The organism is Finegoldia magna (assembly GCF_002243175.1).
Taxonomy (GTDB): Bacteria; Bacillota; Clostridia; order Tissierellales; family Peptoniphilaceae; genus Finegoldia; species Finegoldia magna_J.
Genome location: NZ_NDYF01000017.1, coordinates 57672 through 173014, shown reverse-complemented (window position 1 = coordinate 173014; position 115343 = coordinate 57672). Strand labels below are relative to the sequence as shown.

Annotated in this window: 104 protein-coding genes and 3 pseudogenes; 77 read left to right on the top strand and 30 right to left on the bottom strand. The window is 29.4% G+C overall.

From position 1 onward, the window contains the following. Positions 1-277 precede the first annotated feature (277 nt). Entirely contained in the window at positions 278-778 is a 501-nt protein-coding gene (locus B9N53_RS08960; RefSeq protein ID WP_094204612.1) for an ECF transporter S component, read from the top strand. Between the two features lie 9 nt (positions 779-787). Next, positions 788-1045 carry a hypothetical protein gene (locus tag B9N53_RS08955; protein WP_094204611.1) on the top strand — a complete coding sequence of 86 codons (258 nt, stop codon included), beginning with the start codon at positions 788-790 and terminating at the stop codon, positions 1043-1045. Positions 1046-1078: 33 nt separating this feature from the next. Here the strand turns inward: B9N53_RS08955 and B9N53_RS08950 are convergent, their stop codons facing one another. The 3 genes from B9N53_RS08950 to B9N53_RS08940 form a co-directional block, all read right to left on the bottom strand. Further along, positions 1079-1720, bottom strand: coding sequence for a phosphatase PAP2 family protein (locus B9N53_RS08950; protein WP_094204610.1), 642 nt, complete (start codon positions 1718-1720; stop codon positions 1079-1081). 1 nt (position 1721) lies between these two features. Further along, complete coding sequence (locus B9N53_RS08945; protein ID WP_094204609.1) at positions 1722-2903, bottom strand: cation diffusion facilitator family transporter; 1182 nt, start codon at positions 2901-2903, stop codon at positions 1722-1724. 76 nt (positions 2904-2979) lie between these two features. After that, a complete protein-coding gene (locus tag B9N53_RS08940) occupies positions 2980-4569 on the bottom strand; it encodes a potassium/proton antiporter (protein ID WP_094204608.1) in 1590 nt (529 codons plus the stop codon). Positions 4570-4789: 220 nt separating this feature from the next. Between B9N53_RS08940 and B9N53_RS08935 the strand changes: the two genes are divergently transcribed. After that, positions 4790-5329, top strand: coding sequence for a rhodanese-like domain-containing protein (locus B9N53_RS08935; RefSeq protein ID WP_094204607.1), 540 nt, complete (start codon positions 4790-4792; stop codon positions 5327-5329). Between the two features lie 70 nt (positions 5330-5399). Further along, positions 5400-6524: a transglutaminase-like domain-containing protein gene (locus tag B9N53_RS08930; RefSeq protein ID WP_094204606.1), complete on the top strand. Its 1125-nt coding sequence runs from the start codon at positions 5400-5402 to the stop codon at positions 6522-6524. 128 nt (positions 6525-6652) lie between these two features. Here the strand turns inward: B9N53_RS08930 and B9N53_RS08925 are convergent, their stop codons facing one another. Genes B9N53_RS08925 through B9N53_RS08915 form a run of 3 tightly spaced genes read right to left on the bottom strand, consistent with a single transcriptional unit; the run spans position 6653 to position 7224 of the window. Next, positions 6653-6799 carry a YvrJ family protein gene (locus tag B9N53_RS08925; RefSeq protein ID WP_002835918.1) on the bottom strand — a complete coding sequence of 49 codons (147 nt, stop codon included), beginning with the start codon at positions 6797-6799 and terminating at the stop codon, positions 6653-6655. Positions 6800-6808: 9 nt separating this feature from the next. Continuing rightward, positions 6809-7027 carry a DUF2922 domain-containing protein gene (locus B9N53_RS08920; RefSeq protein ID WP_094204605.1) on the bottom strand — a complete coding sequence of 73 codons (219 nt, stop codon included), beginning with the start codon at positions 7025-7027 and terminating at the stop codon, positions 6809-6811. Between the two features lie 11 nt (positions 7028-7038). Continuing rightward, on the bottom strand, positions 7039-7224 hold the full coding sequence (locus tag B9N53_RS08915) for a DUF1659 domain-containing protein (protein WP_094204604.1): 186 nt from the start codon (positions 7222-7224) through the stop codon (positions 7039-7041). Between the two features lie 107 nt (positions 7225-7331). Here B9N53_RS08915 and B9N53_RS08910 point away from each other — a divergent pair, with 107 nt between their 5' ends. Continuing rightward, positions 7332-7730, top strand: coding sequence for a DUF3139 domain-containing protein (locus B9N53_RS08910; protein WP_094204603.1), 399 nt, complete (start codon positions 7332-7334; stop codon positions 7728-7730). Between the two features lie 9 nt (positions 7731-7739). Beyond that, positions 7740-8174, top strand: a complete 435-nt coding sequence (locus B9N53_RS08905; protein WP_094204602.1) for a DUF3139 domain-containing protein — start codon at positions 7740-7742, stop codon at positions 8172-8174. 77 nt (positions 8175-8251) lie between these two features. Here B9N53_RS08905 and B9N53_RS08900 read toward each other — a convergent pair whose 3' ends face one another. The 4 genes from B9N53_RS08900 to B9N53_RS08885 all read right to left on the bottom strand — a co-directional run bounded on the left by B9N53_RS08900 (position 8252) and on the right by B9N53_RS08885 (position 10441). Beyond that, positions 8252-8650 (bottom strand): type II toxin-antitoxin system HicB family antitoxin, encoded by a 399-nt coding sequence (locus tag B9N53_RS08900; RefSeq protein ID WP_094204601.1) that lies wholly within the window; start codon positions 8648-8650, stop codon positions 8252-8254. 38 nt (positions 8651-8688) lie between these two features. After that, positions 8689-8877: a type II toxin-antitoxin system HicA family toxin gene (locus B9N53_RS08895; RefSeq protein ID WP_002835924.1), complete on the bottom strand. Its 189-nt coding sequence runs from the start codon at positions 8875-8877 to the stop codon at positions 8689-8691. Positions 8878-8957: 80 nt separating this feature from the next. Next, positions 8958-9347, bottom strand: coding sequence for a hypothetical protein (locus B9N53_RS08890; protein ID WP_094204600.1), 390 nt, complete (start codon positions 9345-9347; stop codon positions 8958-8960). Then, the gene (locus B9N53_RS08885) at positions 9347-10441 is read right to left on the bottom strand and encodes a sulfurtransferase (RefSeq protein ID WP_094204599.1); all 1095 of its coding nucleotides are present in this window, start codon (positions 10439-10441) and stop codon (positions 9347-9349) included. Before B9N53_RS08885 ends, B9N53_RS08890 begins: the two co-directional genes overlap by 1 nt. 119 nt (positions 10442-10560) lie before the next feature. On the opposite strand from B9N53_RS08885, the gene B9N53_RS08880 reads away from it, so the two are divergent. Genes B9N53_RS08880 through B9N53_RS08870 form a run of 3 tightly spaced genes read left to right on the top strand, consistent with a single transcriptional unit; the run spans position 10561 to position 12373 of the window. Next, complete coding sequence (locus B9N53_RS08880; protein WP_094204598.1) at positions 10561-11217, top strand: YoaK family protein; 657 nt, start codon at positions 10561-10563, stop codon at positions 11215-11217. Then, complete coding sequence (locus tag B9N53_RS08875) at positions 11217-11861, top strand: DUF3841 domain-containing protein (protein WP_094204597.1); 645 nt, start codon at positions 11217-11219, stop codon at positions 11859-11861. The genes B9N53_RS08880 and B9N53_RS08875 overlap by 1 nt, the downstream gene beginning before the upstream one ends. A 41-nt stretch (positions 11862-11902) precedes the next feature. Next, the gene (locus B9N53_RS08870) at positions 11903-12373 is read left to right on the top strand and encodes a GNAT family N-acetyltransferase (RefSeq protein WP_094204596.1); all 471 of its coding nucleotides are present in this window, start codon (positions 11903-11905) and stop codon (positions 12371-12373) included. A 1074-nt stretch (positions 12374-13447) separates the two neighbouring features. Here the strand turns inward: B9N53_RS08870 and B9N53_RS08865 are convergent. The 16 genes from B9N53_RS08865 to B9N53_RS08785 form a co-directional block, all read right to left on the bottom strand. Continuing rightward, positions 13448-13672, bottom strand: a complete 225-nt coding sequence (locus B9N53_RS08865; RefSeq protein WP_242432471.1) for an LPXTG cell wall anchor domain-containing protein — start codon at positions 13670-13672, stop codon at positions 13448-13450. A gap of 73 nt (positions 13673-13745) precedes the next feature. Then, positions 13746-15104, bottom strand: a complete 1359-nt coding sequence (gene fumC / locus B9N53_RS08860) for a class II fumarate hydratase (RefSeq protein WP_094204595.1) — start codon at positions 15102-15104, stop codon at positions 13746-13748. A 13-nt stretch (positions 15105-15117) separates the two neighbouring features. Continuing rightward, positions 15118-15891, bottom strand: a complete 774-nt coding sequence (locus B9N53_RS08855; protein ID WP_094204594.1) for an ABC transporter permease — start codon at positions 15889-15891, stop codon at positions 15118-15120. Between the two features lies 1 nt (position 15892). Further along, on the bottom strand, positions 15893-16504 hold the full coding sequence (locus tag B9N53_RS08850) for an ABC transporter ATP-binding protein (protein ID WP_094204593.1): 612 nt from the start codon (positions 16502-16504) through the stop codon (positions 15893-15895). Beyond that, positions 16505-17281 (bottom strand): SigB/SigF/SigG family RNA polymerase sigma factor, encoded by a 777-nt coding sequence (locus B9N53_RS08845; protein ID WP_002835933.1) that lies wholly within the window; start codon positions 17279-17281, stop codon positions 16505-16507. 4 nt (positions 17282-17285) lie between these two features. Then, the gene (locus B9N53_RS08840; protein WP_002835934.1) at positions 17286-17630 is read right to left on the bottom strand and encodes an ATP-binding protein; all 345 of its coding nucleotides are present in this window, start codon (positions 17628-17630) and stop codon (positions 17286-17288) included. Then, entirely contained in the window at positions 17630-17941 is a 312-nt protein-coding gene (locus tag B9N53_RS08835; RefSeq protein ID WP_094204592.1) for an STAS domain-containing protein, read from the bottom strand. Before B9N53_RS08835 ends, B9N53_RS08840 begins: the two co-directional genes overlap by 1 nt. Positions 17942-17951: 10 nt before the next feature. Then, a complete protein-coding gene (gyrA, locus tag B9N53_RS08830; RefSeq protein ID WP_094204591.1) occupies positions 17952-20372 on the bottom strand; it encodes a DNA gyrase subunit A in 2421 nt (806 codons plus the stop codon). Between the two features lie 9 nt (positions 20373-20381). Continuing rightward, positions 20382-22298, bottom strand: a complete 1917-nt coding sequence (gyrB, locus tag B9N53_RS08825) for a DNA topoisomerase (ATP-hydrolyzing) subunit B (RefSeq protein WP_094204590.1) — start codon at positions 22296-22298, stop codon at positions 20382-20384. Beyond that, on the bottom strand, positions 22298-22540 hold the full coding sequence (locus B9N53_RS08820) for a DUF370 domain-containing protein (protein WP_094204589.1): 243 nt from the start codon (positions 22538-22540) through the stop codon (positions 22298-22300). The genes gyrB and B9N53_RS08820 overlap by 1 nt, the downstream gene beginning before the upstream one ends. Position 22541: 1 nt before the next feature. After that, positions 22542-23609, bottom strand: a complete 1068-nt coding sequence (gene recF, locus B9N53_RS08815; RefSeq protein WP_094204588.1) for a DNA replication/repair protein RecF — start codon at positions 23607-23609, stop codon at positions 22542-22544. Then, positions 23609-23815 (bottom strand): S4 domain-containing protein YaaA, encoded by a 207-nt coding sequence (gene yaaA / locus B9N53_RS08810; RefSeq protein ID WP_094204587.1) that lies wholly within the window; start codon positions 23813-23815, stop codon positions 23609-23611. The genes recF and yaaA overlap by 1 nt, the downstream gene beginning before the upstream one ends. Then, on the bottom strand, positions 23808-24911 hold the full coding sequence (gene dnaN, locus B9N53_RS08805; RefSeq protein ID WP_002835942.1) for a DNA polymerase III subunit beta: 1104 nt from the start codon (positions 24909-24911) through the stop codon (positions 23808-23810). Before dnaN ends, yaaA begins: the two co-directional genes overlap by 8 nt. Before the next feature lie 287 nt (positions 24912-25198). Continuing rightward, positions 25199-26644 carry a chromosomal replication initiator protein DnaA gene (gene dnaA, locus B9N53_RS08800; RefSeq protein WP_094204586.1) on the bottom strand — a complete coding sequence of 482 codons (1446 nt, stop codon included), beginning with the start codon at positions 26642-26644 and terminating at the stop codon, positions 25199-25201. Between the two features lie 656 nt (positions 26645-27300). Beyond that, entirely contained in the window at positions 27301-27891 is a 591-nt protein-coding gene (locus tag B9N53_RS08790; RefSeq protein ID WP_094204585.1) for a methyltransferase domain-containing protein, read from the bottom strand. Positions 27892-27913: 22 nt separating this feature from the next. Further along, on the bottom strand, positions 27914-28186 hold the full coding sequence (locus tag B9N53_RS08785) for an ArsR/SmtB family transcription factor (RefSeq protein ID WP_094204584.1): 273 nt from the start codon (positions 28184-28186) through the stop codon (positions 27914-27916). Positions 28187-28400: 214 nt separating this feature from the next. Between B9N53_RS08785 and rpmH the strand changes: the two genes are divergently transcribed. From rpmH to B9N53_RS08590, 40 genes and pseudogenes are all read left to right on the top strand, one after another. Next, positions 28401-28535 (top strand): 50S ribosomal protein L34, encoded by a 135-nt coding sequence (gene rpmH, locus B9N53_RS08780; protein WP_094204583.1) that lies wholly within the window; start codon positions 28401-28403, stop codon positions 28533-28535. Between the two features lie 29 nt (positions 28536-28564). Beyond that, complete coding sequence (gene rnpA / locus B9N53_RS08775) at positions 28565-28906, top strand: ribonuclease P protein component (protein ID WP_002835949.1); 342 nt, start codon at positions 28565-28567, stop codon at positions 28904-28906. Further along, complete coding sequence (yidD, locus tag B9N53_RS08770; protein ID WP_080565301.1) at positions 28894-29106, top strand: membrane protein insertion efficiency factor YidD; 213 nt, start codon at positions 28894-28896, stop codon at positions 29104-29106. Before rnpA ends, yidD begins: the two co-directional genes overlap by 13 nt. A 15-nt stretch (positions 29107-29121) precedes the next feature. Continuing rightward, on the top strand, positions 29122-29853 hold the full coding sequence (locus B9N53_RS08765) for a YidC/Oxa1 family membrane protein insertase (protein WP_094204582.1): 732 nt from the start codon (positions 29122-29124) through the stop codon (positions 29851-29853). After that, entirely contained in the window at positions 29850-30773 is a 924-nt protein-coding gene (gene jag, locus B9N53_RS08760; RefSeq protein ID WP_094204581.1) for an RNA-binding cell elongation regulator Jag/EloR, read from the top strand. The genes B9N53_RS08765 and jag overlap by 4 nt, the downstream gene beginning before the upstream one ends. 258 nt (positions 30774-31031) lie before the next feature. Continuing rightward, complete coding sequence (locus B9N53_RS08755; RefSeq protein ID WP_094204580.1) at positions 31032-32213, top strand: ABC transporter transmembrane domain-containing protein; 1182 nt, start codon at positions 31032-31034, stop codon at positions 32211-32213. A gap of 43 nt (positions 32214-32256) precedes the next feature. Then, a complete protein-coding gene (locus B9N53_RS08750) occupies positions 32257-32547 on the top strand; it encodes a CD1845 family protein (protein ID WP_004829699.1) in 291 nt (96 codons plus the stop codon). 86 nt (positions 32548-32633) lie between these two features. Continuing rightward, positions 32634-33611, top strand: coding sequence for a replication initiator protein A (locus B9N53_RS08745; protein WP_094204579.1), 978 nt, complete (start codon positions 32634-32636; stop codon positions 33609-33611). Between the two features lie 14 nt (positions 33612-33625). Next, complete coding sequence (locus B9N53_RS08740) at positions 33626-34483, top strand: ATP-binding protein (protein ID WP_050198439.1); 858 nt, start codon at positions 33626-33628, stop codon at positions 34481-34483. 14 nt (positions 34484-34497) lie between these two features. Beyond that, positions 34498-34989, top strand: coding sequence for a PcfB family protein (locus B9N53_RS08735; protein ID WP_048949727.1), 492 nt, complete (start codon positions 34498-34500; stop codon positions 34987-34989). Between the two features lie 196 nt (positions 34990-35185). Beyond that, complete coding sequence (locus B9N53_RS08730) at positions 35186-35392, top strand: hypothetical protein (protein ID WP_022620867.1); 207 nt, start codon at positions 35186-35188, stop codon at positions 35390-35392. A 44-nt stretch (positions 35393-35436) separates the two neighbouring features. Further along, positions 35437-37239: a VirD4-like conjugal transfer protein, CD1115 family gene (locus tag B9N53_RS08725; protein WP_070736945.1), complete on the top strand. Its 1803-nt coding sequence runs from the start codon at positions 35437-35439 to the stop codon at positions 37237-37239. Positions 37240-37390: 151 nt separating this feature from the next. Further along, positions 37391-38254, top strand: a complete 864-nt coding sequence (locus B9N53_RS08720) for an Abi family protein (protein ID WP_094204578.1) — start codon at positions 37391-37393, stop codon at positions 38252-38254. Positions 38255-38443: 189 nt separating this feature from the next. Then, the gene (locus B9N53_RS08715) at positions 38444-38767 is read left to right on the top strand and encodes a single-stranded DNA-binding protein (protein ID WP_058259929.1); all 324 of its coding nucleotides are present in this window, start codon (positions 38444-38446) and stop codon (positions 38765-38767) included. Next, complete coding sequence (locus tag B9N53_RS08710; RefSeq protein ID WP_002838961.1) at positions 38768-38983, top strand: Maff2 family mobile element protein; 216 nt, start codon at positions 38768-38770, stop codon at positions 38981-38983. Position 38984: 1 nt separating this feature from the next. Continuing rightward, positions 38985-39848: a VirB6/TrbL-like conjugal transfer protein, CD1112 family gene (locus B9N53_RS08705; RefSeq protein WP_019107264.1), complete on the top strand. Its 864-nt coding sequence runs from the start codon at positions 38985-38987 to the stop codon at positions 39846-39848. A 17-nt stretch (positions 39849-39865) separates the two neighbouring features. Then, positions 39866-40123, top strand: coding sequence for a hypothetical protein (locus tag B9N53_RS08700; RefSeq protein ID WP_094204577.1), 258 nt, complete (start codon positions 39866-39868; stop codon positions 40121-40123). Continuing rightward, positions 40123-40461, top strand: coding sequence for a PrgI family protein (locus B9N53_RS08695; RefSeq protein WP_094204576.1), 339 nt, complete (start codon positions 40123-40125; stop codon positions 40459-40461). Before B9N53_RS08700 ends, B9N53_RS08695 begins: the two co-directional genes overlap by 1 nt. After that, on the top strand, positions 40458-42953 hold the full coding sequence (locus tag B9N53_RS08690) for a VirB4-like conjugal transfer ATPase, CD1110 family (protein ID WP_094204575.1): 2496 nt from the start codon (positions 40458-40460) through the stop codon (positions 42951-42953). Before B9N53_RS08695 ends, B9N53_RS08690 begins: the two co-directional genes overlap by 4 nt. After that, complete coding sequence (locus tag B9N53_RS08685) at positions 42925-43890, top strand: DNA-methyltransferase (protein ID WP_008901375.1); 966 nt, start codon at positions 42925-42927, stop codon at positions 43888-43890. The genes B9N53_RS08690 and B9N53_RS08685 overlap by 29 nt, the downstream gene beginning before the upstream one ends. Before the next feature lie 9 nt (positions 43891-43899). Further along, a complete protein-coding gene (locus tag B9N53_RS08680; RefSeq protein ID WP_094204574.1) occupies positions 43900-46863 on the top strand; it encodes a C40 family peptidase in 2964 nt (987 codons plus the stop codon). A gap of 19 nt (positions 46864-46882) precedes the next feature. Then, positions 46883-47140, top strand: coding sequence for a hypothetical protein (locus B9N53_RS08675; protein ID WP_072469619.1), 258 nt, complete (start codon positions 46883-46885; stop codon positions 47138-47140). Beyond that, entirely contained in the window at positions 47137-49446 is a 2310-nt protein-coding gene (locus tag B9N53_RS08670; RefSeq protein WP_094204573.1) for a leucine-rich repeat protein, read from the top strand. The genes B9N53_RS08675 and B9N53_RS08670 overlap by 4 nt, the downstream gene beginning before the upstream one ends. Positions 49447-49461: 15 nt before the next feature. Further along, entirely contained in the window at positions 49462-50340 is an 879-nt protein-coding gene (locus tag B9N53_RS08665) for a CD1107 family mobile element protein (protein WP_070737665.1), read from the top strand. A 416-nt stretch (positions 50341-50756) separates the two neighbouring features. Next, positions 50757-52463, top strand: a complete 1707-nt coding sequence (locus tag B9N53_RS08660; protein WP_094204572.1) for a DNA topoisomerase 3 — start codon at positions 50757-50759, stop codon at positions 52461-52463. Between the two features lie 261 nt (positions 52464-52724). After that, a pseudogene (locus tag B9N53_RS08655) lies at positions 52725-53131 on the top strand (type III toxin-antitoxin system ToxN/AbiQ family toxin); the annotation flags it as partial. 1029 nt (positions 53132-54160) lie between these two features. After that, entirely contained in the window at positions 54161-54619 is a 459-nt protein-coding gene (locus B9N53_RS09620) for a TnpV protein (RefSeq protein ID WP_079392108.1), read from the top strand. A 1262-nt stretch (positions 54620-55881) separates the two neighbouring features. Then, positions 55882-63744 carry an SNF2-related protein gene (locus tag B9N53_RS08650; protein WP_420485237.1) on the top strand — a complete coding sequence of 2621 codons (7863 nt, stop codon included), beginning with the start codon at positions 55882-55884 and terminating at the stop codon, positions 63742-63744. 32 nt (positions 63745-63776) lie between these two features. Beyond that, positions 63777-64871, top strand: a complete 1095-nt coding sequence (locus tag B9N53_RS08645) for a single-stranded DNA-binding protein (protein WP_094204570.1) — start codon at positions 63777-63779, stop codon at positions 64869-64871. Positions 64872-65185: 314 nt separating this feature from the next. Next, positions 65186-66733 carry a hypothetical protein gene (locus B9N53_RS08640; RefSeq protein ID WP_094204569.1) on the top strand — a complete coding sequence of 516 codons (1548 nt, stop codon included), beginning with the start codon at positions 65186-65188 and terminating at the stop codon, positions 66731-66733. Next, positions 66705-67310: a response regulator transcription factor gene (locus tag B9N53_RS08635; RefSeq protein WP_094204568.1), complete on the top strand. Its 606-nt coding sequence runs from the start codon at positions 66705-66707 to the stop codon at positions 67308-67310. The genes B9N53_RS08640 and B9N53_RS08635 overlap by 29 nt, the downstream gene beginning before the upstream one ends. 298 nt (positions 67311-67608) lie before the next feature. Beyond that, complete coding sequence (locus B9N53_RS08625; RefSeq protein WP_094204566.1) at positions 67609-69798, top strand: radical SAM peptide maturase, CXXX-repeat target family; 2190 nt, start codon at positions 67609-67611, stop codon at positions 69796-69798. Position 69799: 1 nt separating this feature from the next. After that, the gene (locus tag B9N53_RS08620; protein ID WP_094204565.1) at positions 69800-70066 is read left to right on the top strand and encodes a CXXX repeat peptide modification system protein; all 267 of its coding nucleotides are present in this window, start codon (positions 69800-69802) and stop codon (positions 70064-70066) included. Then, positions 70059-71696, top strand: coding sequence for an ABC transporter transmembrane domain-containing protein (locus B9N53_RS08615; protein ID WP_094204564.1), 1638 nt, complete (start codon positions 70059-70061; stop codon positions 71694-71696). The genes B9N53_RS08620 and B9N53_RS08615 overlap by 8 nt, the downstream gene beginning before the upstream one ends. A 329-nt stretch (positions 71697-72025) precedes the next feature. Then, positions 72026-72190, top strand: coding sequence for a hypothetical protein (locus tag B9N53_RS09190; RefSeq protein WP_158520797.1), 165 nt, complete (start codon positions 72026-72028; stop codon positions 72188-72190). A 91-nt stretch (positions 72191-72281) separates the two neighbouring features. Next, entirely contained in the window at positions 72282-73589 is a 1308-nt protein-coding gene (locus tag B9N53_RS08610) for a radical SAM/SPASM domain-containing protein (protein ID WP_094204563.1), read from the top strand. Between the two features lie 3 nt (positions 73590-73592). Continuing rightward, on the top strand, positions 73593-74750 hold the full coding sequence (locus B9N53_RS08605) for a metalloprotease (protein WP_094204562.1): 1158 nt from the start codon (positions 73593-73595) through the stop codon (positions 74748-74750). A gap of 14 nt (positions 74751-74764) precedes the next feature. Beyond that, entirely contained in the window at positions 74765-75679 is a 915-nt protein-coding gene (locus B9N53_RS08600; protein ID WP_094204561.1) for an ABC transporter ATP-binding protein, read from the top strand. A 1-nt stretch (position 75680) separates the two neighbouring features. Continuing rightward, positions 75681-76373, top strand: a complete 693-nt coding sequence (locus B9N53_RS08595) for an ABC transporter permease (RefSeq protein WP_017644343.1) — start codon at positions 75681-75683, stop codon at positions 76371-76373. A gap of 14 nt (positions 76374-76387) precedes the next feature. After that, positions 76388-77134, top strand: coding sequence for an ABC transporter permease (locus tag B9N53_RS08590; RefSeq protein ID WP_017644342.1), 747 nt, complete (start codon positions 76388-76390; stop codon positions 77132-77134). A 395-nt stretch (positions 77135-77529) separates the two neighbouring features. On the opposite strand, the gene B9N53_RS09475 is transcribed toward B9N53_RS08590, so the two are convergent. After that, positions 77530-78048 (bottom strand): relaxase/mobilization nuclease domain-containing protein, encoded by a 519-nt coding sequence (locus B9N53_RS09475; RefSeq protein WP_242432466.1) that lies wholly within the window; start codon positions 78046-78048, stop codon positions 77530-77532. Here B9N53_RS09475 and B9N53_RS08580 point away from each other — a divergent pair. Beyond that, positions 78029-78478, top strand: a complete 450-nt coding sequence (locus tag B9N53_RS08580) for an abortive infection family protein (RefSeq protein WP_335341179.1) — start codon at positions 78029-78031, stop codon at positions 78476-78478. The two genes, B9N53_RS09475 and B9N53_RS08580, sit on opposite strands and share 20 nt — an antisense overlap. Before the next feature lie 18 nt (positions 78479-78496). Here the strand turns inward: B9N53_RS08580 and B9N53_RS08575 are convergent. Beyond that, a pseudogene (locus tag B9N53_RS08575) lies at positions 78497-78823 on the bottom strand (hypothetical protein); the annotation flags it as partial. Between the two features lie 316 nt (positions 78824-79139). Between B9N53_RS08575 and B9N53_RS08570 the strand changes: the two are divergent. From B9N53_RS08570 to B9N53_RS09455, 11 genes and pseudogenes are all read left to right on the top strand, one after another. After that, positions 79140-79709 carry a hypothetical protein gene (locus B9N53_RS08570; protein ID WP_017644339.1) on the top strand — a complete coding sequence of 190 codons (570 nt, stop codon included), beginning with the start codon at positions 79140-79142 and terminating at the stop codon, positions 79707-79709. A 272-nt stretch (positions 79710-79981) separates the two neighbouring features. Then, a pseudogene (locus B9N53_RS09465) lies at positions 79982-80360 on the top strand (hypothetical protein). Positions 80361-80625: 265 nt separating this feature from the next. After that, entirely contained in the window at positions 80626-81543 is a 918-nt protein-coding gene (locus B9N53_RS08555; protein WP_017644337.1) for an ABC transporter ATP-binding protein, read from the top strand. Beyond that, positions 81536-82270 (top strand): ABC transporter permease, encoded by a 735-nt coding sequence (locus B9N53_RS08550; protein WP_094204560.1) that lies wholly within the window; start codon positions 81536-81538, stop codon positions 82268-82270. The genes B9N53_RS08555 and B9N53_RS08550 overlap by 8 nt, the downstream gene beginning before the upstream one ends. After that, positions 82263-83012 (top strand): ABC transporter permease, encoded by a 750-nt coding sequence (locus B9N53_RS08545; protein ID WP_242432465.1) that lies wholly within the window; start codon positions 82263-82265, stop codon positions 83010-83012. Before B9N53_RS08550 ends, B9N53_RS08545 begins: the two co-directional genes overlap by 8 nt. A gap of 74 nt (positions 83013-83086) precedes the next feature. Continuing rightward, positions 83087-83314, top strand: coding sequence for a plantaricin C family lantibiotic (locus B9N53_RS08540; protein WP_017644334.1), 228 nt, complete (start codon positions 83087-83089; stop codon positions 83312-83314). Between the two features lie 87 nt (positions 83315-83401). After that, the gene (locus B9N53_RS08535) at positions 83402-86617 is read left to right on the top strand and encodes a type 2 lanthipeptide synthetase LanM family protein (RefSeq protein ID WP_017644333.1); all 3216 of its coding nucleotides are present in this window, start codon (positions 83402-83404) and stop codon (positions 86615-86617) included. An 89-nt stretch (positions 86618-86706) separates the two neighbouring features. Next, positions 86707-88830: a peptidase domain-containing ABC transporter gene (locus B9N53_RS08530; RefSeq protein WP_017644332.1), complete on the top strand. Its 2124-nt coding sequence runs from the start codon at positions 86707-86709 to the stop codon at positions 88828-88830. A 123-nt stretch (positions 88831-88953) separates the two neighbouring features. After that, positions 88954-89418, top strand: coding sequence for a DUF2599 domain-containing protein (locus tag B9N53_RS08525; protein WP_017644331.1), 465 nt, complete (start codon positions 88954-88956; stop codon positions 89416-89418). 521 nt (positions 89419-89939) lie between these two features. After that, a complete protein-coding gene (locus B9N53_RS09460) occupies positions 89940-90119 on the top strand; it encodes a hypothetical protein (protein WP_242432464.1) in 180 nt (59 codons plus the stop codon). Positions 90120-90362: 243 nt separating this feature from the next. Beyond that, entirely contained in the window at positions 90363-90506 is a 144-nt protein-coding gene (locus B9N53_RS09455) for a transposase (RefSeq protein WP_335341178.1), read from the top strand. A 660-nt stretch (positions 90507-91166) separates the two neighbouring features. Here B9N53_RS09455 and B9N53_RS08515 read toward each other — a convergent pair. Both B9N53_RS08515 and B9N53_RS08510 read right to left on the bottom strand, forming a co-directional pair. Next, positions 91167-92537 carry a relaxase/mobilization nuclease domain-containing protein gene (locus tag B9N53_RS08515; protein WP_094204559.1) on the bottom strand — a complete coding sequence of 457 codons (1371 nt, stop codon included), beginning with the start codon at positions 92535-92537 and terminating at the stop codon, positions 91167-91169. After that, positions 92537-92905, bottom strand: coding sequence for a hypothetical protein (locus tag B9N53_RS08510; RefSeq protein WP_010247231.1), 369 nt, complete (start codon positions 92903-92905; stop codon positions 92537-92539). Before B9N53_RS08510 ends, B9N53_RS08515 begins: the two co-directional genes overlap by 1 nt. 524 nt (positions 92906-93429) lie before the next feature. On the opposite strand from B9N53_RS08510, the gene B9N53_RS08505 reads away from it, so the two are divergent. The 16 genes from B9N53_RS08505 (at position 93430) to B9N53_RS08430 (ending at position 115326) form a co-directional block, all read left to right on the top strand. Next, on the top strand, positions 93430-93801 hold the full coding sequence (locus B9N53_RS08505; RefSeq protein WP_072071458.1) for a metal-dependent transcriptional regulator: 372 nt from the start codon (positions 93430-93432) through the stop codon (positions 93799-93801). A gap of 160 nt (positions 93802-93961) precedes the next feature. Next, positions 93962-94714 (top strand): thioesterase II family protein, encoded by a 753-nt coding sequence (locus tag B9N53_RS08500; protein WP_094204558.1) that lies wholly within the window; start codon positions 93962-93964, stop codon positions 94712-94714. Further along, entirely contained in the window at positions 94704-95396 is a 693-nt protein-coding gene (locus B9N53_RS08495) for a 4'-phosphopantetheinyl transferase family protein (protein WP_094204557.1), read from the top strand. Before B9N53_RS08500 ends, B9N53_RS08495 begins: the two co-directional genes overlap by 11 nt. Then, positions 95396-96982 carry a (2,3-dihydroxybenzoyl)adenylate synthase gene (locus B9N53_RS08490; protein WP_094204556.1) on the top strand — a complete coding sequence of 529 codons (1587 nt, stop codon included), beginning with the start codon at positions 95396-95398 and terminating at the stop codon, positions 96980-96982. Before B9N53_RS08495 ends, B9N53_RS08490 begins: the two co-directional genes overlap by 1 nt. A 12-nt stretch (positions 96983-96994) precedes the next feature. After that, positions 96995-98935 carry a condensation domain-containing protein gene (locus tag B9N53_RS08485; protein ID WP_094204555.1) on the top strand — a complete coding sequence of 647 codons (1941 nt, stop codon included), beginning with the start codon at positions 96995-96997 and terminating at the stop codon, positions 98933-98935. A 20-nt stretch (positions 98936-98955) separates the two neighbouring features. Beyond that, positions 98956-104475, top strand: coding sequence for a non-ribosomal peptide synthetase (locus B9N53_RS08480; RefSeq protein WP_094204554.1), 5520 nt, complete (start codon positions 98956-98958; stop codon positions 104473-104475). An 89-nt stretch (positions 104476-104564) separates the two neighbouring features. Beyond that, entirely contained in the window at positions 104565-105620 is a 1056-nt protein-coding gene (locus B9N53_RS08475; protein ID WP_094204553.1) for a saccharopine dehydrogenase, read from the top strand. Then, positions 105621-106373: a hypothetical protein gene (locus tag B9N53_RS08470; protein WP_060929765.1), complete on the top strand. Its 753-nt coding sequence runs from the start codon at positions 105621-105623 to the stop codon at positions 106371-106373. It abuts the gene before it with no gap. Positions 106374-106458: 85 nt separating this feature from the next. Continuing rightward, on the top strand, positions 106459-107025 hold the full coding sequence (locus B9N53_RS08465) for a TetR/AcrR family transcriptional regulator (RefSeq protein ID WP_002838939.1): 567 nt from the start codon (positions 106459-106461) through the stop codon (positions 107023-107025). 51 nt (positions 107026-107076) lie between these two features. Beyond that, the gene (locus B9N53_RS08460; protein ID WP_002838928.1) at positions 107077-107655 is read left to right on the top strand and encodes an MptD family putative ECF transporter S component; all 579 of its coding nucleotides are present in this window, start codon (positions 107077-107079) and stop codon (positions 107653-107655) included. After that, positions 107655-108335 carry an energy-coupling factor transporter transmembrane component T family protein gene (locus B9N53_RS08455; protein ID WP_094204552.1) on the top strand — a complete coding sequence of 227 codons (681 nt, stop codon included), beginning with the start codon at positions 107655-107657 and terminating at the stop codon, positions 108333-108335. Before B9N53_RS08460 ends, B9N53_RS08455 begins: the two co-directional genes overlap by 1 nt. Beyond that, a complete protein-coding gene (locus B9N53_RS08450) occupies positions 108332-109780 on the top strand; it encodes an ABC transporter ATP-binding protein (protein WP_094204551.1) in 1449 nt (482 codons plus the stop codon). The genes B9N53_RS08455 and B9N53_RS08450 overlap by 4 nt, the downstream gene beginning before the upstream one ends. A gap of 12 nt (positions 109781-109792) precedes the next feature. Continuing rightward, a complete protein-coding gene (locus tag B9N53_RS08445) occupies positions 109793-111145 on the top strand; it encodes an MATE family efflux transporter (protein ID WP_094204550.1) in 1353 nt (450 codons plus the stop codon). Between the two features lie 37 nt (positions 111146-111182). Continuing rightward, positions 111183-112904, top strand: coding sequence for an ABC transporter ATP-binding protein (locus B9N53_RS08440; protein ID WP_094204549.1), 1722 nt, complete (start codon positions 111183-111185; stop codon positions 112902-112904). Then, entirely contained in the window at positions 112897-114633 is a 1737-nt protein-coding gene (locus tag B9N53_RS08435) for an ABC transporter ATP-binding protein (RefSeq protein WP_094204548.1), read from the top strand. Before B9N53_RS08440 ends, B9N53_RS08435 begins: the two co-directional genes overlap by 8 nt. A 282-nt stretch (positions 114634-114915) precedes the next feature. Then, positions 114916-115326: an RNA polymerase sigma factor gene (locus B9N53_RS08430; RefSeq protein ID WP_004838472.1), complete on the top strand. Its 411-nt coding sequence runs from the start codon at positions 114916-114918 to the stop codon at positions 115324-115326. Positions 115327-115343 lie beyond the last annotated feature (17 nt).

Here is a 115343-nt window from a genome sequence, read left to right as displayed (position 1 = left end):
TACTTCTATCGTTTTCATCAAAATAAAGATAATAATCCACGCATTTCGCAAATTAAGTCGTTTTATTTGGACGAATTACTGATAACATTTATTGTTCATTGTTTTTTTATTATTTAATTGAATAATAATGTGTAAAATCAGCGTGTTTGTTACATTATTTTTCAAAAATATTTTTTCAAACAAATTTTATTATCAAATCTGTTACCATAAATTTTTCAGAATTTGTTACTATTAACCACCACATAAATACTCTATAATATATAATGAGGAGGATTAAATGAACACTAGAAAAATAACTACAGCAGCGATTTTCATCGCGCTTACAACGTTTTTTACAATGGTAATCAAAATCCCTGTGTCCCCTGCGATGGGTTACGTTAATCTTGGAGACTTCATTATATTATTATCCACTGTCGCATTCGGACCAGTTATCGGAATGATTGCCGCTGCGTTTGGCTCAAGCTTGGCAGATTTGTTGCTTGGATATGCAGCGTTTGCACCATTTACATTCGTAGTCAAAGGTTTGATGGCGCTTGTAATGGGATTGTTCTTGAAAAAAATCAACAACCAAAAAACATCCACAGTTCTAACTGCGGGAGTTATCTGTGAATTGGTGATGGTTGTGGGATATTACTTCACATCTGTAATTCTTTACGGAAACAAAACAGCAATCGCTACAATTCTTCCAAACTCAGTCCAAGCCGCAGTGAATTTCGTTATATTTGCTCTTATTTGGAAGAGATTTTTGAAAATAACTGAGTCTATGTTGAAAAACTAGGAGCATTTTATGAAGAAATTACTAATACTATTTTCTTATTTGGCACAAATTATTGTATTAATCGGACTGATATTTTTTGATGGATTCGGTCAACAAGGATTCTGTTTGTTGTATTTGATTCCGTTTGCTATTTTGAATTTGGCTCTAAGAAATCAAATATCCAACAAAAATTTCAGACTAATTCACATTATAATCAATGTAATATCAATTTTCGCGTTTGCGATTTTAATGATATTATCATTTGTATTTCCAGTTTCAAACAAATAAATTATTCTACAAACCAAAAAACACAGCCTGTCACTAATTTAGTGATGAGGCTGTGTTTTGTTTTTTGTTGAATACGAAAAGTATCGCGTGTGCGAGGATAATTCCACACATCACATCGATGATGCTGTGTTGTTTTACAAGTATTGTGCTTATGCAGATTCCAACGTCCCACAACACGAACAATACTTTGAGTTTTCCATTATTTTTCAATATTTTTCGAAATTGATTGTCGATTATCACGGTTGTCGACACGTGAATGCTTGGACACACGTTATTCGGCGGGTCTATCTTGTGAATTCCTTTTATTATCCACGCACAAATATCATTTCCAGTGATGTCTGTTACTCTGATGTCAAGTGCTGTCGGATATATCACATAAATTATCAAAGATATGTACATCGCCAAAAACATCGGAATGATTATGTTGTACATATTATCGTATGATTTTCTCTTTAATAGATACACAAATGGTATCACTAGCATCAGAAACCACGACGAATACATAAGTATCGCTGGTTTATAAAAAGGAATGTAGTCGTCTAGTTTAGAATATACTATGTGATAATTTCTATTGGGTATTTTTTCCATTGCAAAAAACCACACCAAATAAACTGCATAGACTTCAAGTATGAATTTGAGTGGGTTTTGATCGTAAATTCGTTTAATGTTTTTCATTTTAATAAAAGTTTCTTCTTTGATATCCTCTTGTAATAGCTATAATTGGCTTATAGTCAGTGATTTGCGATAGGATTTTGCCTTTCACAATATCAACTATTTCCTTGTCTTCCATTTTCTCATCTATATCTACTCTGATGTCAAAAATCATCTCGTCGCCTTCTTTTTTCGGACAAATTCTAAAATCGTTCAATATCCAATCTTCGTTGACATCGGTGATGATTTTCTCGACAATTTCGTGCAAGTTTTGAACTTTCGGATTGTTTACTGCCAACGGATCCATGTGAATCGTCGAATACACGCCCTTTTTTTCTATCAAATCCCTTTCAATTCTATCTGCCAGTGAATGTAGTTTGATGAATTCTTCGGAACTATCCACTTCCACATCCACAGTTATGAAGATGTGACCTGGGCCGTAATCGTGAACTCTCAAATCGTGTGCACCGTAAATTCCGTCATAAGATGTGATGAAATCGATGATTTCTCGCTCGAATTTTCTAGATGCACCCGTTCCCAAAAGTTTGTCCACAGTGTCAGTTATCATTTCAAATCCGTTTTTGATGATGATAACACCACCCAAAAGTCCGATGTATGCGTCGATATTAAGTCCTGTCAATTTGAATACTACGACAGAAATAAGTACGATGGATGTGGATATGCAGTCGCTTTTTGAATCCACAGATGTCGCCATCAACAAATCTGAGTCGATTTTCTTGGAAATTTTGTAATAAAATTTGCTTAGCCAAAACTTCGCCACAATCGCTACTATTAGAACAATCAACGAATATATGTTGAATGTGATAATTTCTGGATGAATAATCTTCTTAAATGATGCAACGACCAATTTCACCCCGATATAAATGACCAAAATCGTAATCAATGACGAGAAGATGTACTCCAATCGTGAATGACCGTACGGATGTTTTTCATCGGCGGGTTTCGTGCTCATACTAAAGCTTAGAACCATCAGAATAATACTGAAACAATCCGATAAATTGTTGATAGCATCAGCCATTATCGCTATGGAATTAGTGAGTAATCCTATTATTAGTTTAGTAGAAAACAAAAATAAGTTAATGAACAATCCCACAGCACTGCTCAAATTCCCGTATGATCTACGCGTAGTGAAGCTTTGCGTGTCCTCGTAATTTTTAACAAATTTTTGAATCAAAAAATCTATCATAAAATCCTTCCTTAAAATGTAATTATTTTATTATTATATCAGAGTTTATATCAAATGTTCACAATTAACAAAATATTTACAATCTTACCGTTTCTTTTAGAATAATCAACTTATCCCCAACATTAAGCGTAACATTGCCCGAAGGAACGATGATTTCGCCATTCTTTGATTGAATCATAACCACAAGTTCAGAATCAATCATGTCGATATCCTTTAACTTTTTACCATTCCAGTTGTTTTTGTCGCTGATTGTGATTTCAACCAAACCGTAACCTGTCGGATCAAAATAAGATTTGCCGCCAATTACAACAGTGTCATCTGCACAAATCACAGTATCACCACGTGGAACTACAAGTTTGTTATCTCTTATAATTTTTGCAACAATTATATCGAAGTGAAGCCCAATCTCGCTAACCTTTTTTCCTACAAGTTCACTGTGCTCATTTATTTTAGTTTCGATAAAACCAACATCGCTTTTAGTGCTGTAGTAATTGAAAGTTTTAAGGACAGTATCGTCGGGATCAATCATATCGGTTTTCCTACAAATAATCGGAAAAAGTGAGCCTTGAATTAAACAAGACAACAGACAAATCACGAAAATTATGTGGAACAAATCCACAGATAACTTTGCGTTACTGTTGATAACCATAATCGCAAACGCAATCGCAGCTGCGCCTCTGAAACCCGCCGCAGAAATTACAATAAGTTGATTCTTCTTATAGCCAAAAGGTTTCAAAAGCAAAATACTTGCCAATGGTCTTGCAATAATTGTGATAAAAACCATCACCAAGAAAGCCACAGGAACAGCCCTCACGATGCTTTTAGGATCTGCCAAAAGTCCCAGCAAAAAGAACAAACCAATCTGCATTATTCCCGAAAAACCGTCGAAGAAGAACACAACCTCTTTCTTCCTATAATATTCCAAATTCCCAATCATAATTCCCAGTACATACACTGACAAGAACGCATTTCCTCCCAAATTCTTGCTAATCGCAAAAGTTAGAAGTGCACAGGAAATAATCAGAACAGTGAACAGACCGTCTTGTGAGAAATCTATCTTGAAAATCAATTTTTCGGTTAATTTTGCCATCAAAAATCCTACCAACAGCCCAATTCCAACTTGAAGCAAAATCAGTTTGAACACAGAAGTCTTTGACCCCATCAAAATCGACAAGAAAATCATCGTCATAGTGTAAGCTGTCGGATCGTTAGAACCACTTTCAATCTCAAGCATGGATGCAGTGGAGTATTTGAGATTCAAATTCTTGCTTCGTAAAATCGAACTCACCGAAGCAAAATCCGTGGAACCTACAACGGATCCTAAAAGCATGGATTCCACGAAACTGATTCTAAGTACAAAATAACAAAAAGCTCCCGTAAGAACAGACGTTAACACAACACCTGCACTTGCCATGATAACTCCCTGTGTTGTCACTGATTTTGCCATTTGCAAATTCGTACCGAAACCACCGTAGAACATAATAATCAAAAGCGCAACGCTTGAAAATTCGTCCACAAACCTGTAATTATTGAAATCTTTTCCTAAAAAATTAAACGATATTCCTAAAATAATAAACAATAGAAACGACGGAATACCATATCTATTTGAAAATTTAACAGCCAAAAGCGCCAACAAAAGCACAACTGCCACGATTAAAATATACATAAACCCTCCTTGGGAAATTTATAAATGAATGATAAATTAATTATAGTATATCATAATCGTAAATTGATTATTTGTATAAAAAATCTATTAATTGTATGTCATTTATAGAAAATGACACAAATTTACCATGAAAACAGCCCATTTATAAATTATTTCAATAAATGGAATACAAATTTTACGATATAATAAGTATATAGAATATTTTAGGAGGGATTACATAATGAAGAAATTCATTAAAGCTTTGACATTGTTTGCAATGATTTTAGTATTGGCAACTGGTTGCCAAAAGGCTGCTCCTGGAGCTGATAACAAAGGTCCTGGAACTGCAAAAGACGGTAACGAACAAAAAATTGAAACTGCAAGTATGAAACTTGTAAAAGCTGTCAATAAAGGTGGATATGAACTTGTATCTACAGAAGATTTGAATTCATGGATTGATCAAAAGAAAGACATGGTTATAGTTGACACTATGCCTGCTAAATCTTTTGACAAAAACAGAATTCCTGGAGCTGTAAATGCTGAATTGCCTATGAAAGCTGACGAAATAAAACCAGAACAAAAAGAAGCTTTCTTGAAAGCTTTGGGCGAAGACAAAAACAAAACTGTAGTTGTATATTGTGGTTTTGTTGGCTGTGCAAGAAGTGATGTCGGCGCAGTTATCGCAAAAGAAGCTGGTTTTACAAATGTATATCGTCAACCAGGTGGAATTGTTGCTTGGATGGATGCAGGATATAAAATCGAAGGTTCTGCAGCAAAATAAGATATTTAATTGGGCAATATTTCATATATTGCCTAATTTTATGTAAAAATATATAAAGGAGGATGTTTTTTTGAAAAAAGCATTAAAGATTTTACTTTTATTGGTATTTGTGGTTAGTTTATCAGCTTGTGCTAAGAATAACTCACAAGAAACTACTGAAACTAAGAAGGAAGAAACTGCAAAGGAAGACACTAATAAGGTAGAAGTTAAAAAAGACGAAGAAAAGAAAGAAGAAAACTTCGCAGAAAGAAAAGGAACTTTGACAACAAATGTTGATTTGTCAAAATACGATAAGGGTAAATCTGTAAAATTATGGTTACCAATTCCACAAGATTCAGAATACCAAAAAATTACTAATGTAAAGGTAGATTTGGATGAAGCTCACGCTAAACAACAACAAACTACTGACAAGTTAGGAAACAAAATGCTTTATGTTGAATGGGACAATGAAGCTACTGATCGTAAGGTTTCATTATCTTTTGATGCTGACCGTAAGGAAATCAAAAGAGGAGAACTTACTGAAAAAGAAGACCAAGCTAAGAAGGACGAACTTAAAGAATTCTTACAACCAAACAGCATGATGCCTGTTGATGGCAAAGTAAAAGAACTTGCTGACAAAATCACTGAAGGCAAGACTACTGATTTGGACAAGGTAAAAGCAATCTACGATTGGACTATCGCTAATATGAATCGTGACGAATCTGTAAAAGGTTGCGGTACTGGTGAAGTTGAAAAATTATTGGATCATCCACAAGGAAAATGTACTGATATCCACTCAGTTTTCGTATCTTTGTGTAGAGCTGCTGGCGTTCCTGCACGTGAAATCTTCGGTGTAAGAATGAGCAAGAAAGCTTCTGATGATATGACTAAAGGTCAACACTGCTGGTCTGAATTCTACCTTCAAGGTCAAGGTTGGGTAAAAGCAGATCCAGGCGATGTTTTGAAAGCTGTTTTGAAACAAAAATTAGACAAATCTGATGAAAAAACAAAAGAACTTGCTGATTATTATTGGGGCGGAATGGATTCACTTCGTGTAGCATTAACTACAGGTCGTGATCTTACTCTTGAACCAAAACAAGATGACAAACCACTTAATAACTTTGGTTATCCATACGCTGAAGTAGAAGGAAAAGCTCTTGATTATTACAATCCAGCAGATTTTGAATATAATATCAAATTTGAAGAAGCAAAATAAATTGTATATTTAAGTAAGAAAATCGGCTCTTAGTGAGCCGATTTTTTTCATACCAAAAAACGGCAAATCTCGTGTGAGACTTACCGTTTTGTTAGAAAAATTTTAGGAAATGATATATGAAATTAAGGTTATCTGTTTAAGTTAGTGAGGATGGCGTTGAGCTTTTCAATGGAAATTTTGATGTCTTCTAATCTGGATTCAACTCTGATTAGAAGAAATGCTGTCACTGAAATGGGAAAGCCGACGTTACCGACAAAACTTAAGAATTCGTCCATGTGTTATCCTTATTGTATATTCATTGGTTTCTTGTCTACAGTTACGATATCTGCTGAGATTTTCTTGTTGTAGACAGCTGTTTTGCCAGTGAATACTTCTGTTTGTAAGATTTGATCCATTGCGTTTTTGATTTGTTCATCAGTTTTTGCACGATCATAGTTGGTTAAGTTGATAGTCATGGTTTCATTTGAATCATTGCCTATTTTGATTTGTAAATATTCTTGCATCTAAATACCTCCTAAAGTTCTGTTTCTTCTACTACATACGCGTGTTTTTCATTAGAATCTACTAATGAATTGATAGTGTATGCTGCTGTTTTCAAGTTTTCGTTAGTAACTCCTGATTTTAAGTTACTGAATGTTTTGGAACTTTTCTTTTGTGTTCCGTTTGCATCATATACTGAAGTGATTTTTAATTTTTTCATTTTCACTCCCCCTTTCATTTATACATACATTGACGATGGCGTTATTACTATTCTGTTTTGAAAAATTTGGGTATAATGTAATTAACACAAGAAAGGTTGTGAAATTTATGAAAAGGTTATTTAAAATTCTACTTACAATTGTAGTCGTTTACTTAATTGTCGGATGGACTTACAATCACCCAGTTCAATATTTTTGTGGCAAACACAAGCTGTATTCTTTTATGGAAAAGCAAGGAACAAGCAAAGATAATATTTTGAAGATTTCATCGGGATATAATTATAAAAATGGAGATTATGATTTTTATGTGATTTTCAAGGATGATCCATTGGTTGAATACCGTTACAGTTATCATTTGACTTATTTTAGCTTGTCTAATTTGCCGCATTTGTTTGAAGATACCGACAAAATCAATGTTTCAATTTACGAATACGCTACTGGAAGTCCTATTGGAAACACTTATTTCAAAAAGGCAAAATACATGAAATACACTGATGGATGGTATTAAGAGGTGAATATGAAAAATAAATTATTCAAATTTGTCAAAATTGTGATCTGTATTTTTGTAATTTACAATGTTGTGTGGTGGGTTGTTGATCATCCAATTCAAAACCATTTCGCAAACAAAAAGCTTGACCAAGTCCTCGCTTTACAAGGAACAGACAGATCGAACATCAAATCAATCGAACAAAATAGTGAACCAAGTAAGAACACTACAAGTTTTACGATATATTTCAAAGACGATCCCAATACACAATACGAGTACCGATATTTCTTGTACTCCAATGTTTATTTGAACCCTAGAAAAAACAACTACAATAAGATGTTTTGTTTTGCTTATGATAAAAAATTAGAAAAAGAAAAAAACATGAACGACAATCACAATTACCTTGCAAGAAAGCCGTTCGCTGATTATATCAAATATCAAAACTGTTTAAATACATGGAAATAATTGCCCACAAAATAAATAAGCTCATCTAATAAGATGAGCTTGTTGTTTTTATAAATTGTATTTAGATTGATGTAGTATTATTTCACATTCAATTCTTTTTCTAGTGCTTCGGTGAGAATTTTGGAGAAATTAATGTTTTTGTATTGTCCTAGCATGTTCAAGTGATTCGGAATAGTAAGTGTTTTTTTGGTATTCACAACTTTTACTTTAGAAAATTCGTAAGGTAACCACACATTGACATAAACGACAAATTCTCCTTCTTTGAGTTCTTTCATTATATCTTCTATATTAGAAGCTTTCTTGTATTCATCTTCTTCAAGATCATAAAAAATTAATCCAAAAACTTCCTTGATATTTTTCAATGCTTCTTCAATTGTATCTCCTTCAGCATAAATTTCTTCGTAATCATAGCATTGAGCAAAATATCCTCCATCTTCCTTGCTCATTACAACTGGATACAAAATATCATTTTTCATAATATCACACTCCTAAATTTCGAGAGATAGCGGCTGGTTTACCAACCAGCCTGTTTGTATATGCTCTTTAAAGTTTTTGTTGTAAAATCCTTTTGTGGATGTGCAACAGTTACAATCCCTTTTTTCACAGGATGTTTAAACTTGTGATGACTGCCATTGACGCTAACCAAATACCAGCCATCTTTTTTGAGCATTTTTATTATCTCTCTTGAGGTTTTTGACGTCATAGTTAGCCTCCATAATTATTATAACACGTATAAAACACGTGTCAATATTATGGATAATTTTTCCCAATCAAAAAGCTCACCTAATAAGATGAGCTTGTTGCTTTTATAAATTGTAGTAGCGCAACGACTGCTGATAGGATGATTGCTACGTTGTAATCCAATTCGAAAATATTTTTGGCAAATACCGCCATTAATATTGCAAATACTGAAAGATTCACGAACAGCACGTATTCTAGCTTGGATGTTTTGTGCTTGATGATTTTGTAAGTCAAATACACAAACATCAGTATAAACACTGTTATTATAACTGGAATTACGATATTCATGTCGACAAGTTGCTCGAACATCATGTTTTTGTACATTACGTGTCGTTGCATTCCCATTTTGTGTTTGGTGAAATAATGCACGATAAATATCGCAAACAAAGCTATGATTTGTATTACAGATAAAATTCTTCTAAATATTTTCATTATTTTGTTGCTTTGTCGTTTGGTAATTTGTCAACTGTTGTGAATTCTACGTCCTTGTCTTTAGGATCTCCAACTTGTACTGGAAGTTCTTTATGCATTTGCCATTCGTTCCAACCACCATCAAAGATTGTTGGGTTCAATCCGTTTTCAAATGCTATAAACCAAGGCAAAGTTGCTCTCCAACCTGTTCCACAGTAGAATGACATTTCTTTGTCTGTAGATATTCCTTGTTCTTCCCACATTTTCTTAACTTCATCAAATGATTTGTAAGTTCCATCTGGGTTTGTGTAGAAAGACATATCAGAGTTGTCTTTTCCTGATTTACCCCACAATGCGCCTTTTGGTTCACCATCTTTTGGAATGTAAGAATATCCTGATTCAATTCCCTTCCATTCTTTTTCACTTCTGATTGAAATTAATTGGAAGTTCTTGTCGTTTTCAAGCTTGTCTTTTGCTTGATCCAAAGAAATCAAATATTCTGGATGAGCTGGGATTTTTGTTCCAAAATCAGTTACTGCGACTGGTTTGTTTTCAGTAGTTTCTGTTTCAAATCCTTTATCTTTCCAAGCTTTAATTCCACCGTTTAAAATCTTAACGTGTTCAACGCCTGCATACATATAAGTGAATGCAACTCTTGTTGCTCCAGTATTTGGTCCGTAAACTATAACTGTCTTGTCTTTTGTAATTCCTTGTGATAATAATGCTTTTTCGATTTCCTCAGGAGATCTCAAATTCCACACTGGACCAACTTCGATTGAATCTGTGTTAACATGGATGGCACCTTTGATGTGACCATTTTCTTTCAAATAATCTGGGCTGTCCTTAGCTTCTCCCCAAGTTGCTTCAACTACAACGTAATCTTTTACATCGCTTTTTCCGTCGATTACATCCTTTACATATTGTGGATTGACGAAGATTTCTCTGTCAACTTCTTTATTTGATGATTCTTCCTTCTTTTCATCAACCTTTTCTTCTGTTTTTTGTTCAGTCTTTTGTTCTTGTTTAGTGTTATCTTTGTCGTCATTTTTAGCACATGATGTGAAAGCCATGCTAACAACGGCAACTAATAGCAATAATTTGTATAGTTTTTTCATAATTCCTCCTAGAATTAATTTGTTACAAATTTATTTTACCATATTATTTTAAAATCATTTATTGGTTTTTTCTATAAATGAAAAAATGGTATAATGTAATCAAATAAGCAGGTGATTTAATGACACAAAAATCTGAAAGTTTACAAATTATGTTCATACTAACACTAATCGGAGGGTTCTTGGATAGTTATAGCTACGTAACACGTGGTGGAGTTTTCGCATTCGCACAAACAGGAAATCTCGTACTACTCTCGATTAATATTTGCTACGGGAATTTGGACAAAATAGTGCGCTATGTTATGCCGATTATCGCATTCATTTTGGGGACAACTCTGGTTAGAATATTTGAAAAAAAGCACAAATACATGAAAATCGTACATTGGAGACAAGTTATCATAGTTTTTGAAGGAATAATCCTTGCATTAGTTGGATTTATCCCAGAAAATTTGAACAAATTAGCATGTCTTCTCATATCATTCGTGTGCGCAATGCAAATCGAAGCGTTTCGAAGATTTAATGGAGTGGATTTAATGACCACAATGTGCACAGGTAATTTGAAAAAAGCAACCGACAGACTCATCGACTACTTCTACACAAAAGATAACAACCTACTCAAAGCATCATTTACGACATATTCTGCAATCTTGATATTCATACTAGGTTGTATAATCGGAACATTAACATCAATTGTCTACTCAACAAAATCAATACTCATACTTCCTGTCATAATACTCATCGCATTCATCATAATGCACGAAACAGAAAGGAACAAATAATGAAACAAATGAAAAACCCAAATGAAACAAATGGATATGTAATGCTTTACACAATGCAAGATAAAAGATCACTAGACGTATTGAAAAAAGAAAAAAGATTCATAAACAAATTGGAATACGCAAGTGAACATTTGGGAGACATCTATGAGTTTTTTAGAGAAAAATACACCTATTTTGTCAAACAAGCAGAACAAATCGTCCCAAAACCTGATGATGTAAAACTACCAATATGGTGCTCAGTTAGTAACAAAAACTGCATGAAACCAGACGAAAACTCCGTAGCGTATTGCCTCAAAGTACCCGCAGAAAAGATAGTCTATCTAGATGGAGCAAAATGGGACTACGTCCTCAACAACCACTATGTACCATTAAATGAAGAAGATTTGAAACAGTACTACAAATATTTAAAAGATAACAAAATGCCCAACCCATTTATAATAGGCTCCGAAGATTATAGATATTTGTATCCTGAAGAATACAAAAAAATCTACCAAAGCTACAAACGAATCTTCGACATCGATGAATGGAACATTTTCGCAGTCCAAGGAAACATCTGGGAAATCACAGAAGACATGATAGTCAAAGTATACTACCATGACGACCCAATAGATATATCAGAAGAAAATTTAATAGATTATTTGTAAAAATTAATTGATACAATATAATTGAAAAGGAAATGAAAAATATGGAATTTATTATAAAAGAAATAGTAGATAAAAAAGAAAAAGAAAAAATATCGAGAGAAGTCTTGAATGACTTGCCAGAATGGTTCGGCATGCCAGAAAGCACTGAAGAATATATCGTAGATTCCCAAAACAAGCCATTTTTAGCGTGCTTTTTAGAAGAAAATCCTGTTGGTTTTGTAGTTTTAAATAATACAAGCCCAGATTGTGCGGATATATTTGTAATGGGAATCAAAAAGAAATTCCACCGTCAAGGGCTAGGAAAAAAATTAAATGAAGCCTATGAAAATTTGGCTAGAAAACTAGGATACATCTATTCACAAGTAAAAACAGTAGAAACAGGTCACTACGAAGAATACGACATAACCAACAGCTTTTACCAAGCCATGGGCTATAAAAAACTAGAAGTATTCCCAGATTTGTGGGATGAATGGAACCCTTGCCAAATTTATATAAAATTCCTTGGCAAATAAAAAAATCATCCAAAGCTAAGAATATCATACGGAGAAAATAAGTATAAATCCAAGTGAAATAAGCCGTCAAGAATCGCACTGTTTGAGCGTCAGCGAGTTTGCGATTTCAGGCTTATGAGCTTAGGATTTATTTATTTTCGTAGTCTAGATATTCGTGCTTGATGATTTTTTAAATTTAGAGCTGAAACAATCTATGTAGATAAATTCAAAAAGTATATTACCAAAATTACATTCAGATTTTTCTGAAAAAATCCGACCAACTTGACTCTAAAAAATACAAGGTAGATTATTACCTGTAATTTTGGTTTTCTACTCATCTTTTCTTTTCCTTATAAAGTATTTTAATAAGCATCAAAAAAAGCAGTTAAGCCTTATTGCTAAGAATATCATACGGAGAAAATTCAAGTTGTTTCAAATCGAAGAAACCCGGCTAAAATTTGACCGCCGAACGTAGTGAGCTTCAAATTTTAGGGTTTCGAGATTTAGAAATAACAAATTTTCGTAGTCTAGATATTCGTGCAATATGCCTAATTGCGTGAGTTTACCTATCTAAGCAATAAATATTCAAACAACAAACTTCTTCTACACAAAATTCCCCATTTCAAAACCAAGTATGTTGATAAATTATAAAAAGTAGATTACCAAAATTACATTCAGATTTTCCTTGGAAAAATCCGACCAACTTGACTCTAAAAATTTTCCGTAGATTATTACCTGTAATTTTGGTTTTCTACACATCTTTATTCTTCCCTATAAAGTATTTTAATAAGCAACAAAAAAAGCAGTTAAGCCTTATTGCTAAGAATATCATACGGAGAAAATAAACATAAATCCAAGTGAAATAAGCCGTCAAAAATCGCACTGTTTGAGCGTCAGCGAGTTTGCGATTTTAGGCTTATGAGCTTAGGATTTATTTATTTTTGTAGTCTAGATATTCGTGCAATATGCTTAACTGCGTAAACTTACCTATGTTAGCAATGCAATTATTCACCTACCTAAGCAACAAAAAAACAGCTAAGCATATTTGCGATATGCTTAACTGCATGAGTTTTCCTATCTAAGTAAATCAATAACTTACTTCTTTTCTCTTTTTTTAAAAAACACAAAAAATGCACCAGTAATGATTATTAAACAAGCGATGCTTATTAAAATATGCTCGTTGTCTATGCCTGCTTTTGGCAAAGTTTGTGTACTAGCCAACATTATATTATTTTCTGTTTCGCCGTAGCTTATGTCATATCCAATATGCATCAGAAACGTCATCACTGCTACCACATATATCGTTAATTTCTTTTTCATATTCTCCCCCCATTACCCTCATACTTATTATATATTTTATATTATTATTTTTCAATATAAAATATTTTTTTAACTAGCACATTTTTGTAGGGTCGACGTATTCGTCAAATTCTTCTTCTGTTAGAATTTCCAAATCAAGGGAAGCTTGTTTAAGTGTTGTGTTGTTTTTGTGTGCATATTTTGCGATTGTACTAGCTTTGTCGTAGCCAATTTTGGTGTTAAGGGCTGTGACTAGCATTAACGAATTGTTCAAATAATAATCGATGACTTCTCTGTTTGCTTTGAGTCCTCTTAGACAATTATCTGTAAAAGATTTTGTAGCATCTTTGATTAGTCGTACTGATTGCAACGCGTTATATATAATCACAGGCATATATACGTTTAGTTCGTAATTTCCCTGGCTTGCTGCGACTTGAATTGTCGTATTGTTGCCCATTATTTGTACACAAACCATAGTCAACGCTTCTGCTTGTGTTGGATTTACTTTGCCAGGCATGATTGATGAGCCCGGTTCATTTGCTGGAATTGATAATTCGCCGATTCCACATCTTGGACCACTCGCCAAAAATCTCACATCATTTGCAATTTTCATCAAATTATTAGCAAGGGCTGTGATTGCTCCATGAGTATAGCTTATTGCATCTTTTGATGTAAGTGCGTGGAATTTGTTTTCTGCAGTGATGAATTCTCCATTTGTTTGGGCATTTATTTCATCTACTACCATTTGGTCGAATCCTTTAACTGCGTTGAGTCCTGTTCCAACGGCTGTAGCTCCAATTGCAAGTTCGTTTAACGCTTTGCTTGCTTCAATAATGTGTTGTTTGCCTTTTCTAATCATGAAAAGCCATCCCGATATTTCTTGTGACAATCTTAGAGGCACTGCATCTTGCAAATGTGTACGTCCTATTTTGATGATATCTTTGTTTTCTTCCATCAATTTTTCCAAGACTTTTTCAGTGTTTTCTAATTCTTCGATTAGTTCTGAATCAATCATGTGTTTAAGTGCAATGTGGATTGCAGATGGGAATGTATCGTTGGAACTTTGGGATTTGTTTACATCATCGTTAGGATGAATGATGTTGTCACCAATCTTTTTGTTTGCGATGTGTGCGATAACTTCGTTCACATTCATGTTGGATTGCGTTCCAGATCCAGTTTGCCACACAGCTAGTGGAAATTCGCTGTCATGTTTGTGATCCAAGATTTCATCACATGCACCCACAATTAAATCCTTTTTTTCGTCTGTAAGTTTTCCCAATTTGTTATTAGAAATCGCACACGCTTTTTTTAATCTTGTGAGCGCTTTGATGACTTCAAGTGGCATTTTTTCTGTTCCAATTTTAAAATTGTTGAAACTTCTTTGAGTTTGTGCTCCCCACAAAACATCGTCACTTACTTCGATTTCACCGATAGAATCCTTTTCAATTCTCATTTTTTTCCTCCAATTATAATTCAAAATTTATTTGTTCTCTATTATTAATCAAACTTTTGTATCCCAAATAAAGCGACAAGAAACTTGCAATGTTTACACTTGCGCAGATGGCTATCATCACAGAAATCTGATAAATTATCGCAGTGTTTGGGCTAACTCCGGATAAGATTTGTCCTGTCATCATTCCAGGAAGACTTATAATTCCCATCGCAATCATACTGTTCAAATTAGGTAGTATCGCCATTTCTACGGATTGATTCACAATAGGAATAAGTGCTGTGTCTGCACTTACTCCCAAATTAATTAGTGTTGTGATTTTGTTTTTGTTTAGTTTCAGATTTTCGTTTAAGTAATTTACTCCCAAATTCACAGCAGTCATTGTGTTTCCGAAAAGCATTCCAGAAATTGGAATCGCGTATTGTGCATCCAAAATCGGTTTTCTGATGACAAATCCCACGTAGAAACACTCCACAAGTAATCCCGAAAATAGTATGCTAAGTCCTATTATCACCTTGAATTTGTCAGATAAATGATTTCCTCTGAAAACTTTTAAACTGCTGAATGTCGCCATTACCAATATGTAAATTATTACAAATAAATTGTTGTTCGCATTTATAACATAAGTTAGGATGAAACCTGCGATAATAAGTTGGACAGTCATACGAACACTTGCTACAACTAGCATTTTTGTTTTGTTGATACGACATTTCTTCATTACGAATAACACAACTAACAAAAGCAAATAAATCAGAACGAACCTTGTCCATGGTATTTTAATTATTCCCATTTTAATCTCCCAAATCGATTATTTTATCTGCAAATTCGTCGACTAATTGTCTAGCGTGACTCACAACTACAAGTGTGATGTCGTTGTGTTTACAGTAATCCACGATATTTTTCATCATATCAAATGCAGTCTTATTATCCAAAGCACTTGTCGGCTCATCCAATAACAAAACCTCAGGATCTAAGCTAAGTGCAATAGCCAAGAACACCCTTTGCTTTTCTCCTCCGGAAAGTTTCTCAACATTGAGGTTCAAATCGACATCGAAATTAGTGATTTTCAAAAACTTCGTGATTTCATCGTCAGTTAATTCTTCTAAATCGCGTAGCTTGTAAAACTCATGGAAATTCTCTCTTATAGTCATATCAAACAAGAAATTTTCCTGGGAAGTCATTATGATGTTTCTTCTCAATTCAACAGGTTTGATATTCAAAATATTCTTATCTTTGTAGAAAATTCTGCCCGATTTCATTTGTAATGTGTTGTTGATAAGTTTGAGAAGAGTGGATTTACCGCTTCCACTCTTACCAACAACGAAAACTACTTCGTTTTTATCTATAGAAAAATCATCGTACTCTTTGATGAATTTTACATTTTCAAATCTCAAAATTTCCATTTAAAATTCCAGTTGCTCCTTGAGTGACGCCTTGAATTTTTTGAGAATTTTCTTCTCCATTCTGCTGACAGTCATTTGCGAAATATCCAATTCCTCTGCAATCACGATTTGTGTTTTCTTATCAAAATATCTTCCAAGAAGAATTTTCTTTTCAACTTCGTTCAAATCCTCCATGCATCTGTTGATTAAATCTCTGTTTTCAAACTTCAGCATGTCCTTGTCTTCTTCTCCAATCAAATCGCTAAGATTAGTATCCCTGTCGTCACTTGACTGATCGATTGATTGATCCAATGATTGTGGAGCGTACACCTTCGCCCCTTCCAACACTTCCAAAACTTCTTCGTTAGATATCGACAAGTAATCTGCGATGTCTTCAACTGTTGGAGATTTTTGCATGGTTTGTGCAAGGTGAATCTTGGCGTTGGCAACTTTTTTATTGAGTTCTTGAATTCTGCGTGGAACTCTGATGACCCAGCCTTTGTCTCTGAAATATTTTTTGATTTCTCCGACTATTGTAGGAGTTGCATAGGATGAGAATTCGTAGCCTTTTGATGGATCGTAACGGTCAATCGCATAGATCAGTCCGATACATGCGACTTGGTACAAATCATCGTATTCGATTCCCCTTCCTGTGTATTTTTTAGCTAATATTTCAGCGATATACAGGTTTTTTTCAACGAGAGTATCCCTTGTTTTCTTATCTCGTGTTTCTTGGAATTTCAAGAATAATTCTTTAATATTCTCCTGTTCTTCTTTACTAATTGATTTATTCGCCATAATATTATTTCCTATTCTTGATTACTTTTATCTCACTTCCATTGATTTCGTATTCATCCATTAAAGATTGGATAATCATTTCCGATATTTTATCCTTTTCGTTGTTTTCACGTGGATTAAATCCATCTAATTTGAAGATTAGTGTTAAAGATTCATCGTCAATAGTCATTGTACAGTCGATGATTTTGGATCTGTTTCTTTGTAAATTCAAGCATTCACTTGCGCACAATTTGATATCTTCAATATCGTCCACTGAAAATCCACACTTCATCGCAATGAAAGATGCTGAAAGTCTTATGAGAGATACATTTTCTTTTTCATTTTGAAAACTTAATCTGAATTCTTCCATTATATCTCCTTTATTACGAAAATCTTGTCCATTTCAGTTATAGTGAACACTTTGTTGACGTGTTTTTTGATATTGTCGATGTAGATTTTGTGGTTATTATCTCTTAGTTCGTTGTACACTTTTATCAAAGCACCAAGTCCTGTTGAATCTATAAATGAAAGATCTGTCGCATCAATTCTGATGTCATTTGGATTTTTCTTGTATTCTTCCAATAAATCATCTCTGAATTCGTCGCAAGTGTTGATGTCCAAATCACCTTGGATTCTTACAATTATTTCGTCTTTTGTGACTATATCGTAGTTTAATTGCATAATTTTCTCCTTATTCTTCAAAATACTTAGCTACAGCTACTATCGCATCTTCGCCCTTATCTGTATTTTTCAATAATACACCAGATGTTGATCTTGAAAGTGTAGATATTCCTTCGGCCTTAATTCTGATAACCTCAGCTTTTTTGCTAATCAAAAGTATCTCATCTTCGTTTTTCAATGCCTTAGCACACGCTACATCTCCTGTTTTCTTGGCGATTTTGTAAGTTCTGATTCCCTTTCCACCTCTGTTTTGTGTAGTATAGTTGGATAATTCAGTCTTCTTACCGTAACCATTTTCACTGATAACTGCCAAGAATTCATTGTCTTTTACCAAATCAAATGAAATAACTTCATCGTCTTTGTTAAGCGTTATAGCCTTTACTCCGATAGCATTTCTGGATAAATCTCTCAATTGATCTACATTAAATTGCAAACTCATACCTTTTTTAGTGACGATAATTACATTTTCATTTTTTTCGACAAGTTTAACATCGATAAGTTCGTCACCTTCGTCAAATTTGATAGCTATGATACCAGTTTTTCTAATATTTTCGTACAAATCCAACGAAGTCTTCTTCACTTTACCATTTTTAGTGATAAATATTATAAATTGATCGTCTTCTTTGTCCTTATCCAACGCCAATACTTGTGTAACACTTTCATCGGCATCGATTTGGATTAGGTTAATGATGTTGGATCCTCTAGCAGTACGACTTGCTTCTGGCACTTCGTAAGCTTTTAGTGAGTAAACTTTTCCTTTATTAGTGAAGAACAACAAATCTTGATGAGTTGTAGTTGCGAACATATCTTTGATGAAATCTCCATCTTTCATTCCCATTGCATTAACACCACGTCCACCTCTGTGTTGAACTTTGTATGCATCGGTTGAAATTCGTTTGATGTAGCCTTTGTTAGTGATAGTAATAAACATGTCTTCTTCTTCTAGAAGTTCCATATCTTCAAAATCACCGTCATCTCTTAGAATTTTAGTTCTTCTGTCGTCTGAATATTTTGTTTTAATTTCTGTCAATTCGTCTTTGATGATATTCAAAAGCAATTGTCTGTTATTCAAAATTTCTGTCAATTGTTCAATCAATGCGCTCAATTCGTCAAATTCATTTTGTAGTTTTTCTTTTTCCAAACCTTGCAATCTTTTAAGTCTCATATCCAAGATTGCTTGGGCTTGAATTTCTGAAAAGCCAAATCTTTGCATCAATTTTTCAAGCGCATCATCGTAACTTGTTCTGATAATGTGAATAATTTCATCGATATTGTCGATTGCTTTCAACAATCCTTCGACTATGTGAATTCTTGCCTTCGCCTTGTTCAAATCGAATTGCGTTCTTCTTCTAACGACTATTTCTTGGTGAACAAGATAATGGTCGATTAGTTGTTTCAATGTCAAAACTTTTGGAACGCCATTTACAAGTGCAAGGTTGATTATCCCGAATGTAGTTTGCATTTGAGTGTATTTGTACAAGTTATTAAGCACGATATTTGGATTGGCATCTCTTTTTGTTTCGATGACAATTCTCATACCTTTTCTGTCCGATTCATCTCTCAAATCGCTGATACCTTCTAATTTCTTTTGTTTTACAAGGTCTGCGATTTTTTTGATTAAATTGGATTTGTTAACTTGGTAAGGAATTTCTGTGACGATTATTTTGTATCTTCCCTTTGATTCCTCAATCCTAGCCTCTGCTCTTAGTTTGACTTTTCCACGTCCTGTTGTGTATGCGTTTTTGACTTCTTCAAGTCCCATGATGTTTCCACCTGTTGGAAAATCGGGAGCCTTGATGTGTTTCATCAATTCTTCTATTGTAATATTGGGATTGTCGATTGATGCGATTAATGCATCTATAGTTTCACCTAAGTTGTGTGGAGCCATATTTGTCGCCATACCAACAGCGATACCACTGGATCCATTTACGATTAAGTTAGGAAATCTAGATGGAAGTACAACTGGTTCTTGTTCTTCACCGTCATAGTTGTCTTGGAAATCAACAGTATCTTTGTTGATGTCACGCAACATTTCAAGTGATAGTTTTGCCATACGTAACTCCGTATAACGAGGTGCGGCAGCTCCGTCACCGTCTATTGAACCAAAGTTACCTTGGCCATCTACAAGTGGATATCTCATGTTGAAATCTTGTGCAAGTCTTACAACTGCATCGTAGATTGCGATGTCACCATGAGGGTGATACTTACCCATTACTTCCCCTACAAGTCTTGCAGACTTGGAGTATTTTCTATCTGGGAACAATCCTTGTTGTTGCATTCCGTAAATTATACGTCTGTGAACAGGTTTCAATCCGTCTCTTACATCTGGAAGTGCACGTGATACAATTACACTCATAGAATAATCTAAATATGCACTTTCCATTTCCTTTTTCAAATCAGCTGGTTTTATATTGATTTTTCTTTCTGTCATATTATTCTCCTAAGCGTCAATGTTTTGTGCATAAACAGCGTTTTGTTCTATAAATTCTCTTCTTGGTTCTACGTTGTCTCCCATCAAAACATCGAATGTGTTGTCGAGTTCGTTTTCATCTTCTCCGTCGATTTCGACTTTGATTAGGATTCTGTGTTCAGGATTCATTGTAGTATCCCACAATTGTTCTGCGTTCATTTCACCAAGACCTTTGTATCTTTGAACTTTGATGTTACTTCTTTCGCCGTATTTTTCCAAAGCTTCTTCCAATTCTTTTTCTGTGTAGCAATATTCCATTACCTTAACACCTTTGATGATTCCGTAAAGTGGTGGTTGTGCGATGTAGACGTGACCTTTTTCCACTAATGGCTTCATAAATCTGTACAAGAATGTGAGTAGTAGCGTTCTAATGTGAGCTCCGTCGACGTCGGCATCGGTCATTATTACGATTTTGCCGTAACGAAGTTTACTAATGTCGAAGTTTTTGCCAATTCCCGTTCCAAATGCAGTAATCATAGCTTTGATTTCTTCTGAATTCAAAACTCTTTCAAGGTGAGCTTTTTCTACGTTTAAGATTTTACCTCTCAATGGCAAAATAGCTTGGAATTTGTTGTCCCTGCCACCTTTTGCAGAACCACCGGCAGAATCCCCTTCGACAAGGAAGATTTCGTTGTGTTCAATGTCTGAGCTTTGGCAGTCAGCAAGTTTTCCTGGAAGTGTAGTATTGTCAAGCACCGATTTCTTACGAACCAAATCCCTTGCACGTCTTGCGGCAAGTCTTGCTTTTTGTGATGCCAATGCTTTTTGGATAATTGTCTTGACGATTTTTGGATTTTCTTCAAAATAAAAACTCAAATGTTCATATACAACGCTGTCCACAACAGTTCTAGCTTCGGAGTTACCCAATTTTCCTTTGGTTTGTCCTTCGAATTGTGGGTTGTTAAGTTTTACTGAAACAACAGCAGTGATACCTTCTCTGACATCATCACCTGACAAATTATCGTCTTTTTCTTTTAATATGTTTTTGTTTCTTGCATAATCGTTAAGAGCACGAGTAAGTGCAGATTTAAATCCTACAACATGTGTTCCACCGTCAACTGTTTTGATGTTATTAGTAAAGGAAACTATAGTTTCGTTATAGCTTTCAGTGTATTGCATAGCTATTTCCACTTTAGTAGTTTCTTTTTCTCCTTCGATATACATAATTTCGTGATCCAAAGGCTTTTTGGATTTGTTGATGTATTCTACAAATGATTTGATACCACCTTCGTAGTGGAACAATTCCTTGTAGTCTTCTCTTTCATCAGCAAATTCTATCTTCACGCCCTTATTCAAAAACGCCATTTCTCTGAATCTTTTTGCAAGAACATTTTTTTCGAAATTCAAAGTTTCAAAAATCGTATTGTCTGGCATAAATTCAATTGATGTTCCAGTTCCTCTGACATTTTCTTTTATAACAGTAAGTTCTGTAACAGTTTTTCCTTTTTCAAATCTTTGTTCGTACATTTTGCCGTCTCTTTTGACTCTGGCAATAAGATATGTACTTAAAGCATTAACACAACTTACACCAACACCGTGAAGACCACCTGAGTATTGATAAGCGTCGTTTGAAAATTTACCACCCGCATGAAGCACTGTAAGTACAGTTTCAAGCGTTGATTTGCCTGTTTTTGGGTGTGTTTCAACTGGAATACCAGAACCATCATCTTCTACAATAACTGAATTGTCTTTTTTTATAGTAACCTTAATCAAATCACACACACCAGCCAACGCCTCATCAATTGAGTTGTCGACTACTTCGTACACCAAATGGTGTAGACCTTTTTCATCAGTAGAACCGATATACATCCCTGGTCTTACACGAACCGGTTCCAATCCTTCTAATACTGTAATCTGATCTGCAGTATATTCTCTATTTTTCTTCATTATATTCCTTTCATAAAGTTATTCATCAAATAATTCCCACTGATATTTGACTTGTAAACTCCTCTATTAGTTATGACTATAGACCTTATAGTGATGTCCTCATCTTCATTCACAAATTCTACGTTTTTCGTGTAATCCAAATCATTCTTCTTAAAGTCTGTGAAGAATTTGTCCGAGACATTAACCACTGCTATAATCTCATTTTCATCAATTAATGTGTTGTTGCCAATATCCAAATACATATCATTCACCTATTTTTATCGTGTACAACCCTTCTGGAGCTCTTTCTGAAGTCGTCAGAAAAGCTTGAAAATCCTTGATATATCTGATGATGTAGTTGATTCTGTAATCGTCAAGTTCACTGAACACATCATCTAACAAAATAATTGGCAATCTATCATTATAAAATCTACTCAAATCCAATTGTGCAAGCTTCATCGATAAAATAGCAGTTCTCACCTGAGCTTGAGATGCAAAAAACTTAGCCGATTTGTCGTTGATTAAAATATCCAAATCATCACGATGGATACCTAAATTAGTTTGCTTATTTTCCAAATCCTTATCCAAAATATCTACCAAACTCTTGTAATAAGTATTCTTTTGATTAGTCATATCCTCTACATATTCTATCGAAAAATTATTTTCCATGTCCAGCTTATCATTCTCATCACTCAAATTTGAGCACACGTTTTTTGCGATAAGATGAAGCCTTTCGACATAACTTTTTCTCTTGTGCATAATATATGAGCCCGTGTCTGCCAATTGAATATTCAAAGCCTTTAACTGTTCATTAAAATACGAATTGTACCTGTGGTTTTTAATCAGCTTATTTCTCTCATCCAACACTTGATTGTACTGTTTCAAAACAGTCCTATAATAGTTATCCACACCACTTATGGACTCATCCAAGAATTTTCTTCTCAAAGATTTCGATTCTTTTACTATCTTCAAATCATCTGGCGTAAACACAATACACTCAAAATACTCATTGTATTCTTTAATAGTATTCACAAAAGCTTCATTCACATTGAGTATCTTTTCGTTACTTTTAATAGTAATATCTATCTTATCCTCAAAACCATCATCGTAGACATCCATTACAATACGAGCCTCATCTTCACCGAATTTAATCAAGTGAGAATTGGTGTTGGTTTTGAAACTTTTTCCCTTCAAAGCTACATTAATAGCTTCCAAAATATTAGTCTTACCTGAGGCATTTCTGCCTACAATCAGATTCAGACCATCACAAAAATCCAATTCTATTTCACAGAAATTCCTGTAATTATATAATTTTAATTTTTGAACGATCATTACTCGACTACGTATTTCTCTCCTTCAAATTCCACAACATCTCCTGGATAAAGCTTCTTGCCGCGTCTTGTTTCAACCTCGTCATTTACCTTAACCATGGATTCTTTAATAAGTTCTTTCGCTATGCCACCTGTTTGTGCGATGGATGCGAATTTTAGAAACTGTTCCAATTTTATAAATTCAGACTCAATTTTAACACTAATCATTATTACCTCCTGCAAGTTTTACCGGAAGGACAAGATAAGTGTAATTGGTATCGTTCAATGGCTTAAACACCATCGGTCTTAGACTTCCACTCATATTCAAAGTAATATCGTCATCATCAATAACCTTCAAGCCATCTAACAAATACTTAGCATTAAAAGCAATCTTCAAATCTTCTCCACCGATTTCGCACTTCACATACTCATCGACCTTACCAATATCAGTATTAGATGAAATATGCAATTCATTTCCAGAAAAATCAAGCTTAACCAAGTTTGCCTTGTCTTCTTTTGCCATCAAAGACGCTCTTTCCAATGCCATTTGCAAAGCTCTCTTTTCTATAGTAACGACAGTCGAAAAATCTTGTTTCATAACTTGATTGTAATCGATATATTGACCATCGATTAATCTAGAATAAACATCAGTGTTTTCCAATTTGAAAATAATATTTCCAGTAATAATGTTAAGAGTTATTTCCCCTTCTTCCAAAATCTTGTAAACTTCATTCAAAGCTCTCGCTGGAACAATAGCCTTCATTTCAAACTCACTCACATTACTCATACAATCAAGTGAAACTCTGTAACCATCTAAGGCCACAAATTCAATCCTATCGTTCATAATATTGAACAAAACACCTGTCAAATCTGGTCTTGTTTGGTCCATACTTGTTGCAAATGATGTTTTTCTGATGGAATCTCTGAGTTCAGATTGTTCCAAAGTCAATTTAACATCCTTATCTATATAAGGAAGAGATGGAAATTCGTTTGAATCTTGACCTTGAATGTTAAATTCCGTAGACAAACATTTAATATTGATATTATTATCGTCCACTTCAATATAAATATCATCGTCAGGAAGTTTTCTAATGATATTTCCTATCATTGATGAATTAATTACAATTTGACCTTTTTCGTAGATTTCACAATTTGCTCTAGTATCCACAATAAGTTCCAAATCCGTAGCAACAAGTCTAAGACAATTTTCTTCTGCGATGAACAAAATTCCTTCTAATATCTGAATAGTCGTTCTAGATGACACCGCTTTTTGCGCAATATTGATATGTTTAAGTAATTCTTTTTGCGATATTTTTAATTTCATATTTTACCTTTCGTTTATACAAATAATAATAATAGTTAGTAATAGTAGTAGTAGGGCTGTTTGTATTGTGGATAACTCTAGTTTGTTTGTAATTTGTGGTGTTTTATATATTGATAACGATGTGTATATAATTGGCACAAGCTGTGCGATTATCAACATTATCAACTTTTTACAATTTTAGTTTATCACTTTAAAGTTATCAACAACTTATCCACATAGTTATTAATATTAAATTGTGGATAGAAAACTCTAAAATAAACTTATCCACAATCATAAAGTTTAATAAATTAAGAATTTTGAATGTAGTTGATTAGGTTATCAATTTCTTCATCAAATTCTGAACTTTTTTTGATATCATTCTCAATTTTCTTGATTCCATGCATTACTGTTGAGTGATCTTTGCCAAAACTTGAAGCAATACTAACCAAAGAAATATCCAATAATTTTCTGGACACATACATTGCTATTTGCCTTGGATATGCGATTTGTTTGGATCTCTTTTTTGAAAGCAAATCATCTTGACTTACATTGTATCTATCACACACACTCTCAATGATTAAATCTATAGTTACAGGTCTTAATTGAGTGTCTGCGATAAGTTGTTTTAGAACATTTTTTGCCAAATCTAATGTAATGTTGCCATCTCCTATCAGAGTCTTTTGACCTACGACATTCATTACTGCCCCTTCCAACTCACGTATATTGCTTTTGACATTCATAGCGATATAATCGATTATTTCTGGGGTAAGTGATGTATTATTTCTATCTAAATACTCGTTTATAATAGCCACACGTGTTTCGTAATCTGGTGGTTGAATGTCTGCCATTAATCCCCACTCAAAACGCGACACTAACCTCTCTTCCAATGTTTTAATCTCTTTTGGAGGTCTATCACTGGAAAGTATGATTTGCTTGTTGTGGTTGTACAATTCGTTGAATGTGTGGAAAAACTCCTCTTGTGTACCTTGTTTTCCTGCTATAAATTGAATATCGTCAATTAATAGTACGTCTATATTTCGGTATTTTTGTCTAAATTGTGAATTCTTTTTCGTAGATTTATCCCCTATTGAAGATATAAGTTCGTTTGTAAATGATTCACTAGTAGTGTAAATAACCCTAGCTTTTGGGTTATTTTTAAGTATTTCATGAGCAATGGCATGCATCAAGTGAGTCTTACCCAATCCTGCTTTTCCATGAATAAACAATGGATTGTATGCTGTGGCTGGGTTTTGTGCGACTGCAAGTGCTGCGGCTAATGCTAGTTCGTTGTTTTTTCCTTTTACAAATGTATCGAATTTGTATTTGCTGATTAAATTCTTGCCGTAAGGGCTCAAATCAGTTTTTTCTTCTGGTAGTTTTGTTTCAGGTTTTTTGTCTTCTACAGTGTATTTTTCATCTTCTGCTACTTCTTCACTTACTAGAATGGATCGTTGACCATCTATGTTTTGGTTTTGAATTATATTTTCGTCTTTGTAATTATCCATTTCATAACGGTCTATGATGACTACTTTTCTCTTGACATTACTGATGAAATCCAAGTATTTTTGGATATCGTCGTAGTATTTGTTATAGATTGTTTTTTTGGTAAATCTATTTGGAGAAAGCAAAATAAATTCAGTATTTGTTAAATAAAGAGGTTTTAATGGAGCAATCCATGTGTTGAAGTTCAAATCAGACATTTCCTGCTTAAATGTGTTAGATATTTTTAACCAGAGTTCATCTTTGTCGGTCATTTTTCACCTCGTTTTTTTACTTATCAACAAGTTTATCCACAAAATGATGAGTTATCCACATTGAACAAATAGCTATTTTCCAATTTAAACAAAAAAAATATATAATTTATTCACATTTGCACAACTTATCCACATCAATTTATAGAAAAATAATTGTGGATATTAAATTAGAATATACAGCAAATTCGTGAAGTTTTAAAACAAGAATTCACATATTATCCACAACTTACCCACAATTTGTTAATAAATGCGTACTTTTCATACTTTTTGATACTTTAATTATAGCAAATCATATCTTTTATTACAAATTTATTGAAAATTTTGATAAATGGTTTTGTGTTTGCGATAACTTATCCCCAAAAGGAGTTTAATATTTTAAATTTAGAATGAATTGTGGATAAAAGTTATCCACAATTTTTACTGTTTTGTGGAAATTTTATAAAAAAACACCAACATTCTTATTTGAAAATGTTGGTGTTCGTTATTTATTTATTTCCTATGAACATAGTTTCTTGAATGAATTCTTTTATTTTAAGTCCATATCCCCATTTTTTGGCATACGGGTCTGTGACTTCCTCACTTTTTGCAAAGAAATTTGTAAATCCTGCTTTTTTAATGATTTCTTTTACATCTTCTTCCAGAAGAGCTCCCCCAACTCACGATCCGTAAATATTATCCAATGATAGTATGTCATCGTTTAGTTGTTTTTTCAGTGTTATGTCACTGATTATAAACATTCCATTTGGTTTGAGGATTCGATGGATTTCTTCGTAGACTTTTTGTTTGTTAGGCTCAAGATTTATTACACAGTTACTGATGATTTTGTCGATGGAGTTATCTTCAAATGGCATGTCGATGAGTTCTCCTTGAACAAATTCAATATTTTTGAATCCTTTTTTATCTCTTACTTTACTAGCTTTTTGTATCATAGACTCCAGCCTATCCATTCCATAAATTGTATTGGAATTAGGATATGTTATTCTTGCCATGAATACATCTAATCCCATTCCACACCCCAAATCTAGTAGTGTGTCGGTGTCTTTTAATACTAGGTTATCAAGTGGATTTCCACAAGATAGTCCTGATGACACTTCTTCAGGGATTTTTTCTAGTAATTTAGGATCGTAACCTAAGGATTTGTATAAGTCTATTGAGTTTACTTCTGTGCTCGTCTTACCTACTGCTATGTTATCGTAGAAATTTGTTACTTGTTGTCTTATTTCTTCGTCTGTGTATTGTTTGTTCATTTATTGTCCTTTCTTTAAAATCTTATAACTTCGTGATTTCTATTAATAGATTAGCTAGATTGTGACATTGTTTTTCTGAAATTTTGTAATACGTCCATTTTCCTTCTTGTCTAGATTCTATTATTTTTGAATTTGTAAGTATCTTCATATGATAAGACAATCCTGATTGTGTTAAGTTCAGTTTTTCTAAAAGTACACATGCGCATTGTTCTCCATTTTTTAACAATTGTAAAATATCTATTCTTTTTTCATCGCTCAATGCTTTAAATGTGTTTGCTATTTGTTTGTTATCCATTTTATTACCTCACATCAAATATTTTTGATATATCAATTATATCATTTTTCACGCAATACATCAAATATTTTTGATATGTAATAATTAAATTATTTTTGGCGATTAATTGGTATTTGTCAACAAAAAAGCTTGACAATTGTTATTGTCATAAGTATAATTGGAGTAGTGTTTTTATAGGCAAAAGTCCTTTATTTTATACTAGGAGGTGCGATTGATGAAAAGAACTTATCAACCAAATAACAGAAAAAGAAAAAAAGACCACGGATTTAGAAGTAGAATGGCTACTAGAGGTGGAAGAGCTGTTTTAAAGGCTAGAAGAAGAAAAGGTAGAAAAGTATTATCAGCTTAGGTCACATTCATTGTGGCCTTTAATTTATTATGGATAAAAGTGTAAGGTTAAGAGATAACAGGGAATACAATGTTGTCTACAAGAGGGGAAAGACTTATTATAATAGAAACTTCTCTTTGGTAGTGTACAATTCAAAAAAAGGAACTCGAATCGGATTCTCTGTTACTAAAAAGTACGGCAATGCCGTTGAAAGAAACAGAATCAAGAGGAAACTGAGAGAGATTGTAAGGCTTAATTTCTCTGAGTTTGACAAGGGCTTGGATATGGTTATTATCCCGAAGAAAAACACTGAAGACTTAACTTACAAACAGCTAGAATCTGCATTATTGCACGTTTGTAGAAAGGCATCGAATAAAAAATGTCGAAAGTGATGATATTTTTAATCAAATTTTATCAAAAAGCTATATCGCCGTATTTGGGGCATGGGAAGTGCAAATACTATCCAACTTGTTCACAATATGCTTTGGAGGCTTTCAAGAAAAAGCCTTTTTTTAAGGCGTTAGGGCTTACTATTTGGCGAATTTTACGATGTAATCCATTTTCAAAAGGCGGATATGACCCACTAAAATAAAAAGGAGTTGTAGAATTGCAAATAATTGCAAATGTATTTGGAACTATTCTTAGGTTCATATATGAAAACATCTCACATGTGATGGGTGAACCTAAAAGTATATCGTATTTTGCGATATCAATTCTTTTATTAACACTTATTTATAAGCTTATAACTCTTCCGGTAACTATTCATACGCAAAAAACTCAAGAACAAAATGCTTTGATGCAACCGGAAATGAAGGAAATTCAAAGAAAGTACAAGAACGACCCACAAACTCAACAATTAAAGATGCAAGAATTATACAAAAAGTATAATTTCAATCCTTTAAGTGGTTGTTTGCCAATTATCTTACAAATGGTTTTGGTTTTGGCGTTATTTAGAGTAATGAGAGAACCAGGAAAGTACATGTTTGATAATGTGTCTAAGATCAACGAGATCGCTCGTAATTTCTTCTGGATTCCTGATTTGACTAAGCCAGATCCAGTATTGTTTGGATTGCCTTTAATAAATGCTTTCACTCAATTTTTAGTAGCAAAGATCAGTATGCCTACTAATAACAAGGATAAGAAGTCAAATGAACCTGATCAAATGGAAATGATGAACAAATCAATGATTTATTTCATGCCTATATTTATGTTCTTCATTTCAAGCAAATACGCTTCAGGTTTGATCCTTTATTGGGGATTTTCAAACGTTATAGAAGTTTTAATAAGGTTAATAATTAAAAATAAAGACAAAAAAGATGTTGCGGAGGAAGTTAGATGAGAAGCACAGTAATTAGTGCGAAGACTGTTGAAGAATGTGTCAATAAAGCTTTGGATAAGCTTCAAGCTAATCGAAACGAAGTTAACATCGAAGTTATAAATGAAGCTAAACAAGGTTTTTTGGGTTTGTTTGGAGCAAAGGACGCTGTCGTTAGGGTGTCACTAAAAGACGATGTTAAAGAAAAGGGAACAGGCGATTTTGTGAAGAATATCCTAAACTCTGACTCTAACTCAGTTGAAACAGAACAAAAAGAAGATACTAAAGTTATAGAAGACAAGAAAGTTGTAGAAGAAGTTGAAGAAACAGAACCTACAGAAGATGATAAGGAAGAAATCGTAGAAGAACCAGTAGAAACAGCAAAACCAGTAGAAGCTGAAGAAGTTAAAGAAACTGAAGAATCTGTAAAATCTGAAGAAACTGAAGAAGAACAAGATACTGAACCTGATGTTACTATTGATAGAAACGACGAACTTTTCATCACAAGCAAGAATTTCTTGAAACAAATGATAGAAGATATGGGAATTGATTGCGATATCGAATCTAGAACTGAAGGAAATATGATTAAGTTCAATATTATGTGTTCAGAAGAATCTGATATCGGAATTATCATAGGAAAAAGGGGAGAAACATTGGATTCTCTTCAATATATCGTAAACTTGGTTACTAATAGAAACAGTGATACTTATATAAGAGTTATTTTGGATTGCAACCAATACAGATCCAAAAGAGAGAGATCTCTTCAAAAATTAGCTAGAAGATTAGCTGATAAGGCTGTTCAAACAGGAAGAGATATCAAGCTTGAACCTATGAATCCATACGAAAGAAGAATCATTCACACTTATCTTCAAAACGATGAAAAAGTGAATACATTCTCTCAAGGCAATGAGCCTAATAGAAGAGTTATTATTAAAAGAAAATAAATTACAAGACTACATATCTTTTGGTATGTGGTCTTTTTTTTGGGAGTGCAAGAAATAAAGTTGACAACAAATTTTTTATGATTTATCCTAAGAAAAGGAAAGTGGTGATTATCATGACAATTTATAAATAGATTTTAGAGAAAAAAATAATCTCTGAAATCGTTAACGAAAATTATTTGAAGAAAATAGGCTAAATATAATCAAATATTATTAGTCAAGTACAAGTTTAAGAATGTTATATAAATTTCAGAGGGTAATATGATAAAAAACAATGTTAAGAAGAAAAATCTTATTTTATATTTTGTTGCGATAGTTCTCACATGGACAGAGGCTTTGGTGAATCCTGTAATAGTATCATTGATTATAAAATCATTTGAGAATAAAGACACAGTATTTTTGATGAAAGCACTTGTGTTTGGAATTTTGTGTGGAATTATAATGCTGATAGGTGATAGTGGAAAGAGACTTTACTATTCGTATGTAATAGCTGATTTTAGAGAATCTTTTAAGTTAAAAGTGTTCAATCATTTTTTAAAAAGTGAAAATCATATCGATAATGATATTGTCAGCAGTATAGAAAAGGATTCAAGTCAAATTGAAAACAACTACATTGAACCAACTGTAATTATTATATCGTCGATTGGTTTTACAAGTGTTTCCATCATTTATGCACTAACAAGAAATTTCCTTTTGGGAATGCTTTTTATAGTATTCTACAGCATTCCAGCGCTTATGAGTAATTATGGGAGTAATAGATTAGATAATAAATCTGAAGAATTATCAAAAGCTGATGATGCTTTTATGAATAAAATACAAGACATCAAAAATGGAAGAAGTATCATCAAAATTTACAATGTATCCGACTTTTTCATTAATTTGTATCACAAATATTTAAAGCAGGATGTGGATACTTATAAGGGATATGAAATTATACGAACAAAAAACAACATTGTGATTAATTTGGTTGATATAGTATGTTCTATGATTCCTCTTATTCTTGGAGGATATTTGAGTTTTAATGGTAAAATATCGTCAAGCGTATTCATCAGTGTTTACTTAGTTAGTTATAATATAGGATATCAGTTCCAAGAACTTGCATATTTTAATAATACACGTTCATCATCAAAGTATCTGTTAAAAAAGTACGATTACATTTATCAAGATATTGATAATGTAAAAATAAATCTTAATGATGAAGTTTTTCCAATTGCTTTTGATAATTTGAGTTTTTCGTATGATGGTAAAGATATTATTAAAGATTTTAATTTTAAGATAGAAAAGGGCGACAAGGTCGCAATTATAGGCGAAAGTGGTTGTGGGGACAGTGATATAATGATGACAGATACAATAAATCCATTAAAATCAAAGTTTAAAGGCTTCCACAAAACTTTTAAACAAGACGATTTAGGATTAAGTCTGTCATCTTTTTTATTAAATTAACAAAAAAGAAAAGAAAACATAAGTAATAAGGATTGAAGAGAATATGATAATATTTAGAGTTTTTTTCAAAATCATATTGTTTCCTATTAGTATAGCGTTAAGTATCATCACTCTATTTTTAACGTTTGTATTAGGACTTAGTACAATATTTTTTAAACTGATTTCATTTATCGCTATTATGGGATTTTTAGGATCTGTTTATCATGGAGAAAAAGCACTTGCTATAGAGGCAATTATACTAGCATATCTTTTTAGTCCTTATGGTTTACCAGTGCTAGGATATTTTATTATAGAAGGGATAGAAGAGGTGAATGAAAGAATAAAAACAATTTAAATATAAAAATAAATAGATTAAAACGATGAAAAAGAGATAGCAAAATCAAAGCTATCTCTTTTTATATGAAAAGAAAGGGGGTTATGATGAAAGAAATAGTTAAATTTGAATATTATTATGGCAATGAAGCAGAACAATATTCATTTTTTAGGATTCCCAAAACTTTGTTTACCGACTTAAATTTTAAAAAACTATCCGTAGAAGCAAAAATTCTTTATGGAATTCTACTCGATAGAATGAGCTTGTCAATTAAGAATAAATGGTTAGATGAAGAAAACAAGGTATACATCATCTATACCATAGAAGAAATTATGGAAGTATTAAATTGGGGGAGAAATAAATCGGTCAAAGTAATGAAAGAAATTGAAGAGATAGGATTATTAGAAAAAAAGAGGTTAGGACTTGGAAAGCCAAATTTACTTTATGTAAAGAACTTTATTTACACAGAAAATAATAAAACTACAGAAGTTTCAAAAGCAAACCTCAAGAAGTTTAAAAAACAAACTTCAGGAAGTTTAGAAAACAAACCTCAAGAAGTTTCAAAAGAGGACTCTAATAATACTAATATTAATAATACTGAAACTAATAATACTGATTTTAATAATACCACCCCCATATCCCCCTTAGAAAAGCTAGGAGAAAAATCAAAAAAAACTTTGGAGGAGGAAGAATTAAAAGAAACTATAAAAAAGAATATATCTTATGAAACCTTTGAAAAAGTAAGAATAGAAGAAAAGAAGCAAGTAGATGTAATGATAAATGTACTTGTAAAAGCCTTAACTAGCTTTACAAACATTAAAATAGGAGGGAGGCATATATCCAATGAAAATTTTAAAGAAAAATTTCTAAGTCTTAACTATAAACACATAGACTATGTTTTGAAATACCTAAGAGAAAATGCTCCAAAGGATATTAGAAACATTAATGCCTATCTACTGACTCTCTTATACAATGCAGATGAAAATATTAGAAACATAGAAGTCATAAAGAGAGAAAATCAGAAAAGAGAAAACTTTGACTATAGTAACGATGAGGATATATGGAGAGAAATTTTAAATACTTGATAGGAGAGGAGCATATGGAATTAATAAAAGAAATCCTAGAACAGAAAATAAAAAATGCAGAAACAAATAGTCCATCAAAAGATGAAGAAAATAGGAGTTATATAGATCAAGAAACAGGATTAAAATATTGTGCAAAATGTAAAACACCAATTGAAAAAGAAATAGACTTCTTTGGAGAAATAAAAAAAGTTGGTATTTTATGTCAATGTAAAAAAGAAAGACAAAAATTAGAGGAAGAAAAAAGAAAAGAAAATAAAAGGCTTTTGAAAATTGAACACTTAAAAAAAGAGTGTTTTTCTGATCCTATCCTATTAAATTGGAATTTTAAAAATATGGACAAAGACAGTGAGCATGAAAAAGTAGCAAAAAACTATGTTGAAAAATTTGATGAAATATATGAAAACAATATAGGTCTAATTCTTACAGGGAATGTTGGTTGTGGGAAAACTTACTTTGCAAGTGCCATAGCAAATGCTTTACTAGAAAAAGAAATATCAGTCAAAATGACAAATTTTTCTGTAATTTTAAATGATATGACTAACTTTGAGATTGATAAAAGTAAGTATATAAACAATCTAAATCGAAAGGAACTATTAATTATTGATGATTTTGGAATGGAAAGAGATACAGATTTTGCAGCTGAGCATATCTTTAACATAATAGATGGTAGATATAGAAGTGGGAAACCTCTAATTATAACAACAAACTTAAATATATCAGCTTTAACTAATCCTGAAACTATAAAAGATAAAAGAATTTACTCAAGGATACTTGAAATATGCAGTCCCATTATATTTACAGGAGAAAATAGAAGAATAGAAAAAATGAAGGAGAAATCAAAATTAGCCTATGAAATATTAAAAAAAGAATGAAAGTAGGTGAGTGAATGCAAAATGATGATATAAATAGCAGAACAATAGCCATAGTAAAAAAAGCAAGTATAGTAACAGCCAAGCAAGTTATAAATTTGATGAAGAAAATATTAGAAATAAATAAACATAAAGCGCAGACAGAACAGTCAAGACCCTTAGAAAAATTTAAAAAAGTAAAAGTAAAAGATCTTGTAAAAAAAGGTAAAGTAGAAACCTTAGAATTAAATGACATAGACTTAAAAGCATTGAAAAAAGAATTAAAAAGATATGGGGTGAAATTTTCCATAAAGAAAGATTTAGAAAATGGAAACAACATTATCTTTTTTCAAGCAAAAGATATAAAAGTGATGGAACAAGCTTTTAAAAAGACAGTCCAGAAATTTACTAAAGATAAGTCAAGAAAAAGAAAATCTGTAATAGAAAGGCTTAATAACTTCAAGGATAAAGTCAAAGATACTATTGACAGAGATAAGGTTAAACATAAGCATCAGGAACAAAGTTTATAATAAAAGCACTTAGATATATAATATATATGATGAGAAGGCATGAATAGCTTTATTGTTGAATACTATGAAAAAGAAGATGGAATCATCCAGTAGAAGAATTTCTCTTATCTATAGATAAAAAATGAGAACAGAAGCATTAGGGAAAAAACTAAAAAATACCTTTGAAAGTAAAATATAAGTATAATGGTGGTTTAAAATGACAAATAAAAGAATATGTCCCATATGTAACTCAAAGATGAAGCAACAGTTTATAGGTCTATTACATTGCAAGTGTGGTATAAGCTATCATAGAGATTTAGGATATTTTAAAAGAAATGAGAATATGATTTTTGTCTTGGAAAGAAAAAAGATAGGTAAAAAAATAAAACAAGTTCCAGTAATAATATATAAAAAAGATAAATAAGATACTAATGGGTAGAGAAATCTACTCTTTTTTATGGAGAGGAAGTGATTAATTCGAAAATACTAAATGAAATAATAAAAGATATAAAAAATGTTTTTAAGATAAGAGATAAGAAGAAATTTGTATTAGAAAATCTTCCTTACCTCTTATTTTTTTATATAGGAAATATCTTTGCAAGCCATGTCAACTCTTATGTAGGAGGAGATATAATAGATAGAATTCTAGTAGCTTTTAGTCAAATAGATACTTTAAAATATATTCCATCATTAAAAATAAAAAATCTGATACCCGGTCTAATTCTATCAGTAGTTATTAAGTTAATCCTTATACAGAAAAAGAAAAAAGCAAAAAAGTTTAGAGAGGGCAGAGAATATGGATCGGCAAGATGGGGAAATGAAAAAGATATTGAGCCATACATTGACAAGAAGTTTGAAAACAATGTGCTATTAACTCAAACTGAAAGACTTACCATGAACAATAGACCTAAAAATCCAAAATATGCGAGAAATAAAAATGTATTGGTAATTGGAGGTTCTGGTAGTGGTAAAACAAGGTTTTTTGTAAAGCCAAATCTCATGCAAATGCACTCTTCATATGTAGTAACCGATCCAAAAGGAACATTAGTCTTGGAATGTGGGAAAATGTTGGAAAGAAATGGATATGAGATAAAAATACTAAACACAATAAACTTTAAAAAATCCATGAGATATAATCCCTTTGCATACTTGAAAAGTGAAAAAGATATTTTGAAATTAGTACAAACAATAATTGCAAATACTAAGGGAGAAGGAGAAAAATCAACTGAGGATTTTTGGGTGAAAGCTGAAAAACTCTATTACACAGCACTTATAGGATATATCTGGTATGAAGCTCCTAAAGAAGAACAGAACTTTACAACTTTACTTGCTATGATAGATGCAAGTGAGGTAAGAGAAGAAGATGAAAATTTTAAAAATGCAGTAGACTATATGTTTGAAGCATTAGAAAAAGAAAAGCCAAATCATTTTGCAGTAAAACAATATAAGAAATACAAACTAGCAGCAGGAAAAACTGCCAAATCAATCCTTATATCCTGTGGAGCAAGGCTTGCTCCATTTGATATTCAGGAACTTAGGGACTTAATGAAAGAAGATGAACTGGAGCTTGATACACTTGGAGAAAAGAAAACAGCTTTATTCGTAATAATATCGGATACAGATGATACATTTAACTTTGTAGTATCAATAATGTACTCACAATTATTTAATCTATTATGTGATAAAGCAGATGATGAATATGGCGGAAGACTTCCTGTTCATGTGAGATGCCTACTTGATGAATTCGCAAATATCGGCTTAATTCCTAAATTTGAAAAGCTGATAGCAACTATTAGAAGTAGAGAAATATCAGCTTGTATAATATTACAAGCACAATCACAACTAAAAAGTATCTATAAAGATAATGCAGATACCATAGTTGGCAATTGTGATTCGACGTTATTTTTAGGAGGCAAAGAAAGAACAACATTAAAAGAATTATCTGAAAGCCTAGGCAAAGAAACCATAGACCTATATAACACATCAGAAACAAGATCAAATCAAAAGAGTTTTGGTTTAAACTATCAAAAAACTGGAAAAGAATTAATGAGTCAAGATGAAATAACTGTAATGGATGGTGGGAAATGTATCTACCAATTAAGAGGAGTTAGACCATTTCTTTCAGATAAATTTGACATAACCAAACATAAGAATTATAAGTTCCTTGAAGATTATGATAAGAGAAATATATTTGACATAGAGAAATACCTGCAGAGAAAAGATGAGGTTAAGTTAAAAGAGAGTATGGTAGTTGAAATATTAGATGAATAAATTTAAAATTAGAAGTAAGATAGATATTTAGGAAAGATTAAAAGAAATTACTTGACAAAAAATATTTTATAGCATATAATAATGTCAACAGTACCCGACACGCCTCTTAACAATGCGGACCAAGTCGGGTCATTTGATTTTAGGAGAAAAAATGAAAAAAATCTATCAAGAACCGATTAGTATAGAAAATCAAGTAAAAAATTTAATAGACTTAGGACTTTTAGTGGAAGATAAAACTTATGCTAAGAAAATTCTTGGAAGAATATCCTATTATAGGCTGATTAAAGCTTATAGTATCACATTAAAAAAAGATGGAAGATATATATCAGGAACAAGTTTTGAAGATATTGTAAGTTTATATAAATTTGATAGAGAACTTAGACAGCTTATATTTGAAACAATAGAGCATATTGAAGTTTCTTTAAGAGCAGTTATCACAAACTATTTTTCTTTAAGATATGGGAACTTTTCATATAAAGATATGAATAATTTTGAGAAACAAAAGGAACAAGAAAGGGTACTAGAAGAATTAGCAAGGGAAGTTAAAAGAAATAGACGCTCACCATTTATAAAAAACTTTAAAGACAATTATGAAGGTGGAGAAATTCCACTCTATGCAGTGATAGAAGTAGCAAGTTTTGGAACTTTATCTAAAATGTATAAGAATATGAAAAATGAAGATAAAAGTAAAATTGCAAAAGTCTTTCATACAGACTACCATTACTTTGAATCTTGGATAGAAAATTTTGCCTATATAAGAAATATATGTGCCCATTATGGCAGGCTATATGGAGCAAAGCTTACAAAATCACCAAAGCTATATAAAGAATATTTAAAAAATAATATTTCAAACAATACAATATTTGCTACATTAGTTAATCTTAAAATAGTTTCTGAAGAAGAAAATTACAAAAAATTTTATCATGATCTAACAGTACTAATAGCAAGATATGAAAATATTGAATTAAGACATGTTGGCTTTATAGAAAACTGGAAAGAATTACTAAAACCATAAAATTAAATAGAGAAATCTACACCGAAAAAAACATTTCGGTGTTTTTTTATGCCCAAAGGAGGAAGAATGAAATATATACGAGATGAGCCGAAAAAATAAGATACAGAGAAAAATGAATATTAATCAATAAGAAGTAGAAGCGATAGAAAAAACTATCGCTTTTTTTATGGAATAAAGGAGATAGAACAAATGGAGAGAGAAATGCTAAATATTAATGGAAATCTAGTAGGAGAAATAAAAACAACTGAAATAGATACAAAGGAAGGAGAAAAAGAGGTAGCTAACTTCACAATAGTTAGAAAGAACAAAGAAGAAGGAAAGGTTAAAAAAGAATATATCTACTGTAATCTCTACGGGGAAAAGGCAAAAAGTGTGAAGGAATTTAAAAGTGGAGAATACATCCATATTTTTGGATATTTTAAGGAAACAAAAAAAGAAGACAAGACATTTAAAAATTTTATCGTAAAGCACATAAATAAAATTAAAAAAGAAGAAAAAGAGGAGGAAATATAAATGGAATTTTTTACACAAGCAGTAAATGTATTAAAAATATTAGTTACAGCAATTGGTGCAGGGCTTGGAGCATGGGGTGTTATCAACCTGATGGAAGGTTATGGGAATGACAACCCTGGTGCTAAATCTCAAGGCATTAAGCAGCTTATGGCTGGAGGGGGAATTGTACTCATAGGTTTAAAACTAATACCGCTATTAGCAAACGTGTTAAAATAAAATGTTTAATATAGTAGATAAGATCAAAGAGTTTTTTTCGGAGATACTTATTGATATGATCAAGGAAAATTTAAGCGGAATGCTCCTTGATATAAATGACAAAGTATCAACGATAGCAAATGAGGTAGGAAAGACTCCGAGTGGATGGAACTCGGAGGTTTTCCACTTCATAAAGTCTATTTCAGAAAATGTTATACTTCCCATAGCAGGTCTTATCATAACGGCTGTACTATGTATTGAATTAATTCAAATGGTAATGAACAAAAATAATATGCATGACACAGATACCTTTGGTTTTTTTAAATATATGATAAAAATGTGGATAGCAGTATGGCTTGTATCTCATGCTTTTGACTTTTCTATGGCAGTATTTGATGTGGCACAGAATTTAATAGGAAAGGCAGCAGGTGTGGCAAATGCTAGTGCAAAAGTTTCTCCGGGTGATATAGCTAATATGGTAGATAGCCTAAAAGGAGAGTCAATAGGAAAATTAATGACTATAGTACTAGAGACATCAATTGTAAAGATGATAATTCAAGGGATATCAATACTCATTACAGTTATTCTATACGGCAGGATGATAGAAATATATATTTATACTTCAGTTTGCGCCATACCTTTTGCCACAATGGGTAATAAAGAATGGGGAAGTATTGGAACAAACTATATAAGAGGGCTCTTCGCACTTGGCTTGCAAGGTTTATTCTTACTTATATGCGTAGGAATTTATGCCGTACTTGTTAAGACTTTAAATATATCAGACATACACAAAAGTATTTTTGAATTACTAGGATACACCTTAATACTTGGTATAACTATGATGAAATCAGGAAGTATTGCAAAATCAATTTTAAATGCTCATTAATAAAAAAGGAGAAGATGATGAAAATTAGAAGAAAAAAGGACAAAAAAATAAATTTAAGAACACTTGGAACAATAGGACTCCCAATACTTTTAATAGGGGGATATATTACAAGAGAAATACAAAATAGAATGATTATAAGAAAAATATCGGAAGTTTTAGATAATAGAGAAGAAACGAATGAAAAAGTCTTAGAAATAGCAGTGAATATGGGAAAATCATTAGAAGATCTGAACAGAGAAGATATATATGGCTTTTACTTAGAGGGTTTAGAATAATGGCTTATGTAAATGTCCCAAAGGACTTAACGAAAGTAAAAACAAAGGTAGCTCTAAATCTAACAAAAAGACAATTAATTGGCTTTACAATTGCAGGTCTAATAGGCTTTCCAGTATATTTAATGGTAAAAAAAGTGCTGCCTAATGACCTATCTATGTTAATTATGATAGGTGTGTCTTTTCCTATAATATTTGCAACTCTTTATGAAAATGACGGGATCTATTTTGAAAAATATTTAAAGTATATTATAGATAAGAAAAGACAGACAAGTATAAGGATATACAAGACAGAATGTATTTATGATATAAAGAAACAAAGAAAGGAAAGGAGTAAATGAATCAAATACAGAAAAAACAACAGAAAAAATTAAATCAAGAAAAAAGAAATTTAAAAAAACAAAAAGAAGATTTAAAAAGCATTAGTATAAGTCAAAAAAATATGAAAAAAGCAAATATTTCTAAAGAAAAAGGAAAGCCCAAAAAGAAGCTTTCCTTTTTTGGTGGGAAGAAGAAAAAGAGCGTTCAGGAAACAATCCCTTATTTAAGAATGTTGAGAAATGGGATTTGCCAAGTTGAGAAGAACAAATTTAATAAAATGATACGTTTTTTAGATATTAACTACCAGCTTTCAACAGAAGAAGATAAGGAAAGTATATTTAATGAATTTTCAAGTTTTTTAAACTATTTTGATCCAAGTGTCGATATAGAACTTTCATATATTAATCGTATAGGAAAAAATGAAGAAGTAGAAAAAAACATCAATGTTCCGGATAGAAACGATTCATATAATGAAATACGAAAAGAGTACAGGGAAATGCTAAAAAATCAGAGTCAAAAAGGAAATAATGGACTTACTAAATATATGTATATCACCTTTAGCTTACAAGCACAAGATTTAAAAGAGGCAACTACAAGACTTGAAAGAATGGAAATGGATATATTAAATAACTTTAAGCAGATGGGAGTAAAAGCTTATGTATTAAGTGGATATGAAAGGTTAAAGGTTATTCACGATATCTTAAATCCAAATAAGAATTTTGTTTTTTCATTTGAAGACCTAAAATATAGTGGACTATCTACTAAGGATTATATAGTACCAGCATCATTTAACTTTTCATCTAACAATCAATTTAAAATTGGAGAATACTTTGGAGAAGTAAACTTTCTACAAATTCTAGCACCTGAATTATCAGATAGATTATTATCAGAATTTTTAGGAGTTGAAGAAAATATGATTGTAACATTTCATATAAATTCCATTGATCAAACAGAAGCTATAAAGATGATTAAAAGAAAAATAACAGACTTGGATAAAATGAAAATTGAAGAAAATAAGAAGGCTATAAGATCAGGATATGACATTGATATTCTTCCAAGCGATTTAATTACCTACGGTAATGATGCTAAGAAACTATTAGTAGAACTTCAAAATCATAATGAGAGAATGTTTGTCATAACTATTTTGTTTACAAATATGGAAAAAAGTAGAAAGAAATTGAGTAATATAATCTTTCAACTAAATTCAATAGCAGGTAGGCATAATTGTGTATTGAAAAATCTTAACTATAGACAGGAACAAGGACTAATTTCTTCCCTGCCACTTGGAAAAAATGAAATAGAAATAAAAAGAGGACTTACAACCAGCTCTACAGCAGTCTTTATTCCTTTTACAACAGAAGAGTTGTGCTTAGAAGGAGAGAGCTTATATTACGGATTAAATGCTTTAAGTCGTAATATCATTATGACAGATAGAAAGCTTTTAAAGAATCCAAACGGTTTAATACTTGGAACACCGGGTAGCGGTAAATCTTTTTCAGCTAAAAGAGAAATTACCAATGCTTTTTTAATCACACAAGATGACATCATTATCTGTGATCCGGAAGGGGAGTATGGAAATTTAACTAAGGCACTAGGTGGAGAAGTTATAAAAATATCGCCAACAAGTAAGGATTATATAAACCCGTTGGATATAAATGTAGACTATGCCGATGAAGACAATCCCTTATCTTTAAAGTCTGACTTTATTCTTTCACTGTTTGAACTTGTAGTAGGAAAGGAAGGGTTAAGTGCAGAAGAAACTTCAGTAATTGATAGATGTCTTCCAATATTATATAAGGATTACTTCGACAATCCAATTTCTGAAAATATGCCAATTTTAGAAGATTTATATAATTTACTTTTAAAACAAGAAGAAAATGTAGGGAAAAAATTAGCGGTAGAAATGGAAATTTATGTCAAAGGCAGCCTCAATGTATTTAACCATAGGACTAATGTAGATACAGGAAATAGAATTCTTTGTTATGACATTAAGGAATTAGGAAAGCAACTTAGAAAAATAGGTATGTTAATTGTTCAAGATCAAGTGTGGAATAGAGTAACTATTAATAGAAATAAGAAGGAAACCAGATATTACTGTGACGAATTCCATTTGCTTTTAAGAGAAGAACAAACAGCCTCATATTCCATAGAAATTTGGAAGAGATTTAGAAAATGGGGCGGGATTCCAACAGGATTAACACAAAATGTAAAGGACCTTTTAGCCAGTCCCGAAATAGAAAATATATTTGATAATACAGATTTTATCTTAATGCTTAATCAAGCTAGTGGTGATAGGGAAATTTTAGCTAACAAGTTAAATATATCTCTTTATCAGTTATCCTACGTCACAAATTCCAATGAGGGAGAGGGATTACTATTCTATGGAAACACAATAGTACCTTTTGTAGATAGATTTCCTAAAGATACAAAATTGTATAAGTTAATGACAACTAAACCAGAAGAATTAAAGGAAGGGATAGAAATTGATAGACAGAGAGAAGTTAAAAACTAACTATATTATTAATTTAGATGCAATTTCTGCTCTAAAGGAATTTCCAGATAAAACATTTGATTGCTGTATTACATCTCCTCCATATTATGGACTTAGAGATTATAAAGCAGAAGGACAAATTGGAAGAGAAGAAAGTCCGGAGGAATATTTAAATAAATTAATTGAAGTCTTTAGAGAAGTAAAAAGAGTATTAAAAAAAGAAGGAACACTTTGGGTAGTTATTGGAGATTCTTATGCAGGGACAAGAAGCAAAAAAGAATATAAAGATCCTAAAAACATAGAAGGAAGAAGTGGTCAAAAAGAGTCTATTACAGAAAAACTCAGTGGCTACAAGGCAAAAGACTTAATGGGGATACCTTGGCAACTAGCTTTAAAATTAAGAGAGGACGGTTGGTATTTGCGAAGTGATATTATTTGGCATAAGGAAAATGCCATGCCTGAGTCTTGTAGAGATAGACCATCAAGGTCTTATGAACATATCTTCCTACTATCAAAAGCAAGAAAGTATTTCTATAACTTTGACGCTATGAAAGAACCAATAAAAGAAATAAGCAAGAAAAGATATATGAGGGCAAGAGGAAAAAATAATAAGTATTTACAAGAAGGTACAGGAGCTAAAAGACAGAGCATAAATGAAGCAAGAGAGTATGGAGAATATATAGGAGATAATGTCCCTAAGTTTAGAAACAATAGAGATATTTGGACTATTAACACCAGTGCATTTAAAGGAAAACACTATGCGGTATTTCCACCAAAACTGGTAGAACTTTGTATAAAAGCAGGATGTCCTAAAAAAGGCTTGATTCTTGATCCCTTTATGGGTTCAGGAACTGTTGGAATGGTAGCTATTAGGATGGACAGAGAATATATTGGAATCGACATAAACAAAGATTACTGTCAAATAGCTAAAGAAAGGATTGAGAAAAATATTAAATAGGAGGTGTATATGAAAAAGAAAGGGAAAGTAAACCCAAGAGATGTACCAAAGACCAAGCTTATATCAGAAAAGAAAGAAGAAAGTAATGAAAAATTCAGTAATATAGAGAGTCCATCAGATTTTTCAAAAAAAGAAATAAATAAAGTAAAAAGCAGGAACAACATAGACAATAATGTTGAAAACTCTAAATATTACTCAGATCATTTGCAAGAAAATAGTCAGAATTTATTCAAAGAAAAAGAAAAGCCAAATAGAGAAAGAAGACAAAGAAAAATCCATGAGGAAAAATTTGCAGAAGCCTCCTATCATAATGAATATCAGCCGGAATATTCGCAACGGCAGCATAGAAAAATGGAAGAAAATGAGGAAAGTAGATATGGTGAATATCACGGGCAAGAAACAGAATACAGGCTAAGTAATTTTAAAGAAAATTTTAATGATGGACCAATTTCAACTAATTCTAATATAAAAAGTAGCATTTCTCCCCAAAAAAATTGCAAGGGGAATAGTAATTTAAAATGGAAGAAAAACGTTGAGAGTGAAAGTTTTAATGATATTCCAGAGAAAAAAATAAGGAGATTTAGAAAAGAAGATAAGAATTTTAATAGAGAGGTAAGTTCGACATATGATCCATTATCACAGGACTCAGATAATGATGGTGTCATAGATCGCTATGACATGAACTTTAGTGATAGCAATGTATCCTATAGGGATACAAGAGATGACTATAAGTATTTACCATCTTCTGATGTGCAAAGAAAAAATTGGGATGGTTATTCTATTCTTGGTAAGAAAGGGAAAGAAAGCTTTCAAAAAAATACCTTAAAAAAACTTTATCAATCTCAAAGGCAGTTTAAGGATAAAGGGGAAAAAGTAGAATTAAAATCTTTAAATGGGAAGTTTAGAAGAAAAGGTCTATCATATAAGGCAAATGAAGAAGATAAAAAAATAATTCAAGACCTGAATACTAATAAAAAACAAAATAGCAAATATTTCAAAGGCAAAGTTAGAAATTTAGAAGAAAAAAATATGCTAATGGGTAGGGTTTCTAGTGGGAAATTTAGACAGGATAGCCTATCTGAAGGATTTAAAAGTGAATCTGAAAAAAATAAAGATAAATATAATATAAATAAAAAGAATCAAGAAAAAATAGGCACGAAAAAAGAAATCTTCAAACAGGAAAAAAACGTAATAAAAAATGAGAATCTTGAAGTAGATGAACTTGATTTAAATCATAGTGGAATTTCTAATAAAAACAAGGTAAAGAAAAGACAAATAAAAGACGCTTTTGATAATACTATAAAGAAAAGCAACTTTGATCCAAAGAAAGAATACACCAGGACAAAAAAAGAAGTACAGGATTCTAAAAATGTATCTGAAAAAAATAAGGTAGATACAAAAAATAAAACTAAATTCCATTCTAAAAAAGATAACAAAAGTGAAAAAGATAAGTTTTATAAAAAGGAAGATAAAGTATCAAAACTATATGAGAAAAAGAATAAAAAGGAAAAAGAGTTAATTAAGGATAAGAAAAAGTCAAAAAAAGCGGGTTTAGAAAAACCTATTACTTTTGCGAGTGCTATGACGGCAAACTATCTATATAGTGGGAAAGATGATAATGCAGGCGTTAACGCTGCTTATAAGCTTAGTAGAACTACTGAAGCTATTGGCAGAGAAATTAGCCATCTTAGAAGAAAAAAACCTTTAAAAACTCAGAGAAAAATAAAATCTTTAGAAGGAAAAATTTATAAGAAAGAAAGTAAACTCCTCTTTCAAAGAAATTTTGAAGAATTGAAGAAGACTAAAGCTTATCAAAACTCTAATAAATTGAATCGATTTTTTATGAAAAAGAAGTTTCAGAGAGATTTTAGGAAGAAACACGGGGAAGGTTTAGTAAATAGAATAAAGAAATCTTTCGCTAATATTGGAAAGAAAACATTGGAAGTTTTAAAAAACAAAGGATATAAGCAAATTTTAATTGCCCTTTGTATTTTAGGACTTTTTTTTATGCTATTTCAAGGAATTAGTAATGTTGGAAGTCTTACTTCAGGATTAACAAGTAATGTTATAGCTACAAGCTATCTATCAAAAGAAGAAGTTTTAATGGATATTAATAATGAATTTACAAGTTATGAATATGCATTACAAGATGAAATAGATAGTATTAAAGAAAATTATCCAAATTATGATGAATATCATATAAAAGGAGATTCTGTTGGTCATGATCTACACGAGCTTTTTAGCTATTTAACAGCAAGATATGGAGAGATTAAGTCAGCTGAAGAGATACAAAAGGAATTAAAAAAACTATTTAATCAAATGTATGAGAAAAAATATACTTCAAAGTCTATTACAAAATATGACAGTGAAGGAAATCCATATACCTATAGAATTCTAACATTAACTATAAAAAAGAAAAGTATTGATGAAATAGCAAGAGAAGAATTTGCAAACTATGAAACAAATATGGCTCATTATTTAGCTTTACTTGAGAGTCAGGGAAATATGAGTGGATATTTTGGATCAAGCTATGGGAACTTGGAAGAGATTATAGACAATCCAAACTTTGGAAATCCCGGTCTTGCTTTTGATTCTGAAACTGCCAAAGCCTTATTTAATGAAGCAGAAAAACACATAGGCAAAAGATATGTGTTTGGAGCAAGTGGACCATCTAACTTTGACTGTTCAGGTTTTGTATGTTGGTCATTTACAAAGTCTGGTGTAAAGAAAATGCCAAGAACTACAGCTTGGCTTATTTATAAAAACTATTGTAATCCAATATCTCCAAGCGAGGCAAAACCTGGGGATATTATTTTCTTTAAAGGCACATATAATTCGGGTACGCCAATTTCTCACGTAGGGATATATGCCGGAAATGGAATGATGCTCCATGCAGGAGATCCTATCCAATATACCAGTATAAACTCAAGGTATTGGAAAAATCACTTTTATTCCTTTGGTAGACCAAAATAAGGGGAAGGAGTAAAAATCTATGAATAAAAAATTAATCAGAAACATAGAAAAACAGAAGAATTTAAGAAAGAAAAAAGAAGAAATTGAAATAGAACTTCAGTTATTAGTAGAGGAACAAGAAGAAATAGAAAATTTAGAGGTCATCAAGGAATTTCGAAGTCGAAAAATATCTCTTGATGAATTTTTATTTATTGTTAGAAAAAATAAGGAAGAAGAAAATAGAGAAAGAAAAGAACTTAAAAGAAAAGATACAAATGAAAGTGAGGAAAATTTATGAAAAAAATAACCAGTGGAATTTTAGCTGTGATAATGCTACTTGTAAGTCTAGTGAATATAGTGGCTGTAAGTCCTGTATATGCAAGTACAGATTATAAGGTAGAGTGGACGGAAGATGATTTTATGTATTCCTCTGAGGGAAATATAATTGCCTTTAGTGATAAAGGCTTAGAAAAGAAAGAAAAGACAAATATTCTAGTATTTCCTGAAGGAACGAAGTCTATAAATGGAAATTATTCTTTAAGTCATTCAAACGATGAACTTAGATATAAAAGAGAATTTGGACGTGGCAAACATTGGGATAAAGTAATTATTCCTGATTCTGTTAAGCATTTAGGTTATGCTGCCTTTTACGAAGCAAGTATAGATGAAGTAAAACTATCAAATAGTCTAACTTATCTTGGTGGTTTAGCATTTTTCAATTGTGGACTTAGAGAAGTAACTTTACCTAATACTTTGGTAAATATTGAACATAATGCTTTTGAAAGAAATAACCTTCAAGAAATAACTATACCGAAGTCTGTGAAGACAATTGAACAGTATGCTTTTTCAAGAAATAAACTGCACACTGTAAAAGTTTTAGGCAATCCAAACATTAACAGTAAGGGAGTATTCCATAATCAAGAAGTTGAGTATAGACCAAAACAAAATCCATTTTACGAAAATCATTTTGGTTTCAACGGAAATCAAGGATTCAAATCTATTCCTAATGGATTAAGTTATGAAAATGGAGAGTTTGTCTTTGATAAGAATGTAGATAGTGTAGAACTTGAATTTGATTATAACAATGATATGTATCAAGGAAAGATGACTATTTACAATCCAAATAAATATTCTATTGATACTCAAACAGATTTAACTAAAAATATTAAGGACTTAGAAAATCAGATCAAAGACTTAAATGATAAGAAACAAGAAGATCAATCAAAGATAGATGAGTTAAAGGAAAAGTTAGAATCTTGCAAAGATAATGGAGAGAAACTAAAACAAGAAAAAGCTAAGCTAGAAGAAGAGATTAGAAATAAAGATAATAAGATTGCTCAATTGAATAAAGAAATTGAGGAACTTAAAAATTCTAACAATGATGAACTAATAGCAGAAATTACTCAGCTTAAAGATGAATTAAAAAGATTACAAGATGAAAATGCAAAACTAAAAGAAGATTATTCATCTACAAAATGGGAGTTAGAAGCTGAGAAAGAAAAGACAGATAAAAACGAAAATAAAATCAAAGAAATGCAAGAAAAGCTTGAGTCTTTAGAAGGAGAACTTGCAAAAAAGACTAAAGAAATTGAGGATAAAGATAATAAAATTAAGGACTTAGAAAAAGCTCTTGATGAAAAAGATAATAAGATAAAAGATTTAGAGTCTAAAAAGAAAGAAACAGAAAATTCTAAGTCAGAATGCTGTAAGAAAATTGAAGAGCTTCAAAAGGCTATTGATAGTTTAAAAGAATCTTCTGAAAATACAAAAAAAGAATTAGAAGAGAAGATTAAAGGACTAGAAGGAAAACAAAAAGCTTCTGAAGAAGAAATTAAAAAGCTAAAAGAAGAGTTAGATAAGAAAATTGAAGAAGCAAAGAAGTTAATCGAGGAAGCAAATAAAAAAGCTAAAGAAGAACTTGAAAAGCAAGCTAAAGATGAAAAAGAAAAAAATATAAACCAAGGCTTATCTAAGAAATTAGATGAACTTCTAAAACTCCAAAAAGAAAACAAAGAGAAGAAAGAAGATAAGAAATCTCAAGATAAAAAATGGGACGAACTTTTGAAAGCTGATGATAAGAACATCCTAAATCAATTTGATCTTAACAAGATGAAAAAGCAAGAGGAACAACAAGGTAAAAAACAAGTTAAAGATGAAAAAGAATTTGCAGTTTTTCAAGTAGACAAAAACTTTTATAACATTATAAAAGATGGAAAGAAAACTACTGTGTATATGGATGTAAAAGCATATATTAAGGATAATCGCATTATGCTACCTGTTAGATATGCAGCCTATACTCTTGGGTTTAATGTAGAATATGATGATAGTAATAGAGAGGCTATCTTTTCAAATAAAGAAAATACAGCCTTACCTAAAAAAACTCTAAGATTAAATATAGATACTGGTGTTATGAAAGATAGTCAAGGAAACATTTATCATTCTGACACTAAACCTGTAATTATAAATGGAAGAATTCACGCATCTATTTCCAATATAGCTAAAGCTTTTAATGCAAGCTGTGGGGATATAAGAGATGAAAAAGATCAAAGTATAGAATGGGATAATAGCAGAAAGGCAGTTTATGTCTTTAAGAATATAAAGTAAGAAAAGGAGATAACTATGAAGAAAAAAAGATTAGGGGTAGCCTTAGTGCTACTCCTTTTACTATTAAGTATGCCAAGCATATCCATAGCTAAGAGCAATGATAATGAAATAAAAAATCAGTCAAATGATATTTATTTGCCAGAAAAAAGTAAAGAATTAGAAAGCTTATTTGATGAAGATATATATGAACCATCTAATGAGAGTCAAAAAATTCCTTATCAGGAAGTGCCGAAAATACAAGAAAATAACATAAAAAATGAGCAAGTAGATAAAAAAGAAAAGCCATCTAAACTTGTTAAAGGTGGCAATACTAAAGCAATTAATCCATTAGCTACAAAAGAAAATAAGGCAAGAGGAACAGTTATAGAAAATGTAGATAAAAATGGACAGGATATTACACCGAAAGTAGAAGATCAAACATCAAGAGATGAAAAAAAGGAAAATCCAATAGATGTTAGACAATTTTTAACCTTTCAAACAAAGAGTGGAAAAACTATGCACCTCATTGTAGATCATTCGGAAAATCAAGAAAATGTGCAACTACTAACAGAAGTTGGAGAACAAGATCTACTAAATATGATTGAAGGAGAAAGTGAAGTAAAGCCAAAAGAAGAAGTAGTGAAAAAAGAAGAACCGGTGGAGGAAAAACCGAAGAAAGAGGAGAAAGAAGAAAAGAAATCAGGGATAGGACTTTATTTATTTATGGGTTTAATTATTGTTGGTGTAATGGGTGCAGGATATTACTTCAAAATCTATAAAAAAAATGAAGAGGAAAGTTTTGAAGAGGAGCAAGATTATAATGAATTAGAAGATGATTATGAATCTGAAGGGGAGGATTATGATCTTGAAGATAAGGAAGATACAGAAATTATTCCAGATGAAGATGAATTTTAATCTTCTCAATGATTTAAGCAGTAGATTAAGGACAACAATAAACTCAATTATCGTATAAATTTATAAAAAAAGTACAATTAGAATTCTGGAACTTTAATAAAAAACGATGAACAAAACGACAGCGCAAACTTAATATATAAGGGAAGCTAAGTTGAAATGATTGATTGTATAATTAAGAATTTGATATAGATAAAATCATAAGTTTAATGAGAATGCTAAAAACGAATCAAGCTTTTTTATACAGATGGAATTCTTATTCGAAGAAAAATCTTTATGTTAGAGACATAAAGTTTGAAGATGTAATAGATAATGGAATAAATATTATAGAAAAAATAAAAAATCAGTAGAGCTATAAAAAGATGAGGGATTGAAAATTTAATCTCTCATTTTTTTATTAAAAAACTAAAGGAGGAAAAATGAAATTAGTAATCGCAGAAAAACCAAGTGTTGCAGCATCAATAGCAAAAGTTATAGGAGCAAAAAATAGAAATAATGGATATTATGAGGGGAATGGATATATTGTTTCATGGTGTGTTGGGCATTTAGTACAAATGGCAAATCCTGATGTTTATAATGAAAGATATAAGAAGTGGAGAATTGAAGATTTACCTATTATCCCAAAAGAATACAAGTATGAGGTAACGAAGACAACTAAAAAACAGTTTAATATTCTTAAAAGGCTAATGAATAGTAATGAAGTTGACACCATTATTAATGCTTGTGATGCTGGTAGAGAAGGAGAAGCTATCTTTAGACTTGTATATATGATGGCAAATTGTAAGAAGAAAATGAAACGTCTTTGGATTTCCTCAATGGAAGACTCTTCAATAAAAGAAGGATTTAGCAACTTAAAAGATGGAAGTAACTATGATAATCTTTTTGATTCAGCCAAGGCTCGTGCCATAGCTGATTGGCTTGTTGGAATGAACATAAGTAGACTTTACTCCTGTCTATATAATGAAAATTATAGTGTAGGCAGAGTACAAACACCAACTTTATCAATGATTGTGAATAGAGATGATGAGATAAATAGTTTTAAAAAAGAAAAATATTATACAGTGGAGATTTCCATGAATGGATTTACACTTTCGACAGATAGAATTGATGACAAGATAGTGGCAGAGCAGCTTAAAAATTTAATCGGAGAAAAAATTGAAATAACCGATGTAATTAAAAAAGAAAAGATTACAAAGCCTAATCTGCCCTTTGATCTAACAACACTTCAAAGAGAATGTAATAAGTATTTTGGATACAGTGCAAAACAAACCCTAGATTATGCCCAAAGCCTGTATGAAAAGAAGTATATTACCTATCCACGAACAGATTCAAGATATTTGACAGTAGACATGATAGAAAGCACTGTAAATAATATTATAGGAAAAAATGATTTTGACACAGAAAGAATTAAGGTAGTTTTTAATTCTGAAAAAGTTACAGATCATCATGCAATAATTCCAACGATAAGTTCATTAAATAAGGATATTTCAAATCTTCCGGAAAGTGAAGCCAAAGTATATAGACTTATAACAAATAAACTCTATGCAAGTTTTGGATATCCTCTTGTAGAAAATACAACAAAGATAGTGGCTGAATTTGACGGGTTTGAATTTATAAACACTTATAAAATAATTGCTGAAGAAGGATTTACAAAATATTTAGAAGAATATAAATCAAAGAAGAAAGAAGATATACAACTTCCTGATGTAAAAATAGGAGATTTTTTATATATTGAAAATAAAGATATAAAAGAGAAATATACAAAACCACCTAAACACTTCACTGAAGACACACTCTTAAAAGCTATGGAAATAGCTGGAAATGATGAATTAGTTAAGGATGTTGAAGTTGAAAGAAAAGGACTTGGTACTCCTGCTACAAGAGCGGGAATAATAGAAAATTTGATATACAAAGGTTATATAAAAAGAGAAAAGAAAAACCTAATATCAACTAGGAAGGGATTAAACCTAGTGACTATAGTTATAGATGAGTTTAAATCTCCAAAGACAACAGCAAAATGGGAAATGAGATTAAGTGATATAGCAAAGGGTAAGGAATATAAAGAGAATTTTTTAAAAGAAATTGAAGAAGAAATAGAAAATACTATAGGTAAATATTATAAGTAAATTGATTATAAAAACTTGAATATAATTATAGGAATGAAGAAAGGAATGATTTATGAAAGAAATATGGTATAATATAAGTGATAAAAGAGTAGGCATTAGGAAATTTGCTTATTTGACATTACTATAAATATACGTTATACTCTTATCAGATAAAGATGGTGTCCCGCTACCGTTAAAGGTGGAGCATTAAAGAAGGTGTATCACTACCTACATCCCAAAGGTAAAATATTAAAGCAAACAGAGAGGTTAAAACCTTTCTATTTTTTTATTCCAATTTCTTCTGCAAAGGAAAACGCAAAAAATGAAAGAATGTTTCTGATGAGCATTTTTTAATTTATGAAGTGATCGATGATAGTATTACTATAGATGGAGATATTTACAGATATTATTCTGATAAAGAAAAAATGCACATATTATCTATATTGGATATTAAGAAAATGATTCCTGTACCGACTGATGGTTATGAAAGAATTGATTTTAACGAACTTGAAGATATCAGATATAAAGACTTATTTCAAAAAGAATATGCTTTTTGTTTAAAAATAAAAACAAAGATCTTGATAAAGGTAGAAAAAATATACAAAAATCAAAAGAAAACAGGAATTATAAGAAGAGCAAATTGCAAATTTTCAAAGTTAGAAAAAGCAATGTTGGATTGGAAGCAATAGAATAAAGGCAGTTAAAGCGATTAGAAAAGTAAAAAATTCCAATCGTTTTTTTATTGCAATAAAAAGATAGCGTAAATGACATTTTAAAGTTATCTTTTGCTTACAGAAATTTAAAAAATAGAAAGAAATAAAGTTTAATAAATAAATATATAAAAATTTAGTTCATTTTTATCACTATAATGAGGAGGGATAAAATGCCAAGATATGATATAGTAGATTTAAGTAGAACAATCTATCTTGCAAAAGAAGAATTTAAGAAAGATATAAAAAAATATGAGGAATATTTAAAGGTATCAGGCAATAACTATAAGTATCCATATATACATCAAATATCTATATACAATATGGATCCAAAAGCAACAGCCTGTGCAGAATTTGATTATTGGAAAACTATAGGTAGAAGCGTTAAAAGAGGCGAAAAAGGAATACCACTTTTAGATATAGATAGTGGAAGGATAAAATATATCTTCGACATAAGGCAAACAGTAAGTATTAATCATAATATTTCTGAGGTAAAGTTATGGAAATATGATAGCAAAAAGCATTTAAACTTACTAGATGAACTGATAGATAAGTTTAAAGAAAAAGATAGTAAGCTTCTATTAAGCCAAGAAGATAAAATTGATGCCTTAGTAGAAAGTAATGTTAGAGGAAAATTCAATAAAATTTTAGAAAGTCTATCTGACGAAAGTTTAAAAAGCATTCAAAAGGTAGACCTTTTTAATTTGTTAAAAGAATCCGTAAAAATTTCCATAAGCGAGAGAATGGAGGTCTCATATCAGCTAAAAGAAGAAAACTTATCTTTACTGTCTAAAATATCAAGTTCGGACATAGACAAAGTATTAAGTATAAGCGCTAATATAAGTAAAAATATCTTACTTGATTTGGGAAGTGAAATAAAAAGATTAGAAATTTTAGAGAAAATTCAAGAAAGAAAAGATTTGGAGCAGACAAAAGAGCTTAAGGAGCGTTATAATAAATTAAGTTCTGATATAAACGGTGAAATAAATTTTAAAGGAGGCTTGGAAGATGAAAGAGAAATTAACATTGGCAGGCAAGGAATACCTCATGGAGGAGGGGATTTACACACCAATCGTCAAGGAGAATTCCTTCGAGAGACAGGGAGGGACATACAAGATGGAAGAATTGGAGGAAGGCATGGAAGTCCTAATACCCAATATGGCAATTCCCAAGGAAATAGATTTAAAGAAACTCAACAGATGGGGAAGGATGAGATTGAACTTTCTCAAGGAGAACAAAGAAGAGGATTATCAGATAATGTATTTGCAAGGGACATTGATGGATCATCTTCTATCAAAGGAAAAAGAGATAGAGGACTTTATCACGAGGGAAGAAGTCAAAATGATGGAAACTTGGGGTCTGACAGAAGAACTGAAAGAAGAGGACTATCTGAAATATCTGAGATTGAAGAAGAACATGGATATGACCCTACAAGAAATAGGGGAAAGGGAGATAATCCTAATCTAAAAAATGAGGAAGTAGAGTCTACTTCCTTTTTTTCTGCTAAAAATCATGGAGAGCAAATATCCTTCTCAAATCCAATAAGTCAAAGAGAAATAGATACATTTTTAATACATGGAGGAAATCATGAAGATGGAAGATTAGCAGTAATAGCAGAATTTTCTAAGGGTAAATCTTTAGAAGAACAGGCAAACTTTTTGAAAGAAATATATAGGGGAGCCAATGGTCTTGAAATTGAAGGAAGAAAGATATCTGCATGGTTTGGAAAGGAAGGAGCAATTTTTAAAGATGGAGATGAGGCAAGATATAGAGAAGGGCAAATAGTTTCTTGGAAAGATTTAGCTAATAATATTAATAATTTATTAGATAGAGGAGAATTTGCTAGCAATGTTGAGATTGTAGAAAGTGCGACATATGAAAGAGAAAAAATAGCAGAAAAATTATTGTATTTAAAGAGAGATCTTACTGATGAAACTAAGGATAGATATTTAGCGATTCTTAATGATATAAAAGGAAGAGGCTTCCCAGATGAAAAAGAAAATCTCGGGAAAAAACTTGAAGATAAAAATTTTATAAATAAACTCAGAAAAGAATACGAGGTATTTTTAGAAGAATATAAGATTAATCCTGATATTTTAAGATTTCATCATTATAAATTATCTAAAATCTATAATGATATCAATGATTTAGAAATAGAAAGAAAATTATATAGGTCAAATTTAAAGGATATTGCACCTATTCAGAGTTTTATAACACAAGATGAAATAGATGAAAGCCTAAAAAGAGGAAGCGGGTTTTCTGATGGAAAGAAAAGAATATATGAATTTTTTACTGAAAAGCATGATTTAAAAGAACAAGCAGATTTCTTGAAAAATGAATATGGCGTAGGTGGAAGTTCTCATGCACTATCTGCTGCAAGAGAAAGTGGTGAGTGGCACGATGCGAAGGGAATAAAATATAATAAAGGTAATGCAAAAGAAATACTACTATCTTGGTCTAATGTTGCAAGAAGAATTAATGACCTTATTAAAAAGAATAGATATATAGATGAAGAAAGTTTTGAAGAAAATAGGGAGAAAAAAACAGATCAGCAAATAAATAAAACAGAAAAAGAAAGCCAGGAGTATATAAATTATCAAGATGATTTGCCTCCAACTGATAATGATGTATATATAGAAAGAACAAATAATAGTTCTATATATTATTATCAAGGACAGTCTGTAGCAAGTATAGGTGATGATGGAAAACTTATCATTTATGATGAATTTATGCCAAACTTTTTAAAAGAAGAAATATATTCCATAGCCTTTGAAAAACAATTAGATATACCATTAGACCAGTTAGACGATGGAATTATTCTTGAGGGAATACATGACACTTTTTATATTAAAGAAAAGGAAGAAATAGAAGGAAGAGAATATTACCTTTTAGAAAGTCAAAGTCGATATGATGATATTCCAAATATTGTAGTTAATTCTAACAAAGAAGTTATAGATGATGATATAGTAAATGGTTTTGAAGAATTTAAGGAATTTTATCCTAATAAAAATAAAGAGAATATAGGTTTTGATTTAGATAGCCATAGAAAAGATGATTATTGGATAATTGAGTTTAATGAGGGTTCAAGTCTAATAGAAAAAGATTATGCAGGACAAAGGCTGACTAAACAACTATTAGATGAAATAAGGGAAATAGATGAAAAGATAAGACTTCATAATAAGACCTTAGGAGAAGATGAATATGGGCAGATGACTGATAAGTGGGAGGGGTATTCCAAATTCTATTTTAACCATATAGTAGATGGGAAAATAGTTGATCACTATAAGATAGACATAGGTGATGGAAATGAGATCAACCAAAGAGACTTTGAATTTCTTTATGAACAAATAGGAAAAAGTCAGATAGAACTTAATCAAACTATAGAAGGAAATAAGATAGATGAAAAAATAATTTCAATAAATCAAATTGAAGATAGAATTTTTGATGTATTAGTTAAGGATAAAGTTTTAGAAAATGAAATTATAAAGGCAAGAGAAAACTTAGGAAATAATACCTTAGCAAGTTTTAACTCTGTATTCCAAAGAGAATATGTAAAAATCATGAGAGAAGTTGCCGATAAACAGGGAAATCTTCCGGATGATATGAAGGCAATAGATAAGGTTAAAGAATTAGCTATTAGAATAGAAAATAGATATAGAGAATATTTAAATAATTCACATGAAAACAATATAGAAGATGATAAGGAGATACTCTCTATAAAAGTGGGAGATATAGTTAGAACAGAGGATAATAAATATTTAAAAATAAAAGATATTTCCAGTGGATATGATAATAACCATAATCAAATAATATATTATTCATATGATGCCTATTTTGATAAGGACTTAAAACTATTCTCACATTCCTTTAAAGAAAGCGATTTAAAAGCTTTAGAAGTATTAAGAAATGAAGTAGAAGAAAAATTAACAAAAGAGATTGTAGAAGATAAAATAGCAGTAAAAGTAGGATTTTATTATGCTTTAGTAGATAAATATAAAACAAAGGATATAGAATTAGAAGAAACAGGAATTAGAGTTTATCCAAGAAAGGAAAACTCACAAGGAAAGATCTATACTTTATATAAAGGGAAATCTTTTGAAGATAGCAAAAAAATAGACAGTTTGTTTGATGAAATTACTGCCAAAATGAAAGAAGCAAATCTTACAAATTTAAATGATGTATTAGAATTGGAAAGGGAAGGTTTATTTGAAATTACTGATGATAAAGTTACAAAATTTGAGGAAGGCTATGATATAGATGTTCAAAGCTTTAATCAGCAATTTCCAGATTATTATAATGATATATATGTTTTTAATAAAAATCTTGAAATCAATGGAGCATATCAAAATTTAGCACATATAAATGAAGAAAATAAAATCACTTTTAATATAAATTTATCGCAAGAAGAAAAATCCAAAATTGAAGAAATAAGAGATAAGAAACAAGTTCTTTCCATGTTAATAGATAAGGATATCAAAGAAAAAAGAGAATACTATTTTGATCCTCAAGATGAAGAATACTTACTACTGTCAAAGAAAATAGAAGATGGATTATTAAAAAAACCAGAAAATATTATAGATGGAAAAGAAGGGTATAAGGTAGAGCTAATCTTAGATGTTAAGGGGAAATCTCTTAAACAAAATTTACGATACAATGGGTATATTTTAAATTCTAATCAAGCTATAAAATATAAAAGTTATAAGGACATATTAAGTAACTTTCCTTATTTACTTGATGACAAACATAGAGAAGTGCTTTTAAATGGATATTTAAATCAGCAAATAGAAAATGATAGAACAAGGCAAGAAGAAAATCCATTTAAAGAAGGTATGAGTGTTAGATACAAAGGAAAAGAATACACTATAACTGCTATTAACGATACTACAAGTCCTAAAACTATAGAACTAGAAGATAGCACAGGACTAATGAATGGCTTTATTACCGGAAGTGAAACAATTCTTTTTAATGACTATAAAAATCTTGATTTAGAAGTATATAGATCTAGTGAAAAAGAAAAACAATCTATTGATAAAGGGGAACTAGTAGAACAAATCAGCTTTGAAGATATTGACAATAATAACGAAGAAGAAGTTAAAAAAGACAAAAAGACTGATATAGAAAATATAGAAGGGGTTTCTGAAGTTTCTTTAGAAAACTATAAAATTATTAATGAAGAAGAAAACCTACCACCATCACAGAGATTAAAAAACAACATTGAAGCTATAAATGTCTTAAAGGCTTTAGAAAAAGAAAATAGAAGTGCAAGAAAAGATGAACAGGAAATTTTGGCAAAATATATCGGCTGGGGAGGACTTTCTGATGTATTTGATGAAGAAAAGGAAGGTCAATGGCTTGATGCAAGAAACTTTTTAAAAGAAAATCTAACTGGGGAAGAATATAATAGGGCAAGAGAATCAACCTTAACAGCTTTTTATACGCCGAAAGTAGTTATAGACGCTATCTATGAAAGTCTTTCTAATCTTGGATTTGAAAAAGGAAATATATTAGAACCAAGTGCTGGGACAGGGAGATTTATAGGAAATCTACCTGAAGAAATGAAAGAGTCAAACTTTTATGGAGTTGAATTAGATAGCATTAGTGGACAAATTGCCAAAGAACTTTACCCTAATGCCAATATCCAAATAAAAGGATTTGAAGAAACCAATTTTTCTAATAACCTATTTGATGTGGCCATAGGAAATATTCCTTTTGGAGAATTTAAAGTAGCAGATCGTGAGTATGAAAGAAATAACTTTCTAATTCACGATTATTTTTTTGCTAAAACTTTAGATAAGGTTAGGGATGGAGGCATCATTGCCTTTATAACATCTTCAGGAACAATGGATAAAAAAAGTGAAGATGTTAGAAGATATATATCGGAAAGAGCAGAGTTCTTAGGAGCAATAAGACTACCAAATACTACATTTAAAGGGGTAGCTGGAACAGAAGTAACTTCAGATATAATCTTTTTAAAAAAGAGAGATAGGCTATTAAAGATAGATGAAGACTGGATAAAGCTAGACAAAGATGCAAAAGGACTAATATATAATAAATACTTTGTAGATAATCCTCAGATGGTAATAGGGACTATGGAAGAAATACCGTCAAGATTTGGGACAAGCCTTGCTTGTATTGAAAATAAAGATATTTCTTTAGAAGAAGGACTAAAAAAAGCCATTAAAAATATTCAAGGTAGGTATGAAGAAGCTCAAATAAATGATGATTTAGGAGAAGAAACAATACCAGCTGATGATAGTGTTAAAAACTATTCTTTTGCTTTAGTGGATGATGAAATATATTTTAGAGAAAATTCAATTATGCAAAGAATATCCTTAAACCAAAATGATAAAGATAAGGTAAAAGAATATTTAAGATTAAATGAAAGTCTAAGGAAAGTTATAACCTATCAAAGAGAAGACTATTCAGATGAAGAGATAAAAAAAGAACAAGAAAATCTAAATAAATTCTACGATGATTTCAATAGCAAACATGGAAGACTAAATTCAAAAACCAATAAAAAGTTATTTAGAGAAGATGCCAATTTTTCTTTAATTTCAACTTTGGAAAAATTAGATAAAGAAGGCAACTTTATAGGAAAATCTGACATCTTTAACAAGAGAACTATAAAAAAAGCTGTAATAATAGATCATACAGATAGGGCAATAGATGCTCTGGTACTCTCTATTAGTCAAAAAGGTAAAATAAATTTTGATTATATGGAAGAATTGACAGGAAAAACAAGAGATAAATTAATAGAAGAATTAAAGGGAGAAATATTTTTAAATTTAGATTCCTTTGAACCTAATGATATAAATCCATTTAAGTCTGCTAATGAGCTAGGAGATTTTTCAAGACCTTACGTAAGTGCTGATGAATACTTGTCAGGAAATATAAGAGATAAAATTGAAGTTGTAGACTCTTATATTAAAAACATCGAAAAAGAGTTAGGAAAGGAAGAAAATCTAGAGGATAGTAAACTCTTAAAAAAAGAATTAGAAGAGTTACATTTTCAAAAAGCAAAGCTAGTGGAAGTAATGCCTAAAGCACTAGATGCAAGTGAGATTACAGTTAGAATGGGTGCAACATGGATACCGGAACAAGATTACAAAAAATTTATGTTTGATTTGTTGAAAACACCAGTTTCATCAAGGTGGAATATAGATATTAAGTATTCTGACTTTACAGGAGAATATAGAGTTGAAGGAAAAAGCTCTGATAGGGGCAATGACCTTGCTTCTTTTACCTATGGTACAAATAGGGTAAATGCCTACAAATTGATAGAAGATACTTTAAATTTAAGAGATACTAAGGTATTTGACCAAGTAGAAGACAGTGATGGAAAGAAAAAATCTGTGCTTAATCAAAAAGAAACAATGCTTGCAAGAAGTAAGCAAGAGATGATAAAAGAAGAATTTAAAAGCTGGATATTTGATGATGTGGAAAGAAGAAATAGATTAGTAGAAGATTATAACGAAAGATTCAATTCCATAAGACAAAGGGAATATGATGGATCTAATCTTACTTTTGAAGGAATGAATCCTGAAATAGAATTAAGAGCACATCAAAAAGATGCAATAGCAAGAGGTTTGTTTGGTGGAAATACTTTACTTGCCCATGAAGTAGGAGCAGGAAAAACCTTTGAAATGATAGGTATAGCCATGGAGTCAAAAAGACTTGGGATGAGTAATAAGTCAATGTTTGTTGTTCCTAACCACATTGTAGAGCAATTTGGAAGAGAATTTAATGAACTTTATCCAGGAGCTAATGTATTATGTGCTACAGAAAAAGATTTTACACCAGATAGAAGAAAAAGATTTTGTAGTCGTATTGCTACAGGAAGTTTTGATGCTGTTATTATAGGGCACAGTCAATTTGAAAAAATTCCTATATCAAAAGAAAGACAAGAATATGAATTGCAAGGTCAAATTGATGAAATCATTGACTATATAGATGAATATAAAAGAGAAAGGGATCAAAGATTTACTGTAAAGCAATTAGAAAAAACAAAGAAAAAATTAGAGACAAAGTTAGAAAAACTAAATGCTGATTATAAGAAAGATGACGTTGTAACCTTTGAGGAACTGGGAGTAGATAAGTTATTTGTAGATGAAGCCCATGCCTACAAAAACCTCTATCTATTTTCTAAAATGAGGAATGTAGCAGGAATTACTTCTACAGATTCACAAAAATCATCAGATATGCTTATGAAATGCCGCTATATGGATGAAATAACTAATAATAAAGGATTAGTATTTGCCACAGGTACACCAGTAAGTAACAGTATGGCTGAACTTTATACCATGCAGAGATATTTACAGTATGATGAATTAAAAAAGATGAAATTGCAACATTTCGATTCTTGGGCATCTACTTTTGGAGAAACAATAACGGCAATAGAATTAAATCCTGAGGGTAATGGTTATAGGAGCAAAACCAGATTTGCAAAATTTTATAATCTTCCTGAACTTATGAATACTGTAAAAGGATTTATGGATATTAAAACAGCTGATGTTTTAAATCTCCCTACACCAATTGCCCATTATGAAACTATAAAAACAAAGCCTACCGAAGAACAAAAAGAAATTCTTGAAACTTTTTCAGAGAGAGCAGATAAGGTTCGTGATAAGCAGGTAGATTCAAGTGTTGATAATATGCTATTAATAACAAATGATGGGAAGAAGATGGCATTAGATCAAAGATTAATCAATCCTTTACTTCCTGATGATCCTAATAGTAAGGTGAATACCTGTATAAAAAATGTATTTAGCATTTGGGATAAATATAAAGATAAAAAATCTGCTCAATTAATATTTTGTGATATGTCTACACCAAGTAATGATTTTAATATCTATGATGATATTAAAACAAAACTTATAGATATGGGAGTGCCAAAAGAGGAAATAGAATTTATTCATAAAGCAAAAAACAATATGGAAAAAGACGCTATCTTTGATAAGGTAAGAAAGGGAGAAATACGAGTATTAATTGGTTCAACACAGAAGATGGGAGCAGGTACTAATGCCCAAGACAAACTAATTGCAATTCACGATCTTGATATACCATGGAGACCTGCTGATCTTTCTCAAAGGGCAGGCAGGATTGTTAGGCAGGGAAATGAGAATAAGGAAGTCCATATATTTAGATATGTAACAGAAAATACTTTTGATGCCTACCTATTCCAAACCTTAGAGAATAAACAAAAATATATTTCCCAAATTATGACGTCAAAGACTCCTGTAAGAGTTGCAGAAGATGTAGACGAAGCCACATTAAACTATGCCGAAATCAAAGCTCTTGCAACAGGAAATCCATTAATAAAGGAGAAGATGGACCTTGATGTTGAAGTTTCTAAACTTAAAATGCTAGAGTCCAATTTTAAATCAAATCTTTACAAGCTGGAAGATAAAGTAGTTAAATTTTATCCAAAGGAAATAGAAAGATTAAAAGAAAGGATAGAGAACTTAAAGGAAGATATTAAAAATGTTGAGCCTTATAGGGAAGTAAGTAAAAATACAAAAGAGGAAAATAAATTTACCTCCATAACCATTAATGAGAAGAAGTATACGGATAAGAAAATTGCAGGGGAGTTTTTGTTGAATAAAATTAAGGGACTGAAAATTAATGGAGAAATGGATAGAGAAGGAATAAAAGTAGGGAAGTATAGAAACTTTGATCTATCTATAAAGTATGATTCTTTTTTCAATAAGTATAACTTTATTTTGAAAGGAAAAGAAGATTATACGGGAGAGTTTGGAACAGATGGACTAGGCAATATTACAAGAATGGATAATATACTAGATAAATTACCAGAAAGACTAGAAGATAATATATCTAAACTAAAAGATACAGAAGAACAATTCCAAATAGCAAAACTAGAAGTACAAAAGACATTTCCACAAGCTGAGCTTTTGAAAGATAAGTCTCTAAGGCTTTCAGAAGTAAATAATCTTTTGAATATGGGAGATAGTGAAGATATACAACAAGACAATCCATTGCTTGAAGAAGTAAAGGAAGAATTAATTAATTTCTTGAATAGAGAATATGAAGAAGATAACAAAGTAGAAGATTTTGATAACCTATTTCCTGATTTAAATGACATAAGAATAGCTTATACAACTACACCAGATGAAAAACATGAGATACAAATTAGTTTAGATTTGGAAAATTATAAAATGAATACCTATGTAGACAATACTTTAATTGACAGCTTTCAGTACACCTATGATCCTTTGGACGCAAGTGATTTGGAAGAGGTAATACAAATAAAGACGGATATTGTCTTTTGGGATTTTAGTGAGCTTGTAGCAGTTGATGAAAAAAAGTTAAAGGAAATTCTTGGACTTGAAATAGATGATGAAGGTAATTTTTATGATCCATTAAATTTAGACTTGGATAATGATGGGATTCCTGATAGATATGATAGTGACTTTAAAGATTCTGATTATTTTGAATCTACTTATGATGTTGAAGATAATTTTCATGCTAAAGAAGAAAAGGAATCTATTATAGATAAGTTACAGGAATATAAGAATAACTTAGAAGAAGACAATAACATAAAAGAAATAAACAACTGTGAGCCTTATGGTAGATAAATATTTAAGTAATATTGCTAAAGGAATAGAATATGAAATTTGATAAAGATGGATTTAATGAATTTATACAAGATGAGTTTTCTTTTGATGGAGCAACTCAAAGAATAATTAATAACTTAGTGGAGTATGGAATCAAAAATTTAGGAGATTCAGAGGATAAATTAGTAGACTTTATTCAAACTATAATTAATGATCCGACAGTTGAAGAAATAAAACAATTTGTAATTAATGAAGAAAAAGAAGAATTAATAGGAGGAATATTAATGGATGTACGAAAAGGAAATGTAATTAATACAGAATTTGGAGAAACAATTGTACTTGATATTAAAGATAATCAAGCTACACTATTTGATGGTAATCAATTTATTTTAGCTACAGGAATTAAGCTAAATAAGAAAAGTGGAAATTATGAATGGGAATCAGTAAGGTATGCCAGCGATATAAAAACTATAGCAAATATGCAAAATATTGATTTTAAAAGTATGAAAAATACAATAGACTTTCTAGCTGAATATAATCATAAAGAATTTGTAAAAGGGATCGTATCTCTTGAAACAGGAGTGTTAAATGAAGAGGTTCTTAATGTTGCCTATGATAATTATATGAGTGATTCAGTAATGGGACTTATTGATGAAAAGTTTATGGATCATATAGATGATCAAGGATTAGAAGAAAATTTAGAAATTAATCGAGAACAAGTAGATAAAGAAAGCAAGGATATATTAAACATAGATGGAAATTTAGCTAGTGATATAGAGATCAAAGATTTAAAAGCAAAAGATGGAAGAAGCTTTAAAGTTGCTTCCTTTTCTATAGCAGAAAATGACAAGGAAGGAAACGTAAAATTTACTGATTGTTACGCATATAATGATAAAATTAGTCAAGTAGGTAATATGAAGAAAGGTGACTTTGTACACTTATTTGGTAAGGGAAAAACCAACAAAGGAAAGAATGGAAAAGAATATAGGAGTATAAAGATATATTCTGCCAAGTTGTTAAAAGCAAAAGAACAAATAAAAACTCAAAATAAAGATAAAAAGTCTATATTAGGGCAAATAAAAAGCTTGAAGACAGACGATAAAACTAAATCAAACAAGAAAGACCATAGCAAAGGTACAGAGAGATAAATATCGGCAGTCTTAGGACTGCCTTTATTTTTTGTTGAATAAACAATGATTATTAAAGTATTATTTGAATATTGTACAAATTTATGCTTAATACACAAAAGTTAGCTGAGATTTATTATTGATTAGGTTACAATAAATAAAAGAGTAAAAAATAACTAGAAAGCAGTAGGCAGAATATAAGATATTGAAATAACTAATTTATACTGAGATATAGTATATAATAATATTAGAAGAATATTGATATAAAATCACACATTGTCTATATCATAGAGTTACAATTATTTGTTTCTATCTAACATTTATAAGGAAAAATTATGAAAAGAAAAGATTTGATTTTGATTGCTCACATTATACTACAAATTGTTTTGTTTATACCTATAATTCCTTTTATAAAGTATTATCAACGAAAAGATATAGGAATTATAGTAATAATTTTGCTGAGTACTGTAAATTTTATTTCGTATGTTATTACAATATTAAATTCTGATAAAAAATTCATTTTAAAGCATAGTATTCTAACTATTATATTTATAATATTTATATGTGCAGAAGATACAATACTAATTAACATACAAATAGGAAAACACATAGAATTAATCATATATAGCTTATTATTGTTAGAAAATTTAGCCTTGATATGTTCAACATATAGGTTAAGTATTAAAAAACTAATTATAACTATTATTCTTTCTATTTCAGCTTTAACTATAAATTATAATTATTCATTATCCGATTTTATATATAAATATGTAGTTATTCTTTTATTAATGAGTCCTGGTATTTCTTATATATTAGATAAAAAAATAAGACATAATAATAGAAAGGTAATTTTATATTTACAAATATGTTTTATTATTTCTTTTTGTATTTATAAAAAATTCAATAGTATAGATATTGTTTCAATTAGTGAGTACCTACTATTATCAATTATATCAATGGAGTCGGCATTACTGTATAAAATTATGATTACGGATGTAAGAAAAGGATTAGCATTATTTATCAAAGCCATGAGGAATCTATTTTTAGGTTATATTGTTTTATTTGTAATGCTATATTTAGTTGGTATTTCTGTAGTTGATATTACTTTATTATCTTTTTATTTTTTTATATATTTAGCCGAATTTAGAAGTTACAAGGAGTATAAGAAACATCAAAGTGTTACTTTTGATGAATTATTAGATAGTTATTATGTTGAAATATATAGAAATAGAGAAATTGAAAGACTTAATATTTTAAAAATTCAGACATTTTTACATGATGATATACTTCAAATCATAATAGCTATACGTAGATGGATTGAAGATAATTTGTCAGGTTCAGATAAAAATTATATATTACAGAATTTAGATAAATTGAATGATTTAATTCGACATGAAATTGATTCATTTAATCCTAAGATTAAAGAGTACAGTTCCTTGTACGATGCATATAATAAACTTATATCAGATTTAGAAGATATGTATTTAAGTAAACAGATGCTTATTGAATTTGAATGTAAAAAAGATATTGAACTTTCATCACCTTATGATGAGATAGTATATAAATGTATTAATGAGTTATTAATAAATGCGTTTAAGCATTCTAAAGGTTACAACACTAATATTAGTCTAAAAGTAGAAAAAAATATAATTTATTTAACAGTTACAAACGTTGGAGATTATATAAAAGATAAAGATAAAATTAAAGAAGGCAATATAGGATTAAATATTCTAAGGCTGAATTTAAAACAATACAGAGGGGTATTTGAATATGAAATATTTAAGAATAATGAAGAATTAGAAGAATCGTATGTGCAATTTAAAATAAAAATTCCATTAGATAGGAGAGTTGTAAATGAAAATTTTGTTAATAGAAGATCATAAAATGGTAGCTACTTCTCTAAAAATGAGTTTAGAAACAGAACAATCTATTTCTGTAGATGTAATAGACTGCATTGAAAAACTTAATACAGATAAAACAATTCTTAGTTATGATCTATTACTTATAGATATTAACTTAACGGGTATTGAAGGAACAGTAAATGGCTTAGATCTAGCTGAAAAATTAATAGAAAAGTATAAGGAAATTAAAATTGTTATCTTAACTGCATATAAATTAGAATTTTATATAAAACGAGCTAAAGAAATAGGATGTAGAGGTTTTATTTCTAAAGAAGAAGATACTAAAAATTTAATACAATATATTAAAAGTATTGTAGAGAAAGATAAGATAATATTTCCTGAAGAAAATTATATGTTAGAATCGTTGACGAAATATGAATTAAAAATAGTGAGATTGTATTCAAATGGCATGTCTAGGAAAGAATTAGCTAAAGAACTTAACACAAATGTTAGAAGTTTGGCGGTATCTTTATCTAGAATATATCAAAAATTAAATGTTAGAAATTATCAAGAAATGATAGACAAGGTAAGAGAACTAGGTTATGTAGATTCATTTTGATAGATGAGCATTAGGATTTAAAAATTCTAATGCTTTTTTTATTCACAAAAGTTAGCTGAAACTTAAATTAAAATAATATAAAATTAAAGAAAAAGTATAGAATTAATAATATTTAGAGGTGATAAAGTGATGAATTATTCAAGTAAACTAAAAAACAATATGCTAGGAAGAGAAATTACTCCTTTTAACGTGTGTAAATTATCGTGTAGTAATACTTGTAGGTATAGTTGTACAGCAAAGAATGCTGCTAAACACCCAAAATATTCACATAGTACATTTAATAATAATTTAAATAAAGATGATAAAAAATAATATAACTTACAAACTTGGAAAAGAGATTGATATTTGGAAAGAAGGTACTGCTCAAACATTAACATTTATTGTGACTGAGGATTGTAATTTAAGATGCAATTATTGTTATATTACACACAAATCTTCAAATAAGAAAATGTCATTTGATGTAGCTAAGAAATTTATTGATTATGTACTTTCAGATAAAATAGTTAGACCAAAAGGAGTTATATTAGATTTTATAGGTGGAGAGCCACTACTTGAAATAAAATTAATAGATCAAATATGTGATTACTTTAAACTAAAAGCATATTTACTAAAGGATGAATGGTATTGGGATTATAGGATTAATATAACGACAAATGGGGTTAATTATGCTAGTAAAGAAGTACAAGATTTTATAAATAAAAATCAAGGAAAACTTGAAATTGCAATTACATTAGATGGAACAAAAGAAAAACATGATATGCACAGAGTTTTTCCAAATGGCAAAGGTTCCTATGATAAAATAATAAAAAACATAGAACTGTACAAAAATCAATTTCAAGCATCTACCAAAGTTACTTTTTCAAGTAAAGATTTAAAATATTTAAAAGATAGCGTAATTCATTTATGGGAATTAGGAATATATGATGTAGCAGCAAATGTAGTATTTGAAGATGTTTGGCAAGATGGAGATGACAAAATTTTTGAAGACCAGTTAATTGAATTGGCAGACTATATCCTGGAAAATAGACTATTTGATAAATATTCTTGTACTTTATTTGATGAATCTATAGGTTTTCCAAATAGTAGAGAAATATTAGAAATAGCTTCTTGTGGTGCTGGAAAGATGATAGCAGTAGGACCTGATGGATCATTGTATCCATGTATGAGATATAAAGATTATTCACTTAACAATAAAAAAGAAGTTGTAATTGGTGATGTAGAGAATGGCATAGATTTTGATAAAATAAGACCTTATTATCTGATAAATACGAAGCTTCAATCTGATGAGGAGTGTATTAACTGCAGGATTGCAAGCGGATGCACTTCATGTTTCGGTCATAATTATGATTCTGCAGATAGTAACACAAATTTTCAAAAGGCAAAGTATATTTGTAAAATGCATAAAGCAAGAGTAAGAGCAAATAATTACTATTTTTCAGAACTATATAATAGATATGGAATTGAAAGAGAGATTAATAACGAAGGAAGAGATAAACTTTATTTTTTATTGTCTAATTCAGCTGTGAGAACTTGTGCTAGTAGTGAAGATAGAAGTGATCTTTCTATTATGTCTAATGAAACAATAAAGCAAGGATTAGAATATGCTAAAAATAATTTTCTAAGACCAGTATTCATACATAGTAATTATGGACTCAATTTAAATTTCAAAGAGATAGACTTAAAAGGACATAATATTTTTCACTATTGCTCAATAAGAAATCAAGATAGCATAAGAAAAATAACTAATAACTATATTCTTACAATTGAATATCCTGAAGATGTAGAATTTGTAAGAAATATGAAATTAGAAGAAAATATAATATTAAATATATCATCTTATTATTTAAGTGATATAGAGAATTTTGTAACAAAATTATTCAATAAGACTAACAGAATTAATCTAAATATATTAGACATTGATAAACAGTTTAATTATACCCTATATGAAAAGCAACTAATAAATATTTCTGATTATATTTATTACGAATATTTGAATAAAGGAATAATTAAAGAACTAAATGTAATAACGGATGAATTGTTTATGGAAAAAAAAGAATTATGTGATAGTGGATTGAATTCTTATACCCTTGCTAGCAACGATAAGTTTTATGTTTGTCCAGAATTTTACTTTAATTTTCCTTTGGATCATATAGGAAGTTTAAATGATGGAATAAAAGAGAAATACAATAGACATTTATACTCAGAAGAATATTCTCCACTTTGCAATAAATGCAGTATTTGTCATTGTAATTCTTGTAGTTTTGAAAATTATATAAATACAAATGAAGTTAATATACCGGCTAAGAAGTCATGTGTAAAATCTAGTATTGAATATAGAGTATCTTATGAATTACAGAAAAAATTATTAGAATTAATGGAGTTTGATAGACATATAAAGCCGCTAAATTATTTAGATCCATTTGTTGATGTTTTAGAAAAAAATCCTGTAAATGGAATTTTAAATAAAAAATACTTGGAGGATAACTAAGTTGAAAGTAGTTGGAACATTAACACAGGAAGAAAGTAGAAATTTAGAAGAGCTTCTTGAAAAGAAAATAGCCTTAGAAAACTTGTTGAAAATCTTATCGGAAAGTCAAGAAATTTATAAAAAAGTAGTTAGAGATTATAAAAACATAGTAGAAGAATATGAAAAATGGTGGACAGATACATCCGATAAATATATTTGGGAAAGTATTGAAAATTCTTTTTGGTCAATTGATTTTAAATCTAGGAAAGTATATTTAGTAGATGAATAATATGTTTGATTGGAGTGAACACAAAAAAATAATTGATAAATTTATATTACCACAGAAAAAGAAAATTATATATTTAATAGTAGTCATACTATTAGGAATAATTGCGAGTATGGCGATTCCTTATCTATTTGGGAAAATTATTGATTTGATAGTAATAAAAGAATTGCAATTAGTATTAAAGTTTATTCTCATAAGTCTATTTTTAAATATATTTCAAAGTTTAAGCAGTATTTTGGAGGAATGGATAGGCAATATATTATCTATAGATTGTTCAAATAGTATAAAAGAAGCGATGTTCGCTAAAATATTAGATACGAGATATGAATTTTTAAATTCGTATGGTGAAGGGGAACTTGTAAGCAGAATAGAAAATACAGGTGATAAAATAGTTAGTTTCTATATAGACTTTTTTTCAAGCATAGTTATGATTATGTTTAGCATATTTATATCTGCTTATATTATGATTAGGATATCATTAAAGTTATTTATAATTGCGATTATATTACTTCCATTGACCTACGGAATTAACTATATATTCAAAAGTATTATTATTAGTAAACAAAGAGACTATATTACTAAATTAGATACATATTCAGATTATCTAATAGATACGATTTCAAATTTAACTGGAATAAAACTAAATAATTTAGAAAAAATATTTAAAGGAAATTATGGGAAAAAGCTTAAGGATTTAAAAAATGTATCTATGTCTAATTTGAAGATAAAGATGACTGTAACGAGTTTACAGGATTTAATAACTATTATTTTAAGTTCTCTAATATTATTCATTTCTGCAAAATTAATAATATTAGGAAATTTGACATTGGGAAATATAGTTGCCTTTAGTAGTTATATGGAAAAGTTACATTCGTCAATTAAAAACATTGGCGATTTAAACTTATCTTTTAATGAAGTTATTGTAGATTTAGAGCGTTATAAGAGAATTATGGATAATGATATTGAAAAGAAAACTTATGGAAAGAAATTGTCAAAAGTAACTAGCCTTAAATTTAAAAATGTTTCATTTAAATATGATGATAAATACATATTGAAAGACTTTTCATTTGAAATATCGAAGCCTGGTCTATATGGAATAGTTGGAGAAAATGGATCTGGAAAAACAACTATATTTAATCTAATAAGCAAACTTTATACTAATTATGATGGTGAAATTTTAATTAATTGCAATGAAATAAGTGACTATAAAGATGAAGAATTAAGAAATGAAGTTTTGTTTATAGAGAGTAAACCATTTATATTACGTGATGATTTAACTTCTAATATTACATTATTAGAGAAAAATAAGGTAGATGAATCGTATTTAGAAAAAATAATAAAAAACTTAGATTTAAGGAATGTTGAAAATCATAATAGATCGAATATAAAAGATACATTATCTAAAGGAGAACAACAAAAAATACAACTAGCCAGGTTGTTACTTAAGGAATATCCTCTAATTTTATTGGATGAGTGTTTTTCAGCGTTTGATGAAGTGACTAAAAAAACAGTAATCTCAGAATTAAAGAAAAGAAGCAAAAATAGTATTATTATCATTATTTCACATGATCAAGAAATTATAAAGAGGTGTGATAAGACATTATTTATATTGGATAAAAAGAATTATGGATGAGGTAATTGTAACGATTATATGCTATATATTGTGAGTTTTAGTTATAAAAGTTATGAAATAAATAAAAGTATTCACAAAAGTTAGCTGATTTTATTGGTGAAATTTTATAAAATGAAATCATAAAAGGAATGAACAAGTAATTCAATAATAAGTTTAATAGTTTTTTATATTAGATACTATTACAGTTTTAAATACTGTTTTATAGTATATAAATAGTTTAAAATGGGAGGAGAATTCATTATGTGATATAGTGTAGTTATATTAAACATACTTAGATTGAACCGTAACTAAAAAAGAGAAATAATTTGAATTTTATAAGGAGACTTTAAATGAAAGATTTTAATATTGAAGAAATTGACTTTAATGAACAAGTTGAAGAAAAACTTAATAGTGAAAAAATTGATTTAGATGATTGTGAAGTATTAGAAGAAGCTACAACTCCTAGTTTTGGATTCTCATGTCCACATGGATGGTTTGGCGCTTATTGTCATTAATAATTGAATTAAAAATTCCCCTTTTCTGGTGCTAGAAAAGGGGAAATTTTGATTAGTGATTATTGATTTTTTATTAGAGTAGGATTATAAAATGAAAACACACATAATACAAAATAAAAATGGAGAATTTATATTATTTTTGCCAAATACATGTAGATTTTTTAAAATTAGTAAATCTGTAAAAAATATAGTTTTAGATATTGAAAAAGGGATTGATAAAAAGATAATTGTCGATAAATATAATATTGATTTTGAAAAATACGAGAAAATTCTTGAGCTTGTAAATCAAGAAATTATCGAAGTACCAAAAAATATAGACAAAGTTAAGAAAATATCAAAATTAGCGTTACATATAGTAAATGGATGTAATCTTAATTGTATATATTGTTATGCCAATGGAGGAACTTACAATTCTACCAGTAGTGTTATTTCTAATAAAACGCTCAAGCAAACAATTGATACATTTTATAATAGATTTGATTGTATTGAGTGTATTCAATTTTTTGGAGGAGAACCCACATTAAATTTAGGCGCTATTGAGTTTGTATGTGAATATGTTAAACGTTTATACGAATCAAATAGAATAAGTAAAATTCCGAACTATACGATTACTACTAATGGAACATGCGCAACAGATTATTTTATTGATTTGATTAATAAATATAATATTGATGTAACAGTTAGTTTAGATGGCAATAAGGATATAACTAACGAAACAAGACTAAATAGACAGGGATATAAGACGGCAGATGTTATAGAAAATAATATAGTAAAGTTGAGAAATAAGACAAATCAACCGATCGCAGCAGAAGTAACCTTTACACAATGGCACATAAATAAAGGCATCAGTGTTCAGGATACTGTTGATTATTTGTATGATAAATTTAAATTTAAGGCGATTCATGTGGTCCCTGTTAGTGCAAAAGAACATGCATCTTATAGGTTAAAAAACAGAGAAACTTTTCTTGATGCGGTATCATCTTCTTTTAAAAATAAAAAAGTAAAATATATGCTTGTAAATCAAATATTAGATAGTTTATTTAACAAAAAAATTTCAAATAAAATATGTGGTGCAGGCGCGACCGTATTTTCAGTTTCAGCTAAAGGAGATATTTATCCATGTTTTATGTTAAATGATTGTGAAGAATATAAATTGGGAAATGTATATTCATTAACTGATGAATTTTGGGATATACAAGAAGGACCAATGAGTAAATATTATAAGTATGATAGGTTTAAATATGATAAGTGTAATGAATGTTTTAACCGTACAATATGTCATGGATGTATGGGAATAAACCAGTATACAACTGGAAATATATTTGAATCGGCAGAAGAAGAATGTGAATTTATGAGAAAATTGACAGAAGAGGTTATTATCTCTGTTTTGGAAAGTTAATATATGAAGAACAATAGACCTAAAGCAGTAAATGATATTAATGAATATATTTTATTTGAGAACAAAAATAAAGAAGATATATATTGTATAGGTAGTATTGAGAAAGACAGATATATAGAAGTTAAAGAAGAACAAAAGAATGCTATAATGAAATCTATTAAGTATTTTGATGGGACTAACGATATAGGGGAAATTAATGAAAAGCTTAAGAAAATAGAAAATATAGATTTAAATATTAATAAGTTGTATAACTTATTATTGGAAGCAGGGTTACTTGAAAATGAACAAGTTGATTTAAATAAAAATGAATTTGAAAGATATGGTCTTAAGATAGCATCTATACCATTAGATAAGCTATCAAATTTATTTTATTTTTTTTCAAAGTATTCTAGATTATATTTAATAGTATTGATATTTGCTGCTTTTTTTTCATTCCCCTTGATACCAAAAATGTTATCAAGATTGTTGTATTTTAACATTTATAAAACATTAGACTCTTCAGTTTTGAGCTTGATTTTATCTTTGTTTTTAACAACAGCAAGTGTACTTGTACATGAATTTTCACATGCTATTTTTTCTAAAAAATATGGATTAAATCCAAATAAAATGGAAATAGTATTATACTTATATTTAAATCCAATTGCATATATAAAAACTAATGGGATTTATACGCTTTCTAAGCGAAAAAGAATAGTTGTCTGGAGTGTTGGAATATTATCAAATTTAATTATATTTTTTATTTCAGTAATCATCCAAAATTATACTACAGGCACAGTTAGTAAAGTTTTTTTATTGTTAGCATACACTAATTTAGGATTAGTAGTAACAAATTTTATACCATTTTTGCCACTAGACGGATATTATATACTAACCACTTTGTTTCAATTAACAAATTTAAGAAAAAAATCATTTGGGGGACTAAAAAAAATATTTAAGGAAGAAACTTTTAAAAAGAGGGTCATTTATATAGTATACAACTTTATTTCGATAGTTATATTATGTTATATTATCGTAGTACCAATAGTTCAAGTTATATATAATTTTTATTTAGCTTATTTAAGAAATAATAATATATTTGAAGGCTTGAATGAAATTTGGATGTATCTTATATTGGCAGTTTTAATGGTTTTTTCACGAATTATTGATAGAAAACAAAAATAATGCTGGAGGTTAATATGAAAGATGAAATTCTTCTAGAAATAAAAAACTTAACAAAAAAATATAAAAATAATACTGCATTAGATAATGTTGATTTAAGAATATTAAAAGGAAAAGTGTATGGATTTATTGGAAAAAATGGAGCAGGAAAAACTACATTAATTAGAATGATTACTGGTTTAGCTTTTCCAACTAGTGGAGAGATATCTATATTTGGAAACAAAGGAGAGAAAAATTTACAAAATTCAAGAAAAAAGATTGGAGCTTTAGTGGAAGGACCAACGCTTTATCCATTTATGACTGCAAAAGAAAATTTGAGGAGTCAGCAAATTCAAAAAGGTATAAATGATGAAAATGAAATTGAAGAGATTTTAAAACTTGTAAATCTTGAAAATACTGGTAAGAAAAAGACTCGTAATTTTTCTTTGGGTATGAAACAAAGATTAGGAATAGGGCTTTCTTTAGTTGGAAATCCAGATCTTTTAATTTGGGATGAGCCTATAAATGGACTTGATCCAGAGGGAATTAAGCAAATTAGAGAATTGATTAATCATCTTAATAAAGATCTAAATAAAACAATTTTAATTTCAAGTCATATATTAGAAGAACTTGAAAATACAGTTACCGATTTTATTTTAATAGACAATGGGAAAATAATTGAAACTATTACAAAAAAAGAATTATCAAAGCATAAAACAGAATATATTTATATTAAAACAAGCGATAATGAAAAAACTATAAATATATTTAAGGGAAAATTTCCTAATATAGAGATTAATAAAGAGAATGAATTTGTATGTATAAGAAATTTTAATGATAATATAGATTTATTGTCTTCCTTATTGGCAGACAACAAAATTCAAATTAGAGAAATGAAGAAAGAAAGAGAATCTTTAGAAGATTATGTATTTGATAGAATAGGAAGAATGTAATATGAAGAATATACTAAAGTCCGAATTATATGAATTTATACGAGATAAAAAATATCTAATTCTACTTATTATATCAATTATATTACAATCTGTTTTATTGCTTGACAAGAATATAAAAAACACATCAGAAATGATATACCATAGTTTCTATAATATGCCATTGTTATTTATTGTTGTTAATGTTTTTATATCTTTATATATAGGAGGTAATTTTTTAGATAGAAAAATTAATAGATACATTGTAAGTGGACATGATAGAACTAATATTGTTATAGTCAAGACATTTGTTGTGATTGTATTTTCTAATTTAATTTTGATGTTACAACCAACAATAGTCACCGTAATTAGTATGATAAAAAATGGTAATGGAACAGATAATATAAATATTTTAGAAATATTTCTGGTTACATTATTGTTAAATACATCTTTTTTAGTCATCACTGTATTTTTAGCCTTTTTGTTTAAAGATATAGGGAAGACCTTAGCTTCATCTGTTGGGATTTATTTCATTGTGATTTTTTTATTGAATTCTAATAACGCAGTTCAATTGGCTCACTTTATTCCAATGGGACAAGGTAGATTGCTGATAGAAAACAGTATTAATTTGATGGAAGCAATAGTTTTAGCTAATGTATATTTTTTTGTTTTTTTAATAGGAACAATAAAGTATTTTAAAAAATGTGATTTAAAATGATAATGGAGGTAAATATGAAAAATATTATGAAAAAAGATTTTTATCAGATAAAACATAATAGATTCTTACTAATATCTTTCGTGGCTATTTTATTGCTAGGTATTTTTAGTTCCTCTGGATATTTATTGGATTTGAATTCAAGAAAAGATGCTATTGGAATTTTTGATGCAATGGTTTATGATTCAACTGTAATTGTAATTTTAGTTACAATAATTATTACATCAATTATGGGAACAGAATTTAAAAATAGAACGGTTAATAATGATGTTTATATAGGAAACTCCAGAAGTAATATTTTCTGGAGCAAAATAATTGTTTATATGTTTGCTTATAACTTAATGATATTGATATATCCTATAGCTGGATGTATTAGAATGGGGTTAAGTCTTGGATATGATTTAAATTTATACTTGAATATTGAACATATTATTAAAATAGCATTCTTTTCAATAATATTAAATAGTGCCATGTATTCAGTTTGCGTATTCTTTATATTTGTTTTTAAAGATATGGCAAGATCATTATCATTATCTATAGTATATATTTTTTCATTTGCATTATTAATAGCATATGGAAAGCCTATGGGATTATTTGATAAGATTTTTATATTAAACTATATTCCAATTCAACAAATAAGGGATATTCTATATGCTGATATGAATGGATTTAATGAAATTATATCTTTTGTGAGTGGTATAATGCTATTATTTTTTTTCTTATTATTATCAAAAATCATATTTAGAAGACAGGACTTGAAGTAAAAGGTGTTGTTGCAAAATTATGAAAATTCTTTATGGATGCAGATAGAAAACTCTCCACCCCAATAATTCAATTCATTATCAATATATTTATCAGTATTTTTCCTTAATTTGGTCAAGTCATATATCAAGATGTTCTTATTGAAATATTCTACCATAAGGACATCTTTTTTACTTTTATATTCATCGTAAATATTTGATAATTCATTTATGCTTAAATTTTTATATTTGTTTTTGTCTAAAGTATTTATTGACTTTTGTATGTGATAATTTGAGTTTTATATTCGGCATAAAATTCTTTAGCTTTAGAGTTTGATTTATAGATCTCATAAATAGATTTATTCAAATTTAAAATGTTTAAAGCTTCAATTGCAGTATAGATTTGTTCAAATCTTTTTCTATATCCTTAATTTATCTAAAGTTTTTTGTCTGCTAATGGATTTTTTTTGAATTTTATTTTCTAGATCTATATTAGATGTCAGCCCATACTTTCTGAGTTGATTTAAAGTGTCAGCCATAGTATTCATATTGTATTTCTTTGCCCATATTTCATAAGCTTTAGAAGATTGTATCTTTTTATTATTTTTTAAGTCTATTAGATTGTCAACTTTTTTGTATGCTTTCGTAGAAGAATCAAAATCAATTTTTACGAACTTTTTATTTATATTATTCTCGATTCTTTCCTTGATCTTTTCATTGGTATAATCTTTTCCAAGAGTAGTTTCTTTAGCACGAATAAATCGTCCTTTTTCTTCTTGCTCTTTATGACGAAAAGATAGGTACTTGCCTAATTTGATTTCGTATCCATATTCTTCCATAGCTTTTAAAAAATTATCATAGCTATTAGACTTTTGAATAGCAAGATTAATAGATATTTGAAGTCTATATTTCCAAGATATCCCTTTTTTAAATTCCATATATCCTTTATATGATTTTCCATTAGTTTTATATTTAGTTTTAAATCCCACAGAAGAAATAGGAAAATCAAAGGAATTACTTGAAAGTTGTTGTAAGGAAATTTGTAATAATTTAGGAGAGAATAAACAAGATAACTTAAAATTAACACAATTAGTTAAAGAAACCTTTAGGTGTTTAAAAATTCCAAATGAAAGCATGATAATTTATGAAACTGAAGACAAAATAGTAAGGCAAATTATAGGGAGTTTAAATGGACTTGCTTCAGGAATTAACGATCTTAGAAATCATTATGGAAGTGGACATGGAAGAGAAATGAGTTTTAAAGCTTTGAGTAAAAAGCATGTAGAACTTTCTGTGGGTGCTAGCATAACATTGACTAGATATTTTTGGGATTCTTTTAGAGAAATCGAAAATGGCAAAAAGATATAAGAACAAGAAGTGAAGATGTTACCTCTCCACTTCCTTTCCATAGTAATTTTCATAGTTTTTCCTATATTGAACAAGGTCAGAAAATTGTTCTTTATTCAAAGAATACTCTTGCATAAGGGTGTTCTTTTTTTCTTGCAGCTTATCGAGTCTTGTTAATATTTCTTTTGTATTTGGTAGTTTTTTATAGTTTTCTAAGATTTCTTTTGCAGCTATTTTATAGACGAAAAGTTCGCTATAATATTTTTCTGCAAATTGTTTATCTTCAGGATTTTTCTTGTTGTATTTATAAACTCATGATATTTATTTATAATATTTACATTTTTTCATATCTTGTGACAGATTTTTTTATTTCGGTTTATACATCAAAATGAGAACAAAAATATCAGGCTAACTAAGATAAAGATATGCTTGACATGAGATTGAAGTAAAGAGCAATTTCTAAAATAAAAGGCAAAATTTAAAATAGTATTATAGTAATAATTTTTTAGAACAAGGAATTCAAAGAGTAAGTGACGAAGTATTTTCAATGACTAAAAATTATATAGCAAAGAGAATAATTAAATAATATTCACAAAAGTTAGCTGAAATAAATTTCTAACTACTATAAAATTAAATTAGAAATAAGGCAGTAAAAGCGTTAGTAGCATAAAGGAGATATGTAATGAAAGAAAAATTAAAAAAAATATTTTTGGGGTTAATTTTTGTATTGGCTATTTGTGTACTTATCTTACCTAATAATAATGTAGCAGCATCCGATGGAGAAAATTTGAGCTATAGTGATATTGAAAAAATAGGAGATGAAGTTCAGAAATACATCATTGTAGATAATGATAGGCTATATTTTGATTATCAAAGTGCACAAAATAACAACGAAAATCCAGAAGTTATAGACCAAGGCTTACTGTTAGAATCAGTTAGTTCAAATTATGCAGAATTTAATACAGAAGGTTATAGTACTCGCTCAATAGGTTTACCTATATGGGGAAATTATTGTGGACCAGGTTATGGCGGAAAGGATTCAGATGAACCAGTTACTGATGTACTAGATGAAGGTTGTAGAAGACACGATCAATGCTACAAGTGGTCTCCAACTCTTAGAAAGAATTGTAAATGTAATAAAGACTTGGTAGATTATATTGATGCACATAAAAGCGAAATGTCAGGAACAATGGCTAAAGTTGCATGGGCAATTAGAACGTATTTTAATACTGTGGGGCAAGTTGGATGCTAAGAACTAATATAGGGAAATACACATTTGTACTCGGTATAATAGTGTTTGTTATTTCATATATTCTTCCTGTGAATTTATTAGATAAATTTACAGAATTAAAGCCTTTAGGTATAAGCACGATTTTTATATGCCCTATACTTGGGATAATTGGCTTGATATCTTCCGTAAAAAGAAAATCTATATTATTTGCTTTTTTGAACTTGTTATTGCTATTATCTTTCCCAATTACTATGTTCATTGGAAATATACTTTTTAAGTAGTTGGTATAGAAAGTGAAAAGTAAAAATATAATCAAAGGAATATATCTTCTAGTTCTTATTTTTGCAATATTTAAATTGTTTAATTTAAATATTAGTAATTATGAACAATTTTATGAATTATCTAATTATGAAATAAAGAAGAGGCAGTTGAATCAAATAGATTGGAAAGATATAGGCAAAAAAGATGGCATATATCTATTAACATCAAAAGATTGTCTTTATTGCTTACATTATATAAGCAATGGAATAGAGCTAGTAAAAAAAAAGTGAAAGACATGATTTATTTAAGAATGTTGTAGATTTAGACATAGGTGAATATTTTAACAATGCTGAGTTTAATAGGACCTTAGATTATTATGGGATCAATACCATTATAATTAGAAACGATTAACAAATATTTATATAGCTTGGCACATATACATAATTTAAAAAAAACGGAAGAAAAATTTTATTAAAAGTAAAATTGATAGATGAAAAAGGGAAGTATTCACAAAAGTTAGCTGATTAAATTTTGAAATTCTTATACAATTATTATGATAAAAAGTCTAATGTGAATTTGTAAAAAGTAGATGAATTTATAGTAATGATAATAAGTAGACATTATGAGACTAAACACTAGACTGTTATAAATGAACATTTAAGGAGAAATTAAATTGATGAATAGTATTCTAAGCATAAAAGATTTAGAAAAGTATTATGAAGATTCGCCTGTATTGAAATCTATTAACATAAATATAAATGAAGGCGAAATATATGGATTATTAGGTAGAAATGGTGCGGGGAAAACTACTATAATGAAGATTATATTAGGATTAACTAAACCAACTAAAGGGAAAGTTATCTTGCTTGGTTCTGATACTAGCACTGATAAAGGAAAGGAAGTATTAAAGAACGTTGGTTGTATTATAGAAAGCCCTGGTTTTTATAGTAATTTGACGGCAACAGAAAATTTAATGATATTTGCAAAATTAAGAGGCGACTCTGAAAACTCAGTAAAAGAAGCTTTAAAGTTAGTGAATCTTCCATATAATGACAAAAAGCTTTTTGGCAAGTATTCATTAGGAATGAAACAAAGGCTTGCAATTGCAAATGCTATAATGCACAAACCAAAAGTTTTGATTTTAGATGAACCAATAAACGGTTTAGATCCAATAGGAATTGCAGAAGTTAGAGATTTAATTAAATCTCTAAAAGAAAATGGAACTACTATTCTTATTTCTAGCCATATTTTACCAGAGTTAGAAAATTTGGCAGATAGGATAGGAATTATTAACGATGGAAATTTAATTGATGAAATTAATTTGGAAGAATGGAACTCTCATAATGAATTTGGAGTTAAGATTTATGTTGATAAGACTCAAGAAGCAATAAATTTATTATCTAAGAATGGAGTGAATTCTGAGCAAATGGCAACCTTTAATAAAGGAATTATTATAAAAAATGAAAATGTTAAGGTTTCCGATTTAAATAAAATTTTTATAAAAAATGACTTCGAAGTAAATGGAATTATTGAAGAGAAAATAACACTTGAAGATTATTTTAAAAAAGTTACAGGAGGTCAAGGAATTGGGTAATTTAATATTTTCAGAATTTAAAAAGCAAAAGAGATCAAAAGTTGTATATATATCTTTGGTATTAGTTATAGCTTATCTAACAATGATATTAATATATACTAATGAAGCTACAGGACTCTTTGACAGTTTCGTATACTTATATAAGTTTTCATTAAGTTATATGAATTATTTAATATTACCAATGATTTTACTATCATTCTTAACAACATCATTTTCAAATGATTATAATAATGACACAATTAAGTATATATGGACAATACCTATTTCAAGAACAAAATATTTTTTATCTAAATTAATTTACTTATTTATGATATCTCTAGCTATCATGATTTTCGTGTTCTTAACAGTTTGTATTACAGGTTTTTTAACTAGATTTCATGATAGTATGACAACTGAGTTAGTTTCAAGATTTTTTTTACTATGTATTAGAAGTTCGATATTTATTTTTTTAAGCGTAATACCAGTGTCAATAATTACTATTGTTACAAAAGGTAATGCTGCTACTACAAATTTAATAGGAAGCCTTTATATAGTAGTTACATTTTTTTTAATGAAAAAGTTGCAAGGTATAAGTCCTTTAGCAAGCAGCCATAATGTAATTTGGTATAACAACTTTGAAGGAGTAGAAAGTAGTCCATATATAGGATATTTTATAGCAAACATTGTTATTGTATTTGCAATTTATGTTTATATATCAATAAAAATTTTAAAAAAACAAGATGTGTAGGTTAACTAAGGTGATTAGCATGGTACAGATAGAATTAAAAAAACTTAAACGCAAAAAACTTTTACTCATTTTATTTATAGTTTGCCTAATTTCATCTCTTATACAATATGGGATGGGAAATATGACATATAACGATATAAAATATGGATCAACTTTTGGCTGGTTCTTAAAAAATGGTCTAAGTGTGAATTCATATTATATTTTTACTCCAATATTTACATTAATAGGAATGGAATTGTTTTTAATGGAAAGCAGAGATAAGGTATGGAATAATTTATTAACTTCACCTATTAAAATAGAAGATATAGTTAAAAGCAAAAAAAGCGTTAGTCTTATATTATCTTTAATATATTCTTTGCTTACATTTTTATTGATGCTTTTTTTTGAAATCAAACTAAACTTAGAGTCAATAAATTTTAATGTAGTAATACAATACTTTATTAAGTACATGATTCATTCATTGGTAAGTTATTTAATATCGTGGTTAATAATAAGCGTTATGTTATATTTTAAACAAAATTTACAAATAGGAGTAATTGTTGGATTTGTTGTTTCATTCTTTGGAGTATTTGTTTCACAATTAAATATGGCTTACTTATATGTTGTAAATAGTATGTTTTACATTTCTAAAGCTATAGATTCTACAAACAAAGAAAAATTAATTTCAGCAATAATAGTTTTGCTAGTATTTATGTTGCAAAAAATTATACTTAGTAAATACTGCGAAAAAATATATGAATGAGATTGATAAATAGGATGCGTTTATTATGAAATCTACGCATTATATTTATAAAACTAAAGAAAGGAGGAGAGATTATGTCAAAAAAAATGGAGAATTGGAAAAAAGCTATCTATTTTAAAAATGAAGATGTTGATAATCCAGCAGGAGATATTTTCCGCGAATTATCTGATAGCGAACTTGATGGAATGATGGCAGGTGGAACAGCAAATACACATTGTCATTGCTATTCTGGAAAAGATTCATGTGGTCATGGTTGCACTATAACTACAGAATGTCCATTTGCAACTTTAATTTGTTGCTGATGGATATAAATTTCCATATGTGAATGGGGGGGCGGATGGTATATTTCTGCCTCCCGTTTTTTAATATACTATCAGGAGGATGTATAATTGAAATCGATTGAAGAATTTAAAAATTTTGCTTATTCTTTTGAGAGAAAAGATTATGAACTAAATTTTAAAAATTATAAGATAGCTAAAGTTAGAAAAAAGTACTGGGAATCTTTTTTGGGTGATGATTTCATAAATTATGAAGATTATTTATTGAAGGCATATAATATTGATAGTGATAGATTTGAATGTATTTTAGAGGAGTCAAACTTTAAGATTAAAAATACTGTAGAAATGAAAAAAATAGAAAAATTTTTATACTATATGCAATCACAGGAATATTTGGAATATAAGTTGCCTAAATTCTATGTTAGGAACAATAAATATAAAAAAGTGAAGCCTTTATTTTATGATTTTTATAAGCCATTTATAAATGTTGGAGTTATCAATTTAAAAAAATGTTTAAAATTTTATAATATTTCGGAAGATATCATTAATCAATTTACTATTCAGCTTATAAATAAATTAATAAATATAACATATAGGACAATAATTCTTGAGTTAAATATTGCTAAAGAAAACGAAAAGCTAATAGGTGAAAATAAATATGAAAGATATGAATATTTTACAGAACATTATATTGAAGAGCACTTTTGGGATATTTTGGAAGAATATCCTGTAATGTTAAGATTAATGGTTGAAGCAGTAAATAATTGGGTGACTGCAACTTTTGAATTTATTAAACATTTTTATGATGATATCCATGATTTAAAAAAGTACTTTTTAATTTCAGATATAATAACAAAAGTTGACTTAAATATTTCAGATTCTCACAATAATGGAAAATCTGTTATTATAGTACATTCTGAAAATGGGAAAAGTGTTGTTTACAAGCCTAGAACTCTTGAATTAGATGAAAAATTTCAAGAGACAATAAAACTTTTTAATAGGTTAACAAATAGTAATTTATATACCTATAAAGTAATTGATAAAAGAGATTATGGTTGGTCTGAATATATAAGTTATGAATCTTGCAGTTCTGAATTAGATATGCAAAATTATTATGATGAATTAGGAAAGCTGTTATTTATCTTATATGTCTTAAGAGGTAATGATGTTCACTATGAGAACATAATTGCACATGGGAAACATCCAGTTTTAATAGATATAGAAACAATATTTCATAATAAAATGGTTGATAAAATTCATAGGGGTGCTGATGATAAAATTTATGAAACTATTGAAAATTCAGTGAGAAGAGTAGGGATATTACCTAATATTATATGGGGAAGAGGGAAAGATATTGGTGTAGATGTAAGTGCAATGACGAATGATGAAAGTAAAGAAATTCCAATTGAAACAGCAAGTATATTAGATATTTTAACTGATGAGATGAGAATAGATTATAAAAGATCTGTTTTAGAGAAGAAAAATAATACTCCGTTTATTAAAAATAAAGTGGTAGATACTTTTCAATATAAACAGGAATTGAAAAAGGGATTTATAAATAGTTACAGGCAGTTTTTATCAGAAGATTCAAAGAAAATCTTATTAAAGGATGTCGATAAATATAATCATAAAGAATCAAGACAAATTTTAAGGGCTACACAGTATTATTCATCTCTTATTCAGCTATCTTTTCATCCTGATTTCATGAGAAGTGGTTTAGATAGAGAAATGTTGTTTTCAAAATTATGGACTCAAGTTGAAGAAGAAAACAAGTTGAAAAGAATTTCGGGCATTGAGCTTTTGTCTCTTATAAAAAATGATATACCTATGTTCGTTTCAAAAATAGGGACTTTTAGTATAGAAGATAAAGATAATAATAAAGTTGAAAACTTTTATAAAGAAACATCAATTAATCTTGTTAAAAAGAATATAGCGGATATTTCAGAAGAAGATTTGAGGTTTCAGATTTTGATGATCACTACTGCATTAAATTATGATCCAAAATATAATTTTATTAATAATAAAGAATTGAGACATGATAGAATTCTAAAGATTATAAAGAAATCATCAGATTTGGAGCTAAAAAAGAGTGAACTTATAGAAATATCAGAAAAAATTGCAAACCATTTAATCGAATTATCATACATTGGTGATAATAATGATATAAGTTGGATGGATATGAATATCGTAGGAGAAAAAACTAATGATTGGAATATAGTTCCTGTAGGTATGGATTTATATAATGGTATTTCAGGTATATTAATATATTTTATATATCTATATAAAGAAACAAAAAATCATAAGTATTTTCAAGTAATAGAGCAATGCTTTGAAACGATAAGGGGTTATTTTAATAAAAGGGATAAATATAAAGATAATAAAATTTTGTTTGGCGGATTTTCAGGAGAAACACCTATTATATACGCTCTAATTATTTTAGAAAAAGAGCTTAATGAATACTTTGATTCGGATGAGTTAGAATTAATGAGGTCAAAAATTTTTAATAGTTGTGAGAAAAGCTTAATTAATAATCAGGAGCATGATGTAATTATTGGTTCTGCGGGTGTGATTTTAATACTTTTAAAATATTATGAACATGTCAAAGATAAAAAAATATTATCATTAGCAGAGCGTTACGCCGATAAAATAATGAAGGATAGCATTAAAATTGAGAATGCTTTAGCATGGAAAAGTTCGTTTGCTAAACAACCACTTGGAGGTTTTGCACATGGAACATCTGGAATAATATTTGCATTTGCAAAATTATATAAATATGTAAAAAATGATAGCTATTTAGAAATAATTGAAAAAGGTATGAAGTATGAAGATATGTTATATAGGGATAGTGTAAAAAACTGGTCTGATAGAAGAGAAACAGATGATGGTATAAGATATGATGATTTAGAGAATCATATACCAGTTGCGTGGTGTCATGGAGCAAGTGGAATATTATTAAGTAGACTTTATATAAAAAATTTAGAAATACCATTAACAGAGAGTAGAAAATCTAGTATAGATTCAGATATTTCTAATGCAATAGAAACTAGCTTAAAGTTTGGATTTGGTAGAAGCCATTGTTTATGTCATGGTGATTTAGGAAATATAGAAATTTTAAATTATGCCAGCAGAGTAGTCGAGAAAAGAAAAATAAAAGAAAAATGCGACATATATATGGAGTATATTAAAGAAAATCTCATGAAAGGTAATTGGAAATGTGGAATTCCATATGATAATTCACCTGGTATCATGGTGGGTTTAGCAGGAATAGGATATGGAGTATTAAAAGTGTATAATCCAACAATACCATCTATCCTGATATTAGAATGAAACTTTATAATATGCTCAAAAAATCTTATTATTTTTATTTAACGAGTTAAATAGATAAAATTTGTAGCGAATAGTTGAGGTGATTTTATTTGAAAAAGGTTAAATTTATACAGCAGCTATCTGAGAGTGGGTGTGGAGTTGCTGCACTTTGTATGATACTAAACTTTTATGGTTGTAAAATTCATATTGCTGAGTTGAATAAAAAAATAAATGTTTCAAGAGATGGAGTATCTATAAAAAGTTTAATTAGTCTATCAAATGATTTTGGACTAAAATCTAAAGCTGTACAATTAAAGAATAAAAAAAGCTTAATATGTACAAAGGAAATTTTTCCTTGTATTTGTATAAAAAATAATAGTCATTATATCGTGCTTGAAAAAGTAAAAAATAATGATGTCGTATATATAGACCCTGAATTAGGTAGAATTAGAATATCCGTTGATGAATTTAATGAGTTCTTTAATGGAATAGTTATTATTTTTACACCCACTAAACAATTTAAAAAAAGGAAAAAAGGAAAGAATACAATAAATATATTAAAACTTGGGTTTTTAGATAAGAAATTAGTTTTAATTTTAGTATGTATTTCTTTATTAATTCAAATTTTGACACTGTTTACACCTTGGTTCACTAGATATATTATAGACGACGTTATTGGAAATAATCTTAATAAAGATATTAATTATTTATTTATTTGTTCAATAATATTTGTATTATTGTATGGAGTATTTTCCTATGTTAGAGCATTGTTGATTTCTATTTTGCAAAAAAAATATATTTATTCTTTTAAAAGAAAGATAGTAGAAAAAACATTTAAATTGCCGTTAAAATTTTTTGATATAAGACCGTCTGGGGAGATTATATCAAGAATAAATAACATAGATTTACTTCAACATAGTATTACAAATATGATTATGGCAATTTTTATTGATTTATTAACGATAATAATTTCTTCTTTAGCAATGATTAAAGTTTCGAGAGATCTTGCTATTATAAATTTTATACTTGGTTTTATTTTATGTATAATTGTATTCGTTTTACTTAAGATAGTAGATAAAAAAAACATAGATTCTATTGCAAGTAGAGAAAAGACGCAAAGTTATTTGATGCAAATTTTTTCTAATGTTTTACTAATAAAGACCTCAGTAGGATACCAAAGCAGTATAAAAAAATGGAACGAGTTTTATAATAGACAAATATCTTTAGAGTATAATAGAGAAAAAATATTGGGACTTTATCAAAGTTTTATGATGTCATATAGATTACTACCAACGTTTATAATATTGCTTATAGGGAGTTTTATTATAAATAGTGGTTTAATGACTACTGGTGAAATGATGGCTTTTATAACATTAACAAACATTTTTTTTAATCCATTAGCAACGATTATGCAAACAATTTTTGATTCTCAATATACGATATCAATAATAGATAGGTTAATGGAAATAACCCTAGATGATGATGAAATTACTGATAAGGGAAGAAACATATCTGAATTTGAAAAACTAGAGTTTAAAAACGTTAGTTTTTCATATAATAATAATTATGAAAATATGGTTGTAGACAATATTTCTTTTAAATTAAAAAAAGGACAAAGCTTATCAATTATTGGGAAAACTGGTTGTGGTAAAACTACAATTGTAAAGCTTTTGCTATCAATATATAGTCAATACAAAGGAAATATTTTACTTAACAATATAAATATTAAAAACTATAATTTGGATACCTATAGAAAGATCTTTGGCGTTGTACTTCAAGATCAAATGTTTTTTAATGATACGATTAGAAATAATTTAGATATTTCAAATGAACATACTGATGAGGAGATTTATTTAGCTTTAAAAATAGCGTGTTTCGATGAAGAAGTACAAAAAATGCCTTTTAATATACATACTCAAATAGGAGATAATGGGAGTAATTTATCTGGCGGGCAGAGGCAAAGATTAGCAATAGCGAGAGCATTACTAACAAAACCAAAAATAATTATTTTAGATGAAGGAACAAATCAATTAGATGCAATCACTGAAAATAAAATAATGAAAAAATTGAGAGATGAAAATATTTCACTGATATTAATTACTCATAGATTATCAAGCATTATTTTTTCTGATGAAATATTACTTTTAGATAATGGTAGGATAGTAGATAGGGGCACACATAAAGAATTGAAAGATAGAAGTGATTTTTATTGTTCGCTCATTGATAAACAATAAATTAATTAAAGTAAAATCAGTTACGATTTTCATAAAAGTTAGATGGTTTAATATAAATGATTATTTATAATGATTAAAAGGTGATTATGTTGTATATATTTATAACATAGAAAGGATTAGATAATGAAAAATAAAGTATGGCAATGCAAGATAATGGGGATTTTATTGGTAATTGTTTCTATAATACCGAACAAAGCATTAGCTAGTTCCGGGAATATAGAAATAAATTGTTCTACAGATCTATCAATAATAAACGATGAGCTGGAAGATATTCCTATATCAAATTTAGTGTCTTCTGAGATTGTATTTAAATATTTTGATGATGTAACCTGGATTCAAAGAGATGGTATTTGGTCATTATCAATTTCTCCTAAAAATTTTGTAAGAATGTCTTTTAGTAATGATATTTTGATAAAATCTTGGAACGAACTTAAGGAAAATTTTTCAAATGACTTACAGTGGTCTCAATATAAAGATAATGAGGATATATTATTTGAACAGTACAAATGTCATTTTTTCAAAGCAAAAATAAAAAACCGATGGAACATAGAACCGTTTAGAGAATCTATTGATCGGCTTTGTAACTAATTATTATACTTACCAAGCCATATAATAGATTTAGATTTAAAAGGATTTACTTAAAAATAGCTGAAGATTTAAGATAATCTCATAAGTTTAGTGTTAGAAATTAATCTTATAAGATAAGTCGATTTGAGACTGTGAAATAATTTGTGTATAGGAATTCCTCCTGATAAGATAATAATAATCAGGAGGAATTTTATGTCAAGAAAGATGTTGGAATCAAGAGGAAGTAAGGTAGCTAAAATGCTGATTGAGGAATATAAACATCAAAATACATAAGGCATTCAAGAAGTATTAAAAGAACTTCTAGGAGATACCTTGGAAGAACTTTTAAAAGTAAAATTAGATGAACATCTAGACTATGAATAAAAAATATTATAACTCAATACAAGAAAGGGTTCAAGTAAAAAACAGTTAAATCATCTTACGGAAATATAGATTTAAACATTCCTAGAGACATAGAATTATTCTTTGAACCAAAAATGTATGAAAAAGATATTTCTAACGTAGAAAACTAGATGATATCAATGTGCGAAGATGTATATCCTAACCTAATAATATCTACAGCTTATAAACTCGTTGGATATTATGGGTTGGGGCAGATCCTAAGCACAAGAGATATAACAAATTACATAAAAGATATTTATGGATTTGGTATATCAAAAATAATGGTATCAAAGATAACAAATAAAATCTACAACCCATAGAAGAATGACAGAATAGACCATTAGAAAAAGCCTACCTGTGGTATTCTTAGACATTATATATTACTATGTAAGAGAGAATAATATTGAGTAAAAAAACAGTATACATTGTTTTAGGATACAATCTTGAAGACTTTAAGGAGGTACTAGGAATGTACCAAAAAGGCAGACTCTGATAAGAAAGAATAAACCAAGTAATATTGGCTTTTAGTATTAAACCAGCTAAAAGAAAGAGGTCTAGAAGATATACTTATAGTTTCAAAGGATAACTTATCAGGCTTTAGTCAAGCCATAGAAGTAGCATATCCACAAACAGAAATACAAAAGTACATAATCTATCAAATAAGAAACTCCACAAAGTATGTATCATACAAGATATTAAAAAGTTAATAAAAGATTTGAAAACAGTATAATAAAGTATCCACAGAAGAGTTAGCCATAACAAATTTAGATATCTTTGAATATAAATGAGGTAAAAAATATTCAATGTGTGTAAGTTCTTGGAGAAATAACTGGACTGAATTATCGACATACTTCAAATATCCATAAGTAATAAGAAAACTAATATATACAACAAATGCCATGGAAAACTTCAATAGGCAACAGCAAAAAGCAAAACTATATTTCAAAATGATTATGCTCTGCAAAAAAATCTTAACCTAGTTATGGTAGATACTTCTAGCAAGTGAATCTATAGAATACGTAGTTGAGGTCAAGTATTATCTCAATTATCTATATTTTTGAAAGGATTTTTAAATTTAAGGAAAAAATAAGATATAAAATCAGCTGCAAATTTTCATGGGAATTTGATAGTTTATTAAGCCCGAGAAAATTAAGCTAAGCTCTATTTCTAATAGGAATGGACATAGAGGATGCAGATTCTTTAGTTTGTTTCCTCTATTTTTTTATATTGGTCTTTTAAGGAATAATTATAGGGTATAATTTAAAATTCAGTATATATAGGTGGTATTTAAATGAATACTAGTATCAAATTAAATAAAAGCATGATTACAGGTCTTCGAAGTACTTTTTAGATATTTTTAAATTGTATTACTTATATAACTCATTATTAAGATATCTATCGGTATTTTTTCTCAATTGAGTAAGCTCGTAAATCAAAGTATTCTTATTAGAGTAGTCTTTCATAAGAATATCTTTTTTACTTTTATATTCATCGTAAATATTTGATAATTCTTTTATGCTTAAATTTTTATACTTGTTTTTGTCTAAAGTAGTTAATGACTTTTCGTATGTGATAATTTGAGTTTTATATTCTGCATAAAATTCTTTATCTTTAGAGTTTGATTTATAGATTTCATAAATAGATTTATTTATTTGTAAAGTGTTTAAAGCTTCAATTGCAGTATAGATTTCGTTCAAATCTTTTTCTATATTCTTAATTTTATTTAAAGTTTTTTGCGTATTAATGGCTTCTTGTTGAAGTTTATTTTCTAGATCTATATTAGATGTCAGCCCATACTTTCTGAGTTGATTTAAAGTGTCAGCCATAGTATTCATATTGTGTTTCTTTGCCCATATTTCATAAGCTTCAGAAGATTGTATCTTTTTATTATTTTTTAAGTCTATTATATTGTCGACTTTTTTATATGTTTTCGTAGAAGAATCAAAATCAATTTTTACTGACTTTTTATTCATATTATTCTCGATTCTTTCCTTTATCTTTTCATTGGTATAATCTTTTCCAAGAGTATTTTCTTTAGCACGAATAAATCGTCCTTTTTCTCCTTGTTCTTTATGACGAAAAGATAAGTACTTGCCTAATTTGATTTCGTATCCATATTCTTCCATAGCTTTTAAAAAGTTATCATAGCTATTAGACTTTTGAATAGCATGATCAATAGATATTTGAAGTCTATATTTCCAAGATGTCCCTTTTTTAAATTCCATATATTCTTTATATGATTTTCCATTAGTTTTATATTTATTTTTAAACTTTATATAGTCTTCATCTATAACAGATAACTTATATTTTCTACACAAGTCATCACTATAATTTCTAATTTGATGGTAAGATTTTTTATTGCTTTGATAGGCTTTACCTGTATCAAAAGAAACATTATTAAATAGAATATGGTTATGAATATGCTCCTTATCAACATGGGTAGTTATTACGTATTCATATTTTCCTTGTAGTACCTTCTCACATAATTCAATTCCAATTTTGTGTGCTTCTTCAGGTGTAGTTTCTCCAGGTGCAAAAGCTTGAATTAAATGTCTAGCTAAAACTTTTGCCTTAGAATTACATTCTATTTTTGTTTGTTCAAACTCTAAATGAGCAGTTATAGGGTTACAATTTAAAGATGAGATTAGAATTCTTTCGTCTGTTTTATTGCTATCCATAATATAATCAAGGGCAGCTTTTAAGGTAGATTTAATAGGATGAATTTTAGTAACAGCCATTATTTTTTCTCCGTATTAAAACTATTGGAATAGGTAAGAGAGTATATTTTTTTACGCATGGATAAAATATCTTTTGCTTGTTTTTCTAATGATTTTTTCAAATCATCTACATCATTTTTATATATAAGGGATGTTGAGTTTACTCTTTTTGCAATTTGATTTATACTACTTGAAGTACGACTTATATTTGTTGACATTTCACGAAAAACATCCATATCTAGAATAAAAATATCTTTTTCTAAAACACATTTTATAATAAATTGTCTAAGAGATTTGCATTTAGATGCTTTATATTTTTTGTTCAGTAATTCTAATTCTTCATCAGATAGCATTAGATATATACCGTTATTTCTAGTTCTATTTGCCATAAGTTACCTCCTTTATATAGTTAAGTAAAAAAAGAAAAACCTGTAAAAGCAAGTATAGCAACTTGTTTTACAGGTTTAATTTATTATATATTCTTTAAGAAAACTCCTGAGTTTTGCTTCTAATTATCTTATATTTTATCACTTTTTGAGATAATATTCAAGTTTACGTTGGGACTATTATGAGCGTTTGTTGTTGAATTTAATTATTATAAATTTAGGGGTTTGGGGATATTCCCCAACAAGTAAAATGGAAAAAATAAGCGATATAATCGTAGTATTCTTATTCCATTTTTAGTAAGTGCATATGCACTTACTGTGCTTGCTCATATACTAATAGTATAAGTGAAGTTAATAAACAATATATGACAAATCTAGAGGAATATTCTAAAAATTACTTTTAAATAAGGATTTTTATAAGTATAATGAAATAGTGTAAATATTAAGGAAATCATATTCTAAGTTCTTGAATTTCGTATTTACTAAATTTGGATCTAATTATTTTTATTTTGAGGGAGGGGTAATCTATTCTACACAGGGAATTTGCAGAGGAAAATTATTTAGAAGCTATATATATTTTATCTTTGGAAAAAGAGGAAGTAAGAAATATGGATCTTGCTAATTACTTAGAATATAAAAGACCTACTGTTACAAGAATGCTAAAAAAACTTGAAAATAAAGGGCTGATTATTTATGGTGAAGATAAAATAATTCGTTTAACAGAGAAGTCAAAAATATTTTGCGAAAAAATGTATACAAGGCATAAATATTTGACGGACGTATTTATAAGACTTGGAATAGATGCAAAAAATGCTGAAGACGAAGCTTGTCTTATAGAGCATGTTATTTCTGATGAAACTTTTGAAAAATTAAAAAAACATTTCGATTATAATTTATAGTAAATAGCATAGATGACTCGCATAATGAGATGTCTATGCTATTTTTTTTAAAAATTATATTTTTAAAAACATCTCAAAGCTATTGATAAAAGCTATCAAATGGTATATAATAATTTTGAGTTAGCCAATACTAACAGAAAATAAATAAAAAGGTGAATTTATGTCAAAAAACTTTGAAATACTAAATAAAGGAATTAATGAAAATAATATAATAGCAAATCTTTTTATATTCCCGTTTGCAGGTGGTGGAGTGTCTGCCTTTAGAAAATGGAAAGATGAGTTTGAAGATATAAAATTACTTGTTGCCCAGTATCCAGGAAGAGAAAACAGGTTTTCTGAAAAGGCTATAAGTGACATTAACATCTTAGTGGATAATTTATTTGAAGATATGAAAGAAAATTTTGATTTTAGAAAACCTTATTATTTATTTGGACACAGTATGGGAACAAAAATAGTTTATGAACTTGCATTAAGAATTAAAAATTCGGATTACATAAATCCAAGAGGAATAATAATATCAGGAGGACGAGCACCGTTATATAAAGAACCTCATCCAATTTATCATCTTGATGATGACGGATTTATAGAAGGCTTAAGAAGATATGAAGGAACACCAAAAGAAATTTTAGACAATAAGGATTTAATTTCTATTTTCTTGCCAACACTTAGGGCAGATTTTGTAATAGATGAAGACTATCAAGACACAAAATTTGAGAAATTAGAATCACCTATACTAGGTCTTATGGGAGATAAAGATCAAGAAATGACTTTAGATGAACTTATAAAATGGCAATATTATACCACAAAAGAATTCACTTATAGATATATCGATGGCAAGCATATGTTTGTCAATACATCTCCTGAAAGTGTCATTAAAGAGATAAAAGAGTTTATAAAAGTAAATGAAAATTGAAGAATATGAAATAAGAAAAATTAATGATTTTCTTACTTTAGAAGATTTAAAAGATAAATTAGCTAGTAATAATTTAATACTAATTAAGGCTTATACAGATAAATTATTAGAAGAAAAATTACTTCCTTACTTAACTAAAGAGGAGATAATAAAATCAAAGGATTATAAATCAGAAATAGCAAAAATTAATTATCTAGTATCAAGAGCAATACTTAATTTAGTCCTAAAATGTTTACTAGAAAAAGAAATTGATGATCTGATAGTCAAACGAGATAAAAACAATAAGCCTTACCTAGAAAACACTATAGGATTAAAGTTTAACATCTCACATACTGATGGCTTAGTCCTGTTAGCTTTTTTTAAAAGAGAAGTAGGAGTAGATGTTGAAAAAATAAATTATAAATTTGAGTTTAAGGATATATTAGAAAACTGTTTTACTAAGTATGAAATCATAAATATAGATAACAACATAATTAGTTTCTATAGATATTGGACTGCAAAAGAAGCCTATCTTAAATATTATGGGATTGGTCTTATAAGAAATTTGAAAGAAATTGAAATAATTTCTTATGGAAATAAAGTTATAGAAATTAGCGATAATAAAAACAATATAATAAGTAGATTACAGCCATTAAATTATGATGGCAAATATGTCGGGGCAATATGCTTGGAGGAAAATTAATGAACATTGAATTAAAAGAAAAATTAGAAAAAATTTATGATGAACAAGTATGGCCGCATATGACCTTAGGAGAATTTATTGAAGATTGTGCTAAAAAATATGGGGATAAAATTGCCTTAGTAGATGGAGATGTTGAACTTTCATATCAAGAATTAAATAGAAAAGCTTGCCATTATGCCAATGGTTTATTGAAAGCTGGATTTAAAAAGGGAGATAGAATCGTTCTTCAACTTCCTAATTGTCACGAATTTGTTATTATCCTTTTTGCCATGTTTAAGATTGGTGTGATTCCTGTATTATCCCTTCCTGCTCACAGGAAAAATGAAATAAAGGGAATATTAGAAAAATCAGGAGCAAAAGCATATATATCTAAGGATAAATATCTTGGTTTTTCATATGTGGATATGATTAGAGAAGTAAGAGAAGAATTAAATATAGATTTTGGAGTTTATATTCTTGGGGATAATCAAGGATATAAAAATTTTTACAATTTTAATGATAAAGATTATCTATATCAAAATATAGATGTTGACTATAAAGAAATAGGATTATTACTTTTATCAGGAGGCACAACTGGTATACCTAAATTGATACCAAGGAGACACTGTGATTATATCTATGTAGCAAAAGAAACTGCAAAGAGATGTAAAATGGATCAAGACAGTATTTATCTAGCTTCTCTTCCTATTGCTCACAACTTTCCTTTATGTTGCCCAGGGATATTAGGAACATTTTTTATAGGCGGCAAAGTTGTTTTATGCCCAGTAACAAGTCCAGATGAAATCTTGCCTTTAATTGAGGAAGAGGAGGTTACGATAACGGGCTTAGTTCCTGCTATGGCAAATATATGTATAGATTTTATAAAGGAAGATGATTACGACATATCTTCATTAAAGGTTCTTCAAGTTGGAGGATCAGTTTTAGAAGAAAAACTTGCTGAAAAGATAGAAAAAGAATTTGGTTGCAAACTACAACAAATTTTTGGAATAGCTGAAGGCCTGATTATGACAACTTCTTTAGATGATGATAGTAAAACTATATTTACAACTCAAGGTAAGCCTATAAGTGAGTTTGATGAATTGTTAATAGTTGATGAAGATGGAGAAGAGGTCAAAGATGAAGAGTACGGAGAACTTATAGTCAGAGGTTCGTACACAATTTATGGCTATTATAAGCTTCCAGAAGTAAATAAAAAATGTATAGACAAAGATTTATATTTTAAAACTGGAGATAAGGCAAGAAAACTAAAAGATGAAAACTATCAGGTAGTGGGAAGAATTTCAGAAACAATAAATAGGGCTGGAGAAAAAATTACACCTTCTGAAATTGAAGATATTTTACTATCTAATGAGAATATAGGAGATGTTCAAGTTGTAGGAGTACCTGATGAACTTTTGGGAGAAAAAATAGGAGTATTCATATTAAAAGATGAGAAGGACGAACTCTCATTAGAAGATATCAGGACATTTCTAGCAAATAAGAATGTAGCGGAATTTAAATTACCAGATTCTATAAAATATATAGATTCATGGCCGCTAACTGCTTTGGGGAAAATTGATAGAAATAAATTAAAAAGAATAGAGTGAAAGGAGCAGAACATGGAATTTGATGCGAGAAAAGAAATTAAACTAATAATTGAAAAATGGTTAAAAGATACCTTGAAGAAATCAGACATAAAAGAAAATGACAATTTAATAGAAAAAGGCTTAAGTTCCATGCAAGTAATGCAACTTTCAGGAATTCTTAAAAAAGAAGGACTTAGAATATCCTTCGCAAAGCTCATTGAGAAGCCTACACTTAATTCATGGTTTGACCTAGTAGCTAATTCAAAAATTATTAAGAAACATTCAAAAGATAATAAGAAATCAAATGATGGTAAAGATTCATTCAATCTTACAGATGTTCAATATTCTTATTTTATAGGCAGAAGTGATTATCAAACTCTAGGTGGAGTGGGTTGTCATGCATATATTGAAATAGACGGAGACGAAATAGATTGTAAAAGATTGAATGATGCATGGAATAAACTTCAATATAGACATCCAATGCTCAGAGCAAGATTCACAGAAGACGGAAAACAAGAAATATTAGATAAACCTTTTAGCGAAGAAATTGAAGTTTTTGACTTGTCTAATTTAGATGAAGAAGAAACCAAAATTAGACTAGATGAAATACGAGAAAATTTATCGCATAGAAAACTTAGAGTAGAAATGGGAGAAGTCTCAGGATTAAAACTTGCAAATCTATCACAAAATAGAAATAAAATTTTCTTTGATTTAGATTTACTTGTTGCCGATGTCATGAGTATGAGTATTCTTTTGAAAGAATTAGGGGAAATTTATTTAGGAAAAGAATTAGATAATCTGAATGATTATACATTTAAAGACTATATAAATAATCTTGAAGTAGACCCCGAAACATATAAAAAAGACCAAGAGTTTTGGAAAGAAAAAATAGACTCATTTGAGATAGAAAGACCTAATTTACCATTAAAGAAAGCTCCTGAACAAATTAAAGAAACGAGATTCACTAGAAGAAAACGAGTTATTGAAAAAGATAAATGGAGCAAAATAAAAGAGCTTGCAGCAAGCTATAAATCTACTCCATCAATGGTTTTATTAACTGCATATGCTTTAATTCTAGAAAGATGGACTAACCAAGATAAGTTTTTTATAAACTTACCATTATTTAATAGAGATCTTTCAAACGAAAACTTAAAAGCTATGGTAGCAGACTTTACAAATATCTTATTAGTAGAGCATGAAAGAAAAAATGATACTTCTTTTCTAGAAACTTTGAATAGAATAAGCAAAACCTTTATAGACAATGCTAATCATTCATCTTATAGTGGAGTTCAAGTTCAAAGAGATATATCAAAATCACAGGGTACAAGCATTAATGTAGCACCTGTAATTTTTGCGTGCAACATAGACTATCCACTAGAGACTGAAATGTCAAAGAAAGCTTTGGGCAAAATTACATATATGGTTTCACAAACTCCAGGAGTATGGTTAGATTTCCAATCTTATATAAAAGATGGAGATTTGATTTTATGTTGGGACAGTGTAGATAAAATTTTCCCTGAAAAAATGTTAGATGACATGTTAAATTCTTTAGAAGAACAACTTTTAAGACTAACTAAATATGATGATTGGATTGCAACAAATGAAAATTCAAATAATTATTTACAATATAGAGAGTATAAAAAGTGCAGTTTTAATTATAATAAGCTTCAAAGCATGGATGTACCTTTAGGTGAAAAGTCGAGAGTTTACACAACAAATCTAACAGTAACACAAAACAAAATGATTGATATATGGAAAAAGCATCTAGATATAAGAGAAATATCTATTTATGATAATTATTTTAAAATTGGAGGTGATAGCTTAAAAGCTATGGGTATTATCAATGAAATTAAAAGAGTTTTTAAATTAGAAAACCAAATTTCAATGAACTTAATATTTACAAATCTAACAATAGAAAGAATATCGGATAAGATTGATGAAATTCTTGAAGATATAGAAGTTTATTCAATTTAGTAAAAGAAAGGATGGATCTAATGAGTATAACAGAATTACTAGATATTTTAAACAATAAAAATATAGTTGTTTGGAAAGAGGGTAGTAACGTAAAATTTAGAGCACCAAAGGGAAGCTTAACAGATGAATTAAAAAAACAACTTAAGATTAATAAATCAATGCTTTTAGAATATTTGGATAAAGAAAAAAACATGTATTTTAAAAGAGACGAAATAAATCGTTATGAGGAATTTGATTTAACAGAAATACAGAGTTCATATTTATTGGGAAGGAATACAGCATTTGAATTGGGTGGTGTGGGTTGCCATGGGTATATGGAAATTGAATATAACGAGCTTTTAGATAAGGACAAAATAGAGATAGCATGGAATAAAGTCATAAAAAAGCATGATATGCTTAGAGCAATCATATATAAGAATGGTAAACAAAAAGTGCAAAAGGATGTACCATTTGTTGAAATTGAAGAGAATTTTTCAATAGATGAAAAAGAATTAGATTTGAGGGAGAAATTAGCTAACAAACAGTATAAAATTGGTGAATGGCCAATGTGTGATATTGCAATAACTAAAATAAATGAAAAAACGTTGCTTCACTTTTCTGTTGATATGATAGTTGCTGACTATATAAGCATGAATATCATATTGAAAGATTTAGAAGATTTTTATTATAACCCCGAAAAAGAAGCGTGTAATTCTAGTAGCTATAGAGATATCGTTATATATGAAAAAGAGAGAAAACAAAATAAAAGATCTAATAGCCAAGAAGATAAAAAATATTGGGAAAATAAGATAGAAAATATGGGAAACTCACCATTCTTACCGACACTAAAGACTGTAGATATAGAAGATAGCTCTTTTATTCAAAAAAGTATTTTTTTAAATGAAGACATGTGGAGTAAACTCTGTGATTTGTCAAAAAATATCGGTGTAACTGTGTCGGCTGTGGTTATGTCAGTATTGTCAGAAATAGTATATTACTGGTCAGGTACAAATAAATTTTGCATAAACACCACTTTATTTAAGAGGAGTTCTTTAAATATAAAAGATATTAATGAAATAGTGGGAGATTTTACGGATGTGAATGTATCGGCAATAGATATAGACAGTAAATTAACATTTAAAGATAGAATAATAAATCTGCAAAAGAATTTATGGATGGATATGGAGCATAACTCATTTTCTGGAGTTGAAGTTCTAAGAATGCTTAGCAGATTAAAAGGTGAGAGTGTTGTAGTGCCATTAGTTTTTACAAGCACAGTCGGTCTGTCAAATGAAAATGACGTATTGTTAAAGCGAAAAGTCAATTATAAAATCAGCCAAACACCTCAAGTTTATATTGATTGTCAGTTAGCAGAAGAAAAGACAGGAGCTAGGATAAATTGGGATATTAGAAAATTTGTGTTTGATCAAGTTGTTATGGATGAAATGTTTGCAGGTTTTGTAAATATAATTAAGGAACTATGTAAAAATCCGTATAAAATCCTAGATTTGAAAAATCCAGTGGAATTACCTGAAAATATTCTGCAAGTTAGACATGATATTAATTCAACACAAAGAAAATTTCCAAAAAGAACTTTAGGAGATGGATTTTTAAAAATGCTAAATAAAAATCCAGAGAAAACAGCTCTAATTTTCAAGGGAAATACTTATTCTTATAGAAAATTAAGCTTGTATGTTAGTTCGATAATGGAAGCTTTAAAAAACAATAAAATAAAATCTGGAGATAGAATAGCAGTTAATATTGAAAAAAATGAGTGGCAGATTGCATCTGTACTAGCTATTGTATTAAGCGGCGCTGTATATGTTCCAATAGACGTAGACCAGCCAATTAATAGAAAAAACAAGATTCTAAAAAAATCAGATGTTAAAGTGGTTCTATCATGTGATGAAGAGCTGAGTAATTCTGAATTTAAAAATATAAATTTACACAATATTTCTTTAAGTGAATTTAATAGCATGAAAGATTTGAATTTAGAAAAATATTACATGGATGATGCTTATATAATCTTTACTTCTGGGACTACTGGTGAACCTAAGGGTGTAAGAATAACGCATGATGCAGTTATGAATACAATAATTGATGTCAATGAAAGATATAGGATAAAAGAAGCAGACGTGTTTTTGGGATTAGCAAAATTATCCTTTGATTTATCGGTATATGATATATTTGGGTGTTTTGATATTGGGGGAACATTAGTACTACCAGAATCAGAGAAGACAAATGATTCAAAGTATATTTATGATTTAATGTTGCTTCATAGAGTAACTATTTGGAACTCTGTGCCAGCTCAAATGCAACTGATAGTTAATTATTTAGAGGCATCTGAAAAAATAAAAAAGAGTGAATATTTAAGACTATGTATGTTGTCGGGAGATTGGATTCCAACAAATTTACCAAGTAGAGTATACAATATTTTTGAAAATGTGAAGCTTGTTAGCATGGGTGGAGCTACAGAAGCATCAATTTGGTCTATCTATTATGATATAGGTAAAAATGAGAAATTTGATATTAGTGTTCCATATGGATACCCTATGTCAAATCAAAAATTTTTCGTTTTAAACAGAGATTTAAATCCTTGTCCCGACTATGTTAAAGGTGGATTGTATATTGGCGGTAAGGGAATATCCAAGGGATACATCGGAGATGAAAAATTAAATAAAGAACAATTTATAAGAACAAGAGATGGAGAAATTATATATAAAACAGGTGATACAGGTTATTATTTAAAAAATGGTTTAATTATTTTTACTGGTAGAGAGTCTGGAGATGGACAAATAAAAATTCATGGATATAGAATAGAATTATCAGAAATAGAGGATGCAATTGCTTCTTATAACAAAGTAGATTCTGCACAAGTTGTATATACAAAAGGGAAATCTTTAGATGGTAAAATAAATGCTGTGGTTACTCCTAAAATTAAAAGTTATATATCTAATGATTTTTATTTGGGTTGCGATGAAATTGAGTTTTTAAAAGAGTTAGAATCAAGTGTTTTAGAGAATATGAATCTTAATTTATTAATAAAATGGGGAGATTGTGCTGACAAGGTATCATTGAAGTCTATTTTAGGAACATTTCAACATTTTGGAATTTTTACTGACCAAAAAAGCAAATATAATATTCAAGAGATTAAAAAAATAATAAACGTACCTGAAAAGTTAGACAAGTTATTAAAGAGATGGCTAAATGTATTGGTTAAAGAAAAAATATTACAATTAGATGAGGAACAATACCAATATTTAGGTGAAGAGAATGGAGAAACACTTGAACAATTATGGAATGATTTTTATAAAGTAGAAAATGAATTTAATTACAGTAAGGATTTTTTAGCTTATCTGAAAAGATCCAATGATTCTTTACCTGAACTAATAACAGGAATCGAAGATCCGTTAAATTTACTTTTTCCAAAAGGGGATTTAAAACCTGCTTTGGCATCATATCACGACAATAAAATAAATAGAATCAATAATGGTTTTATAGCTAATGAAATACATTATTTATATAATGAAAAAATGAAAAATAGCAATAAACCATTTAGAATTTTAGAAGTTGGAGCAGGAGTAGGTGGAACAACTATTGATGTGATTACTAAATTGAAAGATTCAAAAGTTGAATATTATTTCACTGATGTTTCTGAATTCTTTTTTAACAATGCAAAAAACATATTTCATGAATATGATTGGATAAAATACAAAATATTTGATATAAATGAAGATTTTTATAAGCAGGGTCTAGATGCGTTCTCATTTGATTTAATACTATGTGCAAATGTATTACACAATTCTAGAAATATAGATTTCGTTATAAAAAACTTAAAAAATCTATTAGTAGATTCTGGGACATTGATTATATTAGAGGAAACAAAAATGAGTTATATGTTATTAACATCAATGGAATTCAAGGATGGATTGATAGGATTTGAAGATGAAAGAAAAGAAAGTGAACAAACATTTTTCTCAAAAAAGCAATGGGAAGATATTATAGATAGAAATGATGGCAACATAACTTATGCATTTCCAAGTAGTCAGTTACTAGAAGTATCAGGACAAAATGTTTTTGTAACGAGATTTAAAAATGAATATTATAACATTGACAAAACAGAATTATTTGAGCATTTAAATGATTCTTTGCCAAACTATATGATTCCATCTGATATAAAAATATTACAAAGTTTACCCAAAACAAGCAATGGGAAAATTAACAAAGAGGCAATATCAAGTTTATTCAAAGTAGAAGATGATGATATTAGTATTGATAAATCGCAAATGACAGAGATAGAAAAAAAGATTGAACATATATGGTGTAAAGAGCTAAATAAGTCTTTTATTGGATTAGATGAAAACTTTTATAGTGTAGGAGGAGACTCTCTTTTAATAGCACAAATTATAAGTGAAATTTTGGAAAAAGTAGAAGAAGCAAAAGATTGGGACTGGAGTTCTTTGCTTACTGAAATGATGCAAACGCCGACAATCAGAGAAATTTCCAAAAAAATTCAAAACAGGTTTGATAAGATTGATAAAAAGATTGATAAGTCTTTATCAGTATTAAAAAAATCCAATTTAGATAATGATAAGAAAACTGCTAAAGTTTTATTTCACGCAGGGACAGGCACATTATCTGCATATACAGAATTATTAGATTATATTATAAAAGATAGTAATGATGTCGAAGATGTATTGGGCTTTTCTTTTGGAGATGAGGCAGAATATGTTTCTATGAAAACTGAGGATACATTTAAAAATCTTGGAGAAAAATATGGAGAGGTATTATGTAAACTCGGGTATTCCAAGTATATACTTATTGGACATTGCGTTGGTGGATTGATAGCTATTGAGACTGCGAATTATATAACCAATAAAAATATGAATGTATCAGATGTAACTTTATTGAGTACGACTATTCCAAGAGAACAAAAAAGAACAGTTTTCCATTGTTTATCAAGAAATAAATATGATATAGCACTAAAGACAAGTTTAGAAAATGAATTACTGCTAGAAAGAACATTTTCTAGGCTAATAAATGCTGATATTTTTAAAGCTGGTCATACTGTAAGTGATGAAAGACTCGATGATTGTATAAAATATATGGTAAAAAATCTAGATGGTGACTTGAAAATACAGTCGTTTGAGAGACTTGTTGGAGAGTATGAGGATATAGGACTTGAGTTTAAAAGACTTTCTTCAATTCCAATTTCCGAAAGACTAAATAATCTTTATAATTCAATAAATAGAGATAAGGTAAATTTATTAGATAATGAAATAAAAATGTTAAATACACTATTTAACATCTTTTCTCAAAATTTTGGATGTGTATCAACTTATAAACCCCCAAAATATAGCGGGAATGTAAGGGTTTTCTCTTGTGAAGAAACAGAAAAAAGTTTTTATGGAGAATTTTTTGGAGAAGATAAAGAAACTTGGGAGAAGTATTTAGCTGGGAATATAGTGTACAGCAGTATATCAGGACAACATTTTGATTGTTTAATTGGAGAAAATCTAAAACAAAACAGCACGAAGATATTAAAATTCATTAATGAATAGGGAATATTCAAGATGATAAAATTATTTAATGATTCAAGCTAAAAATTGAAGTCATATTGGTTTTTATTTACTAAAAGAGAGGTGAATATATGAAAAGTCCGATAATTGGAATATTGGGTGGAAGTGGAAATATTGGTTCAAAATGTGTAGAAATTATAAGTGAGATATATCCTTTATATGCTACCTACAAGAACAATAAAAAACAAGATACAGAAAATTGCACCTATGTACAGATGGACATAAAAGATTTGGGTAAAGTCGCTGAATTTTGTAATCAAGTCGATATTTTGATAAATTGTGCTGGAGCATCATATAAAAATGGAGAAAAGATAGCTAAAATAGCAAGTGAATGCAATATTCCATATATAGATCCATCAGGTGAATCATTTTTAGAGGATAAAATAAAAGAAGAACTAGATAACAACATATTTGTTTTATCTTCGGGATATTTCCCTGGATTAAGTGGAATTATGGCAAGTTATGCTTGTAGTTGTTTAAAAAATGTTGATTCTATTTCAGGTTTTAATGTAAGTGAAGAAATTCCCAGTAAATCAGCAATTGAAGACTTTGTTTTAACAAATTTATCTGGGTTTGGAAAAGCGTTATATTATTACAAAAATGGTGAGCTTGTATATGAAGATGGAATTAAATTTGTAAATGTTAATGGTGATATTTATAAGCTATCAAACTATATTACCAAAGAATTTTTAAGAGTAGCAGAAAAATTTAATGTTAACACTGCAAATTGGTTTAATCAAATTTATGACGATAAAGTTATTCGAAAAATGCAGGAAATAGTATTAAAATCTGATAAATTTGAGGGTAGTTATAGTAAAGATATAGATAATATAATTTCATTTTTTAAAGCAAATGTTTCTAAAAATAATTTTAACAAGCTAATAATTTCTGCGAAAAATTCTATGGAAAACATTGAGATTGAAGTAGAAAGTAAAGAAAGCAGTACAATGAGTGCTGTAATTTGTTCTAATCTTGTTAAGAAAATCCTGGAGAAAAATTATAAAAATGGGCTATATTATTCAATGGATATTTTAGACTTTAAAGATATAGAAAGGGATTTGATATTGAAAAATGTTAAAGTAAATATCAAAAAAGAAAAAAAGGAATATGAGGAGGGTGTGTTATAAATGAAGATAGTGGGTGATTTAAACAATCCTAAAATTATGCTAGTTCATGGTGCTGGCTTTTATTGGGAAAATTGTTTTAGGGAAATAATAGAATCTTTAAAATCAAGTTATTGCATTCTATTACCTGTTTTACCAGGTCATAGTAATATCAATGAAGAACCAATTAAATCTGTAGAACAAGTTGCTGCTATGATAATAAAAGAAATTAAAGATTTAAGAGTTGATAATATTGAACTAGCATATGGTATATCTTTAGGAGCCAGTATTGTTCTTGAAACGATATTGTGTGGAGAAGTTAACATAAAAAAAGTAATCCTAGATGGTGGTCAATATATAAATATGGGAGAAAATATTGAATTATTTTCAAATATAATGTCAAAACAATTTATTGGATTATTAGAAAATAATCATCTTCAAAAAGAAATCAGAGATAACATGGGATATGATGAAAACGACATTGAAGTATTAAAACCAATGTTATTTAAGTCTATAAGCAATGAAACTTTATACAGTACCTTTAAAGCTGCATATAGTTATGATATAACAAATAAAAATTCTGACAAATTAGCTACGAAAGACATATCTGTTTCTTTTGGAAGTAGAGAAATATACGCAAAAGATTCTTTAAATTATTTAGAAAAGTTAATAAAAAAAGAATTAGAAGTAGAAGAAATAAAAGATATGGGGCATTCAGAAGCTTTAAGTAAGCATCCAGAAATAATAATTGAGATGATAAAGAGTAGAATTAAATGAGTTAATTATCATAAAAATATGGTATAATATTCATAAATACCGACATAGATGTCTTTAAGGAGGGGGTAGTATTTCTAGAGTGCGAATGAATGTCAAAGATAGATTGGATCAAATAAAAAAAGCATCAATAGCTGTATTTTTAAAAAAAGGATTTAGAAATACAGTTATGAATGACATTATGGAAGCTACTGGGCTTTCTAGAGGTGGTTTGTATCATCATTATGGTTCTACCTATGAAATTTTATACGACATTATGTTAGAAGGAAATAAATACAGAGAGAAGATAATCTATGATGAGATGAATAAAACAAGTCAGGATTTTAGCGAAGTTTTATCTGAGATTATTTTAGAAAAAATGCTATATCAGAGTGACTATGTTTCAATTTATGCAATGTTTTTACAGGAATTAAATCATGACGATAAGTTAAAAGACTTATATAAGAAACTAAAAAAATCATCATCTGATAGTATTCTAATGTTATTTGATGAAGATGTAAGAGGTGAATTAAGTGAAGCTATCGAATTAATAACTGATTTGATTAACACATTTATTCTAGGTTGTGAAGTTCTAAATGCAAGAGAAAATTTTGTGAAGAACAAACTTGCATTAAAAAAAATGATAGGAATTATCTTAGATAATAATGCTAAGTAAATCTTAGGGTTTACTCAGAAAGAAAAAATATATCTTAAATTGGAGGTTTATATGAAATTAAAAGATATCGTACAAGTTACAATTTTTACAGTAGTGGCGTTTATATTAAACATGGCTGTATCAACAGCCACAGGAATGTTAGGAACTTTATCCTTATATATAGCGGCAGGATTTTCTTCCTTTGTAGTAGCTCCGCCATTTATAATTATGGCTAAAAAATTACAAAAAAGAGGAATAGCTTTTATATTTTTCATGTTGCTTGGTGTATTTTATGCATTAAGTGGATATTGGCCAATGCTTATAGTAAATGCCATCGCAGCTATTGTAGCAGAATTAATTATAGGTAACTATAAAAATGATAATAGAGTTGCCTTAGCAGTATCTGCTGGAATGTTTGTTATTTCAATGCATGCAATGACATTTGTAAGACTACTTGGACCAGAAAAAATTGTTGAAGTTTTTAGCGTATTTACTAAAGAACAGGCTGCCTTTATGGATGCCTTTTTTACACCAAAGGCAATGCTAATCTCAATAGGCATTAATATCGTCTTGGTATTAATAGCAGGAAGATTTGGATTATATATAAATAATAAGTTTTTTAAAAAGAGTAAAAAATCAGGAATATTGTAATGGAAAAAATAAGGAGAGATGACAACTGTCTTGTAAATCCTATAATCTTATTTGTTTTAATTTTAGCGTTTTCGATTATATTATTTATAACAGATGATATTGGCTACTATATTATGATAGGAATATCAATGTTTCTAACTTTAACTTTTTCCTTAAAACAATTTATTAAACAACTAGCAACAGTTCTTATCTTGTTAATTGTTGGCAAAACATTAACTATTACAGACTTAGGAATAGGTGGAAATGCAATTTTAGGTCTTGTAGAAATTGTATTAAAACTCTTTCCGATATTTATTATTGGCGGTATTCTTGTGAATACATCACCACTTAAAATGATGAGTTCACTTAAGTTTTTACACATTCCAAATGTGTTTGCTCTAAGCATAGTGATAGGAATGAAGTTTATATCAGAAATGGGGTTAAGGCTTAAAGAAATAAAGAATGGCATGAAGGTAAGGGGACTAAGATTAAGTCCCCTCCATCCTATTAGGTCTTTTGAACTTTACTTCATCCCTCTTATCTATAAATGTTTGCAAGTGAGTGAAACTTTGACTTCATCTATTATATCTAAAGGAGCAGAATATAGAGGGGAAAGGACTAATTATCATAAAATAACTTTTAAATTTTTTGATATCGTATTCTTACTTTTAGCTATTTTCTTATTGTGGAGGTCAATATGAATGTAATAGAAGCTGATATTAAAAAATTCTCTTATGATGGAAATGATAAGGTAATTTTAAAAGATATAGAGCTAAATATTAAAGAAGGGGAACTTGTTGTTATAAGTGGTTTATCTGGTTGTGGAAAAACTACGCTAACAAGAATATTAAATGGTTTAATTCCGAATCATTATCAAGGACAATTATATGGACAAGTATCTATTTTAGGAAAAAATATTTCGCAATATAACAATGGAGAATTGGCAAAATATATAGGAAATGTATTTCAAAATCCAACAGATCAGTTTTTCGCAAATATTGTTGAGGATGAGCTTGCCTTTGTTGGAGAAAATTTAGGAATGGATCTTTCAGAATTAAAGAAAAGAGTTGATGACTCTTTGAGTGTGATGGGAATTGAAAATTTAAAATATAGAAATATCAATTCTTTATCAGGTGGACAAAAGCAAAAAGTTGCTATCTCATCTACTCTTGTTTATGATACTAAAATAATTTTCTTTGATGAACCATCATCAAATTTAGACTATAGGGGAATAGTCGAACTTAAGAATATTCTTGAAAAATTAAAATCCTTAGGAAAAACGATAATAATATCTGAGCATAGATTGTTCTATTTAAATGATTTATATGATCGTTTTTTGTATATGAAAGATGGTAAAATCGAAAAAGTTTTTAAAAAAGATGAATTAACAGAAGAGGATTGTAAAAATTACTCTTTAAGAACAACTAACTATAATTTTTTGCTATCTGAAAATATTGATAATTGCAAAAATGTAGTTGAGGATATAAGAGGAGTTGGTATTTCTATTGGTAAAAAAGAATTAATAAAAAATTTAAATATAAGCTTATGTGAAAATGAGATAATGGCGATTATAGGTAAAAATGGAGTAGGTAAAACGACTCTTGCAAGATCTTTAGCTGGTTTATTAAACTTTAAAGGCAAAACAAGCTTTGGGAGAAATAAAAAAGAAAGATTAAGAAACTCTTATTATATGATGCAAGATGTAGAATACCAAATATTTTTTGATACGGTGGAAAATGAGCTTTTACAAAAAGATAGAATTAATGACGTTGAATATTTAAATAGACTTAGAAACGAATTAAAACATATTGACCTTTGGGAAAATAGGTATGACCATCCACAAAATCTATCTGGTGGACAAAAACAAAGACTTGCACTATTAACTGCTTGTTTAAGTGGTAGAAAACTAATAATTCTTGATGAACCTACGTCAGGTTTAGATTACAAGAGGATGAATGATATTTCTGAAATAATAAAAAGATATTCAAAAATATATCCTTTTGCCATAATAACTCATGATATAGAACTTATTTTTAAAGTTTGTAATTCTGTGTTAATGCTTGAAGAAGATGGATATAAGAAAGTATATGTTCAAGGACATGAAAAAGATATTTTGAAATTTATTAAAGATGGACTGATTGTGTAAGGAGTTGATTTTTTGAAACAAGATATGAAAGAACAATTATTAAGCAAAAGACCTATAGACCTACTTTTTCAATTATCTATCCCTGCTGTAATAGGAATGATTGTAATAGGTCTTTATCCACTTATGGATGGAATTTTTGCAGGAAATATTATAGGGCAAACTGCAATGACAGCTTGTGGTGTCGCTATGCCACTTACTTTTTTCAATAGCGGAGTATCTACCCTAATTGGTGTAGGGTCAGCATCGGTTTTATCAAGAGCTATAGGAAAGAGTGACCAAAAAACAGTTGATAAAATTATGGGGAATTTAATCTTTTGGGTTATTCTATTCTCATCAATTATTACAATAGGCGGAATTTTACTTGCACCACATTTTTTAGATATGGTTGGAGCAAGTGGAGAAATTAAAGAATATGGTATCAGATATTTACGAGTAATTTTTATTGGTTCTTTATTTGTAAACTTTACTCAATCAGCAAACATGGTTATGCGTGGAGAAGGATTAATGAAAAAAGCAATGCTCATTATGGGGCTAGGGGCTTTTTTAAACATAATTCTTGATCCCATTCTAATGAAATTAATGGGAAAATATGCAATTGAAGGAGCTGCACTTGCAACTATTACAGCACAATTTGTCCAAGCAGCCATTACGTTACATTATTTCAAAAACAAGAGTAAAGTTGTAAAAATAAATAAAATAAAGTCTGAGCCAGAAGTAAAAAAAGAAATGTTTGCTGTCGGAACATCTGCCATGATGATGCAAGTTTTATTTATGATTCAGCAGACCATGCTTTACAAAATGTCGTTTAAATATGGAGGAGATACAAATGCTATCTTAATGGCAGCAACTTTAAGAATATATGCCTTTTCCTTTATTCCACTTTGGGGAATGAGTCAAGGCTTGCAACCTGTTGTTGGTACAAACTTTGGAGCAAAAAGATATGACAGGGTAAAGGAGGCAATGAAGGTATTCTCCATTGGAGGACTTGTTCTTGCAGCCATATTTTGGCTACCAGTCTTATTATTTTCAAAAAACATCCTTTCCCTATTTGGAGTAGAAGAAAGTATTATAACTCAGGGAGTAGGAAACTTTAGACTATTCTATTCTATATTTATCTTATATGGAGTAATGGTTATGTCTATAACATTCTTCCAAGCAATAGGAAATGCTAAAAAGGCAGGCATAATCGTCATGCTAAGACAATTATTTTTATTCGTTCCTGCCATGATTATTCTACCAATGACATTTGGAGTTAAGGCAGTATGGTTTGCTGAACCTCTTGTAGATTTAATTATGATTTTAGCTGGAATAGCAATGATGATTGGAGAGCTTAATAGAATGCCCTCTGAAATAAAAAAAATATAATAAACTATTTAAAAATATTACTAAAGGAGGTTTTAAAGTGAATTTAGTAAAAGAATATGTAAATAAAAGAAAAGGCTCATATTTTATATCCGTCCTACTTGCAACAGTTGGGGTGGTGGCTGGTCTTTTTTCCTATATTTATATGGCAAAAATAATTGTAAATTTGATTAATGGCGTAAGCGATACGAGTTTATATACTTCACTTTGTATAAGTATTTTAATAACATTTGTTATTAAAGAAGTGGCAGCAGGAATATCAACAAGTATTTCTCATACGGCAACTTTTAATTCTTTAGGTGAAATCAGAAATGATATTTCTAAGAAATTATTCAAGATGCCACTGGGAGATGTATTATCAAGATCATCTGGAGAATTAAAAAATATTATAGTTGAGCAAGTTGATTCTATGGAAACATCCCTTGCCCACTTAGTGCCAGAATTTACTGCAAATTTAGTAGGACCTATTCTATTGTTTATTTACATGTTTACCTTAGATTGGCGTTTAACCTTGCTATCACTAATTCCATTTGTGGTAGGAATGTCTATTATGATGTCTGTTATGAATGCTCATTATAAGGAAATGTTTGGAAAGTCGGTTGCCATTGGTCAACACATGAATAATTCCATTGTTGAGTATATAAATGGAATAGAAGTAATAAAGACATTTAATCAAAGCGAATCATCTTATAAAAAATATTCTGATGCAGTTTATGATAATGCAAGCTTTTATTATAACTGGATGGGTGAATCTATGAATAGGGTTGCCATAGGTAGATTACTTTCTCCTATGGGAATTATTACAATCATACCTTTTGGGATTTTGTTTTATATAAATGGAAGTATTGATTTAGGAAATTTAATTACCTTAATAGTCTTATCCTTTGCTACAGTTTCTAGTATTTTAAAAATCATGAACTATATGGACGATATGTCAAGAATATCAACTATAACTTCTGAAATAGGAAAGATTTTAGATTCAAGAGAGTTAGAAAATATTGACAAGGGAGAGAAAATAGAATCCTATAATATAGAACTTCAAGACGTAGACTTTTCCTACGACGGAGAAAAGAAAGTCATTGATAATCTTTCAATGGAAATAAAAGAAAAGTCTGTTTCAGCACTCGTTGGACCTTCGGGGTCTGGTAAGTCCACAATAGCAAAACTGATTGCTGGATTTTGGAATGTAGATAAAGGGTATATTAAAATCGGTGGAGTGGAAACGAAAGGCTTATCCCTTGAAAACTTATCTTCATTAATTTCTTTTGTATCCCAAGACAATTTCCTATTTGATATGACTATAAAGGAAAATATTAGGCTTGGAAATAAAGAAGCTACTGATGAAGAAATCATAGAGGTATGTAAAAAATCTGCCTGCCATGATTTTATTATGAATCTATCTAATGGTTATGATACAAGAGTTGGCGAAGGTGGAGGTCATCTGTCTGGCGGAGAAAGACAAAGGATATCTATTGCTCGTGCCATGCTAAAGAATGCACCAATTGTAATTTTAGATGAAGCAACTTCTTATATAGATCCTGAAAATGAAGCTCTCATACAAAATGCCTTGGCTAATCTAGTTAAGGGTAAAACTTTAATTATCATTGCTCATAGGTTAAAGACAATTGTTGATGCAGATAGGATATTTGTTATTAAAGATGGTAAATTAAACTCTTATGGAACTCATGAGGACTTATTAAAGTCATCAGAGCTTTATAAGGAAATGTATGCTGCAAATTTAAGGGGTGATGAAAATGCTTAATGTGTTTAAAAAGATATGGAGTTTTTCAAAAGAAGAACAGGTAAATATTAAGAAATCTATTCTTGCTGGATTTTTGCACGCAGTATTTAATGCTCTTGAGTTTGGAGCAATTTACTATATGCTAGTAAATATATTCTCTAAAACTTTAGACTATAAGGTTATTTTTGTTTGTCTTGGCATATTAGTAATTTCCCTTGTTGGAAAGATTATGACACAAAAATCATCTCAAATGGCACAAACTCACGCTGGATATTTTATGGCAGCTCACAAGAGAATAGAAATAGGAGAAAAGATAAAAAGAGTTCCTATGGGTTTCTTTTCAAGCTTTTCACTAGGAAGATTAACTACTATTGCTACATCATCACTTTCCCAAGCAGAAATGTGGGTGCCTATGCTTTTGGTTCTTGTACTTGGCGGAGTTTTAAATACTTTAGTCTTTGTCCTTGGAACTTTAATTTTTAATGTAAAGGTAGGGCTTGTTGCAGTAGCAGGTGTAATAGTATTCTTTATAGTTACATCAATGATGGAGAAAAAATCATCAGCTAATGCAGACAAGATGACAGAAACACAAACAAGACTTACAAAAGAAGTATTGGCAACTTTACAAGGAATGCAGGTTATAAAATCCTATAATCTTGGTGGAGAGAATAACAGGGCTTTAAGAAAGTCTATAAAAGATACATCAAATATACTTTTAGATTTAGAAAAATCTGTAGCACCATATACAGTTATCCAAAGAATTGTAATGGGAATAACAACAGTAGCTATGGTCTATGTATCTCTAAAATTAAATTTATCTGGTGAACTTCCACTTGCTGAAACAATTCTTATGATTATGGCATCCTTTATAATTTTTGAAGGACTTATCGGAGCAGGATCAAACATGGCAATCCTAAGAGCTTGCGAAAACGCTATAGATTCAGTTGGTTTTATAGATTCAATGCCTGATATGAAAGAAGGAAGTATTACAGAGCCAATAAAAAATCACAACATAGTCTTTAAAAATGTATCATTTTCCTATGATGATAGACCAATTTTAAAAAATGTATCAGCAGAGATAAAAGAAAATACTATGACTGCTATTGTTGGACCATCTGGATCTGGTAAGACAACATTTTGTAATCTTATTGCAAGATTTTGGGATGTAAATTCTGGCGAAATTTTAATAGGTAGAAAAAATATAAAAGACTATAAGATAGAAAACTTAATGAATTCTATTTCCATGGTATTTCAAGATGTATATCTATTTGAAGATACAATTGAAAACAATATAAAATTTGGAAAACAAGATGCAAGTCACGATGAGGTGGTTGAGGCTGCAAAAAAAGCAAGATGTCATGAATTTATAGAAGCTTTACCAGAAGGATATAACACTATCATCGGAGAAGGTGGAGCAAGTCTATCAGGCGGAGAAAAACAAAGAATCTCCATAGCAAGAGCCATGCTAAAAGATGCAGATATAATTATCTTTGATGAAGCAACTGCAAATATAGATCCAGAAAATGAAGATAAGCTTAAAGAAGCAATAGAATCATTAACAAAAAACAAAACAGTAATTATGATTGCCCACAGACTAAAAACCATTAGAAATGCAGATCAGATTATAGTATTAAAAGATGGAGAAATAGTAGAACGTGGAAATCACGAAGAACTGATTAAAAATAATGGACTTTATTCTGACCTTATTAATTCAAAAGCTAAGGCAGAATCATGGAAATTAAATAATTAAAAGAAAGAAATATTTAAAGTCTTTGAACAGGAAAATTTTTAATAGTAAGAGCTTTAACTAAGAGAATGGAGGTAAAATATGCAAAAAAATATTATTAAAATAAATTTACCTTTTTTCTTTGGCTTACGCTGTTTACAAGCTAGATAACTCAGTTAAAAAATTAAATACAATTACTATTAGAAAGAGTTTCTTTCACTCTAGAGGACTAACCATGCCCAAGAGCAGGAGTCCTCCTTTTTTTGTCTGAAAACATAAAGACAAAAAAGAATGGAGGAAACATAAATGACAAAAGAATATTACCTTTATGTCGGTGGGCAAAAAATCAAAGTAAGCGAGCAGATATACAAAGTCTACTGGCAAGAAAGAGAACATGAAAAATATTTAGAGCAGGTGGACAAGAAAAACCACTTGCTCTTTTTTTCGTCCCTAAATCATGATGGGAATTTCGAAGATAATTTAGAGGATAAAAACGTTGATGTAGAAAAAGTTGTAGCTACACAAATGATGATTGAAGCACTAAAAAGTGCTTTGTCAAAGTTAAATAGGGATGAGCGGGAAATCATAGAAAGATTATATTTCAATGATGAAACACTTCGTGCAGTAGCAAAGACTAAAAATATCTCACATCCAACTTTAATTAAGAGACGAGATAAAATTTTAGAAAAACTAAAGAAATTTATAGAAGAACTATAAATTATGGTTACCAAAGA

What these genes read in the sequence shown, in the direction of transcription:
- B9N53_RS08940 (WP_094204608.1), bottom strand. Translation starts at nt 4,569, where the DNA reads ATGTATATTTTAATCGTGGCAGTTGTGCTTTTGTTGGCGCTTTTGGCT.
- B9N53_RS08615 (WP_094204564.1), top strand. Translation starts at nt 70,059, where the DNA reads ATGAATAATATGTTTGATTGGAGTGAACACAAAAAAATAATTGATAAA.
- B9N53_RS08590 (WP_017644342.1), top strand. Translation starts at nt 76,388, where the DNA reads ATGAAAAATATTATGAAAAAAGATTTTTATCAGATAAAACATAATAGA.
- B9N53_RS08600 (WP_094204561.1), top strand. Translation starts at nt 74,765, where the DNA reads ATGAAAGATGAAATTCTTCTAGAAATAAAAAACTTAACAAAAAAATAT.
- B9N53_RS08495 (WP_094204557.1), top strand. Translation starts at nt 94,704, where the DNA reads ATGAAAATTGAAGAATATGAAATAAGAAAAATTAATGATTTTCTTACT.
- B9N53_RS08665 (WP_070737665.1), top strand. Translation starts at nt 49,462, where the DNA reads ATGAAGAAAAAAAGATTAGGGGTAGCCTTAGTGCTACTCCTTTTACTA.
- B9N53_RS09620 (WP_079392108.1), top strand. Translation starts at nt 54,161, where the DNA reads ATGAAAGAGAAATTAACATTGGCAGGCAAGGAATACCTCATGGAGGAG.
- gyrB (WP_094204590.1), bottom strand. Translation starts at nt 22,298, where the DNA reads ATGAAGAAAAATAGAGAATATACTGCAGATCAGATTACAGTATTAGAA.
- yaaA (WP_094204587.1), bottom strand. Translation starts at nt 23,815, where the DNA reads ATGATTAGTGTTAAAATTGAGTCTGAATTTATAAAATTGGAACAGTTT.
- recF (WP_094204588.1), bottom strand. Translation starts at nt 23,609, where the DNA reads ATGATCGTTCAAAAATTAAAATTATATAATTACAGGAATTTCTGTGAA.
- B9N53_RS08510 (WP_010247231.1), bottom strand. Translation starts at nt 92,905, where the DNA reads ATGGCAAATAGAACTAGAAATAACGGTATATATCTAATGCTATCTGAT.
- B9N53_RS08470 (WP_060929765.1), top strand. Translation starts at nt 105,621, where the DNA reads ATGAAGATAGTGGGTGATTTAAACAATCCTAAAATTATGCTAGTTCAT.
- dnaA (WP_094204586.1), bottom strand. Translation starts at nt 26,644, where the DNA reads ATGACCGACAAAGATGAACTCTGGTTAAAAATATCTAACACATTTAAG.
- B9N53_RS09190 (WP_158520797.1), top strand. Translation starts at nt 72,026, where the DNA reads ATGAAAGATTTTAATATTGAAGAAATTGACTTTAATGAACAAGTTGAA.
- B9N53_RS08740 (WP_050198439.1), top strand. Translation starts at nt 33,626, where the DNA reads ATGGAATTAATAAAAGAAATCCTAGAACAGAAAATAAAAAATGCAGAA.
- B9N53_RS08915 (WP_094204604.1), bottom strand. Translation starts at nt 7,224, where the DNA reads ATGAAAAAATTAAAAATCACTTCAGTATATGATGCAAACGGAACACAA.
- B9N53_RS08885 (WP_094204599.1), bottom strand. Translation starts at nt 10,441, where the DNA reads ATGAAAAAACTATACAAATTATTGCTATTAGTTGCCGTTGTTAGCATG.
- B9N53_RS08875 (WP_094204597.1), top strand. Translation starts at nt 11,217, where the DNA reads ATGAAACAAATGAAAAACCCAAATGAAACAAATGGATATGTAATGCTT.
- B9N53_RS08435 (WP_094204548.1), top strand. Translation starts at nt 112,897, where the DNA reads ATGCTTAATGTGTTTAAAAAGATATGGAGTTTTTCAAAAGAAGAACAG.
- B9N53_RS08820 (WP_094204589.1), bottom strand. Translation starts at nt 22,540, where the DNA reads ATGTATTTGGATATTGGCAACAACACATTAATTGATGAAAATGAGATT.
- jag (WP_094204581.1), top strand. Translation starts at nt 29,850, where the DNA reads ATGAGAAGCACAGTAATTAGTGCGAAGACTGTTGAAGAATGTGTCAAT.
- B9N53_RS08850 (WP_094204593.1), bottom strand. Translation starts at nt 16,504, where the DNA reads ATGGAAATTTTGAGATTTGAAAATGTAAAATTCATCAAAGAGTACGAT.
- B9N53_RS08750 (WP_004829699.1), top strand. Translation starts at nt 32,257, where the DNA reads ATGATAATATTTAGAGTTTTTTTCAAAATCATATTGTTTCCTATTAGT.
- B9N53_RS08880 (WP_094204598.1), top strand. Translation starts at nt 10,561, where the DNA reads ATGACACAAAAATCTGAAAGTTTACAAATTATGTTCATACTAACACTA.
- B9N53_RS08570 (WP_017644339.1), top strand. Translation starts at nt 79,140, where the DNA reads ATGAAAGAAAAATTAAAAAAAATATTTTTGGGGTTAATTTTTGTATTG.
- B9N53_RS08870 (WP_094204596.1), top strand. Translation starts at nt 11,903, where the DNA reads ATGGAATTTATTATAAAAGAAATAGTAGATAAAAAAGAAAAAGAAAAA.
- B9N53_RS08465 (WP_002838939.1), top strand. Translation starts at nt 106,459, where the DNA reads ATGAATGTCAAAGATAGATTGGATCAAATAAAAAAAGCATCAATAGCT.
- B9N53_RS08950 (WP_094204610.1), bottom strand. Translation starts at nt 1,720, where the DNA reads ATGAAAAACATTAAACGAATTTACGATCAAAACCCACTCAAATTCATA.
- B9N53_RS08710 (WP_002838961.1), top strand. Translation starts at nt 38,768, where the DNA reads ATGGAATTTTTTACACAAGCAGTAAATGTATTAAAAATATTAGTTACA.
- B9N53_RS08785 (WP_094204584.1), bottom strand. Translation starts at nt 28,186, where the DNA reads ATGGATAACAAACAAATAGCAAACACATTTAAAGCATTGAGCGATGAA.
- B9N53_RS08920 (WP_094204605.1), bottom strand. Translation starts at nt 7,027, where the DNA reads ATGCAAGAATATTTACAAATCAAAATAGGCAATGATTCAAATGAAACC.
- B9N53_RS08790 (WP_094204585.1), bottom strand. Translation starts at nt 27,891, where the DNA reads ATGAACAAACAATACACAGACGAAGAAATAAGACAACAAGTAACAAAT.
- B9N53_RS08900 (WP_094204601.1), bottom strand. Translation starts at nt 8,650, where the DNA reads ATGAAAAATGATATTTTGTATCCAGTTGTAATGAGCAAGGAAGATGGA.
- B9N53_RS09460 (WP_242432464.1), top strand. Translation starts at nt 89,940, where the DNA reads ATGTGCGAAGATGTATATCCTAACCTAATAATATCTACAGCTTATAAA.
- B9N53_RS08745 (WP_094204579.1), top strand. Translation starts at nt 32,634, where the DNA reads ATGAAAGAAATAGTTAAATTTGAATATTATTATGGCAATGAAGCAGAA.
- B9N53_RS08865 (WP_242432471.1), bottom strand. Translation starts at nt 13,672, where the DNA reads ATGAAAAAGAAATTAACGATATATGTGGTAGCAGTGATGACGTTTCTG.
- B9N53_RS08610 (WP_094204563.1), top strand. Translation starts at nt 72,282, where the DNA reads ATGAAAACACACATAATACAAAATAAAAATGGAGAATTTATATTATTT.
- B9N53_RS08490 (WP_094204556.1), top strand. Translation starts at nt 95,396, where the DNA reads ATGAACATTGAATTAAAAGAAAAATTAGAAAAAATTTATGATGAACAA.
- B9N53_RS08720 (WP_094204578.1), top strand. Translation starts at nt 37,391, where the DNA reads ATGAAAAAAATCTATCAAGAACCGATTAGTATAGAAAATCAAGTAAAA.
- B9N53_RS08925 (WP_002835918.1), bottom strand. Translation starts at nt 6,799, where the DNA reads ATGGACGAATTCTTAAGTTTTGTCGGTAACGTCGGCTTTCCCATTTCA.
- B9N53_RS08540 (WP_017644334.1), top strand. Translation starts at nt 83,087, where the DNA reads ATGTCAAAAAAAATGGAGAATTGGAAAAAAGCTATCTATTTTAAAAAT.
- B9N53_RS08450 (WP_094204551.1), top strand. Translation starts at nt 108,332, where the DNA reads ATGAATGTAATAGAAGCTGATATTAAAAAATTCTCTTATGATGGAAAT.
- B9N53_RS08705 (WP_019107264.1), top strand. Translation starts at nt 38,985, where the DNA reads ATGTTTAATATAGTAGATAAGATCAAAGAGTTTTTTTCGGAGATACTT.
- B9N53_RS08485 (WP_094204555.1), top strand. Translation starts at nt 96,995, where the DNA reads ATGGAATTTGATGCGAGAAAAGAAATTAAACTAATAATTGAAAAATGG.
- B9N53_RS08460 (WP_002838928.1), top strand. Translation starts at nt 107,077, where the DNA reads ATGAAATTAAAAGATATCGTACAAGTTACAATTTTTACAGTAGTGGCG.
- B9N53_RS08845 (WP_002835933.1), bottom strand. Translation starts at nt 17,281, where the DNA reads ATGGCGAATAAATCAATTAGTAAAGAAGAACAGGAGAATATTAAAGAA.
- B9N53_RS08700 (WP_094204577.1), top strand. Translation starts at nt 39,866, where the DNA reads ATGAAAATTAGAAGAAAAAAGGACAAAAAAATAAATTTAAGAACACTT.
- rpmH (WP_094204583.1), top strand. Translation starts at nt 28,401, where the DNA reads ATGAAAAGAACTTATCAACCAAATAACAGAAAAAGAAAAAAAGACCAC.
- B9N53_RS08430 (WP_004838472.1), top strand. Translation starts at nt 114,916, where the DNA reads ATGACAAAAGAATATTACCTTTATGTCGGTGGGCAAAAAATCAAAGTA.
- B9N53_RS08475 (WP_094204553.1), top strand. Translation starts at nt 104,565, where the DNA reads ATGAAAAGTCCGATAATTGGAATATTGGGTGGAAGTGGAAATATTGGT.
- B9N53_RS08635 (WP_094204568.1), top strand. Translation starts at nt 66,705, where the DNA reads ATGAAAATTTTGTTAATAGAAGATCATAAAATGGTAGCTACTTCTCTA.
- B9N53_RS08660 (WP_094204572.1), top strand. Translation starts at nt 50,757, where the DNA reads ATGAAATTAGTAATCGCAGAAAAACCAAGTGTTGCAGCATCAATAGCA.
- B9N53_RS08910 (WP_094204603.1), top strand. Translation starts at nt 7,332, where the DNA reads ATGAAAAGGTTATTTAAAATTCTACTTACAATTGTAGTCGTTTACTTA.
- dnaN (WP_002835942.1), bottom strand. Translation starts at nt 24,911, where the DNA reads ATGAAATTAAAAATATCGCAAAAAGAATTACTTAAACATATCAATATT.
- B9N53_RS08935 (WP_094204607.1), top strand. Translation starts at nt 4,790, where the DNA reads ATGAAGAAATTCATTAAAGCTTTGACATTGTTTGCAATGATTTTAGTA.
- B9N53_RS08695 (WP_094204576.1), top strand. Translation starts at nt 40,123, where the DNA reads ATGGCTTATGTAAATGTCCCAAAGGACTTAACGAAAGTAAAAACAAAG.
- yidD (WP_080565301.1), top strand. Translation starts at nt 28,894, where the DNA reads ATGTCGAAAGTGATGATATTTTTAATCAAATTTTATCAAAAAGCTATA.
- B9N53_RS08675 (WP_072469619.1), top strand. Translation starts at nt 46,883, where the DNA reads ATGAATAAAAAATTAATCAGAAACATAGAAAAACAGAAGAATTTAAGA.
- B9N53_RS08605 (WP_094204562.1), top strand. Translation starts at nt 73,593, where the DNA reads ATGAAGAACAATAGACCTAAAGCAGTAAATGATATTAATGAATATATT.
- B9N53_RS08945 (WP_094204609.1), bottom strand. Translation starts at nt 2,903, where the DNA reads ATGATAGATTTTTTGATTCAAAAATTTGTTAAAAATTACGAGGACACG.
- B9N53_RS08840 (WP_002835934.1), bottom strand. Translation starts at nt 17,630, where the DNA reads ATGGAAGAATTCAGATTAAGTTTTCAAAATGAAAAAGAAAATGTATCT.
- B9N53_RS09475 (WP_242432466.1), bottom strand. Translation starts at nt 78,048, where the DNA reads ATGGAATTTAAAAAAGGGATATCTTGGAAATATAGACTTCAAATATCT.
- B9N53_RS08500 (WP_094204558.1), top strand. Translation starts at nt 93,962, where the DNA reads ATGTCAAAAAACTTTGAAATACTAAATAAAGGAATTAATGAAAATAAT.
- gyrA (WP_094204591.1), bottom strand. Translation starts at nt 20,372, where the DNA reads ATGACAGAAAGAAAAATCAATATAAAACCAGCTGATTTGAAAAAGGAA.
- B9N53_RS08895 (WP_002835924.1), bottom strand. Translation starts at nt 8,877, where the DNA reads ATGACGTCAAAAACCTCAAGAGAGATAATAAAAATGCTCAAAAAAGAT.
- B9N53_RS08855 (WP_094204594.1), bottom strand. Translation starts at nt 15,891, where the DNA reads ATGGGAATAATTAAAATACCATGGACAAGGTTCGTTCTGATTTATTTG.
- B9N53_RS08645 (WP_094204570.1), top strand. Translation starts at nt 63,777, where the DNA reads ATGAAATTTGATAAAGATGGATTTAATGAATTTATACAAGATGAGTTT.
- B9N53_RS08680 (WP_094204574.1), top strand. Translation starts at nt 43,900, where the DNA reads ATGAAAAAGAAAGGGAAAGTAAACCCAAGAGATGTACCAAAGACCAAG.
- B9N53_RS08625 (WP_094204566.1), top strand. Translation starts at nt 67,609, where the DNA reads ATGATAAAAAATAATATAACTTACAAACTTGGAAAAGAGATTGATATT.
- B9N53_RS08455 (WP_094204552.1), top strand. Translation starts at nt 107,655, where the DNA reads ATGGAAAAAATAAGGAGAGATGACAACTGTCTTGTAAATCCTATAATC.
- B9N53_RS08640 (WP_094204569.1), top strand. Translation starts at nt 65,186, where the DNA reads ATGAAAAGAAAAGATTTGATTTTGATTGCTCACATTATACTACAAATT.
- B9N53_RS08515 (WP_094204559.1), bottom strand. Translation starts at nt 92,537, where the DNA reads ATGGCTGTTACTAAAATTCATCCTATTAAATCTACCTTAAAAGCTGCC.
- B9N53_RS08735 (WP_048949727.1), top strand. Translation starts at nt 34,498, where the DNA reads ATGCAAAATGATGATATAAATAGCAGAACAATAGCCATAGTAAAAAAA.
- B9N53_RS08905 (WP_094204602.1), top strand. Translation starts at nt 7,740, where the DNA reads ATGAAAAATAAATTATTCAAATTTGTCAAAATTGTGATCTGTATTTTT.
- B9N53_RS08755 (WP_094204580.1), top strand. Translation starts at nt 31,032, where the DNA reads ATGATAAAAAACAATGTTAAGAAGAAAAATCTTATTTTATATTTTGTT.
- B9N53_RS08960 (WP_094204612.1), top strand. Translation starts at nt 278, where the DNA reads ATGAACACTAGAAAAATAACTACAGCAGCGATTTTCATCGCGCTTACA.
- fumC (WP_094204595.1), bottom strand. Translation starts at nt 15,104, where the DNA reads ATGAGAATTGAAAAGGATTCTATCGGTGAAATCGAAGTAAGTGACGAT.
- B9N53_RS08955 (WP_094204611.1), top strand. Translation starts at nt 788, where the DNA reads ATGAAGAAATTACTAATACTATTTTCTTATTTGGCACAAATTATTGTA.
- B9N53_RS08890 (WP_094204600.1), bottom strand. Translation starts at nt 9,347, where the DNA reads ATGAAAATATTTAGAAGAATTTTATCTGTAATACAAATCATAGCTTTG.
- B9N53_RS08835 (WP_094204592.1), bottom strand. Translation starts at nt 17,941, where the DNA reads ATGCAATTAAACTACGATATAGTCACAAAAGACGAAATAATTGTAAGA.
- B9N53_RS08555 (WP_017644337.1), top strand. Translation starts at nt 80,626, where the DNA reads ATGAATAGTATTCTAAGCATAAAAGATTTAGAAAAGTATTATGAAGAT.
- B9N53_RS08545 (WP_242432465.1), top strand. Translation starts at nt 82,263, where the DNA reads ATGTGTAGGTTAACTAAGGTGATTAGCATGGTACAGATAGAATTAAAA.
- B9N53_RS08480 (WP_094204554.1), top strand. Translation starts at nt 98,956, where the DNA reads ATGAGTATAACAGAATTACTAGATATTTTAAACAATAAAAATATAGTT.
- B9N53_RS08670 (WP_094204573.1), top strand. Translation starts at nt 47,137, where the DNA reads ATGAAAAAAATAACCAGTGGAATTTTAGCTGTGATAATGCTACTTGTA.
- B9N53_RS08715 (WP_058259929.1), top strand. Translation starts at nt 38,444, where the DNA reads ATGGAGAGAGAAATGCTAAATATTAATGGAAATCTAGTAGGAGAAATA.
- B9N53_RS08650 (WP_420485237.1), top strand. Translation starts at nt 55,882, where the DNA reads ATGCCAAACTTTTTAAAAGAAGAAATATATTCCATAGCCTTTGAAAAA.
- B9N53_RS08690 (WP_094204575.1), top strand. Translation starts at nt 40,458, where the DNA reads ATGAATCAAATACAGAAAAAACAACAGAAAAAATTAAATCAAGAAAAA.
- rnpA (WP_002835949.1), top strand. Translation starts at nt 28,565, where the DNA reads ATGGATAAAAGTGTAAGGTTAAGAGATAACAGGGAATACAATGTTGTC.
- B9N53_RS08525 (WP_017644331.1), top strand. Translation starts at nt 88,954, where the DNA reads ATGAAAAATAAAGTATGGCAATGCAAGATAATGGGGATTTTATTGGTA.
- B9N53_RS08595 (WP_017644343.1), top strand. Translation starts at nt 75,681, where the DNA reads ATGAAGAATATACTAAAGTCCGAATTATATGAATTTATACGAGATAAA.
- B9N53_RS08730 (WP_022620867.1), top strand. Translation starts at nt 35,186, where the DNA reads ATGACAAATAAAAGAATATGTCCCATATGTAACTCAAAGATGAAGCAA.